At 64.1% G+C, this 110678-nt stretch carries 102 protein-coding genes and 1 tRNA gene (1 of these 103 running past the window's edge); 41 read left to right on the forward strand and 62 right to left on the reverse strand.

From position 1 onward, the window contains the following. Positions 1 to 79: 79 nt before the first annotated feature. On the reverse strand, positions 80 to 1165 hold the full coding sequence (locus KBY83_RS01485) for an anthranilate phosphoribosyltransferase family protein (RefSeq protein ID WP_106502618.1): 1086 nt from the start codon (positions 1163 to 1165) through the stop codon (positions 80 to 82). A 66-nt stretch (positions 1166 to 1231) separates the two neighbouring features. On the opposite strand from KBY83_RS01485, the gene KBY83_RS01490 reads away from it, so the two are divergent. From KBY83_RS01490 to KBY83_RS01505, 4 genes are all read left to right on the forward strand, one after another. Next, entirely contained in the window at positions 1232 to 2749 is a 1518-nt protein-coding gene (locus tag KBY83_RS01490) for a ferredoxin--nitrite reductase (RefSeq protein ID WP_255017962.1), read from the forward strand. 15 nt (positions 2750 to 2764) lie between these two features. Then, positions 2765 to 4111, forward strand: a complete 1347-nt coding sequence (locus tag KBY83_RS01495) for a CbiX/SirB N-terminal domain-containing protein (RefSeq protein WP_255017970.1) — start codon at positions 2765 to 2767, stop codon at positions 4109 to 4111. After that, the gene (gene cobA, locus KBY83_RS01500) at positions 4108 to 4896 is read left to right on the forward strand and encodes a uroporphyrinogen-III C-methyltransferase (RefSeq protein ID WP_255017972.1); all 789 of its coding nucleotides are present in this window, start codon (positions 4108 to 4110) and stop codon (positions 4894 to 4896) included. The genes KBY83_RS01495 and cobA overlap by 4 nt, the downstream gene beginning before the upstream one ends. 143 nt (positions 4897 to 5039) lie before the next feature. Next, positions 5040 to 5516: a redox protein gene (locus KBY83_RS01505; RefSeq protein ID WP_255017974.1), complete on the forward strand. Its 477-nt coding sequence runs from the start codon at positions 5040 to 5042 to the stop codon at positions 5514 to 5516. Between the two features lie 4 nt (positions 5517 to 5520). On the opposite strand, the gene KBY83_RS01510 is transcribed toward KBY83_RS01505, so the two are convergent. Genes KBY83_RS01510 through KBY83_RS01530 form a run of 5 tightly spaced genes read right to left on the reverse strand, consistent with a single transcriptional unit; the run spans position 5521 to position 11217 of the window. Next, positions 5521 to 7380 carry a sensor domain-containing phosphodiesterase gene (locus KBY83_RS01510; RefSeq protein WP_255017975.1) on the reverse strand — a complete coding sequence of 620 codons (1860 nt, stop codon included), beginning with the start codon at positions 7378 to 7380 and terminating at the stop codon, positions 5521 to 5523. Between the two features lie 36 nt (positions 7381 to 7416). Beyond that, positions 7417 to 7908, reverse strand: coding sequence for a GGDEF domain-containing protein (locus KBY83_RS01515; RefSeq protein ID WP_255017976.1), 492 nt, complete (start codon positions 7906 to 7908; stop codon positions 7417 to 7419). A gap of 50 nt (positions 7909 to 7958) precedes the next feature. Next, the gene (locus tag KBY83_RS01520; RefSeq protein ID WP_255017978.1) at positions 7959 to 8840 is read right to left on the reverse strand and encodes a transglutaminase family protein; all 882 of its coding nucleotides are present in this window, start codon (positions 8838 to 8840) and stop codon (positions 7959 to 7961) included. Continuing rightward, a complete protein-coding gene (locus KBY83_RS01525; protein ID WP_255017979.1) occupies positions 8825 to 9784 on the reverse strand; it encodes an alpha-E domain-containing protein in 960 nt (319 codons plus the stop codon). The genes KBY83_RS01520 and KBY83_RS01525 overlap by 16 nt, the downstream gene beginning before the upstream one ends. Next, on the reverse strand, positions 9778 to 11217 hold the full coding sequence (locus KBY83_RS01530) for a circularly permuted type 2 ATP-grasp protein (protein ID WP_255017980.1): 1440 nt from the start codon (positions 11215 to 11217) through the stop codon (positions 9778 to 9780). Before KBY83_RS01530 ends, KBY83_RS01525 begins: the two co-directional genes overlap by 7 nt. A gap of 144 nt (positions 11218 to 11361) precedes the next feature. Between KBY83_RS01530 and KBY83_RS01535 the strand changes: the two genes are divergently transcribed. Then, positions 11362 to 11877, forward strand: coding sequence for a PilZ domain-containing protein (locus KBY83_RS01535; protein ID WP_255017981.1), 516 nt, complete (start codon positions 11362 to 11364; stop codon positions 11875 to 11877). On the opposite strand, the gene ureC is transcribed toward KBY83_RS01535, so the two are convergent. From ureC to KBY83_RS01555, 4 genes are read right to left on the reverse strand one after another with little or no spacing between them, the layout of a single operon-like run. Then, on the reverse strand, positions 11874 to 13598 hold the full coding sequence (ureC, locus tag KBY83_RS01540; RefSeq protein ID WP_106502633.1) for an urease subunit alpha: 1725 nt from the start codon (positions 13596 to 13598) through the stop codon (positions 11874 to 11876). The two genes, KBY83_RS01535 and ureC, sit on opposite strands and share 4 nt — an antisense overlap. An 11-nt stretch (positions 13599 to 13609) precedes the next feature. Next, a complete protein-coding gene (locus KBY83_RS01545) occupies positions 13610 to 13927 on the reverse strand; it encodes an urease subunit beta (protein ID WP_106502634.1) in 318 nt (105 codons plus the stop codon). Between the two features lie 12 nt (positions 13928 to 13939). Next, positions 13940 to 14242 (reverse strand): urease subunit gamma, encoded by a 303-nt coding sequence (locus KBY83_RS01550; protein ID WP_106502635.1) that lies wholly within the window; start codon positions 14240 to 14242, stop codon positions 13940 to 13942. Between the two features lie 37 nt (positions 14243 to 14279). After that, positions 14280 to 15206, reverse strand: coding sequence for an urease accessory protein UreD (locus KBY83_RS01555; RefSeq protein WP_396093189.1), 927 nt, complete (start codon positions 15204 to 15206; stop codon positions 14280 to 14282). 36 nt (positions 15207 to 15242) lie between these two features. Here KBY83_RS01555 and ureE point away from each other — a divergent pair, with 36 nt between their 5' ends. The 9 genes from ureE to KBY83_RS01600 all read left to right on the forward strand — a co-directional run bounded on the left by ureE (position 15243) and on the right by KBY83_RS01600 (position 22833). Further along, positions 15243 to 15746 carry an urease accessory protein UreE gene (gene ureE, locus KBY83_RS01560; RefSeq protein ID WP_255017983.1) on the forward strand — a complete coding sequence of 168 codons (504 nt, stop codon included), beginning with the start codon at positions 15243 to 15245 and terminating at the stop codon, positions 15744 to 15746. Then, complete coding sequence (locus tag KBY83_RS01565; RefSeq protein WP_255017985.1) at positions 15736 to 16377, forward strand: urease accessory protein UreF; 642 nt, start codon at positions 15736 to 15738, stop codon at positions 16375 to 16377. The genes ureE and KBY83_RS01565 overlap by 11 nt, the downstream gene beginning before the upstream one ends. 9 nt (positions 16378 to 16386) lie before the next feature. After that, complete coding sequence (gene ureG, locus KBY83_RS01570; RefSeq protein WP_106502637.1) at positions 16387 to 16983, forward strand: urease accessory protein UreG; 597 nt, start codon at positions 16387 to 16389, stop codon at positions 16981 to 16983. Positions 16984 to 17102: 119 nt separating this feature from the next. Further along, positions 17103 to 18398 (forward strand): urea ABC transporter substrate-binding protein, encoded by a 1296-nt coding sequence (gene urtA, locus KBY83_RS01575; protein WP_396093192.1) that lies wholly within the window; start codon positions 17103 to 17105, stop codon positions 18396 to 18398. A 100-nt stretch (positions 18399 to 18498) separates the two neighbouring features. Next, positions 18499 to 19656 carry an urea ABC transporter permease subunit UrtB gene (locus KBY83_RS01580; RefSeq protein ID WP_255018102.1) on the forward strand — a complete coding sequence of 386 codons (1158 nt, stop codon included), beginning with the start codon at positions 18499 to 18501 and terminating at the stop codon, positions 19654 to 19656. Between the two features lie 3 nt (positions 19657 to 19659). Further along, positions 19660 to 20802, forward strand: a complete 1143-nt coding sequence (gene urtC, locus KBY83_RS01585; RefSeq protein ID WP_255017987.1) for an urea ABC transporter permease subunit UrtC — start codon at positions 19660 to 19662, stop codon at positions 20800 to 20802. A 20-nt stretch (positions 20803 to 20822) separates the two neighbouring features. Next, positions 20823 to 21572, forward strand: a complete 750-nt coding sequence (gene urtD / locus KBY83_RS01590) for an urea ABC transporter ATP-binding protein UrtD (RefSeq protein ID WP_255018103.1) — start codon at positions 20823 to 20825, stop codon at positions 21570 to 21572. Positions 21573 to 21586: 14 nt separating this feature from the next. Then, positions 21587 to 22321, forward strand: coding sequence for an urea ABC transporter ATP-binding subunit UrtE (gene urtE / locus KBY83_RS01595; RefSeq protein WP_255017988.1), 735 nt, complete (start codon positions 21587 to 21589; stop codon positions 22319 to 22321). A 38-nt stretch (positions 22322 to 22359) separates the two neighbouring features. Then, positions 22360 to 22833, forward strand: a complete 474-nt coding sequence (locus KBY83_RS01600) for a hypothetical protein (RefSeq protein WP_255017989.1) — start codon at positions 22360 to 22362, stop codon at positions 22831 to 22833. Between the two features lie 60 nt (positions 22834 to 22893). On the opposite strand, the gene KBY83_RS01605 is transcribed toward KBY83_RS01600, so the two are convergent. From KBY83_RS01605 to queC, 4 genes are read right to left on the reverse strand one after another with little or no spacing between them, the layout of a single operon-like run. Further along, a complete protein-coding gene (locus KBY83_RS01605) occupies positions 22894 to 23034 on the reverse strand; it encodes a hypothetical protein (RefSeq protein ID WP_255018109.1) in 141 nt (46 codons plus the stop codon). A 7-nt stretch (positions 23035 to 23041) separates the two neighbouring features. Further along, positions 23042 to 23908 carry an aminotransferase class IV gene (locus KBY83_RS01610; protein WP_255017990.1) on the reverse strand — a complete coding sequence of 289 codons (867 nt, stop codon included), beginning with the start codon at positions 23906 to 23908 and terminating at the stop codon, positions 23042 to 23044. Then, positions 23905 to 25242, reverse strand: coding sequence for an anthranilate synthase component I family protein (locus tag KBY83_RS01615; protein WP_255017991.1), 1338 nt, complete (start codon positions 25240 to 25242; stop codon positions 23905 to 23907). Before KBY83_RS01615 ends, KBY83_RS01610 begins: the two co-directional genes overlap by 4 nt. Then, positions 25239 to 25895 (reverse strand): 7-cyano-7-deazaguanine synthase QueC, encoded by a 657-nt coding sequence (queC, locus tag KBY83_RS01620; protein WP_255018104.1) that lies wholly within the window; start codon positions 25893 to 25895, stop codon positions 25239 to 25241. Before queC ends, KBY83_RS01615 begins: the two co-directional genes overlap by 4 nt. Positions 25896 to 26018: 123 nt before the next feature. On the opposite strand from queC, the gene KBY83_RS01625 reads away from it, so the two are divergent. After that, entirely contained in the window at positions 26019 to 26537 is a 519-nt protein-coding gene (locus KBY83_RS01625; protein ID WP_255017992.1) for an ecotin family protein, read from the forward strand. On the opposite strand, the gene KBY83_RS01630 is transcribed toward KBY83_RS01625, so the two are convergent. Then, a complete protein-coding gene (locus tag KBY83_RS01630) occupies positions 26538 to 27194 on the reverse strand; it encodes a 7-carboxy-7-deazaguanine synthase QueE (protein WP_255017993.1) in 657 nt (218 codons plus the stop codon). It lies immediately after the preceding gene. 315 nt (positions 27195 to 27509) lie between these two features. Between KBY83_RS01630 and KBY83_RS01635 the strand changes: the two genes are divergently transcribed. From KBY83_RS01635 to KBY83_RS01645, 3 genes are read left to right on the forward strand one after another with little or no spacing between them, the layout of a single operon-like run. Further along, positions 27510 to 28220 carry a peptidylprolyl isomerase gene (locus KBY83_RS01635; RefSeq protein ID WP_255017994.1) on the forward strand — a complete coding sequence of 237 codons (711 nt, stop codon included), beginning with the start codon at positions 27510 to 27512 and terminating at the stop codon, positions 28218 to 28220. Between the two features lie 5 nt (positions 28221 to 28225). After that, the gene (locus tag KBY83_RS01640) at positions 28226 to 31159 is read left to right on the forward strand and encodes an ABC transporter transmembrane domain-containing protein (RefSeq protein ID WP_255017995.1); all 2934 of its coding nucleotides are present in this window, start codon (positions 28226 to 28228) and stop codon (positions 31157 to 31159) included. Next, the gene (locus tag KBY83_RS01645) at positions 31159 to 32301 is read left to right on the forward strand and encodes an HlyD family secretion protein (protein WP_255017996.1); all 1143 of its coding nucleotides are present in this window, start codon (positions 31159 to 31161) and stop codon (positions 32299 to 32301) included. Before KBY83_RS01640 ends, KBY83_RS01645 begins: the two co-directional genes overlap by 1 nt. Before the next feature lie 35 nt (positions 32302 to 32336). Here KBY83_RS01645 and KBY83_RS01650 read toward each other — a convergent pair whose 3' ends face one another. The 5 genes from KBY83_RS01650 to gcvT form a co-directional block, all read right to left on the reverse strand. After that, complete coding sequence (locus KBY83_RS01650; RefSeq protein ID WP_255017998.1) at positions 32337 to 33956, reverse strand: CTP synthase; 1620 nt, start codon at positions 33954 to 33956, stop codon at positions 32337 to 32339. 267 nt (positions 33957 to 34223) lie between these two features. Beyond that, complete coding sequence (locus tag KBY83_RS01655) at positions 34224 to 34700, reverse strand: Dps family protein (RefSeq protein ID WP_255017999.1); 477 nt, start codon at positions 34698 to 34700, stop codon at positions 34224 to 34226. 45 nt (positions 34701 to 34745) lie between these two features. Next, positions 34746 to 35684 (reverse strand): RNA polymerase sigma factor, RpoD/SigA family, encoded by a 939-nt coding sequence (locus KBY83_RS01660; RefSeq protein WP_255018000.1) that lies wholly within the window; start codon positions 35682 to 35684, stop codon positions 34746 to 34748. 77 nt (positions 35685 to 35761) lie between these two features. Continuing rightward, entirely contained in the window at positions 35762 to 37588 is a 1827-nt protein-coding gene (gene aspS, locus KBY83_RS01665) for an aspartate--tRNA ligase (RefSeq protein WP_255018001.1), read from the reverse strand. Positions 37589 to 37653: 65 nt separating this feature from the next. Further along, positions 37654 to 38766: a glycine cleavage system aminomethyltransferase GcvT gene (gcvT, locus tag KBY83_RS01670; protein WP_255018002.1), complete on the reverse strand. Its 1113-nt coding sequence runs from the start codon at positions 38764 to 38766 to the stop codon at positions 37654 to 37656. 112 nt (positions 38767 to 38878) lie between these two features. Here gcvT and KBY83_RS01675 point away from each other — a divergent pair, with 112 nt between their 5' ends. Beyond that, positions 38879 to 39127, forward strand: a complete 249-nt coding sequence (locus tag KBY83_RS01675) for a hypothetical protein (protein WP_254932480.1) — start codon at positions 38879 to 38881, stop codon at positions 39125 to 39127. 123 nt (positions 39128 to 39250) lie between these two features. After that, complete coding sequence (locus KBY83_RS01680; protein ID WP_255018003.1) at positions 39251 to 39649, forward strand: cyclic nucleotide-binding domain-containing protein; 399 nt, start codon at positions 39251 to 39253, stop codon at positions 39647 to 39649. 13 nt (positions 39650 to 39662) lie between these two features. Here the strand turns inward: KBY83_RS01680 and speB are convergent, their stop codons facing one another. After that, complete coding sequence (gene speB / locus KBY83_RS01685; RefSeq protein WP_255018004.1) at positions 39663 to 40538, reverse strand: agmatinase; 876 nt, start codon at positions 40536 to 40538, stop codon at positions 39663 to 39665. A gap of 7 nt (positions 40539 to 40545) precedes the next feature. After that, complete coding sequence (gene speE / locus KBY83_RS01690) at positions 40546 to 41418, reverse strand: polyamine aminopropyltransferase (RefSeq protein ID WP_255018005.1); 873 nt, start codon at positions 41416 to 41418, stop codon at positions 40546 to 40548. A gap of 32 nt (positions 41419 to 41450) precedes the next feature. Here speE and arfB point away from each other — a divergent pair, with 32 nt between their 5' ends. Then, a complete protein-coding gene (gene arfB, locus KBY83_RS01695) occupies positions 41451 to 41903 on the forward strand; it encodes an alternative ribosome rescue aminoacyl-tRNA hydrolase ArfB (protein WP_106502657.1) in 453 nt (150 codons plus the stop codon). Positions 41904 to 42003: 100 nt separating this feature from the next. Here the strand turns inward: arfB and mazG are convergent, their stop codons facing one another. The 3 genes from mazG to KBY83_RS01710 are packed head-to-tail and all read right to left on the reverse strand — an operon-like array spanning position 42004 to position 44246. After that, the gene (gene mazG / locus KBY83_RS01700; protein WP_255018006.1) at positions 42004 to 42816 is read right to left on the reverse strand and encodes a nucleoside triphosphate pyrophosphohydrolase; all 813 of its coding nucleotides are present in this window, start codon (positions 42814 to 42816) and stop codon (positions 42004 to 42006) included. Further along, the gene (locus KBY83_RS01705; RefSeq protein WP_255018007.1) at positions 42813 to 43316 is read right to left on the reverse strand and encodes a DUF2227 family putative metal-binding protein; all 504 of its coding nucleotides are present in this window, start codon (positions 43314 to 43316) and stop codon (positions 42813 to 42815) included. The genes mazG and KBY83_RS01705 overlap by 4 nt, the downstream gene beginning before the upstream one ends. A gap of 3 nt (positions 43317 to 43319) precedes the next feature. Then, entirely contained in the window at positions 43320 to 44246 is a 927-nt protein-coding gene (locus KBY83_RS01710) for a lysophospholipid acyltransferase family protein (protein WP_255018008.1), read from the reverse strand. Between the two features lie 21 nt (positions 44247 to 44267). Between KBY83_RS01710 and KBY83_RS01715 the strand changes: the two genes are divergently transcribed. Further along, positions 44268 to 44339, forward strand: a tRNA-Val gene (locus tag KBY83_RS01715). A 26-nt stretch (positions 44340 to 44365) separates the two neighbouring features. Here KBY83_RS01715 and KBY83_RS01720 read toward each other — a convergent pair. Then, positions 44366 to 44623: a hypothetical protein gene (locus KBY83_RS01720; protein ID WP_106502661.1), complete on the reverse strand. Its 258-nt coding sequence runs from the start codon at positions 44621 to 44623 to the stop codon at positions 44366 to 44368. Positions 44624 to 44670: 47 nt separating this feature from the next. Here KBY83_RS01720 and KBY83_RS01725 point away from each other — a divergent pair, with 47 nt between their 5' ends. Together KBY83_RS01725 and KBY83_RS01730 are read left to right on the forward strand one after the other, a co-directional pair. After that, entirely contained in the window at positions 44671 to 45120 is a 450-nt protein-coding gene (locus KBY83_RS01725; RefSeq protein ID WP_255018009.1) for a protein phosphatase, read from the forward strand. Continuing rightward, positions 45120 to 45746: a 2OG-Fe(II) oxygenase gene (locus KBY83_RS01730; protein ID WP_255018010.1), complete on the forward strand. Its 627-nt coding sequence runs from the start codon at positions 45120 to 45122 to the stop codon at positions 45744 to 45746. Before KBY83_RS01725 ends, KBY83_RS01730 begins: the two co-directional genes overlap by 1 nt. On the opposite strand, the gene KBY83_RS01735 is transcribed toward KBY83_RS01730, so the two are convergent. Next, positions 45743 to 46999 (reverse strand): mechanosensitive ion channel family protein, encoded by a 1257-nt coding sequence (locus tag KBY83_RS01735; RefSeq protein ID WP_255018014.1) that lies wholly within the window; start codon positions 46997 to 46999, stop codon positions 45743 to 45745. The genes KBY83_RS01730 and KBY83_RS01735 overlap by 4 nt on opposite strands. After that, positions 46996 to 48195 carry an extracellular solute-binding protein gene (locus KBY83_RS01740; RefSeq protein ID WP_255018015.1) on the reverse strand — a complete coding sequence of 400 codons (1200 nt, stop codon included), beginning with the start codon at positions 48193 to 48195 and terminating at the stop codon, positions 46996 to 46998. Before KBY83_RS01740 ends, KBY83_RS01735 begins: the two co-directional genes overlap by 4 nt. On the opposite strand from KBY83_RS01740, the gene KBY83_RS01745 reads away from it, so the two are divergent. Continuing rightward, positions 48194 to 48361, forward strand: a complete 168-nt coding sequence (locus tag KBY83_RS01745; RefSeq protein ID WP_255018110.1) for a hypothetical protein — start codon at positions 48194 to 48196, stop codon at positions 48359 to 48361. The genes KBY83_RS01740 and KBY83_RS01745 overlap by 2 nt on opposite strands. Further along, entirely contained in the window at positions 48306 to 51143 is a 2838-nt protein-coding gene (locus KBY83_RS01750; RefSeq protein ID WP_255018026.1) for a valine--tRNA ligase, read from the forward strand. Before KBY83_RS01745 ends, KBY83_RS01750 begins: the two co-directional genes overlap by 56 nt. 9 nt (positions 51144 to 51152) lie before the next feature. On the opposite strand, the gene KBY83_RS01755 is transcribed toward KBY83_RS01750, so the two are convergent. Genes KBY83_RS01755 through KBY83_RS01765 form a run of 3 tightly spaced genes read right to left on the reverse strand, consistent with a single transcriptional unit; the run spans position 51153 to position 54117 of the window. Then, positions 51153 to 51887 carry an ATP-binding cassette domain-containing protein gene (locus KBY83_RS01755; protein WP_255018027.1) on the reverse strand — a complete coding sequence of 245 codons (735 nt, stop codon included), beginning with the start codon at positions 51885 to 51887 and terminating at the stop codon, positions 51153 to 51155. Next, the gene (devC, locus tag KBY83_RS01760) at positions 51887 to 53056 is read right to left on the reverse strand and encodes an ABC transporter permease DevC (protein ID WP_255018031.1); all 1170 of its coding nucleotides are present in this window, start codon (positions 53054 to 53056) and stop codon (positions 51887 to 51889) included. Before devC ends, KBY83_RS01755 begins: the two co-directional genes overlap by 1 nt. After that, on the reverse strand, positions 53053 to 54117 hold the full coding sequence (locus tag KBY83_RS01765) for an efflux RND transporter periplasmic adaptor subunit (RefSeq protein WP_255018032.1): 1065 nt from the start codon (positions 54115 to 54117) through the stop codon (positions 53053 to 53055). Before KBY83_RS01765 ends, devC begins: the two co-directional genes overlap by 4 nt. A gap of 77 nt (positions 54118 to 54194) precedes the next feature. Between KBY83_RS01765 and KBY83_RS01770 the strand changes: the two genes are divergently transcribed. Next, positions 54195 to 54806, forward strand: a complete 612-nt coding sequence (locus KBY83_RS01770; protein WP_255018033.1) for a TVP38/TMEM64 family protein — start codon at positions 54195 to 54197, stop codon at positions 54804 to 54806. A gap of 321 nt (positions 54807 to 55127) precedes the next feature. On the opposite strand, the gene KBY83_RS01775 is transcribed toward KBY83_RS01770, so the two are convergent. From KBY83_RS01775 to KBY83_RS01800, 6 genes are all read right to left on the reverse strand, one after another. Next, the gene (locus KBY83_RS01775) at positions 55128 to 59273 is read right to left on the reverse strand and encodes an alkaline phosphatase D family protein (protein ID WP_255018034.1); all 4146 of its coding nucleotides are present in this window, start codon (positions 59271 to 59273) and stop codon (positions 55128 to 55130) included. A 178-nt stretch (positions 59274 to 59451) separates the two neighbouring features. Next, positions 59452 to 62007, reverse strand: a complete 2556-nt coding sequence (locus KBY83_RS01780) for an alkaline phosphatase (protein WP_255018035.1) — start codon at positions 62005 to 62007, stop codon at positions 59452 to 59454. Between the two features lie 162 nt (positions 62008 to 62169). Then, positions 62170 to 67701 (reverse strand): choice-of-anchor I domain-containing protein, encoded by a 5532-nt coding sequence (locus KBY83_RS01785; RefSeq protein WP_396093206.1) that lies wholly within the window; start codon positions 67699 to 67701, stop codon positions 62170 to 62172. A 213-nt stretch (positions 67702 to 67914) separates the two neighbouring features. Further along, positions 67915 to 68073: a hypothetical protein gene (locus KBY83_RS01790; RefSeq protein WP_255018037.1), complete on the reverse strand. Its 159-nt coding sequence runs from the start codon at positions 68071 to 68073 to the stop codon at positions 67915 to 67917. A gap of 92 nt (positions 68074 to 68165) precedes the next feature. Beyond that, the gene (gene ligA / locus KBY83_RS01795) at positions 68166 to 70214 is read right to left on the reverse strand and encodes an NAD-dependent DNA ligase LigA (protein ID WP_255018038.1); all 2049 of its coding nucleotides are present in this window, start codon (positions 70212 to 70214) and stop codon (positions 68166 to 68168) included. A 10-nt stretch (positions 70215 to 70224) separates the two neighbouring features. Then, on the reverse strand, positions 70225 to 70647 hold the full coding sequence (locus tag KBY83_RS01800; RefSeq protein ID WP_254942972.1) for a hypothetical protein: 423 nt from the start codon (positions 70645 to 70647) through the stop codon (positions 70225 to 70227). A gap of 111 nt (positions 70648 to 70758) precedes the next feature. Between KBY83_RS01800 and KBY83_RS01805 the strand changes: the two genes are divergently transcribed. From KBY83_RS01805 to KBY83_RS01815, 3 genes are all read left to right on the forward strand, one after another. Further along, complete coding sequence (locus tag KBY83_RS01805) at positions 70759 to 71304, forward strand: SprT family zinc-dependent metalloprotease (RefSeq protein ID WP_255018039.1); 546 nt, start codon at positions 70759 to 70761, stop codon at positions 71302 to 71304. A 140-nt stretch (positions 71305 to 71444) separates the two neighbouring features. Further along, the gene (locus tag KBY83_RS01810) at positions 71445 to 71951 is read left to right on the forward strand and encodes a hypothetical protein (RefSeq protein ID WP_255018040.1); all 507 of its coding nucleotides are present in this window, start codon (positions 71445 to 71447) and stop codon (positions 71949 to 71951) included. Between the two features lie 49 nt (positions 71952 to 72000). After that, positions 72001 to 72522: a DUF1269 domain-containing protein gene (locus tag KBY83_RS01815; protein WP_106502683.1), complete on the forward strand. Its 522-nt coding sequence runs from the start codon at positions 72001 to 72003 to the stop codon at positions 72520 to 72522. On the opposite strand, the gene KBY83_RS01820 is transcribed toward KBY83_RS01815, so the two are convergent. Then, complete coding sequence (locus KBY83_RS01820; protein ID WP_255018041.1) at positions 72462 to 72938, reverse strand: hypothetical protein; 477 nt, start codon at positions 72936 to 72938, stop codon at positions 72462 to 72464. The genes KBY83_RS01815 and KBY83_RS01820 overlap by 61 nt on opposite strands. Positions 72939 to 73022: 84 nt before the next feature. Next, positions 73023 to 73595 carry a chorismate lyase gene (locus KBY83_RS01825; RefSeq protein ID WP_255018105.1) on the reverse strand — a complete coding sequence of 191 codons (573 nt, stop codon included), beginning with the start codon at positions 73593 to 73595 and terminating at the stop codon, positions 73023 to 73025. 162 nt (positions 73596 to 73757) lie between these two features. Between KBY83_RS01825 and KBY83_RS15380 the strand changes: the two genes are divergently transcribed. Next, positions 73758 to 74780, forward strand: coding sequence for a glycosyltransferase family 4 protein (locus KBY83_RS15380; protein WP_255018043.1), 1023 nt, complete (start codon positions 73758 to 73760; stop codon positions 74778 to 74780). On the opposite strand, the gene KBY83_RS01835 is transcribed toward KBY83_RS15380, so the two are convergent. The 7 genes from KBY83_RS01835 to KBY83_RS01865 form a co-directional block, all read right to left on the reverse strand. Next, the gene (locus tag KBY83_RS01835; RefSeq protein ID WP_255018044.1) at positions 74759 to 75658 is read right to left on the reverse strand and encodes a glycosyltransferase family 2 protein; all 900 of its coding nucleotides are present in this window, start codon (positions 75656 to 75658) and stop codon (positions 74759 to 74761) included. The two genes, KBY83_RS15380 and KBY83_RS01835, sit on opposite strands and share 22 nt — an antisense overlap. Beyond that, positions 75655 to 76572: a hypothetical protein gene (locus KBY83_RS01840; RefSeq protein WP_255018045.1), complete on the reverse strand. Its 918-nt coding sequence runs from the start codon at positions 76570 to 76572 to the stop codon at positions 75655 to 75657. The genes KBY83_RS01835 and KBY83_RS01840 overlap by 4 nt, the downstream gene beginning before the upstream one ends. Positions 76573 to 76585: 13 nt before the next feature. Next, a complete protein-coding gene (mnmG, locus tag KBY83_RS01845) occupies positions 76586 to 78556 on the reverse strand; it encodes a tRNA uridine-5-carboxymethylaminomethyl(34) synthesis enzyme MnmG (RefSeq protein ID WP_255018046.1) in 1971 nt (656 codons plus the stop codon). 30 nt (positions 78557 to 78586) lie between these two features. Further along, positions 78587 to 79336 (reverse strand): hypothetical protein, encoded by a 750-nt coding sequence (locus KBY83_RS01850; protein WP_255018047.1) that lies wholly within the window; start codon positions 79334 to 79336, stop codon positions 78587 to 78589. Between the two features lie 33 nt (positions 79337 to 79369). Continuing rightward, positions 79370 to 80764, reverse strand: coding sequence for a replicative DNA helicase (gene dnaB / locus KBY83_RS01855; protein ID WP_255018048.1), 1395 nt, complete (start codon positions 80762 to 80764; stop codon positions 79370 to 79372). A gap of 133 nt (positions 80765 to 80897) precedes the next feature. Next, positions 80898 to 81356 carry a 50S ribosomal protein L9 gene (gene rplI / locus KBY83_RS01860; RefSeq protein ID WP_254960710.1) on the reverse strand — a complete coding sequence of 153 codons (459 nt, stop codon included), beginning with the start codon at positions 81354 to 81356 and terminating at the stop codon, positions 80898 to 80900. Positions 81357 to 81420: 64 nt separating this feature from the next. Next, positions 81421 to 82392 (reverse strand): fatty acid desaturase, encoded by a 972-nt coding sequence (locus KBY83_RS01865; protein ID WP_255018049.1) that lies wholly within the window; start codon positions 82390 to 82392, stop codon positions 81421 to 81423. 55 nt (positions 82393 to 82447) lie between these two features. On the opposite strand from KBY83_RS01865, the gene KBY83_RS01870 reads away from it, so the two are divergent. Continuing rightward, complete coding sequence (locus tag KBY83_RS01870; protein WP_254997710.1) at positions 82448 to 83257, forward strand: hypothetical protein; 810 nt, start codon at positions 82448 to 82450, stop codon at positions 83255 to 83257. On the opposite strand, the gene KBY83_RS01875 is transcribed toward KBY83_RS01870, so the two are convergent. Beyond that, positions 83242 to 84147 (reverse strand): fatty acid desaturase, encoded by a 906-nt coding sequence (locus tag KBY83_RS01875; RefSeq protein WP_255018106.1) that lies wholly within the window; start codon positions 84145 to 84147, stop codon positions 83242 to 83244. The two genes, KBY83_RS01870 and KBY83_RS01875, sit on opposite strands and share 16 nt — an antisense overlap. Before the next feature lie 130 nt (positions 84148 to 84277). Here KBY83_RS01875 and KBY83_RS01880 point away from each other — a divergent pair, with 130 nt between their 5' ends. The 4 genes from KBY83_RS01880 to KBY83_RS01895 all read left to right on the forward strand — a co-directional run bounded on the left by KBY83_RS01880 (position 84278) and on the right by KBY83_RS01895 (position 89211). Continuing rightward, complete coding sequence (locus tag KBY83_RS01880; protein WP_255018050.1) at positions 84278 to 85546, forward strand: methionine gamma-lyase family protein; 1269 nt, start codon at positions 84278 to 84280, stop codon at positions 85544 to 85546. Positions 85547 to 85613: 67 nt separating this feature from the next. Next, complete coding sequence (gcvH, locus tag KBY83_RS01885; RefSeq protein ID WP_254960702.1) at positions 85614 to 86003, forward strand: glycine cleavage system protein GcvH; 390 nt, start codon at positions 85614 to 85616, stop codon at positions 86001 to 86003. Then, positions 86003 to 88924, forward strand: a complete 2922-nt coding sequence (gene gcvP, locus KBY83_RS01890) for an aminomethyl-transferring glycine dehydrogenase (RefSeq protein ID WP_255018052.1) — start codon at positions 86003 to 86005, stop codon at positions 88922 to 88924. Before gcvH ends, gcvP begins: the two co-directional genes overlap by 1 nt. Before the next feature lie 80 nt (positions 88925 to 89004). Beyond that, positions 89005 to 89211: a hypothetical protein gene (locus KBY83_RS01895; RefSeq protein ID WP_255018053.1), complete on the forward strand. Its 207-nt coding sequence runs from the start codon at positions 89005 to 89007 to the stop codon at positions 89209 to 89211. A gap of 26 nt (positions 89212 to 89237) precedes the next feature. On the opposite strand, the gene KBY83_RS01900 is transcribed toward KBY83_RS01895, so the two are convergent. From KBY83_RS01900 to KBY83_RS01950, 10 genes are all read right to left on the reverse strand, one after another. Further along, on the reverse strand, positions 89238 to 89459 hold the full coding sequence (locus KBY83_RS01900; protein WP_106502698.1) for a hypothetical protein: 222 nt from the start codon (positions 89457 to 89459) through the stop codon (positions 89238 to 89240). 224 nt (positions 89460 to 89683) lie between these two features. Then, positions 89684 to 90397, reverse strand: a complete 714-nt coding sequence (locus KBY83_RS15350; protein WP_261354153.1) for a rubrerythrin family protein — start codon at positions 90395 to 90397, stop codon at positions 89684 to 89686. Positions 90398 to 90488: 91 nt separating this feature from the next. Then, positions 90489 to 92294 carry a diflavin flavoprotein gene (locus KBY83_RS01915; RefSeq protein ID WP_255018054.1) on the reverse strand — a complete coding sequence of 602 codons (1806 nt, stop codon included), beginning with the start codon at positions 92292 to 92294 and terminating at the stop codon, positions 90489 to 90491. Beyond that, positions 92294 to 94045: a diflavin flavoprotein gene (locus KBY83_RS01920; RefSeq protein WP_255018055.1), complete on the reverse strand. Its 1752-nt coding sequence runs from the start codon at positions 94043 to 94045 to the stop codon at positions 92294 to 92296. Before KBY83_RS01920 ends, KBY83_RS01915 begins: the two co-directional genes overlap by 1 nt. 108 nt (positions 94046 to 94153) lie before the next feature. Further along, positions 94154 to 94567, reverse strand: a complete 414-nt coding sequence (locus KBY83_RS01925) for an Hsp20/alpha crystallin family protein (RefSeq protein ID WP_255018107.1) — start codon at positions 94565 to 94567, stop codon at positions 94154 to 94156. 82 nt (positions 94568 to 94649) lie between these two features. Further along, positions 94650 to 95114 (reverse strand): hypothetical protein, encoded by a 465-nt coding sequence (locus tag KBY83_RS01930; RefSeq protein WP_255018056.1) that lies wholly within the window; start codon positions 95112 to 95114, stop codon positions 94650 to 94652. A gap of 13 nt (positions 95115 to 95127) precedes the next feature. Beyond that, positions 95128 to 95634: an MEKHLA domain-containing protein gene (locus tag KBY83_RS01935; protein ID WP_255018057.1), complete on the reverse strand. Its 507-nt coding sequence runs from the start codon at positions 95632 to 95634 to the stop codon at positions 95128 to 95130. Further along, a complete protein-coding gene (locus KBY83_RS01940; RefSeq protein WP_255018058.1) occupies positions 95624 to 96529 on the reverse strand; it encodes an SWIM zinc finger family protein in 906 nt (301 codons plus the stop codon). The genes KBY83_RS01935 and KBY83_RS01940 overlap by 11 nt, the downstream gene beginning before the upstream one ends. A 4-nt stretch (positions 96530 to 96533) precedes the next feature. Further along, positions 96534 to 99653 (reverse strand): DEAD/DEAH box helicase, encoded by a 3120-nt coding sequence (locus KBY83_RS01945; protein WP_255018059.1) that lies wholly within the window; start codon positions 99651 to 99653, stop codon positions 96534 to 96536. 10 nt (positions 99654 to 99663) lie between these two features. Next, positions 99664 to 100062, reverse strand: a complete 399-nt coding sequence (locus tag KBY83_RS01950; protein WP_106502706.1) for a hypothetical protein — start codon at positions 100060 to 100062, stop codon at positions 99664 to 99666. Positions 100063 to 100124: 62 nt separating this feature from the next. Between KBY83_RS01950 and alaS the strand changes: the two genes are divergently transcribed. Both alaS and KBY83_RS01960 read left to right on the forward strand, forming a co-directional pair. Beyond that, positions 100125 to 102791, forward strand: a complete 2667-nt coding sequence (alaS, locus tag KBY83_RS01955) for an alanine--tRNA ligase (RefSeq protein ID WP_255018060.1) — start codon at positions 100125 to 100127, stop codon at positions 102789 to 102791. A 43-nt stretch (positions 102792 to 102834) separates the two neighbouring features. Then, on the forward strand, positions 102835 to 103533 hold the full coding sequence (locus tag KBY83_RS01960; protein WP_255018061.1) for an SIMPL domain-containing protein: 699 nt from the start codon (positions 102835 to 102837) through the stop codon (positions 103531 to 103533). A gap of 4 nt (positions 103534 to 103537) precedes the next feature. Here KBY83_RS01960 and speA read toward each other — a convergent pair whose 3' ends face one another. Continuing rightward, complete coding sequence (speA, locus tag KBY83_RS01965) at positions 103538 to 105502, reverse strand: biosynthetic arginine decarboxylase (protein ID WP_255018062.1); 1965 nt, start codon at positions 105500 to 105502, stop codon at positions 103538 to 103540. A gap of 95 nt (positions 105503 to 105597) precedes the next feature. Here speA and ndk point away from each other — a divergent pair, with 95 nt between their 5' ends. Next, positions 105598 to 106056, forward strand: coding sequence for a nucleoside-diphosphate kinase (gene ndk, locus KBY83_RS01970; protein ID WP_106502738.1), 459 nt, complete (start codon positions 105598 to 105600; stop codon positions 106054 to 106056). On the opposite strand, the gene KBY83_RS01975 is transcribed toward ndk, so the two are convergent. From KBY83_RS01975 to KBY83_RS01985, 3 genes are read right to left on the reverse strand one after another with little or no spacing between them, the layout of a single operon-like run. Further along, positions 106057 to 107169: an FAD-binding oxidoreductase gene (locus tag KBY83_RS01975; protein WP_255018063.1), complete on the reverse strand. Its 1113-nt coding sequence runs from the start codon at positions 107167 to 107169 to the stop codon at positions 106057 to 106059. It lies immediately after the preceding gene. Next, positions 107166 to 107579: a type II toxin-antitoxin system VapC family toxin gene (locus KBY83_RS01980; protein ID WP_106502710.1), complete on the reverse strand. Its 414-nt coding sequence runs from the start codon at positions 107577 to 107579 to the stop codon at positions 107166 to 107168. Before KBY83_RS01980 ends, KBY83_RS01975 begins: the two co-directional genes overlap by 4 nt. Next, entirely contained in the window at positions 107576 to 107830 is a 255-nt protein-coding gene (locus tag KBY83_RS01985) for a type II toxin-antitoxin system Phd/YefM family antitoxin (RefSeq protein WP_255018065.1), read from the reverse strand. The genes KBY83_RS01980 and KBY83_RS01985 overlap by 4 nt, the downstream gene beginning before the upstream one ends. 136 nt (positions 107831 to 107966) lie before the next feature. Between KBY83_RS01985 and gatB the strand changes: the two genes are divergently transcribed. Continuing rightward, positions 107967 to 109475, forward strand: coding sequence for an Asp-tRNA(Asn)/Glu-tRNA(Gln) amidotransferase subunit GatB (gene gatB / locus KBY83_RS01990; RefSeq protein ID WP_255018066.1), 1509 nt, complete (start codon positions 107967 to 107969; stop codon positions 109473 to 109475). Here gatB and coaE read toward each other — a convergent pair. After that, positions 109465 to 110052: a dephospho-CoA kinase gene (gene coaE / locus KBY83_RS01995; RefSeq protein ID WP_255018067.1), complete on the reverse strand. Its 588-nt coding sequence runs from the start codon at positions 110050 to 110052 to the stop codon at positions 109465 to 109467. The genes gatB and coaE overlap by 11 nt on opposite strands. A 56-nt stretch (positions 110053 to 110108) precedes the next feature. On the opposite strand from coaE, the gene argJ reads away from it, so the two are divergent. After that, on the forward strand, positions 110109 to 110678 hold the beginning of the coding sequence (argJ, locus tag KBY83_RS02000) for a bifunctional glutamate N-acetyltransferase/amino-acid acetyltransferase ArgJ (RefSeq protein ID WP_255018068.1). It continues 633 nt past the right edge of the window; the window shows 570 of its 1203 coding nt (coding positions 1-570); the start codon lies at positions 110109 to 110111; its stop codon lies off the right edge, out of view.

Genomic DNA, 110678 nt, shown 5'->3' on the forward strand with positions numbered 1-110678 from the left:
TCAATGAAATGCGCTGGCGCGAAAGCTCACCAACTCGCTTAGAACAACACACGGCCCGAGCTCGCTCCCGTCGCAGTTGCTACAGATCTGCCATTTGCTGCCGCAGCCGTTCGCCGCTGCGGGCCTGCAGCAGCGCCCGGCTTTGTTCCAGTGCCGCTGGTAGTGAGCTGCAGGCACCGGCCTGCCAAAGGTAGGCGGCTAGGTTCCAGGCCAGCCCTTCCGCCAAGGGCCCCTCGCCTGCTAATGCAGCCAGGGCCTGGTCCCTCCAAGTTTCAAGGCAGACCCAAGCCACTTCGTCTGCCTCAATGCCGTGGTCGCGGGGGTGCATCAAGATCCGCTCGACCTCACCGTTTTGAACTCTGGCCGTAATTCCTGCCCGTGTGGTGGGGAGATCGGTGGATCCTTCCAGCCCTTTAATGGTGAGTACATCGGTTTCGCCAAAGGCGCTGAGGGCTTCCCAGGCCCTCTTTTCTGTGGGGGGGTGCACGAAACCGCTGATCAGCAGGTGTTCCCCTTGGTGTGGGGTCCACAGCAACTCCAAACTGGCCACGGGCGGTCGCTTGCCGATCGCGTCGCGAATGGGGAGAAGGGTTTCTGCCGCTGGAAAGTGATCGGGTTGGTGGGTGAGGGCAAGACCAAACCCGTCTAGCCGCTCTTGGATGGTTTCAAGACTGTGCCCAGACCAGCCAATGCCTATGGATCCAAACAGCTCGGCAAGGGTGATTCCGTATTTCACGGGCATGGGTTTGCCTCCGTGAAGCACCACGGGCAGGCCGGAGGAGGCGAGTACGAGAGCCACAAGGGGAGCCAACGGAGCTGTTCGTGACCTGCCGTCGTATGGCACGCAAAAGCAGAGGGCTTTTTGGCCTTGGGTTTTCAGCTTCGGCCCATGGCGCCGATAGCTATCGAGCATCCCGGTGAGCTCAATCGGGGCGGGCCTGCGAATCCTGTGTGCGATCAGGAAGGCCCCCATTTGGGCATCACTCGCTTCCCCGCTGAGCATGAGGTCCATGGCCTCGCAGGCCTCGTCTCGGTCGAGGCCCGTACTCGTGTGTTCACCGCTGCCTACTTTGGCGATCAGTAGCCGAAATCGCTCCTGGGCCCCACTGAGTTGGCTAGTAGGCCGTTGAACCAACCCTCCGGTAATTGGTAGTGATTGCGACATTGCGGAGGTTGGCGCTCCGGGACTATCACCTGATCTTCCTGTACGGCCAGCTCAAGCCTTATAAAAATGGAACCCCTGGCCAAGCCCAGCAAGATCGAACAGGCCAAGGCAGAGCTTTGTGGCCTGGATCTAGCTCCTCGCTTGGGTGATTTGGCGAGCCAGGGCTGGGAGTCGCTGGACGAGGCAACCCTCACCATCCGGCTGAAATGGCTGGGGATCTTCTTCCGTCCGGTGACCCCGGGGCGCTTCATGGTGCGGCTGCGGCTGCCCAATGGCGTGATCTCAGCCGACCAGCTGGAGCTGCTGGCTGAGGTGATCGATCGTTGTGGTGATCAGGGCAGTGCCGACATCACCACCCGCCAAAATCTCCAACTCCGAGGCCTGCTGCTGGAGGACATGGCGCCCCTTCTGCAGGCCCTGGAGGCTGGGGGTCTGACCAGCCGCCAATCGGGTCACGACAACCCTCGCAACATCACCGGCAACCCGCTGGCGGGCATTGACCCAGAGGAGATCGTCGACACCCGCCCCCTGGTGGAGGTGATTCAGGCGAGGCTGCTGGGGCCGGCCGGTCCCCGCAACCTGCCACGCAAATTCAATGTGGCCGTGGGAGGCGCGCCAGATAGCTTCCTGCTGCACAACGACCTGGCCTTCCTGCCGGCTGAGCACAACGGTCAGCTCGGTTTCACCGTGCTGGTGGGGGGCTTCTTCTCAGCCCAGCGGAACGAGTTGGCAGTGCCCCTGGGCCTGTGGCTGCGGCCTGAGCAGCTGGCCGACTTCACCCTGGCCTTGCTGTGCCATTTCGAGCGCCACGGCAACCGCCAGCAGCGCAATAAGAGCCGGCTGATGTATCTGATCGACCAGCTCGGGATCGACGCCTATCGGGAGGAGCTGGTTGAAGCCTTCGCCGAACCCGTGCACCCCCACGACGGCTCCCACTTGGTAAGTCGTGCCCCCCGCTCAGGACTGGGCGTCCATGCACAGAAGCAGGAGGGGCTCCACTGGGTGGGTCTGCACGTGCCCATGGGCCGGCTGGACGCGGCTTCGATGCAGGAGCTTGCCGCTTTGGCGCGCACCTATGGCAGCGGCGAGCTGCGTCTCACCGAGGCCCAGAACGCCTTGATCGTTGATGTGCCCTGCGATCGCATCGAGGACCTGCTGGCCGAACCCCTGCTGCAGCGCTTGCGCCCCGACCCCTCGACCCTTCAGGCAGAAGCGGTGAGTTGCACCGGCAACGCCTACTGCAGCTTCGCTTTGATCCCCACCAAGGGCGTGGCCCAGCAGGTGCTCGAAGAGCTGGAGCAGCGCATCGAATTGCCCGAGGCGGTGCGCATGCACTGGACCGGCTGCCCCAATGCCTGCGGCCAGCCCTACATGGGTCAGATCGGGCTGATGGGGGCCAAGGCCCGTAAGGATGGTCAGATGGTGGAGGCGGCCAAGATCTTTCTTGGCGGCTCCATGGGCGCCGAGCCCAAGCTGGCCGAGCTGCATGAAAAAGGCGTACCCCTCAGTGATCTTGCCGATGTGCTGGAGCAGCTGCTGCTGGAGCAATTTGGAGCCCGGCGCCGCGAGCCAGCTGGCTTCTGAGCGCGGAGGGCGGCTTTGAGATCTGCCCTGCCCCAGTGGGAGCCGGCCCAGCTGCCGGCCTGCGGCTCCCCGGATCGCTGGGGCTGGCTGCAACAGCTGCGCAACCAGCCCGAGCTGGATCCTGAACCTTGGCTGCTGGCGCTGGAAAACGGCAGCCTCAGCATCGCCCCAGACCTGCTTGCCGTCCTGGCGGAGCGGCTGGATCCGCCGGCCCAGTTGCGCCTGCTGAGCTGGTGGCGCCAGCAGCCCGATCCGGATCCAGGCTTGCCCAGCCAGGTACTGCGCCACCGCGATGGAGCTAGTGCCGCTTGGCTGCTGGAGCAATTGGCCCCGGGTCCGGTGGCCCTTGGCTTTGCTTTGTCCCTCTCGGCTTTGCCCCAAGTTGTGGCAGCAGCCCTGCTGCCCCTGCTGGGTCACCAGCGCCAGGTTGCGGCTTGGCCCGTGCTGCTGAGCTGGATGGGGGCCCCAATCGCCACCCCATTGCGGCGCGCCGCTCTCGAAGGGGTAGCCCGTGGTTTGTCGGTCTGGCCCCGGTCCCAGTTGGTGGCTGGCCTCAGCGCCCTGGCCGGCGACCTCGATCCCCAGCTGGCTGCCCCGGCGGTGGATCTGCTGGCCCGTCTGCCAGGAGCCCGCCGCGCCCTGGTGCCCCTGCGGCGCTGCGGGCTCGATCCGCGGGTGGCCGAGCGGTTGGGGCGCCGCTTGGCTGCTACGCCGGCCCAACCCCTGCTGCTGGTGGTGCATGGCCGCGCGGGCGGCCAGCTGCCTGCTGAGTTGGTCGCGCTGGCCGCCGAGCTGGAGTGCCGCCGGGGTGCGCCCGTGCGGCTGCAGGCCCTTTCGGCTGCGGTGCCGGCGGTGGCGAGCGAGCTGTTGCAGCCGGGTCAGGTCCTCGGCTTGGTGCCGCTGCTGCTGCTGCCCGGCGGCCATGTGCGCCACGATTTGCCGTCGATTGTGCGCCATTGGTCGGCTTTCGCCCGCGTGCAGCGCTGGCCCTTCCTGGGGGCCTGGCCCCGCTGGCAGGCTGCCCTCGCTAGGGAGCTAGCCGGATTGGCGATGCAGGATTACCAGCCAGCGGCCCGGCCCCTACTGCTGCATCACCCCCTGGAGGGCCCCCTGGCCGCCCGCTACCTCACCACTTTGGAGCGGCGCACCGGCGCCCACTGCGTCGCCACTCCATACAGTGCAGAGCACCTCGCGGAGCTGAAGCTGACCCTTGCCGCTCCAGCCTTGGCCGCTCCAGCTCTGCCTCTGGCCTTGGCCGCCAACCGGCTCACCGACCAGCTAGCCGAGCAGGTGGGTCCGCCTTTGCTGCAGCGGCCTGGCCTGCGCCAGCTGCTGCTGGCTGAACTCGAGGCCCTGCCATGAGTGCCCCGGCCCAGCTAGGTACGGTTTATCTGGTGGGGGCGGGTCCCGGTGATCCGGAGCTGCTCACCCTCAAGGCCCACCGGCTGCTGCGGCAGTGCGATGCCCTCGTCTACGACTCCTTGGTGCCGCAGGCCCTGCTGAATCTGGTGCCCCAGGGCTGCGAGCTCCACTTTGTCGGCAAGCGCCGCGGTCACCATTCCGTGCCGCAGCCAAGCACCAACGCGGTGCTTGTGGAACTGGCCAGCCGCCATCGCCTGATCGTGCGGCTTAAGGGCGGTGATCCCTTTTTGTTTGGCCGCGGCGGCGAGGAGGCGGCCCACTTAGCCGCCAGGGGAGTGCCGGTGCAGGTGGTGCCTGGGGTAACCGCTGGCATCGCGGCTCCGGCCTATGCGGGCATTCCTGTTACCCACCGCCGCGCCGGCTCCAGCGTCACCTTCGTGACGGGCCATGAGGAAATCGACAAGGGCCGGCCCGGGGTGAACTGGCGCGGCCTGGCCCAGACCAGTGATGGCTTGGTGATCTACATGGGCCTGCACAACCTGCGCCGCATCGCTGAGGAGCTGATGGCGGGTGGCCTGGCGGCCGACACGCCCGCGGCCGTGATTCAGCAGGGCACCGTGCGGGGGCAGCGGCAGCTGATCAGCGTGCTGGGTGAGCTGGCCGACCGGGCTGAGGAGCAGGATTTTGCTTCGCCCTCAATCGTGGTGCTGGGCGAAGTGGTGGCCCAGCGGGTGCCGGTCTGTGCCCCCGAGCCAGCTGATGTGGAGATGCCGATCCCCTTTTGAGCCAAGCAAGATTCCTTGATAAGTAGTGGTTGCGACGGCCGGCCACCCGGTGGTGAGTTTCATTAGGTCTTGATCTGGCAGCACCCGCTGCTCTTACCCGAATGTCTGCCCTTCCCCGGTCTGGCCCTTCCCGGTCTGCGCCGATGTTCGAGCTGATTCCCTACGAGAAGTTCCGCGATACCCCCGCTGTTCGTTTCTTTGATATCACCGTTGCCAGCTCCAATGCCCGCGATCTGGTGATCCATGCCGGTCCGGCGGTGAGCCCTCCGGATGAGGAGAAGACTGGTGCCTGGCAGTTTTATCTGCACCCCCACCAGGAAGATAATTTGTTGGCCCTGAACGGTGGTCGAACTTTTTACTTGGTCAATTTGGGCTGGAATTATCCCTATCACATTGTTCGCCTAGAAACAGGTGGCGACATCCTGCGCATTCCTCCGGGAACGTTTCACCGCTCCGTTTCTGATCACGATGGTTCGGTGGTGCTTAATCAGGCTGTGCGTGAGGAGGGTGCCAGCGTGGTGCGGGAGTTTCGGGTATACAACAGCCGCCTTATTCCCCGGTTATTTGCTACAACGTTTAACACAGCCCCCCTGCCTAAGTTGCATGGGGTTAGCTGGTAGTTTCCTAGTGAATTTCGGCTAAGTAGTGGGCTGTAGCAGCCACCGACATCGGCCGGCTGAATAGGTTGCCCTGACCATGCTTATAGCCGTTCTGCACCAGCCAGGCGCGTTGAGAGTCGGTTTCGACCCCTTCAGCGGTACTTTCCAGTCCTAAATCGGCGCAGAGATTCTGGATTGTTTTTAGCAACTGGTTGCTGGGATTGCTACTGTCGTCGATGCGCTCTACAAAGCTGCAATCGACCTTCACCGTGCGCACTGGATAGTTGTGGAGGCGGCTGAGCGAGGAATAACCCGTGCCGAAGTCGTCGATTGCGATGGCAACTCCCAGGCGGCGCAGGTAGTTGAGGAAGATTCCAAGTTCCGAGCCATTGTCATGTAAATAATCCTCGACCAGTTCTACTTGCAGCTGCCAATCTTTTGGCAAGGGGGTGGAGCGGATCAGTTGCAGCAACCGTTGGCGCTGGCCCTCACTTTCCAGCAGTAGGCCGGAGAGATTCACTGAGAGTTGCAGCGGCTGCCCTGGTGCAGCGCTTGCTAGTTCATGGCTGGCTTGGATTGCTTTCTGGATTATCTGAAGATCAAGTTCACCGCTGAGCCCGGCCAGGTGAGTTATCGGCAAAAAATTATTGGGCAGCATCATTTCGCCGCTGTCGGTGCGCCAGCGCATCAGGCATTCCAGGCCTACAGGCTTGCCCGTGACGAGATCAACAATCGGTTGCAGATAGGGGGTGATTTCGTTGCGTCGGATAGCGCGACGTAGATCGGTTTCCACTTGGTAGTGCTGCTGTGCCGCCAGTCGTGCGGGCAGATCGATGAAGTTGAAATTGCTGTTTTTGCTGCGATCGGTGATGGCTATGCGTTGGGCGATGCTGGCGTCAGAGAGTAGAGAATCAACATCGCTATAGTTTTTTTTGAAGATTGCAATGCCCATGTTCATTCCCAGCTCTATGTCGCGGTCGTTTAGTTTTAATGGTGCCTCAAGGCTCGCCATGCATCTTTCTGCAATCGCTGTGATAGCACTTTCTTCTGAGAGGTGTGGTAGCACGATTGCTATCTCGTCATCTGAGAAGTAGGCGGTTGATGCTTGAGCAGGTAGACAGTCCCGTAGGCGCTCTAAGCCAGTTTGGATTAGGTTTTTCGCCGCAGCGCTCCCAATGGTGGCGCTGACGCGGGAATACTCCTTGAACTTGCAGCGCGCCAGTGCAAAGCAGGGTGGTTGATCTAGGCCTAGCAGCAGGCTCAGCATCTGCTGTAGCTGCTCCCGATTCATTACTGGATTGATTTCACTAATCAGCTGGATGCCTGGCTTGACCTGTCCATTTCCCCCTTGGGCCTGCAGTGCTAATTCGGCGGATTGCAGTAGGTGGGCTTCTCGCCGCAGTTCCATTTGGCTAACCACTTGGCGAGCCAGTCGCTCTAGGGAGGTGACCTGCTTAGGTGTAAGGGCCTTCGGTTCGATATCAATGGCGCAAAGACTGCCCAATGCCATGCCGTTGGCGGCGATTAAGGGGAAGCCGGCATAAAAACGGATGCGAGGCTCACCTAATACAAGTGGATTATCGGCAAAGCGATCATCTTCAAGGGCGTCGTTTACAATTAAGGGCCGGCGCTGAACGATTGTGTGGCCGCAAAACGAAATATTTCTGGGCGTTTCCTTGGGTGCGTCGTCGAGGCCAACGCAAGACTTAAGCCACTGACGATTTTCGTCGATAAGGCTTATAACTCCTATTTTTGCGCCAGTAATATCTTGAACTAGGTGGGTGATATCGTCGAAGATTGCCTCAGATTGTGTATCAAGAACGCCGTAGCTATGCAGTTCCTTGAGGCGAGCCGAATCATCTTCGGGTATGGGCGCTTCTTGCACGCGTGCTAGATGTTAAAACCTCAGCACAACATTAACTTAGCTGTTCGCATTTTGTCTAGCATGGCGTAGGTCCGCATCCGAGCGGGCCAGCAGGATATCGGGTTTGAGTTCATCCCCCTCCAGGCTGCTGATCCCAGTGGTGATGCTGGTGGGAACAAGTTCCTGCTTGCTTGCCAGCCTCAGCTGGCTTACAAGGGCTTGCAGCTCTTCAGCCATTTCATGGGCTGCAGCTCCATTGCAATCGGTGGCCACCACCACGAATTCATCCCCGCCACTACGGAATAAGTGGTCGGTGATGCGCAGCCTTTGGCGTACCGCACTGGCCACTCGCTTCAGAACTAGGTTGCCGATTTCATGACCAAAGCGGTCGTTGATATCGGTGAGATTATCAATGTCGATGGTGATGCAGCTGAGGGCTTCGCCGGTGCGGCGGCAGCGTAGGCATTCCTCTTTTAGCCTTAAGAAGAGGGCATTGCGATTGCCGCAGCCGACGCCGCGCTTTACGTGGCTAAGGATCGCGGCCGCCATCAGGTTGTTTGTCTGGAAATGGAGGACACCCAATAGCAGGCACCTTTTGCTTAGGCCGACTGCATGGTTGCAGCCGGCTCTTGGATGTCTGCCTCAATGCTCCATTCCAGCAGGCTTTCGACGCCATTCGGACCTGAAAAGCTGCCGGTGACTGCAGCGGTCAACTCCGGCTTGGAGGAGGTGGCCAAGGTGATGTAGCGATCATCGATCACGCCTATGCCGCTCGGATCAAAGCCCCTCCAGCCTGCACCTGGCAGATACACCTCGGCCCAGGCGTGCAGGTCGTAGCTCTCAGGCTTTGGTTCCACCAGGTGGTAGCCGCTCACGAAGCGGGCCGGTAAACCCACGCAGCGACAGGCTTCCACCATCAGCATGGCCAGATCGCGGCAGGATCCCACCCTTTCCTTGAGGGTGCGGCCGGCGGGCCAGGCCGGACCCACATGTCGCTGGGTGTATTTGACCCGGTCTTGGATGATTTCTACCAGCTGTTGCAAAAACATCAGCGCCCTTTGATCGCTGCCCATCAGCGCTTCCTGGGCCATGTCCACCGCGGCTGGGTCGTGCTGGCCGTTGGGTAGCCAGCCCTCCAGGCTGCCGGCCAGGTCACCGTTCAGGTGGCCCACTGGGTAGGGCAGCATCGGTTCGCTGCCCTCCAGGCAAACCTGCAGCAGCGGTGCTGGTTCCGTTTCCACCAGGCTGCTTGCCCGCACTATGAACGCATCTGTTGGCCCATTGAATCGGGCCCGCAGGATTTCATCGCCGCTGGCTGCCACCAAGGGGTAGAGCCGCCCAGGCTCTGGCGTCACTACCAGCTGGAAGTCCAGTAGCCGCTGAAAGCCGTGGCCCCGTGGCTTGAGGCAGAACCGGTGCGGACCCAGCAGCACCGGGGCGCTGTAGCGGTAGGTGAAGGTGTGGGTTACGCGGGCACGCATGCGTGGTCGGCGATGAAGTAGCGCTGTTCGATCAGATCATGGAGCCGGTTGAGGTCGCTTTGCAGGTCGTCGATCGACTCGTGCAAACCTCCCGCAATCAGTTCATCGATGCGGCTGTAGCTCCAGCGGGCCAGGGTGAGGCCGCTGAGGCATTCGAGCTCGTCTGGAGCTCCTGGCACCGCCTGGCCGCGCACGATTCTCAAGGTTTCGTGGATGCGCTCCAGGCAGTAGCGCACCGAGCGCGGAAAGATCGGGTCGAGCAGTAGGAAGCTGGCCACCGCCTTGGGCTCGATCGCCTGCTGGCGCGACTGACGGAACATTTGATAGGCCCCAGCGCTGCGCAGTAGGGAGATCCACTGCAGTTCATCGAGCACGCCGCCCACCTCATCAGGTGATGGCAGCAGCAGGAAGTACTTCACATCGAGGATGCGGGTGGTTTTTTCAGCCCGCTCCAGCACCCGCCCCAGGCGGCTGAATTGCCAGGAGAGGTCGCGGCTGAGGGTGGCGTCCGTGATGCCATAAAAAAGTTGGCAGGCCCGGCGGATGTCCCGAAGTTGCTCCTGGGGAGGCTGACCCCAGAACCCCTTGTTGTCGAACAGGGTCCAATAGATGTCGTTGAGCTGCTCCCACATTTCGGTGGTGATTACATCGCGGATCTGGCGAGCGTTTTCGCGGGCGATGGCGATGCAGTTCACCACGCTGTTGGGATTGGCCTCGGCCCGCACCAGAAACTCCACCACCTGCTCCGGGCGTCCTTCTGAATAAAGACGGTCGAACAGTTCCCGATCACCACTGGCATCAACCAGGGGCAGCCAGGGTTCGGCGCTGCCGGGCGGGCAGTCGAGGGCCATCGCTTCGCTCACCTCCACAAACCGGGAGATGTTTTCGGCCCGCTCCACATAGCGGTTGATCCAATAAAGGGAGTCGGCGACGCGGCTCAGCATGGTTGTTCACTCACGATCCAGGTGTCCTTGCAGCCGCCACCCTGGGAAGAGTTGACCACCAGGGAACCCCGGCGCAGGGCCACCCGGGTGAGACCGCCCGGGCTTACCCAGGCCCCCTTGCCCCGCAGCACGTAGGGCCGTAGATCCACGTGGCAGGGGAACAGTTCGCCCTCGCTCAGCGAGGGCACGGTGGAGAGCTCGAGGGTGGGCTGGGCTACGTAGTTGCGGGGATCGGCCTGGATCTTGACGGCAAACTCCGCGATCTCCTCGCTGCTGGCGTGGGGGCCGATGAGCATGCCATAGCCACCGGCCTCGGCCACCGCTTTCACCACCAGCTCACTGAGGTGGGCCAGCACGTAGGCCCGGTCGTCCTCCCTGGAGCATAGGTAGGTGGGTACGTTTTCAATTATTGGATCTTCGCCGAGGTAGTAGCGGACCATCTCCGGCAGGTAGGCGTAGATCAGCTTGTCGTCGGCTACGCCGGTGCCTGGTGCGTTGGCGATTGCCACCCGGCCGGCCCGGTAAGCCGCCATCAGGCCCCGCACCCCCAGCATCGAATCGCTGCGGAATACGGCCGGGTCGAGGAAGTCGTCGTCGATGCGCCGGTAGATCACATCCACCGGTTCGGGCCCGGCCGTGCTGCGCATCCACACCCGGTCGTCCTGGCAGATCAGGTCGCGGCCCTCCACCAGCTGGATGCCCATCTGCTGGGCCAGGTAGCTGTGCTCGAAGTAGGCGCTGTTGAACACCCCGGGGGTGAGCAGCACCACCTTGGGGGTATCGGTCCAGGGGGCCAGCTCCCGCAGGGTCTGCAGCAGGTGGGAGGGGTAATCGTCGATAGGTTGCACCGTGCGGCCGGCAAACAGGCTCGGGAACATCCGCTTCATCACCCGGCGGTTTTCCAGGAAGTAGGCGACGCCGGAGGGACAGCGCAGGTTGTCTTCCAGCACTCGCCAGGTGCCCTGGCCGTCTCGCACCAGATCAAGGCCGGAGATGTGGCACCAGCGGCCCAGGGGCGGCTGGAAGCCCTGAAGTTGGGGCCGCCAGCCCTGGGAGCTTTCCACGTCCTGCCGCGGAATTACGCCGTCGTTGAGGATTTTTTGGGGTCCATAGACATCGGCCAGAAATAGGTCGATCGCCTCCAGCCGCTGGAACAGGCCTGCCTCAAGGCGTTGCCAGTCCGCGCTACCGATCAGCCGCGGCAGGGGGTCGAAGGGAAGGATGCGCTCACTCCCCTGGCGTCCCGAGTCATTGAGGCGAAAGGTGGCCCCCAGCCGTCGCAGCAACACGCCAGAGGCTGCGTGATTGCGGTTCAGTTCATCGAGGCCCAGCTGGCCCAGGGAGGAGAGCAGGGGCCGCAGGGTGCTGCGGGGCTGATCAGGCGCACTGAAGTATTCGTCGTAGCCCCGATTTGGTCTGTATTCCCCAAACATGCTCCATCACCTGCCATGGGGGGATCATGTCCACCCGTTGGGTTGACGCCGGTGTGGGTTGATACGGAAGGCCAGCTCCGTCCATGGCCTCTATCTTCCTTCGCCACTAGGGTGAAGCAAAGGCAGCTCCCCGGCGCTTTTGTTATGCCCAGCCATCTCCCTAATCCTGCTGGCGATGCCTCCAGACGGCCTGGTGTCTCCTGGGTAGAACCCTTCGGTAAAGATCCAGGGGGCAATGAGGCCGAAACAATCCTTACTGGGGATGAACACCTAGAAATCCTGGGTCCCGTCGATTGTCAGCGCCGCTATTTAAGGTTGGTGGCGCCTCCCTGTCCTCCGGTGCTGATTCAGCTGCCCAGCCCAGGCAGTGAAGCTCGCACCGAGTGGTTTTATGCCGACATCCTCGACATCAGTCTCGGTGGCTTGTGCCTGCTGATCTCCGGAAACCATGACTTACAGGTAGGTCAAACACTGCAGGTTGATTTCAATGTGCATCGGACCACCGACTTGCATCGGGTGGCGGGTTTTGTGCGTTGGTTTGTTCGCTCCGGCACCTTTACCACCATGGGGGTGGGCTTCAGCGAACCCCTGCCCCAGCTTCCCCAGCTGCTGCCGGAGCGGCGCAATAGCCCGCGCGAACCCAAAGTGGTGGCTGATTAGAGCAAGAAGTAGCGCTGCGCCATTGGCAGCACATCGGCTGGTTCGCAGCTGAGCAGCACCCCATCGGCGAACACCTCATAGGTCTGGGGGTCAACCTCAACATTTGGCAGGGCCGTGTTGTTTTTCATTGAGGCCTTGCCGATGTCGCCGCGGGTGTTGGTCACGGGCACGCAGGGGCGTTTGAGGCCCAGCTGGCGGGGTAGGTCGGCATCGAGGGCTGCCTGGCTCATGAAGGTGAGGCAGCTGGGGGCCAGGGCGGCCCCAAAAGCGGCAAACATCGGCCGGCCGTGCACCGGTCCGGGGGTGGGGATCGAGGCGTTGGCATCGCCCATCTGGGCCCACACGATTGAGCCGCCCTTGATCACCAATTCCGGTTTCACCCCGAAAAAGCCCGGCTTCCACAACACCAGATCGGCCAGTTTGCCCACCTCCACCGAACCGATCTGGGAATCGAGCCCGTGGGCGATCGCCGGGTTGATCGTGGTTTTGGCGATGTAGCGCTTCAAGCGGGTGTTGTCGTTGCGGCCTCCAGATGAAGCGGCGTCTTCGGGCAAGGCGCCGCGCTGCACCTTCATCTTGTGGGCGGTCTGGAAGGTGCGGGTGATCACCTCGCCCACCCGGCCCATGGCCTGGGAGTCGCTGGCAATGATTGAGAAGGCGCCTAGGTCGTGGAGGATGTCTTCGGCGGCAATCGTTTCGCGGCGGATGCGTGATTCAGCGAAGGCCACGTCTTCCGGGATGCGCGGATCCAGGTGGTGGCAAACCATCAGCATGTCGAGGTGCTCCTCGAGCGTGTTGCGGGTGTAGGGGCGGGTGGGATTGGTGCTGCTGGGCAGCACGTTGGCCTCGCCGCAGATCTTGATGATGTCCGGGGCGTGGCCGCCGCCGGCCCCCTCGGTGTGAAAGGTGTGGATAGTGCGCCCGCCGATGGCGCGGATCGTGTCTTCCACAAAGCCCGCCTCGTTGAGGGTGTCGGAGTGGATGCACACCTGCACGTCGAAGCGATCGGCCACCGTGAGGCAGCAGTCGATCGCGGCTGGGGTGGTGCCCCAGTCTTCGTGCAGCTTGAGGCCGCAGGCGCCGGCGCGCACCTGCTCCTCGATCGCTTCAGGAGTGGAGGCGTTGCCCTTGCCGTAGAAGCCCAGATTCACCGGCAGGCCCTCGGCGGCCTGCAGCATGCGGGCCAGGTGAAAGGCGCCCGGGGTGCAGGTGGTGGCGTTGGTGCCGGTGGCCGGGCCGGTGCCGCCCCCCAGCAGGGTGGTTACACCGCTGGCCAGGGCCGTTTCAATCTGCTGCGGGCAGATGAAGTGGATGTGGGTGTCGATTGAGCCGGCGGTGAGGATGTGCCCCTCGCCGGCGATCGCTTCGGTGCCCGGGCCCACCACGATCGTCACGCCCGCCTGGGTGTCGGGGTTGCCCGCTTTGCCGATGGCGCAGATGCGGCCGTCGCGCAGGCCGATGTCGGCCTTGACGATCCCCCACCAATCCAGGATCAGGGCGTTGGTTATGACCGTGTCCACGGCGCCCTGGCTGCGGGGGGTCTGGCCCTGGCCCATGCCGTCGCGGATCACCTTGCCGCCGCCAAACTTCACCTCATCGCCATAGACGGTGAAATCCTTTTCCACCTCCAGAAATAGTTCGGTGTCGGCTAGGCGCAGCCGATCGCCGGTGGTGGGGCCGTAGGTCTCGGCGTAGGCGCGGCGGGAGATGCGGTATGGCATGTGGAAAAGGGTTAATCGAGCGGTCCGTTGACCAGGCCGTTGAAGCCGAAGACGCGGCGCTCGCCGGCGAAGGGCACCAGCTGCACCTCGCGGCTGTCGCCGGGCTCAAAGCGGATAGCCGTGCCGGCGGGAATGTCGAGCCGCAGGCCGCGGGCGGCGTCGCGGTCAAATTTGAGCGCGCTGTTGGCTTCGTGGAAATGAAAGTGGGAGCCCACCTGCACGGGACGATCGCCGCTGTTGGCCACCAGCAGCGTTGTCACGGGGCGGCCGGCGTTCAGCACGATCTCACCGGGTTCGGGCAGTAGTTCACCAGGGATCAGGGGGGGCATGGTTTTCGGTGATCAGCGGATCGGGTCGTGCAGGGTCACGAGCTTGGTGCCGTCGGGAAACATCGCTTCGATCTGCACTTCGCTTACGAGCTCCGGGATGCCCTCCATCACCTGTTCACGGCTCAGCCAGGTGCTGCCCTCGGCCATCAGGGCGGCAACGGTCTTGCCGTCCCGGGCGCCCTCGATCACCTGGAAGCTGAGCCAGGCAACGGCCTCGGGGTGATTCAGCTTGAGGCCGCGGTTGAGCCGCCGCTCCGCCAGCAGGGCGGCGGTGACGATCAGCAGCTTGTCCTTTTCCTGGGGGGTTAGGTGCATGGCCCAACTTTGGCAGCTTTAGGGCGCCTTGACCCGTTCAGCCTGAACCCAAGGGCTGTTCCTGGAAGGGCCATACCCGCGGCAGTTCTGGGGCGCTGAGGCCGCGTTCGGCCCGGATCCGGGCCCATACCCTGGTGAACCAAAACCGGGCTGCCTGACTGGAAGGGCCGCGGTAGCGGGCGATCAGGCCCTGATCCAGGGCTCCGCAGGCCAGGTCGCCCTCCAGACCCTGGCGGTCGCTGCGGCAGTCGGCCAGCAGCTGGGCTAGGGCAGCGGCCCCCAGGGGCTGCGGCGCTGCCCACACCAGCGATCCCAGTACCGGTTGGCCCGCCATGCCGTGTTCTGCAGCGAGGCTGGCGCCGCTGATTTCCAGGGGATCCACCAGCTCCCAGCGGCGACCTTCGGGGCCGCGGCGACAAACCTGCAGCCGTGAACGCCAGCAGCCCTGGCCCAGGGTTTCGCCGGCGGCGCTGCGGCCCAGCCGTACGACGTCCATGCCCAGCCAGCTGGCCCCCGCCGCCAGCTCCACCGTGAGGTTCTGCTCCAGCAGCCCGCCGGCAAACAGCACCAGCTCCTGGGGCAGCCATTCCAGGTCGCTGCCGGCTTCGAGGCTGAAGTGCAAACTCTGGCGGGCCCACTGGCCCTGCGGCACCAAACGGGACCGCCCCACCGTGCCATACACCTTCTGGGCCGCCACGCTGGTGAGCAGGGCTTGGCTACCTGGGGCGAGGTGGGCCCGCAGGGTGAGTTGGTCGCCCCCCACCAGGCCGCCGGCGGTGTGCAGGAGGGGCAATTCGCAGCGGCCGTCTGCCTGGGGGTAGGCCCGTTGCAATTTCAGAGGGGATGTAGCCCAGCCCTGATGCACCGTGACCGGCGGCTCTCCCAGACTGCCCTGCCGGGCCGTGAACTCCAGCTCAGCGGCGCCGTGCCAGCGGCCTGCCGCAATGGTGTTGGGATGATTCACCAGGCATGCTGTTTAGAGACCATGGTGCACCCGGCGATGGCCAGCTCCGAGCCTGCTGACGGGCCTTTGGTGCTGCGTGAGCGCGGGCTGGCCGCCAGCCCGGGGGCCGTTCCTGCCTTGGTGCTTGCCCTTTCGGCGGCGGAGCGCGCCCAGCTGCGGGGGTTGCGTTGCACAGCCTGTGGCAGGCAGGTGCTGCTGCAGCTGCCCCGGGGGGCAGCCCTGGAACCCGGTGAGTGGCTGGCCGCCACGGCTGCCGAACCGCTGGTGCAGGTGCGGGCGGCGGCGGAGGAGCTGATCCAGGTGCGCAGCGCCGATCCCCTGGCCCTGCTCCAGGCCGCATATCACCTTGGCAATCGCCACGTGGCCATGGAGATCAGGGCTGGTGAATTGCGCCTGCTCGCCGATTCCGTGCTGGCCCACCTGCTGGAGCATCGCGGTCTGCAGGTGGGCCAGCTGCAGGCTCCCTTTCAGCCCGAGTCCGGTGCCTACGGCCCCATCCACGGCCACAGCCACGCCCACAGCAGTAGCCATGACCACTAGCCGGTTGCGCTTGTTTCAGCTGATTAGCCCAGCGCTGCCGGTGGGGGCCTTCAGTTATTCGGAGGGCTTGGAGGTGCTGGTGCAGCGCGGGCTTTTGCTGGACGGGGCTGGGGCGAGGTCCTGGCTGGAGGCTGAGTTGCAGCGCGGCACCTTGGTGCTGGAGGCTGCCAGTTTGCCCGGTTTGCTGCTGGCTGAAGCAGCCGAATTGCGCGAGCGCGATAGCTGGTTGCTGGCCCTGCGGGAGGCGGCCGAGGTGCGCGCCCAGCAGCGCCAGATGGGCGCATCGCTGCTTGGGCTACTAGCCGACCTCGGCTTCAATCCGCCCGCCTTGAACCTGGCTTGGCCGGCAGCTTTTGCCCTGGCGGGCCGCGCCTTGGAGGTTGGCGCCACCGAGCTGGTGGAGGCCTACTTGTATGGCTGGGTGGCAAACCAGCTCAGTGCGGCGTTGCGGCTGGTGCCTCTTGGACCCACCGAGGCCCAGCGCCTGCAGCTGGGTTTGGCGCCTTTGATTGCCCAGCGGGCCCTAGAACTGGCGGCTACCGATCCCGATCAGCTCTGGAGCGGTGGCGTGGGTGCGGGTCTGGCCCAGTTGCGCCACGCCGAGCTGTACTCCAGGCTGTTTCGCAGCTGAGCGGATCGGATGAGCAAGCTGCGGGTGGGCGTGGCCGGGCCGGTGGGCTCGGGCAAAACCGCCCTGGTGGAGGCCCTCTGCCGGCGGCTGCGCGATCGCCTGCAGCTGGCGGTTGTCACCAACGACATCTACACCCAGGAGGATGCCCAGTTCCTCACCCGAGCTGGGGCCCTTGAGCCCGAGCGCATCCGCGGCGTCGAAACCGGTGGCTGCCCCCACACCGCCATCCGCGAGGACTGTTCGATCAACCGGGCGGCGGTGGCCGAGCTGGAGGCGGCCTTCCCCGATCTGGATCTGGTGCTGGTGGAGAGCGGCGGCGACAACCTGGCCGCCAGCTTCAGCCCCGAGCTCGTGGACCTCTGCATTTATGTGATCGATGTGGCCGCCGGCGACAAAATTCCTCGCAAGGGCGGCCCGGGGATCACCCGCTCCGATCTGCTGGTGATCAACAAGATCGACCTGGCTCCCATGGTGGGAGCCAGCCTCGAGGTGATGGCAGCCGACACCGAACGCATGCGCCCTGGGCGCCCTTGGTGCTTCACCAACATCCGCAGCGGCGAAGGACTAGAGGCGGTGGAAAAGTTTTTGTGGGCCCAGCTGCCCTGATTAGCTTTCTTTTGCGAGATCCGTAGCAACCACTACAAAGCGAAAGTGTGACTACTGGATACCTTCCACTGACCGCTAAATAGCAGCGGGACATTCAGCGGTTTCCCGTAGGAGTTTTTATGAAGTCTTCCCTGATGAGCAAAACCACCATGCGTTATGTCGCTGGTGCTACGGCGATGGCAGCGAGCCTTTCGCTGGTGGCCTGCGGCGGCGGCGGCGAAAAAGCCTCTGGCGATTTCGACGGTGAAGTGAAGGTGGGGATTCTGCATTCCCGCTCCGGCACCATGGCCATCTCCGAAAACACGGTGGCTGAAGCCGAGTTGATGGCGATCGAGGAGATCAACGCCAAGGGCGGGATCACCATCGATGGCAAGAAGCTGAAGATTGTTCCCGTCGAAGAGGATGGTGCCTCTGATTGGCCCACCTTCGCCGAGAAAGCCAAAAAACTGATCGATCAGGATCAGGTGGCTGTGGTGTTTGGTGGCTGGACCTCAGCTAGCCGCAAGGCGATGCTGCCGGTGTTCGAGGCCAAGGATCACTTCCTCTTCTATCCGATCCAGTACGAAGGTCAGGAGTGCTCCAAGAACATCTTCTACAGCGGTGCTACACCCAATCAGCAGGCTGAGCCGGCTGTCTCCTGGCTGCTCAAGAACAAGGGCAAGGACTTCTTCCTAGTGGGCTCCGATTACGTGTATCCGCGCACCGCGAACACGATCATGAAGGAGCAGCTCAAGGTTGAGGGCGGCAATCTGGTGGGTGAGGACTACCTGCCGCTTGGCAACACCGAGGTGGCTCCGATCATTGCCAAGATCAAGCAGGCCCTGCCCAAGGGTGGCGTGATCGTCAACACTCTGAACGGTGACAGCAACGTCGCCTTCTTCAAGCAGATGAAGGCTGCTGGCATCACCCCTGCCAATGGCTACTCGATTATGAGCTTCTCAATTGCTGAGGAGGAGGTTGCGGCAATTGGCCCCGAGTATCTGGAAGGCACCTATGCGGCTTGGAACTTCTTCCAGAGTCTCGACACCCCGGCTTCCAAGAAGTTCACTACTGATTTCAAGGCCAAGTATGGCGAGAATCGGGTCACCAACGACCCGGCTGAATCCGCCTACAACATGGTCTACCTCTGGGCCGCTGGAGCGGAGAAGGCCAATAGCGTTGACGACAACGCAGTGCGCAAGGCGCTAATCGGTGTGACTTTTGATGCCCCCCAGGGCAAGATCGAGGTGCAGCCCAATCACCACACCACCGAGCTGGTGATGATTGGTGAGGTCCAAAAGGATGGCATGTTCAAGATCATCGAGAACAAGGGTGTGCTCAAGCCGATTGCCTGGAACCAGTTTGTACCCGAAACCAAGGGTTATACCTGCGATTGGACCCAGGATCGTCCTGATGCTGGCAAGTTCAAGATGTGAGCCTTCGGCTTTCCTATTGACTTCAGATCGGGGGGAGCTTAGCTCCCCCTTTTCACTTCGTTTTTATTTTTCTTTCCCTTGCCGAGCCCTGTTGGGCGCCATGGATCTTCTTTACGACACACTCTTCAATGGCTTAGCCATCGGTTCGGTGCTGGTGCTGGCCGCCCTTGGCCTGGCCGTAGTCTTTGGCTTGATGGGGGTCATCAACATGGCCCACGGCGAGTTGATGATGCTCGGGGCTTACACCACCTTCGTGGTGCAAAACCTATTTAAAAATGGCCCTCTGGAGGGTCTTTTCCCTATCTACATTTTGGTGGCGATACCGCTTGCTTTTTTAGTGAGTGGTTTAGCTGGCTTGCTGCTAGAAAAAACCGTGATTCGGCGCCTATATGGCAGGCCGTTGGAAACTCTTTTGGCAACCTGGGGGGTAAGCCTGATTTTGCAGCAATTTGTGCGCTCGGTGAGCAGTGCCTTTGTTGTGGGGCTTGTGGTGGCCGTGGCTCTGGGGCTGGTAGCACCACTGCTGTGGCCCAGCTCCTGGGCTCAACGGCGCTGGACCCCATTGCTTGCAGTGGCTAGCTGGGTAATTTCTGGCCTAATTGGCATCATTTTGGCTGCCGGCCTAGGTGGCGTTCGGGTGCTGGATCAGCCCTGGTTTAGCGCTCGCAACCTAGACGTCACTGCTCCGCTTTGGTTGCGTGGTTCGGTTGAACTTGGCGGTGTCAATATGCCAACGGCACGCCTGTTCATTGTTGCTCTTACGGCGATTGCCCTGGTGGCGGTGCATTGGTTTCTGCAGAAGAGCATCTGGGGGATTCGCATCCGGGCCGTTACCCAAAATCGTTCGATGAGCGACTGCCTGGGGATTCCCACCGAAACCGTCGATGCGCTCACCTTTTTGGTGGGATCGGGCCTTGCTGGAGTGGCTGGAGTGGCCGTGACTTTGCTTGGCTCGGTGGGCCCAAACCTCGGCGGCAACTACATCGTTGACTGCTTCATGGTGGTGGTGTTGGGTGGTGTTGGCAAACTTCTCGGCACGGTTGTAGCGGCCCTGGGTATTGGAGTTCTCACCTATGTGATCGGCTCTGGCTCCCTACTGCTGCTCTGGCCAGCCATGCCAGCCGGCCTCAATGAGCTGATCACATTTTTTGCCACCACTTCGATGGCAAAGGTGCTCGTGTTTGCTCTGATCGTCCTGTTCCTGCAGTTCAGGCCCGCTGGCCTGTTCCCGCAGAAGGGACGGCTGGTGGAGGCCTGAGCCATGGCGAAATTGCGCACCTGGTTGCCGTGGCTGCTGCTTGTGGCAGCAGCGTTGATCTTGCCGGCGATCTTGCCGCCGTTCCGGCTCAACCTCCTGGGTCGGTTTTTGTCCCTGGGAATCGCAGCCCTGGGTATAGACCTGATCTGGGGTTTTACTGGCATGCTGAGCCTGGGTCAGGGCATCTTCTTTGCCCTAGGTGGCTATGCCATTGGCATGCATTTGCAGCTTTTATCTCTGGCGCCTGGGGAGTTGCCTGAATTTTTCGGGCTTTATGGAGTTAAGCAGCTCCCTGTTTTTTGGCAGCCATTTCAGTCTTTTGTGTTTACGGGCTTGTGTATTTGGGTGTTGCCTGCCTTGGTGGCAGGTGTGCTTGGTTATTTAGTTTTTCGCAACCGCATCAAGGGGGTCTACTTTTCGATTCTTACCCAGGCGGCTCTGCTGGTCTTTTTCAACTTTTTTAATGGCCAGCAAAAGCTGATTAATGGCACCAATGGCCTCAAAACTGATACCGCCCGGATCTTTGGGGAGCTGGTGGGCAGTGATGCCATGCAGCGCAACCTTTTCTGGCTCACTGTGGTGTTGGTGATGGCTGCGTGGTTGCTCTGCCGCTGGCTCACCCGTGGTCGCTTTGGCGATGCCTTGATCGCCATCCGCGATGACGAGCCGCGCTTGCGCTTCACCGGCTACAACCCCACGGCTTACAAAACCCTGGTGTTTGCAATTGCCGGTGCCATGGCTGGCGTGAGCGGTGCCCTCTACACCGTGCAGTCAGGCATTGTGTCGCCCCAATACATGGCCGTGCCTTTCTCTATTGAGATGGTGATCTGGGTGGCGGTGGGTGGCCGCGGCACCTTGATCGGAGCCGTGCTTGGAGCCGTTTTGATCAACTACGCCAAGAGCCTGGTGAGTGAACAACTGCCGGAAACCTGGCTGTTTATCCAGGGTGGTTTGTTCCTATTGGTGGTCACGGCGCTGCCTGATGGCTTGGTGGGTTGGTGGCGTCAGGGTGGCCCGCGCCATATCCAGGCCATGGTTGGCTGGCCAGCATTGGCGCCCACTTATCCCGGCTTGGATCTCGACCCTGCGGCGCAGGCGGAGCGCCAGGCCTTTAGGTCCGATCTGCCTCCCGGAGGTGCCCCATGAGTTCGTCTACTGCCGCCCCTTTGGTCGCCCCGTTGCTGGAGCTACGCGGTGTCAGCGTCAGCTTCGATGGTTTTTGGGCCCTCAACGATCTCAATCTCTCCCTGGCACCTGGCGAGCTGCGGGCTGTGATCGGCCCGAATGGTGCGGGTAAAACCACCTTCCTTGATGTGATCACAGGCAAGGTGCGCCCCACCAAAGGCGACGTGGTGTTTCGAGGGCGCTCGTTGCTAGGCATCGCCGAGCACCGCATCGCTCGGCTCGGGATTGGTCGCAAATTTCAGACCCCGCGCGTTTACCAAAACCTCAGCCCTCGCCGCAATCTGGAGCTGGCTGTTAAGGGCAGCCACTCACCTTTCAATCTGCTATTTGGCAGCCTCGATAGCCGTCAACGCCAGCGGGTTCAAGAGTTGCTGGCGGTGGTTGGCCTCGAGGTGCATGCCTCCCGGCGGGCTGGCAGCCTTTCCCACGGGCAGAAGCAGTGGCTTGAGATAGCCATGTTGCTGGCCCAAGACCCTTATGTGCTGCTGGTGGATGAGCCGGTGGCGGGCCTTTCCGAGGAGGAGACCGAGCGCACCGGTGCTTTGCTGCGCAGCCTTGCGGGCGACCACACCGTGCTGGTGATCGAACACGACATGGATTTCATTCGAGAGCTCGATTGCCCTGTAACCGTGCTCCATGAGGGTCACGTGCTCTGTGAGGGCACGATGGAGACGGTGCAGAGCGATCCCCGCGTGATCGAGGTTTATCTCGGTGTTGAGGACGACGTATGACTGCTTCTGCCACCATGACAACCCCACCCCAGGGCGAGGCCAGTCGCTTGCTGAGCGTGCGCGGCCTCAACGTCTATTACGGGGAGAGCCATATTCTCCGCAACGTCGATCTATCGATCGCGCCTGGTCAGATGGCCTGCCTGATCGGGCTCAATGGAGTTGGTAAAACCACCCTGCTCAAGTCGATCATCGGCCTGGTGCCCCAGCGCAGCGGTTGCATTGAGCTGGCAGGCAGCGACTGCGGCGGCCTGGCCCCCCACCGCCGCGCCCGGGCGGGCATTGGCTATGTGCCCCAAGGGCGGGAGATCATTCCCCAGCTCAGCGTGCGCGAAAACCTGCTGCTGGGTCTGGAAGCCCTGCCGGGGGGTATGGGTCGCCATCGCCATATCGACCCGCTGGTGTTTGAGCTATTCCCGGTGCTGGAGAAGTTTTTGGCTCGCCGTGGCGGCGATCTCTCCGGTGGCCAACAGCAGCAGCTGGCCATCGCCCGGGCCCTGCTTGGCAAGCCCCGTCTGCTGCTGCTCGATGAACCCACGGAGGGCATTCAGCCCTCGGTGGTGCTCGACATCCAGCGGGCCGTGAGCCGCATCATTCGAGAGACTGGCATTTCGGTGTTGCTGGTGGAGCATCACGCCAGTTTTGTGCGCCAATCCGACTGTTATTACGCCATGCAGAAGGGCGGCATCGTGGCCAGTGGCGCCACGGCCGATCTCAGCTCGGAGATGATCCAGCGCTTCTTGAGCGTTTGAGGCTATAAATAGGCTGATTAAAGTCACCCAGAAATCTGATGCGCCCTTCCCTTGTGGCGGTCTTTGCGGCAGGTCTGTGCAGCACCACCCTGGTAGCCGGTTTGGCTCCAGTTCAGGCCCAAACCTGCCAGTTCCTGGCGCCAGTGGGTGGCGATGGCACCACCAACATCGTCACCAAAACGATTGGTGCAGGCAATCCCTTTGGCCGCCCCAACTGGAACACCGATTTCTTCGTCACTCAGCCCTACGGCAGCTACAAGTTCTTCTTCACCGCCAACTCCTCGGTGAGTGCCACCTACCCCATCCAGGGCTATCTCAAGTTCACTGACGGCTCCAGCTTGCAGGTGATCAATGAGTCGTTTGCGCCCCAGATGGGCACCGGCCGCATGTGGGGCCCCTTCCCCGCCATTCCCGGCAAAACCGTGAGCCAGCTCAACTTCAAGATTGGTGCCAGCGCAGACCAGGCGGCCACTGGTTTCACCTATCGCATTTCCACCATGGGTTGCAACTGAGGTAGGCGGGAGCTGGTGGCGATCGGAAATACCACCAAGACCGAGTGGCACGCAGGTGATCTAGGCGTTCCAGCCGCCGATGAACCCGGCGGTGCGGCCGTGACTGAGCAGGGGGATCTGGGCAAGGGCGCCGGAACTGCTCACCACGGCCAGGGTGAGGCTGCGTAGCCCCAGCTGGCGCGAGAGTTCGGAGGTGGTCATCGCCGGGTCATGGGCTGGCCTGCAGGAGTTGTCGCCAGAACCTCTCCGCCTCCTGGCTGCCGCCGCCAGATGGGGCGGGGTCGGCTAGCAGCAGGGCGCCCAGGTGGCTGATCGGCCGGCAGCCCAGGCTGTTGATCAACCAGGCCGCTTCGCAGCTGGCCACATCTTGCTCGTTGACCGGGGCTTCAGTGATCAGGCCCCGATCCAGACCCCGTTGCCGCATCACCCCCGGCAGGCAGCCGCTGCTCAGGGGCGGGGTGATCCAGGAGCCCCCGCGCCACACCAGCAGGTTGGCGCTGGTGCCGCAGCAGAGGCCGCCGGCGGAGCTGGCCAGCAGGGCGTCGTCGGCGCCTGCCTCCAGGGCCTGGCGGCGGGCCTGGATCGAGGCCCCGTAGGCGAAGCTCTTGCAGCGGCTCAGCAGGCTGGTGGCGCTGCGGGTTTCGGTGGCACTAACGATCACTCGCACCGGCTCGAAACACGGTTTGATGGCACTGAGCTGCAGCCAGAAGCTGGGGCTGCAGTTGCTGGGCGGGTCGATGCCCCGTGCACCGCTGCCGCGGCTCCAGTTGAGTCGCAGGGTGCCGCTGCTGCCCAGGGCCGTGCCGATGCCGCTGCGCTCGATCGCTGCGGCGATCAGGGGCTGCACGGTCGCCGCTCCTGGCGGTGGCGGCAGCCCCAGCAGCGCCGCCGAGCTCTGCCAGCGGCCCAGGTGTGCCTCCAGCAGCCAGGCGTGACCGGCCTCCACCAGCAGGGTTTCAAACAGGCCATCGGCCAGCAGCAGGCCCCGATCGCTGATCGGCAGGGTCAGGGTCTGGGGCGTCCCCCAGCGCCCCTGCCCCGAGCCGTCGCCCAGCCAGGCGATCGGGGCGCTCATGCCAGGGCCTCCAGCAGCGGCTGCAGTTTCCAGCCCAACTCCTCGGCTTCGGCGGCGGGGTCGGAGTCGGCCACGATGCCGCAGCCGGCGTGGGCCCGTAGGCGCTGGCCGCGCAGCAGCAGCGAGCGGATCAGGATGTTGCTGTCGAACTGGCAGTCGCTGCCAATCCTGAATAGGGAGCCGCAGTAGGGCCCTCGCGGCACCGGCTCGAGGCCATGCAGGCGCTGGCAGGCGCGGATCTTGGGGGCGCCGGTGATCGAACCGCCTGGCCAGCAGGCCCGCAGCAGGTCAATCGTGTCGAACCCCGGCTCCAGCTGGCCCCGCACCACGGAGGTGAGGTGGTGCACCTGGCGGTAGCTCTCCAGTCCTACCAGCTGGGGCACCTGGATCGAGCCTGGCTTGCACACCCGGCCCAGGTCGTTGCGCAGTAGGTCGACGATCATCACGTTCTCGGCCCGGTCCTTCGGGCTGGTCACCAGGTCGGCGGCGGCGTCGGCATCGGCGTCGGCATCGCCATGGCGTGGCCGGGTGCCCTTGATCGGCCTGGTTTCCACCTGGCCGCCTTCCCCCACCCGCAGAAATCGCTCCGGCGAAGCCGACAGCACCGCCTCCCCCGCCGCCGCCCCGCCGGCGATCGCCAGGCCGCCAAACGGGGCGGCGCATAGCTCGCGCAGGCGGCCGTAAAGGTCGAGGGGATCTGCGGGCCTTAACAAGGTGTGCTCGCAGCAGGCGGTGAGATTGGCTTGGAAAAGATCGCCGGCGGCGATCCAGGCCAACACTTCCTCCACCTGGGCGGCAAAGCGCTCCGGTGGGGTGTGCCAGTGCCAGGAGGCTGGCGCGATCGCGGCCGTGGTTTGTCTACCTGGCGCGGTGCCTAGATCAAGCCGCTCCAACAGGGCAGCGAAGCTGCTTAGCCGCGCTGGATCTTGACCCTCCAGCCACTGCTGCTGGCTGCCATGGTCAAACACCAGCACCGGGTCGTGGCGGGCGGCCCAGAGCAGGGCCATGTCGGGCGACTGCCAATGGGGTGCCGGCTCCACCCAGGCCCCGGCTTCGTAGCTGAGCCAGCCCATCCAATGGCCGCCGCCAGCGGCTAGATCGGCCAGCAGCGCAAAGGGATCACTGGCTCCGGTCTCCCCCGGTAGGCCGCGGCAGATGCGCTGCTCCAGGGGCGCCAGGCCGAGGCGGCTGCAGGGGCCCTGGGCGCTGCCATCGCTATCGAGCCACACCAGACCTTCCCTCCCCAACTCGGCCGCCAGGGCTTGCACCAGGGGCCAGGGATCCCGCCAGGGCAGGGGGTGATGCAGGATCTCGCGGTGGCGGGGCGGGCTCATACCCCGGCTGCCAGCAGGGCGGCATCGCGTATGCGGCAGCTGTCGCATACGCCGCAGGGCTGCTCGCCGCCCTCGTAGCAGCTCCAGGTGCGCTCGATCGGCACGCCGAGCCGCCGGGCCTCTTGCACGATCCTGGTTTTGCTCCAGGTCACCAGGGGTGCCCAGAGCTGGGCGGCGTGGCCTTCGCGGCCGGACTTGCTGGCCAGCTCAGCCAGGGTCTGGAAGGCTTCGAGGTAGTCGGGACGGCAGTCGGGGTAGCCGGAGTAGTCGACAGCATTCACGCCCAGCACCAGCTTCTGGGCGCCGCGGGCCTCAGCCAGGCTCAGCGCCAGGGCGATGAACACGGTGTTGCGTCCCGGCACATAGGTGCTCGGGATCACGCCCGCCTCAACCCCGGCGCTGGGCACGGCGATGGTGGTGTCGGTGAGGGCGGAGCCACCCCAGGCGGCCAGGTTGACGGCGATGGTGTGGTGTTCAGCCAGCCCCAGGAGCGGTGCCAGTTCGGCCGCGGCTTGCAGTTCGCGGCGATGGCGTTGGCCGTAATCCAGCGACAGCCCGATCACCTGATAACCGGCTTCGATCGCCAGGGCCGCGGCGGTAGCCGAATCCAGGCCGCCGGAGAGCAGGGCGATGGCGAGGGGTGGGGCAGGCATGGGTGCGGCAGACACGGCTACTGGGCTGGCGATGGCGTTGAGGCGCTTGTACAGAAGTACATCTTCCCCAATGCCAGCGCCGCTTGCGGCCGCCACGATGGCCATAACAGCGCATTTGTGGATATGAATTGGGCCAGGGGCATCAAGAACGCAGCGCTTGTTTTGCTGCTGGCTGCGGCGCCCGTCTCGGCGGTTCCGCGGCTGGATCTTTCCAGTTACCCCAAAGTCGCTGCCGGCGACCGGCGCTGGGTGATTCAGCTGCCGGGGGTGCTGCCCCTCAACCCCGATTCCACCATGTCGACAAACTCCGCCGACTGGCGAGTGCAGTTGTTGGTGGGACAGATGGTGCAACTGGATTGCAATCGCCAGATGTTCGGCGGCAAGCTCCGCGCCGTGAAACCCGCCCAGAAAGGTGGCCCGGTGATCTATCGGGTCACGGATGTGGGGCAGTTGGCCTCCACCCGCATGGCCTGTCCGGCGGACCAGCCGCGGCGCCTCGGCTTTGTGCCGATGGCCGGTAAGGCGTTTGTGGTGCCCTACAACGCCAGCCGCCCGATCGTGGTCGATGCCCCTCGGCCGCTGGAGCTGCGCTGGCGGCTGTGGAAGGCGGAAAGCCAGGAGCGCCCGGCGCAGCTGCAGTGATCAGCGCAATCCCAGCAACTTGTGGCTCTGCAGGCTGAGCCGCCATTCGGGGTTGCGGCGCACGTAATCGATCGCCAGGGCCTGGCCGGCTGGGGAGTCCCAGCCTGGTTGCAGCAGCAGCTCGGGGCCAGGACTCCCGCCGCGCGCCTCCCGGGCTTGGACTGCCATGGCTGCGGCAAAGGCCAGATCGGCGGCCTCGTGCACCACCACCTTGAGCTCCTGGCAGGCGGCAAGCAGCTCGGTGCTGGGAGGGCGGTGGCGCTTAGGCGAAAGGGTGATCCAGGCGAAGCGGCCGCTGAGCTGATCCACGCCGCTGGTTTCCAGGTGCAGGGGCAGGCCTGAGGGCTCCAGGGCCTCGCAGAGCAAGCCCAGGTTGTGATGCAGCGGTTCACCGCCGGTGATCACAACAAAAGCGGCACCGGCTTCGGCGGCGGCCTCGGCTTCGCCAGCCAGCTCAGCCAGGGGGCGCTGGGGGTGCAGATCTGCAGGCCAGGAGTGTTTGGTGTCGCACCAGGGGCAGGCCACCGCGCAGCCCCCCAGGCGGATGAAGAAAGCGCTGCGGCCGGCTTGCAGGCCTTCACCCTGGAGGGAGTGGAAGGTTTCAACTACTGGCAGGGCAGTTGCTGGCAGCGAATCGGCGGCCAGGGGCTGGGGCACCGGGCTGAGGGGAATGGAATTGCCTGATTGGTCTAATGCTTGGCGTTCCGTTTGGTTTGGAGTGCTTGCGTGCAGGCAAGCCCGGGCTAGTGGAGTTTTATTTGCATCTGCTTGCATTCAGGACTGGACAGCACGGGGCAAATCCATCAAATTGTATTGATAGAATAATTGACATCTGTTGGAGGGTTTTGCGCAATCGCGCAAATTCGTGCAAATGTTTTATTATTTGTAAATCTCTCAAAGACAGGCTTATTTATGTCGGTTGAGTCTCAAGGGAGTCTCGCGGTTTCATTCGAAGACTTGGCCCGCCTTGGCTTGCTTGAGCCCTATATTCGAGCCAATCTGCTGGCATTGGCGGCTAGCGATGTTGCACTCAGCGATGAGCAAATAGATGCGGCTAGGCAGGCTTTTTGTCGTCAGCATCAAATCCGCGACGCCGAGGCCCTCAAGGCCTGGGCACTAGCCCACATGCTCAGCCCTGCTGCCCTCGAGGCGCAGATGCGACAGTCCGTGCAGCTGCAGCTCCTCTGCCAGGGCGACTTTTCCGCCAAGGCGGAAGCTCGCTTTCTGCAGCGCAAGAATCAACTCGATCGTGTCGTCTACAGCCTGCTGCGCCTCCGCGATGGTGGTCTCGCCCGCGAGCTCTATTTGCGCATTGATGATGGCGAGGCCAATTTTGCCGATTTAGCCGCCCGCTATGCAGAAGGGCCTGAGCAGGCAACCCGCGGCATTGTGGGCCCGGTGCCCCTCACCCAAGCCCACCCTGCCTTGGTAGATCGACTGCGCACCGCTCCCCCTGGCGTAGTGCTCGAGCCCTTCCAAATCGAATCCTGGTGGCTGGTGGTGCGGCTCGAAAGCCTCACTTCCGCCACCTTCGATGAGGCCACCGCCGCCCGCATGGCTGAAGAGCTGTTCGAGCAGTGGATCTCTGAGCAGGTTGAACGACGTCTCGTGGACCTGCGGCCCCTGTTGGAGAAACGCGTATCCGCCGATGCGAGCCAGAAGGCCAGCCTAGGCTCATCATGAGTGCCATGGACGATTCCGCCCCTTCGCAGCTGCCTGCCCATCCCGCCTTTGCCGGGTTGTCGCACTCCAGCGCCGAGCGTTTGCAGCAGCAGCTCAGCCGGCGTCAGTTTGCTGTTGGTGATCCCCTTTGCCTTAGGGGCTTGATCCCCTCTGAGATCCTGCTGCTTCAATCCGGCACAGCTCGCTTGCTGGTGCGGGATCAGGGCCGCCTGCGCACCGCAGAAAAGCTGGGACCGGGCAGCTTTGTGGGCCTGGCCTCCCTGTTGCGCGCTGCTCCCTGTGAGGAGGTAAGTGCGGGCTCCGAAGTGGAAGCCCTGGTGCTGGCCGATTCCCTGATCCTGGAGTTGCTGGCCAGCGAACCCTCCTTTGCCCAGTGGTGTGGCTCCCATCTATTCACCGCTGAATTGGCAGCCTTACTGGCCCTGCTGCTTGAGCAGCACCCCCAGGCCGGCACTTCGCTCCAGGAGTTGCTGGATCAGGCCCGCCCCCAGGCTCGATTGGTTGCGCCTGAGCCGTCGGCCCTGGCCGCCCTGCCGATTGAGTTCAGCTTGCTGGCCGCTAGCCACAACCTGATCGATCACCCCCTCGGGGCAGCGCTAAATCCCCGCCAGGGTGTGCCGGCTGCCACCCCACCACTTCCTCCACGACTGATCGCCCTGCCTGCGGAGCTGCTGGCGCCGGTAGCTCCAGTGCTGGAAGCCGAGTTGATGCCGGAGGGCTCTGGCAGCTCTGGCCAACCTGGCGGCTCCAATCCGCCTTTGGCTTCAGCCCTTGATCTGGGCCAGCGGGATCGCACGGCCCTGCAACTGCTGCGCGGCAACGGCCCCCTCGAGGAAACCCTCGCCTGTTTTCAGATGTTGGCGGCGGAGCTCAAGCTGCCCTTCCGCCGCGATGCGATCGAGAAGATCCTGCGCGATGTGTTGCGCCGCGGCCAGACGCCGGACCTGCAGCTCTGCGGCAATCTTGCCGCGATGATGGGTCTGCACGTAAGCGGCGTGCGGGTGCCTGCCAACCAGGGCACGCGCCTGCAGACCCCGGCCCTGATCCCCTGGCAGGGCGGGTTTGCCGTCGTGCGGGGCGCCAATGCCCGCGGTTTGCTGCTGGCCTCCCCGCGGCAGGGTTGGGTGGAGATTCCCCCCGACCAGCTTCCCGAGGCCTTCCCCGATGGCATCGATGTGCTGATGCTGGAGCGCAGCTCTGCCACCCCTGAGGAGCGCTTTGGCTTTGCCTGGTTCTGGCCAGCTTTGCAGCGCTACCGCGGCATCCTCACCCAGGTGCTGATCGCCTCCTTTGTGGTGCAGCTGTTCAGCCTGGCCAACCCCCTGCTGATTCAGGTGATCATCGACAAGGTGATCAACCAGCGCAGCCTCGATACTTTGCAGGTGCTGGGCTTTGCCCTGGTGGTGGTGACCTTGATGGAGGGTTTGATCGGCGCCCTGCGCACCTTCCTATTCAGCGAAACCACTAATCGCATCGACCTGCGCCTAGGCGCCGAGGTGATCGACCACCTACTGCGGCTGCCGCTCAATTACTTCGACCGCCGTCCCGTGGGCGAACTCGGTACCCGTATCGCTGAGCTGGAGAAGATCCGTAATTTCCTCACCGGCCAAGCGCTCACCACCCTGCTCGACACTGCCTTCTCGGTGATCTATATCGCCGTGATGCTGATCTACAGCTGGCTGCTCACCTTGATCGCCCTGTGCGTGCTGCCGATTCAGATCGGCCTCACCGTGCTGGGGGCTCCCCTCTTCCGCCGTCAATACCGCGATGCGGCCCAGGAGAACGCCCGCACCCAGAGCCACCTAGTTGAGGTGCTCACCGGCATCCAGACGGTGAAGGCCCAGAACGTCGAGATGATCAGCCGCTGGAAGTGGCAAGACCTCTACGGCAAATACATCTCCCGCACCTTTGAAAAAACAATCACCGGTACGGCCCTTAACGAAACATCCCAGGTGCTGCAGAAGCTCTCCCAGCTGCTGGTGCTCTGGGTGGGTGCCTCTTTGGTGCTTTCCGGCGACATGACCCTGGGCCAGTTGATCGCCTTCCGGATCATCTCCGGCTACGTCACCCAGCCTTTGCTGCGGCTCTCTTCGATCTGGCAGAGCATCCAGGAGCTCAAGGTTTCCTTTGAGCGCCTTGCTGATGTGGTCGACACCCCGGAGGAATCAGACGAGGCTGATAAGCAGAAGATTCCTCTGCCGCCCATCGCCGGCGAGGTGCGCTTTGACGACCTCTGCTTCTCCTTCACCCCCGGCGGGACCCAGGTGTTGCGTCACATCGACTTCACCATCGCCGCTGGCACCTTTGTGGGGGTGGTGGGTCAGAGCGGTAGCGGTAAGAGCACCCTCACCAAAATGCTAGCCCGCCTCTATTCACCAGGTAGCGGCCGGATCCTGATCGACAACTACGACATCGACAAAGTTGAGCTTTACTCTCTGCGCCGCCAAATCGGCATCGTGCCCCAGGAGCCCCTGCTATTCACTGGCACGGTGGCAGAGAATATTGCCCTCACCGATCCCGATGCCAGCAGTGATGCGATCGTCCAGGCTGCACGTCTGGCCTGCGCCCACGATTTCATCATGGAGCTTCCTGCGGGCTACAGCAGCACTGTGGGAGAACGCGGCGCCGGCCTTTCCGGCGGCCAGCGGCAGCGGCTGGCCCTCGCCCGCACCCTGCTCTCCCAGCCCCGGCTGCTGGTGCTCGATGAAGCAACTAGCGCTCTCGACTACGACACCGAGCGCCGCGTTTGCGACAACTTGCTCGACAACCTCAAGCACTGCACCGTTTTCTTTATTACCCACCGGCTCTCCACCATCCGCCGCGCCGAGCTAATCGTGATGATGCACGAAGGAGCCATCGTGGAAACGGGCACCCACGATGAGTTGATGGAGCGCCGCGGTCGCTATTACGCCCTTTACCGCCAGCAGGAGGTCAACTGATGTCGATTGTGCGCCGCGCCCAAAACGCTATTGAGCGCCGGGTTCAGACCAGCCATGAGGAGATGGCGCTGCAGCAGTCGCGCTTTTTAGCGCGTGCCATCACTTGGGCCCTACTGGGCACCACAGCTGCTGGCCTGGCCTGGCTTGCCTTAGCCAAAACCGACGAGGTGGTGGTCGCCTCTGGCAAGCTCCAGCCGATCGGCGATGTCAAAACCATCCAAATGCCGGTGGGTGGTGTGCTGGAAACCATGCTGGTCAAGGACGGTCAGCGGGTCAGCCAGGGCCAGGTGCTGCTGCGCCTCGACAACGAGGCTACCCTCGACCGTCAGGAGAGTTTGCGTACCACCATCACCGCTAAGAAGGCCCAGCTGCGTCTCAAGGAGGTGGAGCTGGCTCGCTATCTCAACCTCAACGACACCGAGCAGACGGTTACACGGCAGAACCTCGTGCTGGAAACCGAAATCCTGCAGCGGCTTGAGGGCCTCAAGGCAGTTGGGGCCTCTGCGGAGTTGCAGTATTTGCAACAGCGCAACAAGGTGCGTGAGGTTGATGGCGAGATCGCCAAGCTCAAGGTAGATCGCTTGCGTCAAACTGCGATCATCGAGCAGGCTCTGGAGCAGGTCAAAGGAGAGCTGGCCGATCTCGGTAGCAAGCTCACTGAGCTGCAGGTCAATATCCGCTACCAGGATGTGCGTTCCCCGGTGGATGGGGTGGTGTTTGATCTCAAGCCCACCGGCCCAGGTTTTGTGGCCCAAGGCAGTGAGCCGGTGATGAAGATTGTTCCCTATGATGCTCTCCAGGCCAAGGTGGAGATTGAGAGCAGCGATATTGGTTTTGTGCGAGTTGGTCGCCCTGCCGATATCAGCATCGATTCCTTTCCTGCTACCGATTTCGGAGTGCTGCTTGGCACCGTTAAGCGCATTGGCTCAGATGCTTTGCCCCCAGATGAGCGCAATCAGACCTATCGCTTCCCAGCCACGATTGCCCTCGATACCCAGCAGCTCAAGCTGAAATCTGGCAAGAGCCTGCCTTTGCAGGTGGGTATGTCACTCACGGCTAATATCAAGCTGCGCAAGGTAACTTATTTGCAACTTCTGCTTGGAGAATTTAAAGATAAGACAGACTCCCTCAAGCAAATCTAGCTAATTCTGGCTGTCAAATTGTTTTAGTGAAACAGTCAATTCTGATGATCTTGCTTGGGCAGGCGCTGCTGGGCGGCCTCAATCAAGCCGCGAAATAGGGGGTGAGGCTTGCCGGGGCGGGAGAGAAATTCGGGGTGATATTGGCAGGCTGTAAAATATGGGTGGCTCGGTAACTCAATTAATTCAACTAGGCGACCATCAGGCGAGGTGCCGCTGATTGTGTAGCCCGATTCGGTGAAGAGACTGCGGTAAGCATTGTTGAATTCGTAGCGGTGGCGGTGGCGTTCGTATACAACTTCGTCGCCATAAAGGCGATGAGCCATCGTGTCTGCAGCTAGGCGGCAGGGGTAAACGCCCAGTCGCATCGTGCCGCCCAGATCAACTACGTCCTGTTGCTCAGGCAGTAGGTGGATCACCGGATGGGGCGTGTCGGCATCAAGTTCGGCGCTGGTGGCACCGGCCAGGCCCGCCTGGTTGCGGGCCCACTCGATCACGGCGCACTGCATGCCCAGGCACAGGCCCAGGAAGGGCACCTGCTGTTCCCGTGCCCAGCGGATTGCAGCCACCTTGCCGTCTACGCCTCGGTTGCCGAAGCCGCCGGGCACCACCACCGCATCCATGCCGGCCAGCAGGGCTTCTGCGCCCTGGCTTTCAAGCTGCTCGGCGCATACCCAGTGCAGATCAAGCGAAGCATCCCGATCCAGGCAAGCGTGGCGCAGGGCCTCCACCACCGATAGATAGGCGTCGTTGAGCTGCACGTACTTGCCCACCAGCGCCACCTTCACCGCCGGGCCGGGGTGGCGCAGTTTGGTTACCAGCTCCTGCCAGCGGGCCATGTCACTTTCAGCGTTGCTGAGCTGCAGCACATCGAGCACCTCGCGGCAGAGCCCCTCCTGTTCCATCGCCAGCGGCACCGCGTAGATGCTGTCGGCGTCTAGGGCCTGGATCACGGCCCGCTGCGGCACGCCGCAGAAGCCACCGATCTTGCGGCGCAGCTCGTTGCTCACGGGCCGGTCGCTGCGGCACACCAGCACATCGGGCTGGATACCGATCGAGCGCAACTCCTTTACCGAGTGCTGGGTGGGCTTGGTCTTGAGCTCGCCCGAAACGCCAATGAAGGGCAGCAGGGTGACGTGCACATAGGCCAGGTCTTGACGGCCCACATCGCCCCGGAATTCGCGTATCGCCTCAAGAAACGGCAGCGATTCGATGTCGCCCACCGTGCCGCCGATCTCGCCAATCACAACGTCGGCATTGCTGTTGGCGGCTACCCGATGGATGCGCTCGCGGATTTCGCGGGTGATGTGGGGGATCACCTGCACGGTGCCGCCGTTGTAGTCGCCGCGGCGCTCCTTGTTGATCACCGACTGGTAAATCGAGCCGGTGGTCACGCTGTTGAGGCGCGACATGGCGGTATCGGTGAAGCGTTCGTAGTGGCCCAGATCCAGATCGGTCTCGGCGCCGTCCTCGGTGACGAACACCTCACCGTGTTGGTACGGGCTCATCGTGCCCGGGTCCACGTTCAGATACGGGTCGAGCTTGAGGATCGAAACGCTGTAGCCGCGGCTCTTGAGCAGGCGCCCCAGGCTGGCGGCCACGATGCCCTTGCCGATGCTCGACACCACGCCGCCGGTGACAAAGACGAACTTGCTCATGTCCCGGTGGCTGCCCCTTCAATGTACCGGGCGCTGCCTGCGGGGGCTGGCTGGGTTCGGCGGTCACGCCCGCTGCGCGGGCAACACCGCGCTCACCGCAGCCCCCCCCGCAGGAGCTACATGCGTTCTAGGGGCTGGTTCGGGTGTTATGAGGATCGGCCCGGCTTGCTGAGGCTGCTTGCTCCGCTGGTGCCGTTGCGGTGAGGCCGGTATTGCCCGCGCAGCGGGCGTCGACCGGCCGATCCCAGCGGCACCAGCGGCACTTGATCAGCCCTCGAGCAGGCTGCGCAGCATCCAGGCGGTCTTCTCGTGGATCTGCAGCCGCTGGGTGAGCAGGTCGGCGGTGGGTTGGTCGTTGGCCCCATCGGCGGTGACCATGACGCCGCGGATGGTGCGGGCGACCGCCTCGTGGCCGAGGACCAGCTCGCGCACCATCTCCAAGGCTGCCGGGATGCCCTGGCTTTCGGCGATTGAGGAGAGCTGGCCGTAGGTGGCGCCGCCAAAGGGGGCCGGGCAGCCAAGGGCACGGATGCGCTCGGCGATGGCGTCTAGGGCGTTCCAGAGCTCGGTGTACTGCCCCATAAACATCAGGTGCAGGGTGTTGAACATCGGCCCGGTGACGTTCCAGTGGAAGCCGTGGGTTTTGGCGTAGAGCACGGTGCTGTCGGCCAGCACGCGGCCCAGGCCTGCGGCGATCTCGAGCCGCTGGGCTTCCGGGATGCCGATGTCAATGTCGGTTGCCATGGCGACTTATCCGTAGTGACTTCGTTTTAGCCCGGATTGCTTGGGTTAGTCGAGGCTTCCCAGATAATCCTTCACGCGGCAGCGATTCTGGGGTTGGCGCAGTTTCAGCAGCGCCCGAGATTCGATCTGCCGCACCCGCTCCCGGGAAAGCTGCATGGCAGCGCCGATTTCAGTCAGGCTGCGGGGAGTGTCGTCTACTAGCCCGAAGCGTTGACGGATCACCTCGGCTTCGCGGCTGCTCAGGTCTTCAAGCAGGGCCTCGAGGTCGTTGTGCAGCTGCTCGCGGGTGAGTTCCTGCTCAGGTGTGCTGTGGCCGTCTTCCAGCAGATCGCCGAGCTGCATGTCGTGTTCCTTGCCCACCCGGGCCTCCAGGGAGACGGGTTTGGGCAGCTGCAGCAGCGTTTCGCGGATCAGCGCTTCGCTGAGATTCAGCTCCTGGGCGATTTCAGCCACGCAGGGCAGGCGGCCTAGCCGGGCGCTGAGTTCACGCTGGGCCCGTTTAATTCGGTTGAGCTTCTCCGTGATGTGAACCGGCAGCCGGATCGTGCGGCTCTGGCTGGCAAGGGCCCGGGTGATGCCCTGGCGAATCCACCAGTAGGCGTAGGTGCTGAAGCGAAACCCCCGGGTCGGGTCAAAGCGCTCCACGGCCCGCTCCAGTCCCAAGGTGCCCTCCTGGACCAGATCCAGCAGGTCCATGCCCCGGCGCTGGTACTTCTTGGCCACTGACACCACCAGTCGCAGATTGGCCTGGATCATCCGCTCCTTGGCCCTTTTGCCGCGGTGCAGGGTCAGCCGTCGCTCTTTGTCGGCCAGTTCGTCTTTGCCCGGTTCGTCTTTGTCTGGATTGCCCTCGCGCAGTAGCTGTTCTCGCCGCTGCACCAGCCGGGCCAGGGTGAGCTCCTGCTCCTGGGTAAGCAGGTCCACCCGACCGATGTCCTGCAGGTAAAGCCGCACCGGATCGGTGCTGGTGGGGGTGTGGGGCACGCCCAATGGATTAGTGGTACTTCACCGTTGCTGCGCTGGGCAGTTGCGGCGCCAAATGCCCCGTTTTGTTTTGGCTTTCAGTTTTCGTCTTCTTCGCTCCAGGTGCTGGCCACATGCAGCTCGTCTAGTTGTTTGGTGGCCACACCGCCAGGCGCGCCGGTCATCAGGCAGCGGGCCTGCTGGGTCTTGGGGAAAGCGATCGTGTCGCGGATCGATTCCTCGCCCGCCAGCAGCATCACGATCCGATCTACGCCGTAGGCCAGGCCGCCGTGGGGTGGGGCACCCATGTCGAGGGCGTCCATCAGGAAGCCGAACTGCTGGTTGGCCTCCTCCAGGGGCAGACCAATGGTTTGCAGCACCTGGCGCTGCAGGGCCGAATCGTGAATGCGCAGCGAGCCGCCGCCCAGCTCGAGGCCGTTGAGCACCAGGTCGTAGGCCTGGGCGCGGGCCGTGGGCAGGCTGTTGGCCCAGGCGGCGGGATCAGTACCCAGATCGGCGCTGTTGGGGGCACAGAAGGGATGGTGCAAGGCCTCTAGGCGGTTTTCGCCGGCGTTGAACTCAAACATCGGGAAATCCACCACCCAGAGGAAATTCCACTGGTCGTTGTCACGGTCGGCCGGCACCAGGCCAAGCTCGCGGGCCAGGAATTGGCGCACTCGATCGAGGGCCTTATTCACCGTGGCGGTATCGCCCGCGCCGAACAGCAGCAGGGTGCCGGGGGTGGCACCGGTGCGGGCCAGCAGTTCGGTTTTTTTGTCTTCTGTGAGGTTGTCCTTGATGGCGCCGATCGTGTCGATCTCGCCGCCCTCGCGCACGCGGATGAAGGCCAGGCCGCCTGCCCCAGCCTTCTGAGCCTCGCTGAACACATCGCCGCCGGGCTTGATGCGCACGTTGCTGATGGCGTCGTTGCCGCCGGGCACGGCGATGCACTTCACCGAGCCGCCGGCGGCCACTGCGCCGCTGAATACCTTGAATCCCATCTCGGCCACCAGGTCGGAGACATCGGTGAGCTCCAGGCCGTAGCGGGTGTCGGGGCGATCGGTGCCGTAGCGGGCCATGGCCTCGTGCCAGGTGAGGCGCGGGAAGGGACGGGGCAGCTCCACCCCTTTCACGGCCTTCCAGATCGAGGCGATCAGGGCCTCGTTGAGCTCCAGGATCTGCTCCTGGTCCATGAAGCTCATTTCGATGTCCAGCTGGGTGAATTCCGGCTGGCGATCGGCCCGCAGATCTTCGTCGCGGAAGCAGCGGGCCACCTGGTAGTAGCGCTCCAGGCCGCCAACCATCAGCAGCTGCTTAAACAGCTGGGGCGACTGGGGCAGGGCAAACCACTCCCCACCGCACACCCGGCTGGGCACCAGGTAGTCGCGGGCGCCCTCGGGGGTGGAGCGGGTGAGCACCGGGGTTTCCACCTCGATAAAGCCCGCCTCTTCAAGGAAGCGGCGCATCGCCTGCACGGTGCGGTGGCGCAGGCGCAGGTTGCTGTTCATGCGCTCGCGGCGCAGGTCGAGGTAGCGGTGGCGCAGCCGCAGCTCTTCGCGGGTGTTCTCCTCGTCGTGCACCGACACGGGGAAGGGCAGGTTGCCCTTCACGGCGTTGAGCACGGTGATGGCGCTGGCCAGCACCTCGATGCGGCCGGTGGCCAGTCGGTCGTTGATGGCATCGGCGGGTCGCTCCCGCACCTTGCCGGCCACCTGAATCACCGTTTCGTTGCGCAGGTGCTCCGCAATTGCGAACATCTCGGCTCCATTGTCGGGATCGACAGTGATCTGCACGCTGCCGCTGCTGTCGCGCAGGTCGACAAAAATCACGCCGCCGTGGTCACGACATCGGTCTACCCAGCCGCAGAGCTGCACGGTCTGGCCGCTGGCGTCGTGACGCAGGTCGCCGCATCCGTGGCTGCGCATGCTGAGATCCGGAGTGAATGGGCGATTGTCCCACCCGGTGGCGTCAGCGAAGGGCTGTTTCTGCGTCAGCGCTTGTAGAAGGGACGCTTCACCACCAGCGCTGGCTCGGCCTTGCCGCGAATTTGCACCGCCAGCTCGGTGCCCAGCTTGGCGGCGCTGGCTGGTACGTAGGCCAGGGCGATCGCTTCTTCGAGGCTGGGTGACCAGCTGCCGCTCGTGATGTGCCCCAGCGGCTCACTAGCCACTGCAGCCCCGGCAGCCAGCACCGGGTAGCCATGGCGGGCGATGGCGCGGCCCTGCAGCTTCAATCCCACCAGGCGCCGCTGGACCCCCGCGGCGCTTTGGCGCTCCAGCACCTCGCGACCAATGAAGGCTTTGGGCATTTCCAGGTGCACCAGCCAGCCCAGGCCGGCCTCCAGGGGTGTGGTGTGCTCATCCAGCTCGTGGCCGTAGAGGTGCATGGCCGCCTCCAGTCTCAGGGTGTCGCGAGCGCCGAGGCCGCAGGGGCTGACGCCGCTGGCCAGCAATTGGTCCCATAGGAGCAGGCCGTCTGGCCGGTTCAGCAGCAGTTCGAAGCCGTCTTCACCGGTGTAACCAGTGCGGCCCACAAAGGCGCTGGCGCCAGCCAGCTTCAGCTGCCGGTGGCCGAAGCGGGGCAGGCCGCTCAGGTCGGTACCCGCCAACTCCTCCAGCCGGGCCGCCGCCTCCGGGCCCTGCAGGGCCAGCAGCACGCCATCGCTTTTGCGATCTTCAACACTGATGCCCTGGGGCTCCAGCTGGCTGCGGATCCAGGCCGTGTCGGTTGCGGCGCAGGCGGCATTGATCACCAGCAGCAGTTCGTGGCACTGGCCATCCGCCTGCCAGCCGCGGTCGTAAACGATCAAGTCGTCGCGGATGCCGCCCCGCTCGTTGAGCAGCACCGTGTAGCAGGCTTCGCCGGGGCCAATGCGAAACAGGTCGGTGGGCACCAGAGCCTGCAGGGCTTCTTTGGCGCCTGCGCCCCGCAGGGTCAGCACCCCCATGTGGGAGATGTCGAAGATGCCGCAGCGGCGCCGCACGGCCTGGTGCTCTGCCACCAAGCCCTCAAATTGCACGGCCATCTCCCAGCCGGCAAAGGGCACCATCCGGCCACCCGCGGCTTGGGCGGCTTCAAACAGGGGGGTGCGGATTAAACCCATGGCCGGATCCTATGCAGGCCTGCGGAATCAATAAGGAACCTGGAAGATTCGCTGTATTCGATACCACTTTGACCAAACGTCCATAACTTAAGAGACCAGATTTCTCCCTTGGATGGGTCAGCGCCCTTGCTGCCGCAGCTGCCGCCATTGCGCCCCACCCAGTGGCGCTGAATTCGGCTGGTGTCAGCTGCGCCAGTTGCCGATCCATCCCGAATTGGCGCTGGAGCTGTGGTGCCACCACTGGACGGCCCGGCCGCCGCGGCTGCCTGCGATTAATGCGGCGCCAGCAGCTGGGGGGACACCAGCACCAGCCCAGCCGAACCAGCAGCTCAGCCTTGAATCAGCCTTTGGCAAAAGCTAAAGTAAATCCGTAATTCGGCCTGGATTCGGGGCTTATTTGGCAACTGTGCTCGCCATGGCTAGCCGCCTTGGGCGGCAGAGCTGTATTAAGGGGTCTCTGGTTTCGATTAGGGGGTGGAGGAGCATGGTTGCTTCGGTAACGATCACGACTTCGCTGGAGCTGCTGGCAGCTCAAGTGGATTGCGAATTTCTCACCCTGCCCACCGGCTCCAAGGTGTTTTCCAGGGGCTCCCGGGCCGACTCGATTTATGGGGTGCGCCGCGGCATCATTGAAGTGATAGGCGAGAGCGGCGAGAGGCTTTGCTATCGCCCCGGAGAGCTGTTCAGCTATCAAGACATCCTTTGGCGCGACGGCATTTATCGCAACGAAGCCGTGGCCCGTACCCCTGTTGAGATCCTGCGGCTCGATCGCCTGCGCTTCCTCAACCTGCTCCACAACCACCCGACTCTGGCGGTGTTGCTGATCAGCCAGCAGCACGAGCGCCTGCGTGAGCAGCGCACCAGCGGCACCTGCTGCTACTGATCGGCTTTCGGCATTAACGGTCGAGCAGAAACAGCAGGCTGCGCACCACCTTGGCGGCTAGCACGCTGCTGACGCCGGTGGCATCCAGCATCGGCGCCAGCTCCACCACATCGGCGGCCACCAGGTTGTGGTGGCGCAGCTCCTCCACTAGGGCAGCGAAATCCCGCCAGAGGAAGCCGCCGGGCTCCGGGGTGCCGGTGCCGGCCATCACCGCTGGATCAAACCAATCCAGATCCACTGTGAGATAGAGGGGCTTGCCGCGCAGGGGTTTCAGGCTTTCGGCCATCCGCTCAATGGCCACCAGGCGGCCGCTGCTCCTCAACTCGCTGAATTCTTCGCGGGTGCCGCTGCGGATGGCGATCTGCAGCAGCTGCTGGCTGGGCAGCACCTCTAGGCAGCGGCGCATGGCGCAGGCATGGCTGTGGTGGGCGCCGAGCCATTCCTGGCGCAGGTCGGCGTGGGCATCGAGCTGCACCAGCACCAGATCGGGGTGCCGGGCCGCCACGGCCGCCACTGCGCCGGAGCTGATCGAGTGCTCGCCACCCAGCATCAGGGGATTTAGCCCCAGGGCCAGAACGGCTTCGGTGGCGGCCTTCACGGCCGCCACCACCGGCTCGGGGGCGCCGAAGGGGATCTCCACCGCGCCGAGGTCGGCGATGGCCAGCTCCTCCAAGTCGCGATCGAGCTGGGGGCAGTAGCTCTCCAGGCCGCTGCTCACCTCGCGGATTGCCGCCGGCCCGAAGCGGGTGCCGGGGCGGAAGGAGGTGGTGCCGTCGTAGGGCACGCCAAACAGACCCACCCGGCAGCCGGCGGGGTCGCGCTGGCTGCCCATGTAGATGGCGCCGTCTGAATCAAACAAATCCGTGTCGAACAGGGAAAGGTCGGGCATGGCGGGCTCAGGCGTTGAGGGCGCGCTCGATGGCGGCGGGCACAGCATCAAAGGCGCCGCGCTGCCAGCGGGGGGACCAGATCTCACAGCCACAGTCGACGGCCGCGGCGCGGGCGGGATCCGGCTGCAGGTAGCGACGGCCGTCTGTGGCGGCGAACGTCCAGCTCCACCAGCCGCTGGGGTACATGGGCACCCAGCCATACATCGGATCGGCGTGGCCGAACACCTCACGGATCAGCTTCACCGTGTCGATGTGCACCTGGCGGAAGGCTTCCGGTGATTCGCTCTGGGTGGCGAATACGCCGCCGGGCCGCAGGATGCGGCGGCAGTGCTCGAAGAAGGCGCGGTTGAACAGGCCCTCGGCCGGGCCGGCGGGGTCGGAGCCATCCACGATCACCACGTCGTAGCTGGCTTCAGGGGCATTGGCGGCCCAGGCGATGCCGTCGCCGACGGTGAGGTGGAAGCGGGGGTCACTCCAGCAGCCGCCGCCGATGCTGGGCAGGTACTGCTGGCTCCACTCCACCACCAGGCCGTCGATCTCCACCAGGTCGAGGTGCTGCACGCCAGCGTGGCGCAGGCACTCGCGGGCGGTGCCGCCATCGCCGCCGCCGATCACCAGCACCCGCTCGATGCGCTCGGCGCTGCAGAGGGCCGGATGCACGATCGCCTCGTGGTAGTGCCGCTCCTGGCGCTCGGCAGTCATCCAGCAGCCATCGAGCAGCAGGCCCTTGCCGTAGCGCTGGCTGTCGATGATCGTCACCTTTTGGAAGGCTGAATCCTGTTCAGCGACCACCGTGCCCTCCAGGCCATAGCGCACGCCGTCGAAGACCTCGTCGATCCAGCCCATGGCCAAAATTTCGCAGCCTCCAGCCTTGCGCATCGCCGGTGTGTTGGCCGTGACAGGCTGAATCCATGGCTCCCCTGCGACCCACGGCGGATCTGCGGCTGACCCCAGCGCTGGTGATCGGCGCCGCCGAGCTGGCCTGGCGTTTTTCTCGCTCCTCCGGCCCCGGCGGCCAAAACGTGAACACCACCGATTCACGGGTGGAGCTGGTGTTTGATCTGGCGGCCTCTGCGGCGCTGCCGCCCACGATCAAGGCCCGGGCCCTGGGACGACTGGAGGGAAAGCTGGTGGAAGGTTGTGTGGTGATTGCGGCCAGTGAGCACCGCTCCCAATGGCAAAACCGGGTGGCGGCCCAGCGGCGCCTAGTGGAGCTGCTGCAGGAGGCGATCAAGCCGCCACCGCCACCGCGTCGGGCGACTCGGCCCACCCGTGGTTCTGTGCAGCGGCGTCTGGCGGCCAAGAAGCAGCGCGGTGCGATCAAGGGGCAGCGGGGGTCCCGTCCTCAGCTGCCGGAGGACTGAGCTGCCGGAGGATTGAGGTGCCGGAGGATTGAGGTGTTGGCTGGGTGTCCCTAAATCTGTACAGGTTGTACGGAACTTGCGAGGCTGTTGCGCTCAAGGCTCAGCACCCTTGCGTTGGCCTGTTTTCAGCGCGTATCTCGGCCTTGGCCTGTTGCCAGAGGCCTTCGAGCTCGCCGATGCTGCGGCCCTTTAGGTCGCCATCCAGGGCTGCTTCCACCCGGGAGAAACGATCGAGGAAGCGGCTGTTGGTGCCCGCCAGGCCGGCTTCCGGTTCGATGCCGCACCAGCGCGCCACGTTCACCAGGGTGAACAGCACGTCGCCCAGCTCTTCCTGGGCATGGCGGCGATCCCCGGAGGCCACAGCCTCCTTGAGCTCGTCGAGCTCCTCGTGCACCTTCGCCCACACCCCTGCCATGTCATCCCACTCGAAGCCGGCCGCGGCGGCTTGCTTGGAGATCGTCATGGCGCCGGCTAGGGCTGGCTGGCCTCGCACCTTGCCGGCCAGCCGATCGCTGAGGGGGCTGGTGGAGGCGGGTTGGGGTTTTTCTGCGGCCTTGATCTCCTCCCAGCTGGCCGGCTCGCCACCGCCAAACACATGGGGATGGCGGCGCACCAGCTTGGCGCTGATGCCTGCAGCGATCTGGGCCAGATCAAAGCTGCCTGCCTCGCTGGCGATCTGGGCGTGGAGCACCACCTGCAGCAGCAGGTCGCCCAGTTCCTCCGCCAGGTGGTGATCGTCGCCCGAGCGGATCGCATCGGCCACCTCGTGGGCCTCCTCCAGCACGTAGGGCACCAGGGAGGCGTGGGTTTGCGCCAGATCCCAGGGGCAGCCGCCCTCGGGGTCGCGCAGGCGAGCCACCACGGCGATCAGCTCAGCTAGGGCCTCAAGGTGGGCTGGGGTTTGGGGGCTCATCGGCGGCGGCGGCGGCGGCGCAGCAGGCGGGGCAGGCGCGGCATCGGGTCGCCATCTTGGATCAGGTGCAGCCAGCTGCTGGCCTCCAGGCCCACCAGGGCGGCCAGCAGCAGCGGACGCTCGCCCTGCCAGAGCGCCTGGGCGGTGGCCAGGAGCTGGTGGGGTGCTGGCCCACCGAGGGGTTGCAGCAGCAGGCAGCTCACCAGCAGCAGCGCCGCCAGGTAGGCCAGGCGCCCGCTGGTGCCCAGCAGGGGACTGTGGGAGATCAGGGAGCGATGGCGCAGCAGGTTGCGGTAGGGCCACCAGAGCAGCCGCAACGGTCCCCAGCGGCGGGTGGGGTTGGAGCGGGTGTCGAGGTCGGGGGAGAGCAGCAGGCCACCTAGCAGAAAGCTCAGGCCAGCCACGCTCACCCCCGCCAACCCCAGCCAGGGCCACCACAGCAGACCAAAGGGCAGGCTCAGGAGCCAGGTGGCCCGGTCGTGGCAGCGGCCGGTGGCCATCGATCAGCGCACGGGTGGGCCGATGGGCCGCAGCCGCTCACCGCTGCCATCGCCCGTTCGCCAGCGCCGGTTGATCCAGTAGTACTGCTCCGGATAGGCCTGAATCAGGGGTTCGTGCCAGCGGGCTACGGCGGCAAGCTGGTCGCTCAGGGCGGCGGCACCCTGGCCGGGCCATAGCGGTGCGCCAAAGATCAGTCGAAAGCGGCCGTCGGCTTCCCGCACCTGGGCCACGGGAAACAGGGGGCAACCCGATTTTTGCGAAAGGGCCGCAGGCCCTTTGACGAAGTTGGTGCTCAGGCCGAGGAAGTCGACCTGCGCTTCGCTGTTGCGGCTGTAGAGGTCGGTCATCACCACGAGGCTGCCGCCGCGGTGCAGACAGCGCAACATCGACCTGGCATCGGCCTGGGGAATCCAGTCGCAGTAGCTGTTGGCCTGGCGGGCCCGGTTGAGCAGCTCGTCGCTGTAGGGGTTGCGGGCGGGGCGGTACACGACGGATGGGGTGTCCAGCTGTTCGCTCAGCCAGCGCAGCCCCAGATCCCAGCAACCCAGGTGCAGCGATCCCACGATCACCCCCTGGCCCTGGCGATGCAGCCGCAACAGTTCCTCGAGCCCCTCCCCCTCAGCGCTGATCAAGCAGGCGTCAACCGGTTGGATGATCGATTCGAGGCAGGAGAGAAAAAAGCTGTTGATCGACTGCTCGGCGATGGCTTCCCGCTGGCCCTGGCTGAGCTGCTCGCCATAGACCCGCGTCAGGTTGGCGATCGCCGTGGTGTGGCGCCGCCGCAGCCAGGGCCTGACTAGCCGGTGGGCTTGGGCAATGCCGCGGCCCATGCTGCGGTGGGAGCGCCCCCGCAGCGCCAGCAGCAGCAGCCGCACCCCGAGGGCCTCCAGTTGCCAGCGCAGCTTGCGTTGAAGTGGGGCCTGAGCCATGGGGTGTATTTTGCCTACACCGCGCGATTAGCTCAGCGGTAGAGCGCCTGCCTTACAAGCAGGATGTCGCTGGTTCGAACCCGGCATCGCGCATTTCTGGGGCGCTCCATATGGGGGCGTCAGCCTTCTGGAAACAGCAGGCTGGCGAGTTCGTCGGCATCTACGTCGTAGACACGGGCGAGGCTGGTTTCGATGGCGCTGGTCACTTCGCCGGGCAGAAAGCGCATGGCGTTGAGGGCGTCGTCAGCGATCTCGTCGGTGAGCAGGGTTTCTTCGCCGCCGAGCTTTTCGTCGTTGATCACCGCCATTACCCAGCTCTGGTAGGCGTACACGAGATCGCTGAACTCCAAATCGGGGTCGTTGAAGTCGAGGGCCATGGGTTGGGCAGTCGCATGCCCGTGCAGTCTGCCGGCAGCTGGGCAGGATGGCAGGCATGAATGCCATCAACCTGCAGGCAACCCTGTTTGATTTCGCCATTGGCGAGTTGGTGCGGCAGCACCGTGAGAGCTTTCAGCCGCTCTGGAGCGCTGAAAGCTGGGCCAAGTTGCTGATCTGGTTGGCGCTCAATTGCGGTTGCAGCGGTGATCGTGACTCGCTGGAGGCTTATGCCGAGGCGCTGGGGCCAGGGCTCACCGGCCGCATGCGGCGAATTTTTTTTGAGCGTGAGCTGGAGGATTTGGAGCTGCGGGTGCTTGCCGATCCCGCCGAGCCCCAGGTGTTGGTGCTGCCCCTAGGGCCTGCTGGACCCCTGGATCATGGGCGGGTGGTGGCGGCTCTGGAGCGGCTGGGTCTGCTGATAAGGGTCGCGGCGGAGCCGCAGCGCTGGCAGCAGTTGGAGGCGGCCCTGGCCCTTCCCTGGCAGGAACTCTCCTGATGAACCTGGTTGCTACCTATCGCAATGCCGGCTTCGAGGCCCTCGCCGATGGGGTGATGGCTTTTTATGAGCGCCGCGTTGACCTGCGGCGGCCCGGGGTGGCCTTTGGCCCTGGCGGCAAAACTGAGCCCGCCAAAATTTCCACCGACATCAGCCTGGTGGCTATCGACCGCTCCGATCCCGAGGCCTTCGCCCTGGCGGAGGTGATCCTGCGCGGCGTAACGGCTGGGCTGGAGCGCTACCTGCAGGAGCGGGCCCTCTTTCGCCAGTGCTGCCCGGAGCAGGAGCTGTTTGTGAATCCGATTTTCAACCTGCAGCGCTACGCCCCTGGTGAGGGTTTCAAGCGCTGGCACTGCGACTGGACAATCAGCGACGAGGCGACCGAGCCGGTACATCGCGTGCTGGCCTGGATCCTCTATTGCAACGACGTGTCCAACGGAGGCACCGAGTTTCATTGGCAGGCTCACCACGAGCCAGCTGAGCGGGGCAAACTCGTGATCTTCCCGGCTGGCCCCTCCCACATCCACCGAGGCAGGGTGAGCGAGGAGCACACCAAAACAATCGCTACCGGCTGGATCAATGCCGGCAGCCGGGAGTGCTACATGAGCCGCTTGGCTCACAGTTAGTGGCGATCGAGATTGGGTTTGTGCTGTTCCGGCGGCCACACCATCGAATACTCCACCTGCTGGGGAAAGGGGATCTCGATGTTGTGCGCGCGGAAGGCCCTCCAGATGGCCTGGTTCACCTCGCTGCAGATGGTCACGTTGTCCATCGGGTTGGCGATCCAGAAGCGCAGGGCGTAGTTGATGGCGGAATCGCCGTAGCTGAGCAGCAAGCCCTTTGGGGCCGGGCTTGGCAGCACCCGCGGCACTAGCAGCGCCGTGGCTTCCAGCAGGGCGATCACCTCAACTGGATCGTGGTGGTAGGCCGCTCCAACGTTCACCTGGCTGCGGCGCATGCGGTCGCTAGCGGTGTAGCTGGTGGCCGCCTGCGTGAAGAAGGTCTGGTTCGGGATTAGCAGCTCGGCATTGTCACGATCACGCCAAAGCAAGGTTGCACGCAGTCCAAGACTTCGAACTTCACAGGGATCGCCATCGAGCATCAACACTTCTCCTGGGCGCACGGAGCCCTCGAATAGCAGCCAGATGCCGCTGATGAAGTTGGAGAACAACTCCTTAATGCCGAAACCCAGGCCCACTGAGAGGCCACCTGCCACGGCGATCAGGGCGGTGGTGTTGATGCCCAGGTGCACCCCCACGGCCACCAGGCCCAAGCCCACCACGGAGTAGCGCAGCATCAACTCCAAGGCTTTGCGGCTGCCATCGCTGGATGCCAAGGCCCGTTGCACCAGCCGGGCCACGCCCGCTGCCGGTGGCCCCGAGCCCACCAGCACCAGGTAGGTGATCAGGGCGGCGTTGAATAGCTTGCCCGCATCGACGGGCACACCCAGCATGCTGCCCAGGGGGGCCACGGCCAGATCACTGATGCTGTCGACGGTGGTGATCAGCATCAGGGCCGCCAGCAGTAGATAGCCAGGTCGCAGCAGGCGGCTCTCGAGTTGCCGCGCCGCTTTCGCGCCGAGGCAACGTTGCAGCAGCGGCTGCAGCTGGTTGAGGCCGTACCAGCCCAGCCAGAGCACTCCCAGCTGGCCGCTGAGTCCGTAGGGCAGCCCCAGGAGGGCCAGCAGCAGGCAGCTGGCCGCCAGCACCACAAGCGCCAGGGGGGTGTATTGCTGAGGCCGCAGTCGCGGAAGCCAGTTTCGGCGCGCCGCAAACCGCCGCAACACCATCAGCCCGATCGCCACACCCAGTTGCAGCAGAACGGTGGGCCGCTCCAGATAGCCCAGCCAGCCCAGCACCTCCAGCAACAGCTCTCTCATGGCCGGTTCCGCAGGATCGCGACCAGCCTCTGGCCGGCCGTGGTGGGCTGCATCTCTCCAAACACCAACCTGGTGAGCAGGGTCTGGATCTCGGCCATCCGGGGATCGTTGCTGTGCATCAGCTCCGCCAGGGTGTGGGTTTGGCTGCCCTGCTGGGCCGAGGTCACCATGGCGCTGAGCACTTTCGAGCTGCTCACCGGCACCCTCACGAAGCGGTTGGCCGGCAGCACCACCTGGGAGCCCAGGGTGAGACTCCTCTGGCTCAGGGGGTTCACGCTGAAGCGGCTGAAGGCCAGGGCCCGCTCGCGGCTGCTGCGGCTGGCATTGGTGCCGAGGGCCAACACCCGAAGCTTGTTGATCGGACTCGCATCACCCCACTCGCCGCCCGGCAGGGGCGCCACCCCGAGCCCATCCCCCAGAGCTTTGCGCAGCCGTGGTATGGACGCGCTGCGGCAGGGGAACCAGTCGAGGCGGCCCGCCTGGAATTCCGCTTCCGCCGAGGCCTGGCTGGCGTAGAAGGTGAAGAGCTGTTGGATATTGGCGTTTTGCAGCCAGGTGAGCCAGCGCTCGATCGCCTGCTGCTGGGCCCAGCTGGGTTGCCTGCCGGCTGCGGCTGTATCGATGGCGTCGACCGCACCAAGGCTGCCGACTGTCCAGAAGAGGTTGTAGACCTCCATCGAGAGGCCCACAGGATGGCCCTTTGCACTCGTGTCAAGCAGCTGCTCCAGGGTGGCTGGTGCGGTGGGCAGTCGCCGGCGGTTGAAGCAGGCCAGCTGGGTTTCCACCAGCAATGGCAGCCCGGCGAGATCTCCGGAGGGGTTGCGCAGCCGATCGAGCACCTGGGGATCGAATGGGTTGAGATCCACCCCGGTTTGTGGGTAGGGCGCGATCACTCCTGCGTTCAGCATCCGCACGGCTGCGTCCCCGTTGAGGAGCAGCAGATCGGGGCCCAGCCCGGCCCGGTTGCGGCGCCGGATCGCCCACTGCAGCTCTTTTTCGGGGTAATGACTGAACTGAAAGCGGGTGTTGGGGTGGAGCTGGCGGTAGCCAGCCTCCAGCCCGCCCAGCCGCTGCAGGGTGTCGGCGCGCAGCTCGGCGTCGATCTTCTCGTCGGGGTTCACCTCCACCCCGAGGTAAAGCTCGTTGGGCAGCCCATCGCCGGCGCCGCAACCGAGCAGCAGCAGCGAGGCCAGCATGGGTACGGAGAGCGATGCCAGCCGTCGTGTCGCCTGTGAGGGGGCCCGGGGATGCGGCATTGCCTTGCTCTACGGCCTAATTATCCCTGGCCTCAGCCCGTTTTGCGACCATGGCTCGAGTGCCTGCCGCCACCGCCGTGACCGAGCTGTCTGCCCCAGCCCCTGAAGCGGCCCTGCCCAAGACCTACGACCCGGCGGGCACGGAAAGCCGCTGGCAGCACGCCTGGGAGAGCAGCGGTGCCTTTCACCCGGATCCTGCGGCACCGGGTGAGCCTTTTTCTGTGGTGATTCCGCCGCCGAATGTGACCGGCAGCCTGCACATGGGCCACGCCTTCAACACGGCCCTGATCGACACGATCGTGCGCTTCCAGCGCCTGCGCGGCAAAAACGTGCTCTGCCTGCCGGGCACCGACCACGCCTCGATCGCCGTGCAGACGATCCTGGAGAAGCAGCTCAAGGCCGAGGGCCAGCGCAAGGAAGATCTGGGCCGTGAGGCATTCCTCGAGAAGGCCTGGGTCTGGAAGGCGGAGAGCGGCGGCACGATTGTGGGCCAGCTGCGCCGCCTGGGCTACTCGGTGGATTGGCAGCGCGAGCGCTTCACCCTCGACGCCGGCTGCAGCGCCGCCGTGATCGAGGCTTTCAACCGTCTGCACGAGCAGGGGCTGATCTACCGGGGTGAATACCTGGTGAATTGGTGCCCGGCCTCGGGTTCGGCGGTGAGCGATCTGGAGGTGGAGATGAAGGAGGTGGACGGCCATCTCTGGCATTTCCGCTATCCCTTGACCAGCGGCGCCGGCTTCCTGGAAGTGGCCACCACCCGTCCCGAAACCCTGCTGGGTGACACGGCCGTGGCGGTGAATCCCAAGGATCCGCGCTACGCCGATCTGGTGGGCCAGACCCTCACCCTGCCCCTGGTGGGCCGCCAGATTCCGATCGTGGCCGACGACCACGTGGATGCGGAGTTCGGCACCGGCTGCGTCAAGGTGACCCCAGCCCACGACCCCAACGACTTCGCGATCGGCCAGCGCCACAACCTGCCGCTAATTACGGTGATGGCCAAGGACGGCTCGATGAACGAAGCGGCCGGCCGCTTCGCCGGCCTGGATCGCTTCGAGGCTCGCCAAGCGGTGGTGGCGGCCATGGACGCCGAAGGCTTCCTGGTGAAGGTGGAGGACTACCGCCACAGCGTGCCCTTCTCCGATCGCGGCAAGGTGCCGGTGGAGCCCCTGCTCTCCACCCAGTGGTTTGTCAAAACCGAGCCGCTGGCGGCCCGCTGCCGTGAGGCCCTCGAGAACGCCGATCCCCGTTTCGTGCCTGAGCGCTGGAGCAAGGTGTATCGCGACTGGCTCACCGACATCCGCGACTGGTGCATCTCCCGTCAGCTGTGGTGGGGCCACCGCATCCCCGCCTGGTTTGTGGTGAGTGAAACGGGCGGCGTGATCACCGACAACACCCCCTATGTGGTGGCCCGCGATGAGTCTGAAGCCATGGCGAAGGCGGAAGCCCAATTTGGCGGCGGCACCCACGCCCATCCCGTGGTGCTGGAGCAGGACCCCGACGCCCTCGATACCTGGTTTTCCAGCGGCCTCTGGCCCTTCTCCACCCTGGGCTGGCCCGATGCCGATGCTGCCGACCTGGAGCGCTGGTATCCAACCAGCGTGCTGGTGACGGGCTTTGACATCATCTTCTTCTGGGTGGCCCGGATGACGATGATGGCCGGAGCCCTCATGAGTGGAAGGGAAGGTTCTGGAATCCCTTGGATTCCCTTCAAAGACGTGTACATCCACGGCCTGGTGCGGGATGAACAGAACCGCAAGATGAGTAAGTCGTCTGGCAACGGCATCGACCCGCTGCTGCTGATTGAGCGCTACGGCGCCGATGCCCTGCGGTTTGCCCTGGTGCGTGAGGTGGCAGGTGCCGGCCAGGACATCCGCCTCGATTACGACCGCAAATCCGACACCTCCGCCACGGTGGAGGCCTCGCGCAACTTCGCCAACAAGCTCTGGAATGCCACCCGCTTCGCCCTGATGAATCTGGGGGGGGAGACGCCCGCTTCGCTGGGCGAGCCGGATCCGGCGGCGCTGCAGCTGGCGGATCGCTGGATCCTGTCGCGGCTGGCGCGGGTGAACCGCGAAACGGCGGAGCGCTATGGCAACTACGGCCTAGGCGAGGCGGCCAAGGGGCTTTATGAGTTCGCCTGGAACGAGGTGTGCGATTGGTATGTGGAGTTGATCAAGCGGCGGCTCAATCCAGGTGAAAATCCATGCCCAGCAGCCCTTGCCGACCAGCGCACCGCCCGCGCCGTGTTGGCCAAGGTTCTTGGCGAGTTGCTGGTGATGCTGCATCCGCTGATGCCGCACCTGAGTGAGGAGCTGTGGCACGGCCTCACTGGCCAGCCAGAGAGCAGCTTTCTGGCCCTGCAGAGCTGGCCGGCACTTGATCAGGCCGCTCTAGACGACCAGCTTGAGGCCCAGTTTGCCGAGCTGATCGAGGCGATTCGGGTGGTGCGCAACCTGCGGGCTTTGGCGGGGCTCAAGCCCAGCCAGAGCGCGCCGGTGTCGTTTGTGACTGGCCGCGCTGAGCTGGCAGCCCTGTTGCAGGAGGCCAGCCCCGACATCACGGCCCTCACCCGAGCCGAGAGCGTGGCGGTGCTTAGCCCCGAGCAGGCCGAAGCTGCTCCGGCCGCCAAGGCCCTGGCTGGCGTGAGCGGTGAGCTGCAGGTGTTGTTGCCCATCGAGGGCCTGGTGGATCTCGACGCCCTGCGCGGCCGCCTGGAGAAGGACATCGCCAAGGCCGATAGGGAGATCAAGGGCCTGGCGGGTCGCCTAGCCAATCCCAACTTTGCAGATAAGGCCCCGCCTGAGGTGGTGCTGGAGTGCAAGGCAAACCTGGCCGAAGCTGAAGCCCAGGCGGCCCTGGCCCGCAGACGGCTGGGGGATTTGGGCTGAGCCTCGGGCTCAGGCGCTCGCCACCAGTCGGCCGTCCTCCAGGTTCACCACTCGGTCAGCGATATCGAGGATCTTGTTGTCGTGGGTCACCATCACGATCGCGGCGCCGTGGCTGTCGGCCAGCTGGCGGAACAGGTCGACCACATCGCGACCGGAGGTCTTGTCGAGGGCTGCGGTGGGTTCATCGGCCAGCAGCAATCGGGGGCTAGGGGCCAGGGCGCGGGCGATCGCCACCCGCTGCTTCTGGCCGCCGGAGAGTTTCTCGGGGTAGTACTGCACCCGTTCCCCCAGTCCCACGTGGCCCAGCATGGCGGCGGCGCAGTCATCCATCGCCAGCCGGCCTTGCCCCAGCCAGACGGGGCTGACCTCCAGGCCGAAGCGCACGTTCTCCAGGGCCGTCAGGTAGGGCAGCAGATTGTGGGCCTGGAAGATGAAGCCGGCCTGGCGCCGCAGCCGGGTCAGGGTGGTGTTGTCGGCCTCCAGCAGCTCTTCACCCAGCACCCGCAGGCTGCCGCTCTGGGCGGCCCGCAGGCCGCCGAGCATGGTCAGCAGGGTGGTCTTGCCCGAGCCGGAGGGGCCGGTGAGGATCACGATCTCGCCGGCATGCACGGTCAGGTTGATGTCGGTGAGCACCTGCTTGGCGGTGTCCCCCTCGCCGAACCAGTGGTTCAGATGCTGCACCTCGATCCGCAGTTCGCGCCCGGTGTGATCGGGTGGCCCGGCTGCAGCGTCCAGCGACCCCATCAGAAGATGTCGGCGGGATCGAGCCGCCGCAGCTTGCCGGTGGCCAGCCAGCCCGATCCGGCCGCCATCGTCAGGGTCAGGGCGAACACCGCAACGGCTCGCTGGGCGGTCATAGCGATCAGCAGCGAGGTGGAGTTGGCCAGCACGGCATAGAGCCCGATCGCCAGCACCAGGCTGGGCACGAAGGCCAGGGCAGCCAGCAGCACCGATTCCTGCACGATGATGCCGACGACGAAGCGATCGCTGTAGCCCATCGCCTTCATCGTGGCGTATTCCGGCAGGTGATCACTGACGTCGGAATAGAGAATCTGATAGACGATAATCGCGCCGACGATCAGGCCCACCAGCACCCCCAGGTTGAAGATCAGACCGAAGGAGGTGTTGTTGCGCCAGTGGTCCACCTCCACCGCCTCCAGCTGCTGGAGGGTCAGCACCCTGACCGAGGGATCGAGGAAGCTCTCCAGGGTGGCCTGCACCCGCTGCGGGCTCACGCCCGGTTGCAGCTGGATCACGCCGAGCTGGATGTCGTCATTGCTCTGATCGGGGAACCAGGTTTTGAAGTTGCTGGCCGACGTCAGCAGGTTGATGTCGGCGGCGAAGGTGAGGCCCATGGTGAACAGGCCATTCACCACCGCCCGTTTGCCACGCAGTTCGGTGTCATAAAAGCCGTCTTTGGTCACCACCTGGGCCACTGGACCGGCCGCCTTCTTGGAGAGGGTGTCGAAGAACAGGCCATCGGGACGCAGCAACTTGCCGCGATCGGCCTCTAGTTCGGGGATGCGTAGGGCTGGATTCTCCGGCGCCAGACCAAAAATCAGGGCCTGCTTTTTCTCGCGGCTGTCGCGGTTCAGCCAGTCGGTCTTGCCGATGTACAGCGGTGTCACCGCTTCCACCCCTTGCACCCCCAGGGCCTGCATCAGGCGGCTGCGCGGCAGGTTGAGCGGTTCGCCCAGGTTGGTGTAGCGGCGGCTCACCATCACCAGCTCGCCATTGAGGCGCTGCAGCGGCCGCTTCTGGCTGGCGTACAACCCGCTGGCCAGACCCAGCTGGAAGAACACCAGCACGTTGGCGAAGCTGACACCGGCGATCGCGGCCAGCAGCCGCATCGGTCGATGGCTGGTCTGCCGCCAGGCCAGGGGCGTGCGGCGCAGCGCGGCGAACGGGTTCATGGCGCGCCACTCAGGACGCGATCCCGGGCCGCCTTCTGGTCAGCCTGCTGGGCCGCGGTCAGCGGGGCGAACAGCACATTGACCTGCAGGTAGTTCAGATGGCTGGCGAGGGCCGACTCCTGCGGGGCAAGGCCTATCTTCACTTCCAGCACTCGCCGGTCCAGGTTCTCGCCGGCCTGGCCACTGAACACGGTCTGACGGCTGACCTCCCGGGCAATCTCCACCACCTGGCCCTCCACCTTGCGGCCCTTGAAACCATCCGCACTGAGGCTGGCCTTCTGACCCAGGGCGATCATCGGCCGATCGCTCTGATAAACCTCGGCGATCACGCCCATGCGGCTGCTGTCGCCCATTTCCAGCAGGCCATCCTCACCAACCTTGTCGCCGGGGCGGGCATGCACCTTGAAGACGGTGCCGGAGAACGGCGCTAGCACCGTGGCCTTGGCCCGTTCGGTCTTGTCCTTGTCCAGGGAGGCCCGGCTGGAACGCAGATCCTCCACCAGGGTTGCCTTGGTGGCGATCGCTTCGGCCACCTGGGCCTTGGCGCTGCTTTCGTCAGCCTGCAGCTTTTCGACCCGGTTGGCGCTGGTGGCCCCTGCGGCGAACAGTTGCTCGGCTCGGCGTGCCTCGGCACTGGCCTGGCCCAGGTCGGCCTTGTAGCGGGCGATGACGCTGTCCTGGGCGGCCAGCTTGCTCTCGGCCACGCGGATCTCCGCCTCGGATTTGCGCACACTGCTCTCCAGGGTGTCGATGCTTTCGAGCACCGCCAGAGGTTGGCCTTTACGCACCTCCTGGCCTTCCTTCACCAGGATCTCCCGCACCCGGTCATTGCTCAGGGAACTGGGCACCGACACCTGGCTGATGCCGCCCAGGGGCTCGATCCGGCCCAGGGCGGACACCTGGCGGGGCAGCAGCGGTACGGCCTTCCGCGCTTCGACTTGCTTCTGCTGGCGTTGCTGCCACAGGCGACTGCCGAGGCCGGCAAGCAGCACCAAGGCGAGCAGGGCCGCCACCATCGGCCAGGGTCCGCGGCCCCCCTTGCGACCCGTGGGACTGGGCATGGTAATCGTTGCATGTGTCCTCGCCTGGGCCGGTTATAAGGCGCCGGGCTGGCTCTGCCCACCGCTACGGTTCGTTCATGGATGGATCGGCACTGCTCGACCTGCTGCTGCCCGCCCTGCGCTCTCCTGCAGGCGCCCTGGTCTTTGTGCCCCTCTACGCCCTCTGGGTAACCCTGCTGCTACCAGGGGTATGGGCTTCGATGCTGGCTGGCGCCCTGTATGGCACCTGGTGGGCCAGTTTGATCGTGTTTGTAGGGGCCTGCCTGGGGGCCGAGGCCGCTTTCCTGCTCGGTCGCACTTGGTTGCGCAACTGGGCCCGCCGGCGCCTGGCGGTTGTGCCGAAGCTGCTGGCGATCGAGCAGGCGGTGAGCCGGGAGGGGCTGAAGCTGGTGCTGCTCACCCGTCTCTCGCCGGCCTTTCCCTTCTCCCTGCTCAATTTCGCCTATGGCCTCAGCGAGGTGAGCCTGCGCGACTACTCCATTGGCTTGATCGGAATCCTGCCCGGCACGATTCTGTTCTGCGGCCTGGGCGCCCTGGCCGGCGATGTGGCCCGCTTCGGCGAAGTGCTCTCCGGCGAGGCCGATGCCGGCACCTGGGCTCTGCGCATAGGCGGCCTGCTGGCCACCGTCGCCAGCGTTTGGCTGGCTGGTAAGGCGGCGCAGCGGGCGCTGGGTAATCGTGACGCGTGATTTAGCCGACGCCGGCTTGATTAGGCGGCCGCCGGCTGTGCAGCTTTGCAATTGTATAAGCCAGTCGCCGGGGTTTTTGCCCGAGTAAAGCTAAGGAGACACTGGAAAACCCAGCCCATTTGAGTGAGAATAGGGGAATAAAACTAGGCCGGGTGTCCGACGACAAACTTGTTGAGCGTCCACAAACAAAAAAGCCCCTGCCCTAGGGCAGGGGCTTGAATCCTGTTTAGCAGGAGATTGGGTTGTATTGGTCTGGCGCTGGGAATGATTAAGCGCCAGCCAAGAATGGCCGCGAATTAATAAGTTTGCCGGTCTACTGATTTAGGCAATAGTGTCAAACTTAAAGACGAGAACATTATCGTCAAAGTCACGATCACCACCGCCAAGCATATCTTCTAGGCCAAATATGTTTGTGCCAAGAACACGGAAGTGGCTGATCTTATCCGTATTGGCAGCGGCAAAACCAAAGAAAGTGTTGCCATTCACCTGGGCAAAGGGCGCCAAGAAGGAGGTTTCGCTGAGTGCGACGGCTTTCGAGGATGTTTGTTTGTTGCCAATGCTCAAGCCAGAGAGGCTGTCCACACGATTTTCAGTGCGTATGGCTGCAGCGGCGTAACCAGCATCCTCAGGACGCAGTACAACACCACTGGCCGTACGCACAGAGCCACTCGAATCTAGGGTTCGGTAGAAGCCGGTAATGGAATCGTAACTGGCTTCACGGCCCATATGAAGGGTCCCCCGGATAACTTCGCCCGTAGTGAATGACGAGAAATCAAGCACAGCTGCCGTGCCCTGCTCTTGCCCAATCAAGGCACTGAGACCTTGATTGCTGTCTTGAAGATTGAGGATGAAGCTAACACCACTAGATGAAGAGAACTCGGCAGAGCTTTGATTCCTCAAGGTTGCATTGAAGAAGCTCAGGCGTGGGTCCATGGCACTGGTGAGTTGATCTATGGTGCCGTCTATCACTTCAAAGAAACGAACATTTTGGTTGTTAAGGAGCAAAATGTCTTTGGTGAAAGTGGTGCTGGACGGCAACATCACGTCACTATTTTCAAGTGTCGTAAATAAGATTTGAGATTGCCGACGAATGGTGTCCAGATCTAGGGAGGCAGCCCTCGCTACTTGACTCTCGTCCAGTACCAAATAACCAATTTGATTGGCACTGGATGGAAGGGTTTGGAGGGATGCTTTTAAGAAAAAGTTAGCCGATGCGGAGGTATTGCTTGGATCCGATGCTTTTAGGATGCCGAGCGCACCCATCTGAAGCACGGGTTTCAGATCAGCGGTGCCAACAGTTGAAGGGTCGACAATCGTGCCGTTAACAGTTCCATCCTTATCACCATAGCCTCCATCAATCAGCTTGAGGCTGACGAAATCGGCGACACCATCGCCGCTACGATCGTAAAAGCGAGCACCACCACCCTTGAAAGGATTGTAGGTGAGAGGAGTAACTTTGCCTTGAGAATCAATTGAGTAGTAGGTAAGGTGCTTTGAGGCGGCTGGAAGGGTATTGATGAAGGCGCCCAAATCCACACCAACGTTAAAGGCCGAGATTTTCGCTTCAATATCTGCCTCGAAGTTCAAGGCCCTTTCAGAAAGGGTTACAGCAGCGTTAGTAACGTTATCTCGATAGCTTGTGTCTAGCTTATTGACTTTCTCAACTGTGTCCATCAATTGAGCAGATTTAGTGGGATTAAAGTTGCCTCCATAATGCCTTAGGGCGAAGGTTTTGACTTCGCCAGTTGGGGTGGTCACCCCCAGAACGGAAGTATTAGCGGGTTGCGGAGGTGCTTCCTTAAAGACCAACGTTGGACTGTATGGGGTAATTGCTTTACCGTCATAGAAGCCCAGCTCTAGGTCTAGTGTGGCAACATCTTCAGCCTTGAGACCTTTAGGTGTATTGATACTGATGTTGAGGCCATCAATGGTGATCCAATCCGGTCCACGGAGTACGACCAAGCTCAATTGATCACCATCTGGGTCTTGCCCGTAGGTCGCCGATGGGGCTATCAGAGCGTTGACGCCAGGGACAAGATTTAGGGTTAAACCCGTGGCTGCTTCCGTGAGGATCGGTGCTGCGTTAACGCTAACTCCAGCCTTCAGCAACTCTTCTTTAGCGAGTTGCCAGTTTCCTGAAACCGGCTTGCCATCGATGAAGGCCTGATCAGTGCCAATCTCAAAATCAACGATGGACACTCTGCTGGTGTCACCAGTAACTGTATCGGAGAGAATGTAGAACTTATCTGGGGTCTGATCGATAATTGCAGCTGTTGGATAGAGGATGGTTGAGCGCGGCCCAGAAGCATCGCTAATCAACCGCCCGCCGATCACAGCATCAGTGCTGGCATTCAGGTAGAAAGTGTCATACCCAAGACCGCCGACCAGGCGGTTGCTGCCCTGGCTGTCGGTGTTGAACAGCTCGTCGCTTCCGCCGGCTGCGTCAATAAGCGATCCCACACCAGCAAAGATACGATCCGCGCCGTCCGAACCCTGGATCGAGACGTCGGCAAACTGCACGCCCTCGCGGGGGACGCTGGCATAGGACGCGGGGTTGAGCCTTGTCACGGTGCCGGCAGCATCCACGGCAACACCGAGGACGAGATCAAGCTCGCGCCAGGTTGGTTCCCAGCTGATTAGCTGGTTCACGCTGAGGTTGAGTTCGCGTGTCGTGACAACTGTTTCACTGCTCCATTGGGAAGCGCCTGAGTTGGCATCGAAGCCATTCAACAATTGGAAATTGCCCTCAGCCTTTTCAGCTGTGACTGTGAGTTCTAGGAAGCCGCGGCGGTTCAGATCGGCATACTTGAGGCCGCTTACATAGCCGCGGAATAGGCCATCGAGGCCATCCACCGAAGGGTACTTATCACGGATGTAACCGTCTGCACCGGGAAAGTATTTTTCAAGCCCTGGGGACGTGACTCCTGGGGTGGCAAATTCCACACCCGCCACCGTGCCAGCTGGCTTGCTGCCAGGGGCCATCGTGTCGAGCACACCAGCCCAGGCGTTGTGGGTGTCGCCGGCAAGGCTAATTAGGCGCTTGCCTTGGGCGAGGGCGGTTTGAAGGATGGTTTCCCGCTCGACGCCGTAGCCATCCCAGGCATCAAGGTTGTAGGGAATTTTGCCGCCTTCAGCGAACAGGGCCTGCTCGGCCGCCGAAAGCTCAGCAAAGGCGGTGCCGGTGGCTAGTTTCTGCAGCGGAGCAGCATATTTGTCCAGCAGGCTTAAATTACCGGCGTTCAAAAGCAGCTCGGCGGGCACCGCCATCGACTGCATCAGCACCTGTTGGCCGAGCACCTGCCAGGCAGCCTTCGATTGGCCCATCTGGTTTTGCAACCAAGCCAGCTGGGTATCCCCAATCAGATCCCTGTTTGGATCTCCCCAGGCTTTCTGCACGGCGGCAATTACCAGCTCCTGGGTAACGACGGGTGCCAGGGAAGGGGCGAAGGCCGCGATCGCTTGTTGGCCTACGGGAGGGGTAACTCCAAGCCTCGTGGCGTAGGCGGTCAAGTCTGTGGGGCTTGCGAGGATCGCGCCAATGCGGGCCTGCACGGCTGCCGCGTCCGGGTAGTCGAGTTGCTCATCCCTGGCCGTTAGCCGGGTTTCGAGTACATGCAGATCCAGGACATCCCCGAAGTTGAAGGAGCGGTAGCCCTGGGTCAGGGGTGTGCTGGCATCACCTTTGTCGACGCCTTGACGCAGGAGTGGTTCACGGATCGGCAGCCACTCGTAGTAAGCCTTGAGGGCGGCATCACGGCGGGCAATCCACTCGCCTTCGGTTTCAGTCTGGTGGTTTTGGGCACCACCACTCCAGCTGTCATTCGCTGTTTCGTGGTCGTCCCAAATCGCGATCAGGGGCGCTGCGGCGCGCAGGGCCTGGAGGTTTTGATCGGTGTGATACTGGGCGTAGCGCTGGCGGTAGTCATCGAGGCTGACGATCTCGCGGTTCGGCAGGAAGCCCCGATCCTTGGCGGCGTCCTCGGCGGCTCCATACCCTCCGGGGCCGTATTCATAGATGTAGTCGCCCAGGTGCACCAGCGCGTCGTAAGGATTGACGGCGTTGATGGCTGCGGCGCGGCCATAGGCCGCGAAAGTGTCTGCGGCAGTGAAGTTGGCGCAGGAGAACACGGCCAGGCGCACCGCATCACTATCCACCGGCAGGGTCTTGGTTTGGCCCACCGTCGACTCCACATCGCCGACCAGGAAGCGGTAGTGGTAGGTGGTGTCTGCCTTGAGACCATCGGCCACCACCTTGACAGTCCAGTCGCGGGCGGCGGTGGTGCTAAACGTACCGCTATCGACAATCGAATCGGGCTCAAAGCCAGGGCTTAGTGAGGCTTGCCAAGTACCATCAATTTTGGCATCCAGTCCCTGGGGCGGTGTAACCCGGGTCCACAGAATGACTGAATCTACGTAAGGATCGCCCGAAGCCACGCCATGGTTGAAAGTGATGGAAGGTGATGACATGGTTCGGATGAATTGCGCTTTGTTGTTGTGTGTGTTGCGGTAAAGCTGAGCTGCTGATCAAAAGCGGATCAAGCTAAAGTGATCCCCAGTTGACCAAATTCTCTTAAAAAATGAACCTGAACTCCAATCAAGTTGGAGATCAGGCTCACGGAATCAAAAGTCCCAATCAGACGATGTGTCAGGCCAAGCCAGCGAAGTTGGCCTGGTTGTTCAGCACCCCAGCACTCATATTAGTGAAGTGGCCAAGCTCGGTTGCGCCCATCTTCAGGAGGGTGTCGCCACCCACTTGGGTGAAGCTGAGGGCGCTGAAAGCGACTCCCTGCAGGCCGATTTTGTCTTCGCCGGCAGTAAAGTCCATCACGAACTGCTTAGCAGTGGGGCCATCTCCAGACCTAATCAGCCAGAATTGGTCATAGCCAGCGCCACCATTGAGGTAGTTGGTGCCTGCAGTTTCAAGGATCTCGAACCGGTCGTCGCCTAAACCGCCTAGCGCCCGATTACCGGAGCTGCCGATGATGAAGTCGTCGTTTCCGGCATTGCCGCTGAGGCGGTTGCCATTGCCGCCATTGGCAGTGATCACATCGTCGCCACTGCCACCGGTGATCACATCGCGGCTGCCGGCATAGATCACGTCGGCGCCGGAACCAGTGAAGATCGTATTGCGGAAGCTGTCGTTCAGGTCGCTGTCCACCTCGTCGTCGCCAGCACCGGTAAAGATCGTGTTCGCTTTGAAGGTGAGCTGTTGGGCCGCATTGGCAACCAAGAGGTCGTCGCTGACGCTGGTGAAGGCGAGCGTGGGGCTCACAACAGAGTCTTGGGCAGTCATTAGACGCTGCTCCGGGGTGCTACCACCCAGGAGGCTCGCCTCCATGGCCAAGTCCACATGGGCTTGGTCAATCATGTTAGGAATACCATTAATCACGGTGCCGTAGGCCTCGATGCCCGTACCAACAAACTCCTCGATCAACTCACTATCTGCACCCTTGTAGTAAATGGGTACGGGGCGTTGGGTATGGGTCCACCAAGCATCACCCAGGCCAGTGCTGCCATCCTTCAATTTGGCAGCTGTGCCCCAGAAGTGGCCGACCTTCTCCGCATCTCCAGCTGACCACTCGGGGGTTGAACCGTTGGTCAGGGTGGGGGTCAGGCTGGTGTCGTAACCCTTATTTACACCTGTAGATGCCTCGTTCGGTGCGGCAACCGTGGAGGCTTTGCTGGCCAGGATTGACTCGGCAATCTCCTTGGGGAAGTTGGGGAGCAGGGTCAGATAGTGATCATGGTCAGCGGTAACCATTATCTGGTTGTTCTCCCAGCCCCCATTAGCTGCTACCCATGTAGTCGCCGTGGTAACGACATCATCCATGTCATGGAGGGTGCCCAGCATCAGGTCCATGTTGTCAGCATGGGCGGCCCAGTCGAGGTCGCCAACTTCCACCATCAGCCAGAAACCATCCTGATCCTTGCCGAGGGCCTTCAGCGCCTGGCCGGTCAGCTGGGCAACCGTGGGGCTGGCCTTCAGTTCTGCCGCTAGGGCGTCACCGGTTAGGGCTGAGTTTGTAGCGCTTGTATTGGAGTTGGTGGAATAGGCACCAGTGCCAGTGGCTGAGTAGTCGCTGTCGGCAGTACGCCAAGGGAGGTTACCTCCTTGCCCTTTCGCACCGTAGATCCCCATCAGGTGATCGGTGTTTGGATTGAAGGCTATAACAGCCTCCTCAAGAAGCTGAAGACTAGTTTTAGCTGCCTTGTCACCGGTGTAGTTATCGTAACGACCGAGCACTGTCCAGCCTTCCTCCTTAATGGTTGGGCCAGAGGGGGTCTGGGTAACAATGTCCTTGCCAGCAGCATCTTTTCCTGTAACTGCCTGCTGGCTTGCCTGGTAGGTACCAGCGACGAGACCAGTGAGAGCAGCGACACTTACATAGGAGGTGCCGCCTGCCGGGTTGCCGCCGCCCAAAACAATCTGGGGCTTGGAATCAAACAGTATCTCATCAAGAATGTTATCTGTGAGCTCAAGGGGGTGGCCATCCACGCCGAACTTGCCGGCATTGGATGATTCTTGATATTTATTGCGGCTATTGACATTGGCGACAGCAGCTGCAGGAGTTGCATGGTTGATTGGCACCGAGGTGACAACGCCGCCGGATTTGCCTGCGGCTTGCGCCTCCATCAAGATGGATTCGAAGCCGTGCTCTTCAATGTTAACAGAAATAGCACCATTATAAGTTTTGATGCCACCATAAAGAGTCGATGCAGTATTGGCAGAGTCCGGATAATCACCCTTTACATACTCTTTATCAAAGCCAACGCTCGTATTAGCCCTGTTTTCATAATAATCCGCATCCCATGGGGTTTCCCCACCCTTGATGCTATCCCAGTTTACATAGTTGGTGCTGGGGTCAAAGACAAAGCCATCACGAAGGGGAGCGTCCCCAGTGTCGTGGAAAGAAGTGCTGCCCTGGAGAGCGCTGTTGTTTGTGCTACCAGCAATTTTAGTTGAACCGGTTGTGACTAGGCTGAAACCGCCGAATTCCTGATAAGGGGTGCCTGATCCCTTGCCAGAGGTGTAGTAATCATTAATGGTGCGGTTGGCAAATACCGCCTTAATCTCCAGATCAGTTTTGCCTGCCGCCTTGAGAGTATTGATCTCTTTTTCAACCTGGTTGTAGATGGCACCGGAACGGGCCATCTCCCAGCCCATGCCATCGCCGATGATCAGAATGGTGTTCTTAGCCATTGGAAAGGATGTGCGAAAAAGGATTTTTTGCTTAACTAAATTGACACAGATTTTGTCTGGAGAGGGTGATTGCCTGTACGTGGCTTTGTCGTGCAGACGACATCGTCACGTACAGGCAGTCCTTTTCAAGCCCTGATAGGGAAGTGAGGTGCCAGGATGATATCAAGCCAACAGGAAGTTGGTCTGGTTGTTAAGAACACTAGAGCTGACATTAGTGAAATGACCCACCTCGGTTCCGTTCACCTTCAAGAGCGTGTCACCGCCCACTTGGGTGAAGCTGAGGGCACTGAAAGCGACTCCCTGCAGGCCGATTTTGTCTTCGCCGGCAGTAAAGTCCATCACGAACTGCTTAGCAGTGGGGCCATCTCCAGACCTAATCAGCCAGAACTGGTCATAGCCAGAGCCACCATTTAGGTAGTTGGTACCTGCAGTTTCAAGGATGTCGAATCGGTCGTCGCCCAAACCGCCTAGCGCCCGATTACCGGAGCTGCCGATGATGAAGTCGTCGTTTCCGGCATTACCGCTGAGGCGGTTGCCATTGCCGGCGTCGGCAGTGATCACGTCGTCGCCCCCGCCGCCGGTGATCACATCGCGGCTGCCGGCGTAGATAACGTCGGCGCCGGAACCGGTGAAAATTGTGTTTGCAGATCCAGTAAGGGTTTCAATGTCCACGCTGTCGGCGCCGGCGCCGGTGAACAGCACATCACCTTTGCCGTCGAAGCCCTGAAGCTTGATGGCATCAGAACTGAATGTGTCATCGGCTCCGCTTGTACCTAGCTTCACATCAATCACCTCATCCGTGCGCACCGCCAGGTTCTGCAGCCGCAGATCCTGGGAGACGGGGGTTTCGGGTTGGTTGTAGGCCTGGGCCTGGCTGCCGTAATTCGTCTTGAGGTACTCGGCCAAGGCATCCTGCTCGGTGCCATCGCCACTGAATTTGGCGGCACCGGTGAGCGGTGCGTTCGCATTGAAGAGATCCACACGCTGCTCTGAAGCATCCTTGGCGAATGGATAGCTGTCGCCACCGCTAGCAAGGAAGTTGAGGGTCACCATCCGGAACGTGCGGGTTGAATCACCCACTAGGGCGCCGGCTCGAACCACCACATCCAGGTCATTGCCCTGGCTGTCCTGAATGGCGAGATTCACGATGCGGCTGCCAGCAGCTTTGGTGAGATCGAAGCTGAAGGCCAGGCCGCTTACCTGGGGGAAGCGTCCCTGGTTGGGGTACAGGGCAATGCCGTGCTCGAGCAGTTCCTTGAGCTTGGTGGCGCTCACGGTCACCAGGGAGAGGCTGTTGTTGAAGCGCAGGGAGTTCTCGATATCGAGGGTGGAGACACCGCCCTCAGGCTTATTGGCTGAGGGATTGGCGAGGGTGGTTTCCTTTGCCCCACTCACCACATCAACCGATCCGATCTGGGAGCGGATGCCGCCACCGTTCTTGAGGGAGATCACAACCGATGGGTCGATGCCCTTGGCGTAAAAGAGGTTGGCGTCGGCGGTGAGATCACCGAGGTTGGTTTCCTCTGAGCGCACGAAGGCCCGCTCACCCTCGAGGTAGACATTGGAGAAGCCCCAGACCTGGCTGTCCTTGCTGCTGATCACGGCCTGAACCGCATCGGTGAGATCCTGCACGTTTTCAGCCTTGGTGCCCTCGGCGAAGGCTGTGGTTGCCAGTTGGGCTTCGGTTACGTTCCAAGCCTTGGCCACATTGGCTGCGGTGGCGGCATAGGCCCCACTCACCAGGGGATCAATGCTGCCGAGAATGATGCGGCCTTGGGCGTCGAAATCCACCACCAGGCGACCCAGGTAGGTGTACTCGTTGTCGGTGTTGACAATCAGGGTCGTGCCGCCATCGGCCCCTTGGGTGACGATGGGATAGGTATCGGCGAAGTTGGCGTCATGGCCCGGGAAGGCCACGGCCTGATCAGTGCTGTCGCCCAGGCGGGTGTTGGAGCCGGCCGCCAAGATGATGTCCACACCGCGGAGCAGGGGAGCCAGGGCCTTCTCATTGCCGATCTGCTGCAGGTGGGCCATCAGGATCACCTTGTTGACCCCCTGGGAGATGAGGTCGTCGATCACCGGCTGCAGCTGGCTGGCCAGCAGGGCCATGTCGTCGCGCTCCGAGCCATCGCCGTTGAAACCCTTTACTTCCACCCCACCGGTGGAACTGATCTTCTCGATGATCTGGGTGGTGGCAGCCACCAGGCCGATCTTCTCGCCGTTTTTGGTGACCACGGCCGAGGGAACGATGCGGCCCTTCTGGGAGGCTGCTTCCTCAAGGCCCGCCGTGGTGGTGGTATTGGTGAAACGGCTACTCAGATCAGCATCGCCGCTGAAGTCGAGGTTGGCCGACATGTAGGGGAATTGGGCACCCACCCAGCCGGAGGCAGGCGTGAAGCTGTCCCGGAAGATCCGCGAGCCCAGGTCAAACTCGTGGTTGCCGATGGTGGAAGCTTCCACACCGATCAGGTTGTGGATGGCGATGTCTACCGCACCGATTGGATGGTTGGTGGAGGCAGCCATGCTGATGGTGGAGCCGGTTACGGCGTTGAGCTCGTCGCGCACGCTGAGGTCTGTGCCGCCGTTGAGGAAGGGGCCAGGGATGAAGTTGTCGCCACCGGCCAGGATCAGGGTGTTGGCATAGGTGTTGTCAAATCCATCAACCAGGCCTGCGAGGTAGGGCGCGGTCTGGGAGGCCAGCAGGCCGGCTTCACCATCGGAGAGGTGCAGAAGTTGCAGCCTGTAGGGGATGGGGAAATCCCCCACCGACACCACATCATTCCCTTCGCTGGAAGCGATCACACTGCGGGCGGCGTTGGTGGTGGTGGTGAGGAAGGTGATTCCCTCCACCCGTTGGGCCCCGGGGAACACGATGGGATCAACCGCCACGACGGCATAGGGGTTGGTCACGTCGAAGACAGCAGCCACGCTGGTGGGTGTGCGTTCCAGGGCCACGAAGGCGTAGGTGCTGCCGTTGACGGTGAATACCTCCACCATCTCGGGTTCGGTGCCCTTGTCGTCGTCGCGGTCGTAGCCGCTGGTGAAGTAGCCGAGTCGGTTGGCCAGATCTTCCAGCGCCGAGCTGGAATCAAATACGACGTTGCCCTTGTCGTCGTAGATGCGCAGGGATCGAGAGCCGATGCTGAAGGCCTTGTCGATCTTGCCGTCGCCGTTGATGTCGCCGTAGTCGTTCAGGAGATTGAGGCGGGTGCGATCGATGCCTGTGGCTGTTTTGAAGGCAGCATTAAGTGCGCTGACACCGGGATGCTCGCGAAAGGCTGTGTTGTTAACCACAGTGGTGGCATCAGCCCGGGTGAGGTCATAGAAGACTGCACCCTTTTTGGTCGTCTTCTGTTCGAGGGTAGTGTCATCGGCGGGATACTCCCGGGAGTCGCCTTCGCCTGCTGCCAAGAGGAACCTGCGGCCCTGGGAATCGGTGTAGGTGGCGATGCCATCGGGCATCGTGAGGCTATAAACCGGGAGTCCGCTGATCGGCCGGTATTGGTTGCCTTTGCCCGAGCTGCCGTCCACATCGCGATCGGAGCTGTCGAAGCCGGCACGATCGAAGCTGACCACGGTGAAGGCATTGCCCTTGGCGCCTTCGGTGCCGAAGTCGTTGTCGTAGTTGATGACGATTGAGCCGTCGTCGCGGATGGTGAGGCCTTCGGGCTTGTCGTAGGCGGTGGTGCCGCCGATTGAGGGCAGGTTGAAGAGCTCGATCTTGTGGGCCAAGCGCATGCCTGCCTTGGCTAGGGCATCGGCGCTGGAGGTGCTGAAGATCTGCGCTGTTGCCGCATTGCTGTCGTGATCGACCAGGGTGCGGCGGTTGTCGAGCAGCTCGGGACTGGCCACACCGATCTTGCCCTGCCAGCCATCGGTGGCCTGGTTGGCAGCGGTTGTGATCGCCAGGGTGTTGGTGGCCCCGCGCAGATCCACCTCGTAGACATGCTTGAAGCCGGTGAGGCTGCGGGTGCTGTCGCGCTCCATCACCAGGAACACGCCGCGGGCCGCGTCGAAGGCCACATCGCCGATCTTGTCCTGCAGTTCGGAGTTGGTGGCTCCGGAACGGCCGCTCAGCAGGTAGAGGTGCTCCTTCACCGGCGTGCCGGTGGCCGGATCGATGGCCAGGATGCGGGTGAGCTCGGAGCGGCTGCGGCCCTCGGTGACGCCGTCACCGTTGGCATCCACATCCAGGGGGCTCTGCATGAAGGCGTAGAGCAACCCGTCAATGGAATTGAAGGCCATGCCTTCAATTCCGCGGTTGCTCCAGCGGTTGCCGTAGATGGCGGGCAGGCTGTCGATCGTCTCAGCACCGATTGGGCTGGCGCCGTTCACGTTGTGCTGTGCTGCCAGCTGGGCTTTCTGGCCGGCGGGAATGTAACGCTGGATCAGGTTGCCTGTGGTGAAGTCGAACAGGGCAATCTGGCCGCGGTATTCGTCGCCCACGGCGAAGACCTTGCGGTTGGTGCCGCCGATGGTGACATCGAACACCGACACGGTTTCCGAGTCGATGCCGAACGGGTCGTAGGGGAGAGCTACGTTATTTTTGTCGACGGGGATGTCGTCTTTACTGGCCAACTCCGGCAGGCCGGTGAGAGGCGTGCCGTCGGCACGCTTCAGGCCGATGCGGGCCAGTTCGCTCACCGCTCCAGTCGCGCGGTTCATGCCCAGCTTGTAAATGGAAGGCTGGAAATCAGGGTCGATGAACTGGCGCTTGCCATCGACGAGGGTGCCGTTAGGGCCACGGTCGGTAATCGAGTAGTAGACGTCGAGCTCGGTACCGCCAACCGTTTCCTTACCGGCAAAGGTCAAACCTGAAAGCCCACCGGCCAGTACGCCAGTGGGTAGGTTGGCCGTACCAGCGGCATATTCCAGTTCGAAGCCAAAGTTCTTGGCGCTGGCAGTACCCCGGCTCCAGTCTTTGATACCCGCTGAGAAGATCTCCTTGATCGCCGGCGTCGCGCCGCTGATATCGAGCACGGCAATGGCGTTGTTTTCCTGCAGTGACAACCAAGCGCTCTTGCCGTCGGCGCTGATGGCAATGGCCTCAGGTTCGATGTCTTGGGCCACGGTGGTGGTGACCCCCAGCCGGGTGCCGATCCGGACGCCGCGGTTGATCAACTCGGCCCGGCGGTTTTCCCAGGCGCTGAAATCCACGCTCTGCACATTTGCCTGGGCCGGGGCCACGGGCGTGGTGGCAAGATAACCACTGGTGTCGATCAGCGAGATCGAACCGATCGGATCAATCGTGTAGAGCGAATTGGGTTCACCCTCGTTGGTGACCAGCAGCTTCTTGCCGTCGGCACTGAACTTCACCATGTCGGGCAGGGCGCCCACGGTGACGGTGCTGAGCAGGGTCGGAAGCGAGGGATTGGTCAGGTCATAGAACTGAACAGATCCCGGATCTGTTTTGACGGCGTTCTGAACCGCAACTGCGAGCAGATTTCCGAAGACCGCCACGCTCTGGAAGGTTTCACCGACGACGTCGGAGGTTCCGCGAGCCACAACCACAGGGCTGGCTGGATTGCGCAGATCGCTGACTCCAAGGGCACCAGATCCGCCACCTACTGTGTACAGGTAGCCAGATTTAGCGCTGTAAGCGGAGATTTCCGCATTCGCGTTAATACTTGCGAGAGAGAGAACACCCCCAACTGCAACTGTGGCCGGGTCAAGAATACTGAAGACTAGTGCCACGCTGAGTTGAGTCAGATTTCACAACCTTGCCAACCCTTGACCCCGCTGGGGGTTAAGGGTTGGTTATCAGTTTGTTTATTAGGGGCCTGAAGTCTGACGCCTTACTTCAGCTCGTATTAGGCGATACATGCGCAGAGTTTTTGCATCCGCCTTAGGCCTATGGCTTTAAGCAAGCCTTTACCTTCTTGGCTATCTCTTAACTACGGGGCGAGTTCACGTTGTTAGCCGCCAATCCCGCAGCGCTGCGATCAACACAAACCAAGCCAGCCGCAGTTTTGCTAGCAGCCCCTGATGGGCGGCCAGTTGGTCGTATTTGGCGCGACCGCACTCCGTTTTGATCCAGCGGTAGGCCTGCGGCTGGGGATTATCCATGAAGTCATCTTGCCGCGCGGGCTCTTGATGGCGATGAGGAGGCATCTATGGCTGAAGTGATCGCGTTGCTCCAGCCTTAACCAGACCCAGCCTTAACCAGATCCAGCCTTGAGCAGCTCCAGCAGTCCAGCTTCATCCAGCACCGTCACCCCCAGGCTTTCGGCCTTGCCGAGTTTGCTGCCCGCTTCCTCGCCGGCCACTACGTAACTGGTTTTCTTGCTCACCGAGCCGCTCACCTTGCCGCCGGCCGCTTCGATCAGGGCTTGGGCGGCGCTGCGGCTCAAAGACGGCAGGCTGCCGGTGAGCACAAAAGTCTGCCCGGTTAGGGGCGTCTCGGAGCTAGCTCCAGGCTCCTCGGGCCCGGCTGCCAGCGAGAAGCCCAGCCGCTCCAGATCCTCCAGCAGCAGTTGATTGGCGGGGGTGGCAAACCACTGCTGCAGCGATTGGGCGATTTCAGCGCCAATGCCGAACACGGCGGTGATCGACTCGGGTGTGTTGGCCGTGGCGGTTGCCAGATCAGCAGCACTAGGGAAGGCCTTGGCTAGGGCTTTGGCGTTGACCTCGCCCACGTGGTGGATGCCCAGGCCGTAGAGCTGGCGGTGCCACGCTTGCTGTTTGGATGCCGCCAGGGCAGCCACCAGGTTGTCGGCGCTCTTGGCTCCCATCCGCTCCAGGCTGGCCAGCAGGGCCGCATCGAGGCCATAGAGGTCGGCGATCGAGCCCACCAGGCCCCGATCCACCAGCTGCTCGATCAGCTTGGCTCCCAGTCCGTCCACATCTAGGGCCCCCTTGCTCACCCAGTGGCGCAGGGCGCCGCGCAGGATCGCCGGGCAGCTGGAATTCACGCAGCGGGTGGCCGCTTCGCCCTCCTCCCGCACCAGCTCCGAGCCGCACTCGGGGCATACCTGGGGTAGCTCCAGCCGCCCGGCTCCCGCTGGTCGCAGCTCGCTCAGAACCCTCACCACCTCGGGGATGATCTCGCCGGCCTTGCGCACCACGATCGTGTCGCCGGCGTGCAGATCCAGCTCCGCCAGGCGATCGGCGTTGTGCAGGGTGGCGCGGCTCACCACGGTGCCGGCCAGGGGCACCGGTTCGAATTCGGCCACGGGGGTTATCACCCCGGTGCGCCCCACCTGGCAGGCCAGCCGCAGCAAGATGCTCGGCGCTTCCTCGGCGGCGTATTTCAGGGCGATCGCCCAGCGAGGCGCCTTTTGGGTGAAGCCGGCGGCGTCCTGGAGGCGCAGGTCGTTGAGCTTCACCACCACGCCGTCGGTGGCGTAAGCCAGGGCGCGGCGGCCCGTGTCCCAGGAGCTGAAGAAGGCTTGCACCGCCGCCAGATTCGGCAGCAGCTCGGCATTGGGGTTCACCTTGAAGCCTGCGGTCTGCAGCCATTGCAGGCTTTGCCACTGGCTGCTGGGCCCCTGGGGCGTGTCTTTCGGCAGGTGCAGGGTGTAGGCGAAGAAATCCAGCCGCCGCGCCGCTACTACTTTTGGATCCAGCTGGCGCAGGGTGCCGGCGCAGGCGTTGCGGGGGTTGGCAAACAGGGCCTCACCGCGGGCCGCCCGCTCGGCGTTGATGGCAGCAAAGGTGTCATCGGGGATCAGGGCTTCGCCCCGCACCTCCACCCAGGCTGGTGGGTTCTCAAGCTGCAGACGTAGCGGCACCGAGGCGATGGTGCGCACGTTGGCGGTGATCTGCTCGCCCCGCTCGCCGTCGCCCCGGGTGGCGGCCTGCACCAACAGCCCATGCTCGTAGCTGAGGGCTAGGGCGTTGCCGTCGATCTTCAGCTCCCCGACCATCTCTAGGGGGGTGGCCGGCTTGCGGTCGAGCACCTTGAGCAGCCGGCCATACCAGGATTCCAAGTCGCCCGGGTTGAAGGCGTTGTCGAGGCTGAGCAGGCCGATGCGGTGCTCCACGCTGCTGAACCCCTCAGCTGGAGCGCCCCCCACCCGCTGGCTAGGGCTGTCTGGGGTGATCAGCTCCGGGTGGGCTGCTTCCAGCTCCAGCAGCTCGCGATAGAGCCGGTCGTAGACCGAATCCTCCATTTCAGGAGCATCCAGCACGTAGTAGGCGTGGGCGGCCCTTTGCAGCAGCTGCCTCAGTTCGCCGGCGCGGGCCTGGTTGGGGGGAGCGGCGCTCACGGCTACTGAATCAGGCCGCGGCGAGCTTGGTGATCCGATCTACCCGCCACTGCTCTTCGATTTTGACGAAGGTGAAGTCGAGGGGCAGCTCGTCTTTGCCCTCGCTTTTGAGCTTCACCGTGAGGATCAGCTGGCCTTCATCAAGCCTGGGCCGGCCGGATTTGAGGTTGCGGTATTTGTTTAGCTGCAGTCCCGCCAGAAAGCGGATGAACTGCTGCCGGTTGACGTGGGAGCGGTAGTTCTTGGTGGTGAGCATGTAGGCGCCGTCCACCTGGCCGCTGGCCACCTGGGTGAAAAACTGCTTGATCAGTGGGTTGATGCCGCGGGCGCTGAGCACCAGCTTCACGGCGTTCACGGTCCAGAAGAGCAGCAGGGAGCCTGCGCCGGCCGCTAGGGCCTTGGTGCCGATCTCGCGGGCGATACCCCAATCCATCTCGATTCCAGCTGCGCTTGAGAGGTGCAGAGTCTGACCGACGGCCTTGCATCTTGAGACCTGGCGCAGGGGCTCGGCACAATGCGCCCAGCCCCTGCGTTCCTCGGCGGCATGCCCCTTGAGCCTCTGCTGCCGCTGTTTCACCGGCTCGACCGGGAATGGTTTGACGGCAGCCTGGCGCCTGCTGGTCAGCGATTAGTGGATCTGCGCTGGAGCGATGGCCGCATGCGCCGCACCGCCGGGCTCTATAGGCGCGGACGCCATGCCGATGGGCGCCCCCTGTGCGAAATCGTGCTGTCGCGGCCCCTGCTCGATCCCCTGCCGCAGGAAGCCACCCTCAGCACCCTCTGCCACGAAATGATCCATGCCTGGGTGGATCGGGTGGTGGGTGTCGAGGAGGCCCATGGACCCCACTTCCGCGCCCGTATGGCCGCCATCAACGGCGCCCAGGCTGGCTTCAAGGTGAGCATCCGCCACCGCTACCCCTTGCCCTCCAGCACCAGGGCGCCCCGCTGGCTGGCCTCTTGCCCCAATTGCGGCGTCAGCGCCCCCTACCGCCGCCGGGTGCAGGGTTTGGCCTGCCGCTTCTGTTGCGACCGGCTGCACGGCGGCCGCTGGCACGCCAGTTGTCTGTTGAGATTTGAGCAGGCGGCCTAAGGTCCCGGCAGCACGGCACTGCCATGGGCGTTTTCCTCTGGACCCTGGAATTCGGAGGTCTCACCATTGCCTTGGTCGGGATGGGCCGGGAGCGCTGGCTGGCGGGTCGCCGTCGCTAGCTGGATCCTTAGCCTGGGGCCATGCCTGAATCCTGGAAAGACTTAGATCGCCTGGTGAGTGCGGGCCGCCAGCTCGTCGATGGGGTGTCCGGTGCCCGCCCCGGCTCCCGCAGCGGCAACCGGGGCGAAGGCCGCCGGCCCGCCGGCCCCGCCGGAATGCCCCGGCTCGATGGCCTGGGTCGTTGGGTGGAAAACAAGCTCGATTGGATCCTGGAAGACGAGGACGACTGGAGCGAGCCCTGGCAGGAGGCTCGCCCTGAGCCCAGCTTCCAGGCCCGGCCGCGCCGCCGCCTTGATGCCATTTCTCGCCGCAGCGCCGAGCCGCTCCGGGGCCAGCCCAGCCAAGAAAGGGAGCCGCAAGAAAGGGAGCCGCAAGAATGGCCCGAAGATGACGCTTTCGCCCTGTCCCGTTGGCAGCGGCAGCCGTCTATTGCGCCCCAATCCCAGCCCCAATCGCAACCTCCATCCCAATCCCAGCTCACGGGCCGGGCCATGCCCCGCTCCACCAGGCGCCGAGCTGGTGGCTGAGGGCCCGCTCCGCCAAGCTGGTTAGGTTGGTCTCAAATGCACTTAAAAGATGGGCAGCCTTGTGGTGGTTGGCTTTCCGAAGGCGGAAGAAGCCGAGCAGGTGCGGCGCGAGCTGGTGGACATTCAGCGTGAGCAGCTGATTGCCCTAGAGGATGCGGTGGTGGTGGAGCACGACAGCGAGGGCCAAGTGCACCTGCGTCAGGCCATCAATCTCACCGCTGCTGGCGCCCTAGGCGGTGGCTTTTGGGGCACCTTGGTGGGTCTGCTGTTTCTCAATCCCCTGCTGGGTGCTGCCGTGGGAGCGGGCGTGGGCGCAGCCTCGGGCTCCCTTTCCGACATCGGCATCAATGATGGCTTCATGCGCGAGCTGGGCGAGACCCTGCCCCGCGGTAGCGCGGCCCTGTGCCTGCTGGTGCGGGAAGCCACGCCAGATCGGGTGATTGAGCGCCTGCGCGCCCATGCTCCCCACGCCAAGCTGCTACGCAGCAACCTCAGCCATACCGACGAGGATCAGTTGCGGGAGCTGCTGGAGCGGGCGCGCCTGCAAGCAGAAGCCCTGCGTTTGGGTTGAGCCTGCGGGCCGACCTGAAAGTTGCAGCCCCGCTGGCGCAGCTCCTGATTCACCTGAGTCACCAGGTTTGCAGGTAGGTCGCTGGCCATCTCCTCGGCGGAGGTGTTGATCGAGGGGGACCCCTGTTCCAAGGCGCTGAGCAGGTCTGCCCATTGGTCGATCAGGTTGCGCTCGGCCATGGGCCGCAGACCCTGCTCCTGCAGCAGGGTTGCGCAGCCTTCCCCGTTCCAAACGGCGTTGGGGCAGGTGGCATGGGGATGGTGTTGATAGGCCAGGCCCTGTTGCAGGGCCGTACTGGTGGGGGCACCGTTCTGCTGGCGCAGGCCGGCATCGCTGAGCAGCCGGCCGCAATGCACGGCGGATATGCCGTAGATGCGGCCGAGGTCGGTGAGGCTCAACCAGAGGCTTGTAGTCATGGCCAGGCTCCCCGGCGCAAGTGGCCCCATGCTGGAGAAAGCACTAGGCGCGTCAATCCGTCAACCGCGAATTGCTGTAAGCCGTTACTGAGTTTGTAAATCGTGACAAAGCTTGGCTGGGCCCAGCCAGTGCTCAAGGGCTGGCGAGAACACCTCCCGAATCACGGTGAGCTCCTTGCCCCCGCGGAAGAAGCGGTAGTGGCGACTCCAGAAGGGACCCGCCAGGCCAAAGCGCTGCTCGAGCCAGGGAGCAGCAACAAGGGCCAGGCCATCTACCTCGCGGAACAGTTCAGCCCGTTTGGCCGTCAGGCTGCGCCAGATCGGCAGCTCCCGCTGCTGCAGGTAGGCGTCTGCCTGGCTTTGATTCCACCAGCTCTCTGCCCAGGCCAGGGTTGTGTCGCCGCAGCGCAGCCACACCTGGCGACGCAGCAGGGGACCATCGAGCTCCACGATTTCCGGGGGCGGTGGCGCGCCGGCACCGCCCCCGGCTGGCTCAGGCGCCATGGCGATCAGCTCGATCTCCACCGGTTTGCCCGTGAGCGACTCCAGGTGCCGGGTGGGGCTGCCGTCACCCAGTAGCAGCAGGCGCCAGGGGCCGCTCAGCAGACCATCGCCAGCGGCGGTGCTGCCATCGCTGAGGTTGAGCTGCCAAATCAGCTCCGGTGAGCTTTGCAGGTGATTCGCTGTTATGAGAATGACTCATGACCTGTGTTGATTAGGCTAGTTACTCATGTCTTGGTAGTGGGATTGGGCTCGACCGAGCGGCCGGTTGCATTGCCGGATGTAGTCGTTACAAACCTGCACCGCCGTTACACAGGGGTGTCGGCGACGGTGCGTGCACTGGTGCCTCTGCAGCGCCAGGATTTATCTATTGGCTTGCTGGATTGGGGCGGGCTGGGTTTGCCTGCTCAAGTGCGGTGGGGACAGCTGTTGAGGCAGGGATGGTCGCAACCATCTTGGGGCCGCTGCCGGGTTTGGCATGCCCGGCGAGATATTGAAATAGCTTGCGGAATTGTACTAAAAAAACTATTAAATCAGCCTTGGAAAATCCTGTTTACTTCCGCAGCTCCAAAGCCGCCTGGTGCGTGCCTAGCTGCGTTGCTGCGGAATTGTGATGCCGTTATTGCTACTTCTGAACGTTCAGCAGGCTTTCTTGATTGTCCGGCTGAAGTTATTTATCATGGAGTAGATGTTGACCACTACTCCCCTCTCGATGGTGACTGCCTGGCGACCCTTCGTCAGCCTGTTGATTTGCCAGGGGTTGTGGTTTCTTCTAAATTGCAGGGTTTGTATTGGATTGGCGCTTTTGGTCGGATCAGGGCAAGTAAGGGTACGGATCTATTGGTAGAAGCTTTGATTAAGGTGCTTCCAGAGTTTCCTGATTTTGGGGCTGTATTTACGGGTTTATGTCAAGCCAAGGATATGACCTTCTTTGAGATTATGCAGAAAAAAATTAGTGCGGCCGGTCTTGGAGAGCGCATTGTTTTTTTGGGTGACCTCAATCGCGAACAAGTATTGGCCTGCTATCGCCGAATTCTTTTGTGTGTGGCGGCTTCCCGCACTGAGGGTTTTGGTCTTACCCCCTTAGAGGCTATGGCCTGTGGTCGTGCAGTATTGGTTTCCGGTGCGGGAATCTGGCCACAGGTTGTGGATTACGAGGTGGGCTCATCCTTCGATACTGGATCGACTGATTCACTGATTATGGTCTTGCGAAGACTACTCGCTGATCCTGACTTATTGTGGCGCATGGGAAAGCACGGACGCCAGCGCATGGTTGAGCAGTATTCGCTAGAGCGTGAGGCCCACAGGATTAATGCTCTTTATGGTCGCTTGATGTCATAGGGGCATGGCAGACTTGAGGTACCTTGATCTTTGCGAGCGCTGAGAACTCCCTGCAGAAATGCTCGATGTTTCCAGAATTTGCGCTTGCTTAAGATTGTTACGGGCGATAAAAACTGCTTCAAGGCTGAAAAAAGTGCATTGCGATAAGCGTGATTGATATGGTGCTTGGTAGTCGTATAAACAAGTGATCGTCCCATGTGCCAAGCCTTTAGGGCTGTCGTTGCGGCTGAGCGGCCGCTTGAATGACCGCTCAGGTGCACAACTCGTGCTTCGGGAATAATCCAAGCTTGCCCCGTTTGCTTGCGAAATCTTATGCTAATGTCGTCATCTTCGTGATACAAAAAAATATTATTATCAAATCCGCCAATGCGATCAAAGTCTTCTTTTCTAGCAAAGAGTGCAGCGCCGGAGAGTATGGGAATCTCGCATGCTTCTAGAGGCGTGCCACGGGGCATAACTTGCTCCGCTTTTAGTAGGCAGCTGCGCCGTTTAAATGAATCTTTTCCGTGGCTATTAAGGATGCGAGGGTTAAAGCAGGAGGCTTTTGGGTGGGTGTCTGCCGCCGATTCCAGCAGTGCGATTGTTGAGGGCTCCAGTATGCTATCTGGATTAATAAAGAAGACAAATTCGCTCTTGCAGAGACTTGCTCCCTGATTGCATGCGCTGCCGAAGCCTGAGTTGCCTGGGTTGCTAATTAATTGAGCATTATATGTCTTTGCCAAGTCTTGGATAATTTCTACATCTCTAGATCCATTATCTACTAAAATAATGGTTGTATTTGTTGGTATTGTGCGAAGCAGTGATTCAATTACTGCCGAGCTGTTGAAGCAAACGCTGATAACGCTTGTTCGATTGACGGCAGTTTGAGTTGGGCTCAAAAGCCGCTGCTGATGCTGATGCGGCGCTGCTCGCCGCCCTTCTCAATGACCGCCGTATCACCACTGGCTGAGCGCAATCGCCAGCCGCTGCTGCCGATGCTCTCGCCCACGGCGGCGCTGGTAGAGCTACCGCCCAGCTGAAAGATTGCTGAGCCGCTTTGCCCTGGCACCTGCACCACTCCCACGAGCTGGGGAGCGTTGCCACCACCGCCATTATTGCCACCCCCACTATTACCAGCACCACTCGAGGCGCTGCCCCCAGGGGTGCTGGCTGAGCCGGTGGCAGCGGGTGCCGGACTGGTGAGGCGGCTGTTGATGGGCACTTTGAGTACGTCGGCTGCTGGGGCGCTGCTGGCTGGCAGGGTTGCCAGCTCTTCCATCCAGGGTTCGCCTGGAGGCGGTGGGGGCAGCTCTCCGTCTCCCCCTGCCCCAACGGCGCTGGCTGCCTGGGCGGGCTCGTTTGCTTGGGCTGGGGTTGTGCCGGGCCCCATGGTGCGCAGCCGCTCGATCAGCAGCATGTTGCGCTCCTGGCGGATGGCCTGCTGGCTCTGGTTCCAGAGGCCGAGCACGGCCAGGGCCATTCCTGCCACCACCATCACAGTCACACTGGCTCCTGCCAATAGCAGGATGGGCTGGCGGCCAACCTGATCCGCAAGCCGCTGCAGGGCGCTGCCTGCCCTGGGTGGGTGCCGCTTTGCGGAGGCCTGCTTTGGTTTGGAAGTTGGTTGTTTGACTGGGGCTGGCGGCAGATCATGCAGCTCTACGGGGATGCTGCCGGGATTGGAAAATGCTGCGGGCGTGTCGCAGACCTCCACCTCAATCGGCTTTTCGGGCTCGAACACCCGATTGAGCACCTGCTCTGCCTTGAGTTCCCAGTAGGCCCGGGAGGTAGGTATGCCTCGTACCGGACTCACCTGCTGCTACCCCTTATCTAGTGGGATCAAGATTAACGGTCCTTTGCAGACTTGACGAGGTTTGGCGTTTGCGTAGCTCCAGCCAGAGCAGCAGGGCCGTGACGTCGGCAGGACTAACCCCGGGGATGCGGGCGGCCTGGCCCAGGCTGAGGGGTTGGATTGAGTTGAGTTTCTCGCGGGCTTCCTTTGAAAGGGTGGCAATGGTGGCGTAATCCACGTCTGCTGGTAAGGCCCGGTGCTCCTGCTTTTTCACCTGGTCGATCTGCTGCTGCTGGCGGGCCAGGTAGCCGCTGTATTTGATGTCGATCTCAGCGCCCTCACGGACGTCGCTCGGCAACTCCACCGGCGCCAGGCCTAGGCGCACCAGATCGCTGCTGTGGAAGCCGGAGCGGCGCAGCAGGTCGGCCAAGGTGATCGATCCCTTGATGGGGGCTTGGGTCTGGGCCTCCACGGCGGCGGCAGCCGGTTCGCTGCCCTTGAGGCGCACCGATTCCAGGCGCTGTTTTTCGGCGCTGATGGCTTGTTGTTTGGCGGTGTAGATGGCCCAGCGCCGCTCGTCGATCAGGCCCAGCTCCCGGCCTAGGGGGGTGAGACGCCGGTCGGCGTTGTCGCCTCGCAGCACCAGCCGGTATTCACTGCGGCTGGTAAGTACGCGGTAGGGCTCGCGCAGATCCTTGCTGATCAGGTCATCGATCATGGTGCCGATGTAGCTGCCCTCCCTGGGGAAGTGCACCGGCTCTTGGTCCCGCACCAGGCGGGCGGCGTTGAGGCCAGCCACCAGGCCCTGGGCCGCGGCTTCCTCGTAGCCGGTGGTGCCGTTGAGCTGGCCGGCGCAAAACAGCCCGGCTACCCGCTTGGTTTCCAGCGACGGCTTGAGCTGGGTGGCGGGCAGGTAGTCGTAGTCGACGGCGTAGGCGGGCCGCAGCATCACGCATTGCTCCAGGCCCGGCAGGGTGCGCAGCAGTTCGAGCTGCAGCCGCTCCGGCAGGCCGGTGGAGAAGCCCTGCACGTAGATCTCAGGCGTGTCGCGGCCCTCGGGTTCGAGAAAGATCTGGTGGCTTTCCTTCTCGGCGAAGCGCACGATTTTGTCTTCGATTGAGGGGCAGTAGCGGGGCCCCTTGCTGTCGATGAAGCCGCCGTAGATCGGCGTCAGGTGCAGGTTGTCGCGGATCAGCTGGTGGGTGGCGGCCGTGGTGCGGGTCATGTGGCAGCTCATCTGCTCGCCGCTCACCCAGGAGGCCGGATCAAAGGAGAAGAAGCGATCTACGGCATCGCTTGGCTGCTCTTCGAGTTGGTCGAGGGCGATGCTGCGCCGGTCTACCCGGGCTGGGGTGCCAGTTTTGAGCCGGCCCATCTGGAAGCCCAGCGCCTCAAGGGCTTCGCTGAGGCCAACGGCGGCCTGCTCTCCTGCCCGGCCGGCGCTCATCGACTGGCTGCCCACCCAGATCTGCCCGCCCAGGAAGGTGCCGGTGGTGAGGATTACGGCGGCGGCGCCGTAGCTGCTGCCGAAGTAGGTGCTGATGCCGCTGATGCGGGCGTCTTCGCCGGGGGTGCCCTCCACTACCAGCCCGGTCACCATCGCTTCGCGCAGGGCCAGGTTTGGCGTGTGCTGCAGCAGCTGCAGCATTTGGCGGGCGTACTGGCGCTTGTCGGTCTGGGCGCGCAGGGCCCACACAGCGGGGCCGCGGCTGGCATTGAGCACCCGCTTCTGCAGGGCTGTGGCATCGGCCAGCCGGCCGATCACGCCTCCGAGGGCATCCACCTCATGCACCAGCTGGCTCTTGGCCGGACCGCCCACCGCCGGGTTGCAGGGCTGCCAGGCGATGCGATCGAGGTTGAGTGAAAACAGGGCCGTGTTTAGCCCCAGCCGAGCGGCGGTGATGGCGGCCTCACAGCCGGCGTGGCCGCCGCCCACCACGATCAAGTCGAAGTGCTCGGTGCAGGGTTCGACGCACGTCTGGGTGGCTGGGGTGCTGAACGGCATTTGTTTATTTAAGAGGCAAGCCTGCCTTTTTCAGTGCCAGTGGTTGCGGATCTCGCCGGCGAGATAGCCCCAGAGCTTGGGCTGCAGTGGATGGCGCAGGATCGTGCGCCGGGGATGGCGCCAGGGGTGCAGTACTTCCTCGGGCTTGGGCCGGCCGTGGAATTTGAGGATGGTGCAGGCTTCCAGCTGGCTTTGGGCAGCGGCGGCATCGCGGCTGGCGAGCTTGCGCAGGACCTTGTAGGAGCGCACCAGCTCCGCAGGCCAATAGGCAAGAGCTGCCGGCGCCAGCTCCTGGAAGACACGGAAGATGAAGTTCTGGTCTCCAGCAAAATGTGCTCCGGCGTAGCGACCCTCCTGCCAGCACTGCCACACCGCCTGGGTGTGGGCGTCGGGACGGCACCACAGCACCGAGGAATTGAGGATCGGGTAGTTCCAGTCGCGCACGCCCATCAAGCTGGCGCTTGCGTTGCGGCCGAGCTCCACCAGGGGGGCTAGGTCGGCCCTGATCACCAGTGTGGAGTCGAGAAACAGGAAGGGATCGCTGCCGGTGAGGGCCTGATCAAACAGGCGCAGTTTGCTGAAATAGCCCCGCAGGCTGCCGGCCTCTAGGTCCTGTTGCACCAGCTGTTGATGGCTGGCGATTGGTTCGCCAAAGCGACCTGGTTCCGGCCTGTCGGTGTAGACGATGAAGCGATGGGGTTCGCCCAGCTGCCGGGCCACCATTGCCGCCAGCCGGCTCACCCAGAGATCGGGGTAGCGGTGGCCGGTTTGCACCGTCACTACTTTGAGGGGTGCTTGCGTAGGCGCCACCGCTCAAGCCGCCAGGTTGCGGAAGCGGGTGAACTGGGGCTCAAACAACAGCTTGACCGTGCCCACTGGGCCGTTGCGGTGCTTGGTCACGATCACTTCCGTAATGCCCCGGTCGGGGGTTTCCGGGTTGTAGTACTCGTCTCGGTAGATCATCAGCACCAAGTCAGCGTCCTGCTCGATTGAGCCCGATTCGCGCAGGTCACTGAGCATCGGCCGCTTGTTGGTGCGCGATTCGACGCCGCGGCTCAGCTGGGATAGGGCGATCACCGGCACGTTGAGCTCGCGGGCCATGCCCTTGAGGCCCCGGGTGATGCGGCTGAGCTCCTGCACCCGGTTGTCGGGGGTGGAGCCCTCCATCAGCTGCAGGTAGTCGATCACGATCAGGCCCAGCTCCTTGCCGGTTTCGGCCATGAGCCGGCGGCAGAGGGAGCGCATCTCCAGCACGCCGGTATTGGGCTTGTCGTCGAGGAAGAGGGGCAGTTGGCCCAGGCTATTGATGCCTTGCCCGAGCAGCGGCCACTCTTCCTGCTGCAGTCGGCCGGTGCGCAGCCGGCCGCTTTCGATGCCCACCTCCATTGAAAGCAGTCGGTAGGTGAGCTGCTCCTTGCTCATCTCCAGGGAGAACACACACACCGGCAGGGCGTGGAGCTGGGCGACGTTTTTGGCGATGTTGAGCACGATTGAGGTTTTGCCCATGGCCGGCCGGCCGGCCACGATGATCAGATCGCTGCGCTGCAGGCCCTGGGTAATGGCATCAAGGTCGTAGAAGTTGCACGGGATGCCGGCCACGGAGGTGCCCAGCGAGCGGCTCTCGATCTCGTTGAAGGTGCTGGTGAGGATCTCGGCGGTGGGGGTGAGGCCGGTGCTGGGCTTCTCCTGGCTGATCGCGAAGATCTTTTGCTCAGCCTCATCGAGCACCTGCTCCATCGGCTTGCTTTGATCAAAGCCCAGGGCGATCACCTCATTGCCGGAGCGGATCAACTGGCGCCGCAAAAACTTGTCCATCACCAGGCGGGCCACCTGGTCGATCGAGGCCGTTGAGGTGATGCGCTCCACCAGCTCCACCAGCCGGCCCTGACCGCCCACCTTCTCCAGGGCGCCGGTGTCCGCCAACCAGGCGCACATCGCCGTGAGGTCGGTGGGTTTGCTCTGGCTGTGCAACATCACCGCCGTGCGGTAGATCTCGCGGTGGGCGCCGAGATAAAAGGCCTCGGCCTGCAGCACGTCGGCGATGCGGCCGATGGCGTCTGGGTCGAGCAGGATGCCGCCCAGCACGGCCTCTTCTGCCTCCAGGTTCTGGGGCGGCACCGAATCGGGCAGGGCCTCAAAACGGGCTTCCGAGCGCCCGTCTGAACGGGATTCTCGGCTGCTGGATTGGTTGAGGGGAACGCTCACCATGATTTTGGGGGCGCTTAGCCAGGAGGGCAATCTTGAGCGCGGCGGCGCCATTTGGCCACCCCACAGGCCCTACCGGTGGGGGTTCAACACACAAGCTGCCCTATCCCTGGGGTTTCAACCGGGGGCTCGGGCTTCAGAAGCTGGCGACTTCCAGGTTGAGCTCGGCGGTGACTTCGGGGTGGAGCTTCACCTGCACCTTGTAGGAGCCGGTGCGGTGGATTTCGGGCACCGTGATGTTGCGGCGATCCACTTCTTTCTTGGTGGCAGCTTCGATCGCTTCGGCCACGTCACCGTTGGTGACGGTGCCAAACAGCACGTCGTCGCCGCCGGTTTGCTTCTTGACCGTGAAGCGGCCGATCGTGTCGAGGGCGGTGCGGAAGGCGATCGCCTCAGCCTTGAGGGCAGCCTGACGCTCCGCCTCCTTAGCGCGGCGCGCTTCCACCTGGCGCAGCACAGCTGCAGTCACGGGCTGGGCCTTGCCGGTGGGAACCAGGAAGTTGCGGGCGTAGCCGGGGGCTACCTCCACCAGATCACCGTTCTTGCCCAGGCTGAGAACGTCTGCGTTGAGGACGACTTGAACGCGCTTAGCCATGGCAAATAAGTAGGAGATTGATCAAGACCCGATCCAACACCCTAAATCAGGGGGTGATTAGACCTTAGGTCTGCTGAGGCTCAGCAGCTGCGGGCAGGCGTACGTGCTTGGCCAGGCCCAGGAAGCGCATCAGGCGGATGTGCTGCCAGGTGAGATCGATTTGGGGGCCAAAGCCGTGGCGAGCCGAGTGGGGAAAGGCGTGGTGGTTGTTGTGCCAGCCCTCGCCGAAGGTGAGCGCCGCGACCCACCAGTTGTTCTTGGAGCCGTCACCGCTGTCGTGGGCAACGCTGCCCCAAAGGTGGGTGGCCGAATTCACCAGCCAGGTGCAGTGGTACACAACGACCAGGCGTAGGGGGATGCCCCAGAGCACCAGGGCCCAGCCACCAGCGCCCGTGGCGGTGCCGATCCAAAACAGCAGGGCCGCTAGGGGCGCCTGCAGCAACAGGAAATTGGTGTTCAACCAGCGGTAGTAGGGATCTTTGGCGATATCGCCGGTGAGCCGGGGCACGGCAGCCATGGCGGGGATGGCCTGGAGCATCCAGGCCATGTGGCTCCACCAGAAGCCCTTGAGGCTGGTGTGGTGATCCACTTCCGTATCGGAAAACTTGTGGTGGTGGCGGTGCAGGCCCACCCAATCGATCGGGCCGTGCTGGCAGCTGAGGGCGCCGCAGGTGGCGAAGAAACGCTCCAGCCACTGGGGCACCCGGAAGGCGCGGTGGCTGAGCATGCGGTGGTAGCCGATCGTCACGCCCAGGCAGGCGGTGACCCAATAGAGCACTAGGAAGCTGGCCACGGCGGGCACGCTCCAGAACTGGGGCAGCAGGGCAACCAGCGCCAGCACATGGATCACGGCCATGAAGCCGATGGTGACCCAGGGGGTGGTTTTCGACCCCTGGGTGCTAGCGGCCTCGCCATGGCGCGGCCGGTGCAGGGCCTCGGCGCGGCGCTCGCCGCTGACGCCTTGGTTGATGAAGGCGGGCTTGCGGGTGGCAAGGCGCTGGGTGGCTGGTGCGCTGGGACTAACTGGTGCGGCCATAACGGACCGACTCCGTACTGATCGGTAGAATGGTAGCAATACGGATCCATATCGCGTGGGGTACCGGGAAGATCTCCTATCGGGCCGGGTCGCTTTTGCCCATCTGATCAAGGTGTGGCATGAGCGCAACGGCTGGTCGCACCGGGTGTTGCCGGCCCTGGCTGAGGCCCTCGATCTGGGCCGGGTCCACAACTCCCAGCTCTCGATGCTGCGCAACGGCAAGCTGGCCTCCCCCGGCCCGGAGGTGTTCCTGGCCCTTGGTCGTATCAATCAGCTGCTGGCCCGCGAGGTGCGTGGCGGCAGCCTGGGCGACGGCCTGCGCCAGCGCCTGGCCGACAGCCCCGAGCTGGTAGCGGCCCTGGAAACCTCTGCCCTGCCCGTGCAGGACGAGGGCGCTCCGGTGCTGGGACCCGGCGAACTGCTCGAGGTGTTTGTGGGCCTGCGCCAGCCGCCGGTGGCCTTTGATCTGCGGATCGATGCGGCCGAAGCGGTGCCCTTGAGTGCGGCTTTGGCCCAGCTGTTCACGGCGGGGCGGCCCTGGCGTTTGTGCCGCGAGCCCGTGCTGGCTGCCTATCCGGTCGAGAAGCGGCAGCGGCGGGAGCGGTTTGCCGAGGTGATGGCGGGCCAGCGCGATTTTTCGGCAGCTGAGCTCGACAGCGAACTCCCTGATCTGCGCCGCACCCTGGCTCGGCTGGGGGCGACGGGCGAGGCGGAGCTGGAGCCGGATCAGTTTCTTGAGCTGCTGCGCCAGCAGGCCAAAGCGATGGGATTAACGGCCACCGGCGCCATGGCAAAACTGGATCTAGCAGCTGCAATTAGGCAGCAGATCCAGGCTCCGCCCGCCAGCCCTCAGGAGGGGTTGTAGCTCGCTTCCCGCACTCGCTTGGCCCAGCCAAGCTTGCGCAGCAGCTTGATGTGCTGCCAGGTGATGTCGAACTCAAACCAGCGCAGGCCGTGGCGCGCTGAATGGGGGAAGGCGTGGTGGTTGTTGTGCCAGCCCTCGCCGAAGCTCAAGATTGCCACCCACCAGCAATTGCGAGAGAGGTCGGGGGAATTGAAGTTGCGGTAGCCGCAGAAGTGGGTGGCGGAATTCACCAGCCAGGTGACGTGATAGACGATCACAAGGCGCAGGGGGATCGCCCAGAGCACCAGGCCTAAGCCGCCGCCATGGACGCCGGCCAGTTCGCCATACCAGTAGAGAGCGACGCCGAGCGGCAGCTGCAGCAGCAGAAACCAGCGATCCAGCCAGCGGTAGAAGGGGTCGCGCTGCAGGTCGCCGGTGAGCCGACCCACGTGTTGCAGGGCCGGGATTTCGTGCAGCATCCAGTCGCTGTGGGCCCACCACAGGCCCCGGGCCGCGTCGTGGTGGTCGTTGGGTTGGTCGGAATACTTGTGGTGGTGGCGGTGCAGTCCCACCCATTCGATCGGGCCGCTCTGGCAGGCCAGGGCTCCCATCAGCACTAGGAGGTGCTCCAGCCACAGGGGGGCATTGAAGCTGCGGTGGGTCAGCATCCGGTGCAGTCCCAGGGTCACCCCCAGCACGGTGGTCCAATAGAGCACCGCCAGCACCACCACGGCCTGCCAGCTCCAGAAGCGCGGCAGCAGGGCAAACACCGCCCCCACGTGCATCGCCAGCATGAAGCTGGTGGTGCCACCCTTGAATTTGCGCTGGCGGCCCGGCAGGGGTTGGCGCCTTTCGGATACGGCAGCGCGGATGCGCTGATCCTCAAGCGCGCTGGGTGTGGCCGCACCCAAAACTTGGGCCGAATCGGTGCTGACTACCAAGGAACTCTCCGGGTGGTGCTCGCCCGATTCACGCCTGGGCAGCGGGGGAAATCTAGCTAGGCGTCGCCCGGCAACATGGGACTCCCTGAGGGCTAGGCAGATGGCGGATGCAGCGGAGGCCTTGGCCCGTCGGGCCGCCGAGCGGGTGGCCGCTGCAGTGGCCTCAACCGCCGCTGCCGCCGCCCACCACACCAGCCAGGTGCAGCCGCGGCTGGCCCGGGTGCTTGAGGCTTTCGCCGCCGAGCGACTCGGCAGCCAGCACTTCGCTTCGGTGAGCGGCTACGGCCATGGCGATCAGGGCCGGGAGCTGCTGGATCGGGTGTTTGCCCGGGTGCTGCAGGCCGAGGCGGCGGCCGTGCGCCTGCAATTTGTCAGTGGTACCCACGCCATAGCAGCGGCGTTATTTGGTGTGCTGCGCCCCGGCGACCGCCTGCTCGCCCTCACCGGCCGCCCCTACGACACCCTCGAAGAGGTGATTGGCATCCGCGGCAGCGGCCAGGGCTCCCTGGCGGAATTCGGCATCGCCTACGCCGAGCTGGCGCTCACCGCCGCCGGCCGTGTCGATTTCGACGGCCTGGAGGACGCCCTGGCTATTCCTACCCGCATGGTGCTGATCCAGCGCAGTTGCGGCTACAGCTGGCGGCCGTCCCTGTCGGTGGCCCAGATTGGCCTGCTCTGCGAGCGGGTAAAAGCGCTCCAGCCCGGCTGCGTGGTGTTTGTCGACAACTGCTACGGCGAGCTGGTGGAGGCCCAGGAGCCCACGGCGGTGGGGGCCGATCTGATTGCCGGCTCCTTGATCAAAAACCTCGGCGGCACCATCGCCCCCACCGGCGGTTACGTGGCCGGCCGGGCTGAGTTGGTGGAGCAGGCCTGCTGCCGGCTCACGGCGCCGGGCATCGGCGGCGAGGGGGGCACCAGCTTCGACCTCAACCGCCTGCTGGCCCAGGGACTTTTCCTGGCTCCCCAGATGGTGGCTGAGGCCCTGATCTGCAGCGAGCTGGTGGCGGCCGTCTTCTCGGATCTGGGCTACGCGGTGCAGCCCCTGCCCGGTGCCCCCCGCAGCGACGTAATCCAGGCGGTGCGGCTCGGCGATCCCGAGCGGCTCAAAACCGTTTGCCGCGCCTTCCAGGCCGCATCACCGGTGGGCGCCTACCTCGATCCGGTGCCGGCGCCGATGCCCGGCTACGCCAGTGCCCTGGTGATGGCGGGCGGCACCTTCATCGACGGCAGCACCAGCGAGTTTTCCGCCGATGCGCCGCTGCGGGAGCCCTACGTGCTGTTTGCCCAGGGCGGCACCCACCGCGCCCATGCCCAGATCGCCCTGGAGCGGGCTCTGGTGGCACTGGCTCAGGCAGGTCACCAGGTCTGATTCCGCCGATCTCACCGCCGTTTATCGCTCCATTTCCGACAGAATGGCGCGTACTTGGTGCTCTGCAATGGCGCTCCCCATCCCCGGTGATTGCCGCTATGCCGACAGCCACGAATACGTGCGCCCTGAGGGCGAGAGGCTGCGGCTGGGCCTGAGTGCCTTCGCCGTCGACCAGCTCGGCGACATCGTGTTTGTGGAGCTGCCCGCAGTGGGCGCCAGCCTTGTTCAGGGCGCCAGTTTTGGCAGCGTTGAATCGGTGAAGGCGGTGGAAGATCTGCTGGCGCCGGTGAGCGGTGTGGTGCTGGCCCGCAATGAGGCGGTGCTAGCTAGCCCGGAGGAGCTGCAGAACGATCCCTACGGCGAGGGTTGGCTGCTGGTGCTCCAGCCAGCTGATCCGGCCCAGCTCGCTGGACTGCTGGATGCGGCCACCTACTCCGCCAAGGTCCAGGGCGCCTGATGGGCACTGCGGCCGCACCAGGCCTTTCCTTTATTGGGCGCCACATCGGTCCGAGCGCCGCTGAGCAGCAGCGGATGTTGGCGGAACTCGGAGCGTCCAGCCTCGAGGCCCTGGCCGCCCAGGTGGTGCCCGCCGATTTGCTTCTAGATCCGGCGGCCTCGGCGGCGGGTTTGCCCGAGCCCTGCAGTGAGGCCCAGGCCCTGGCTGAACTTGCCGAGATCGCTGCGGCCAACCAGCTGCAGCGCAGTTTGATCGGCCAGGGCTACTACGGCACCGCCACGCCGGCGCTGATCCAGCGCCAGGTGTTTGAAAACCCCGCCTGGTACACGGCCTACACCCCCTATCAGGCTGAAATTGCCCAGGGCCGGCTTGAGGCCCTGCTGAATTTTCAGACCCTGATCAGTGAGCTCACCGGCCTGCCGATCGCCAATGCCTCCTTATTAGATGAGGCCACCGCCGCCGCTGAGGCCATGGCCATGGCTAGCGCTGTCTGCAAGCGCACCGGGGCCGGCCGCTTTCTGGTGGATCGGGCCGTGTTCCCCCAGACCCTGGCGGTGCTGCAAACCCGGGCCGAGCCCTTGGGCATCCAGCTCGAGCTGGTGGCAGCCGAGTCGCTGTCTGGGGCCACCCTGCCAGCGGATGCTTTTGGTTTGCTGATCCAGCTGCCTGGCCGCCAGGGCCGGCTCTGGGATCCCAGCGAGCTGCTGTCTAGCGCCCGCCAGGCCGGGGTGATCACGGCTGTGGCGATCGATCCCCTGGCCCAGGTGCTGCTGGAGCCGGTGGGCCACCTCGGCGCTGATATCGCCGTCGGTAGCGCCCAGCGCCTGGGGGTGCCGCTGGGTTTTGGTGGTCCCCATGCCGCTTTTTTTGCCACGGGCGAGCAGTTCAAGCGCCAGATCCCCGGCCGCCTGGTGGGGCGCTCGCTGGATGCGGCAGGCCAGCCGGCCCTGCGCCTGGCCCTGCAGACCCGCGAACAACACATCCGCCGCGACAAGGCCACCAGCAACATCTGCACCGCTCAGGTGCTGCTGGCAGTGATGGCTGGCTTTTATGCGGTGCACCATGGCCCCGATGGCCTGGAGGCGATCGCCCGGCGCTTGCTCAGCCTGCGTGCGGCCCTTGTGGCTGGCTTGGAGGCCCTCGCTCTGCCGGTGTTGTCGGGCCAGGGTTTTGACACGGTGTGGCTGCCCCTGCCGCCGGATCAAGCCGAGGTGCTGGTGGCCGCTGCCCTGGCGGCTGGCTTCAACCTGCACCAGGCAGAAGATGGCGTTGGCATCAGCCTTGATGAGCTGAGCAGCGCCGAGGAGCTGGAGCGGCTGCTGCGGGAGCTGGCTGGGTGCGCTGAGCCCTGGCGGGAGCTGGGCAAAAGCCCGCCTGCTGGCCCGGCCATGCCCCTGCGCCAGCAGCCTTGGTTGCGGCAGAGCGTCTTCCATCGCTACCGCAGTGAAACCGAGCTTTTGCGCTACATCCAGCGCCTTTCAGCTAAGGATTTATCGCTGGTGCACGGGATGATCCCGCTGGGTAGCTGCACCATGAAGCTCAATGCCGCCGCCGAGCTGGCGCCGGTGAGCTGGCCGGCCTTCAGCCAGCCGCACCCCTTCGCCCCGGCTGAGCAGGCCGCAGGATACCAGCTTCTGGCAGCGGATCTGGAGCGCTGGCTGGCGCTGATCACCGGTTTTGCCGGTGTGTCCCTGCAGCCCAATGCCGGCTCCCAGGGGGAATATGCCGGCCTGCTGGCGATCCGGGCCTGGCACCGCAGCCGAGGGGAAGCCCATCGCACCGTTTGCTTGATTCCCACCAGTGCCCACGGCACAAACCCAGCCAGCGCCGTGATGGCCGGCCTGCAGGTGGTGGCGGTGGCCTGCGATGAGGCCGGCAACATTGATCTCGCCGACCTGGAGGCTAAGGCCGCTGCCCACGCCGAGCAGCTGGCGGCGCTGATGGTCACCTATCCCTCCACCCACGGCGTGTTTGAGCCGGCTATTCGCCGTATCTGCGAGCTGGTGCACGCCCGCGGCGGCCAGGTGTACCTCGATGGCGCCAACCTCAACGCCCAGGTGGGCCTGTGCAAGCCGGGTCTCTATGGCGCCGATGTCTGCCACCTCAACCTGCACAAGACCTTCTGCATTCCCCACGGCGGCGGCGGCCCCGGCGTGGGCCCGATTGCGGTGGCATCCCACCTACTGCCCTTCTTGCCGGGTGCCCCTGGCCAGGCTGGCGGGGTGGGGCCCGTGGCTGCGGCACCCCTGGGCAGTGCTTCGATTCTGGCAATCAGCTGGATGTATATCCGCATGATGGGCGGTGCGGGCCTGCGCCAGGCCAGCCAGGTGGCCCTGCTGGCCGCCAACCTGCTGGCCGAGCGCCTGGAGCCCCATTTCCCCGTGCTCTACCGGGGCGCTGGCGGGCGCGTGGCCCACGAGTGCATCCTCGATCTGCGGCCGCTCAAGCGCAGCTGCGGCCTGGACGTCGATGACCTGGCCAAGCGCCTGATGGACTACGGCTTCCATGCCCCCACGGTGAGCTGGCCAGTGGCGGGCACGGTGATGGTGGAACCCACGGAAAGCGAGTCGCTCGCTGAGCTCGACCGCTTCTGCGCGGCCATGGTGGCGATCCGCCAGGAGGCCGCGGCGCTGGAGGCCGGCAGCGCCGATCCCCTCAACAACCCCCTCAAGCGAGCCCCCCACACCCTGGCTGCCGTGACTGCTGACCACTGGGATCGGCCCTATACCCGCCAGCAGGCGGCATTTCCGGCTGGTGAGGATCAGCGCCAAGCGAAGTTTTGGCCGGCGGTGGCCCGGATCGACAACGCCTACGGCGATCGCAACCTGGTGTGCACCTGCCCGAGCATGGAGGAGCTGGCAGGGCAGGAGCTGGCAGAGCAGAAACTGGCCCAAGTGGTACCAGCTGCCACTGTTCATTAGTGCCGTCATGGCGCACACTGTGCGAGCTTGACTCCTGTTAACAGGCACAATCAGCGCTTAAGCCATTCATTCTCGGGACCATGAAGGGCAGCAACGACGGAACTGGAACTGGAACTGATACAGGAACGGGCCAGGTGCTGCGGGTGGAGGGCACAAACGTAGTGCGTGTTCCTTTTGGTGTGCGTCGCTCCCGCCGTCCCCGTCCCCAGCGCCCCGATCACTGGGCCACCCTGGTGCTGCCTTTTCACATCCACCACGATCCAACGCCACCTCCCCAGGCAGCTTGAAGTCGGGTTGGGCTAAATCAAGCTGCTTAAATTGCTTCGCCCAAGCGCCAATCAACTAGGGCTTTGACGTCAGCTAGGGAGCTGGCCGGTGCCCGAAATGGCAGCAGATGCATGGGACTTCGCTCGGGGCGCACCAGCCAGGTGAAATCGGCCTGGGGGATCAGCACGAACCCCCGATAACGCACCGTTGCCCGCACCCCGAGGGGATAGTTGCTGGTTGAGGCGATAGCGGTGCTGGCGCTGGCCATTCTTGGGGTCAAAACTGCAGCTATTGCAGCGGGCTGGCGGCAAATTCGCGGCCGTTTACTGAATTACTTTGGGATTGCCTTTACACCCTGCAAAAGGTCTGCGCGGATCTAGGCCTAGACCCTGAAACCCCATTGCTTAACTGGGTTTTTGCTCTGGACCTTTCGGCGTGGCAATTGGTTGAGATAGTGTTCTGTGCTACATAACTTGCAGCCCGGTTGGAGTATCAAACACCCAGAAGTTGGGGCTCCCGGTAAGGCACGAAGCTGGCCTTGCGGGCGCCGCAGATCGGGCAACGCCAGTCGTCGGGGATCGCCTCAAAGGGGGTGCCCGGAGCGATGCCGGAATCGGGGTCGCCTGCTGTGGGGTCGTAAATCATCGAGCACAGTTTGCAGATCCACTTGCCCGCTACGGGCTCATCTGCCTCTCCTGCCACCCCCTTGCCCTGCAGGGCTTCGAGGGCGATGCCGTAGCGCTCGGCGTGGTCCTGCTCGATCGGCGTCAGCAGGCCGAAGTTTTTGGCGGCGGTGCGAAAGATGCCGGCGTGCTGCTGTGATTCGTCGATCTGCTCCTGGAATTCAGCTGCGGCTTCGCCATCGCGATCGGTGCGGGCCTGGGCGGCAAACTCCGGATACATGGTCGTGTATTCGTAGGTTTCGCCCTCGATCGCCAGCTCCAGGCAGCGGCTGAGCAGGGCCTGCTTCTGCTCGCCGGAGAGGTTGGCGGGATCGTCGATGACGAGTTCGGGATGGAGCAGCCGGAAGTGGGCGAAGGCGTGCTCGGTTTCCTGGGCGGCGGTGTCGCGAAACAGCTTGGCCAGCTCGGGGTTGCCGACCTGCTTGGCCACCTCCGCGAAAAATAGGTATTTGCGATTGGCCATGCTCTCGCCGCCAAAAGCGGCTTCGAGATTGGCCTTGGTGTTGGGCTTGGCGATATCCATGGCTTGGCAGGTGTTGCGACTGACGGAGAGTTTAGCTTGCCCGAAGTCGAAACGACTATGAGTTAGTCGCCCTGGCGTGGCTCCGCGGCTCTCAGTAGTTGGCGCCGCTGCGGCGCTGGTGCACGGCCGTGGTGGCGCTGGCGTCGAGCACGCCGCCCTGGCTCACCTGGGCATACAGCAGCCAGTGGTCGCCGCATTCCATGCGCTGCTGCACCGTGGCTTCCAGCCAGGCCAGGGCCTCCGGTAGAAGCGGTTGGCCGCTGGGGCTGTGCTCCAGCTCCAGGCCGGCGAAGCGGTCGGCGCCTGGGGCAAACGGCTGCAAAAACTGCTTCATCGGACCGTTTTCACGCCCTGCGGCCAGCACGTTGAGAGCAAAGCGATCGCCGACGTGCAGCAGGGCCTCCACCGCCCGGTCTTTCGCTACGGCCACAGTGAAGCCAGGCGGTGAGAAGCTGGCCTGGCTCACCCAGCTGGCCACCATGGCGCTGCTGAGGCGGTTGCCGCCCTCCCCTTTGCTGGTGGTGAGTACGCAAAGGGAGCCCACCACCCGGCCCAGGGCCTGCACTGCTGGATTGCTGCGGCTCTCGCTGAGTCCGCCACTGGCGGTTCGGCGCTGCGCCTTGCGCTGTTCGCTCTGCAGTTGGCGGCCAAGGGCGGTGCCGGTTTCCTCGATGGCTTTGAGGCTGGCCGCATCGGGGCTGAACTTCACCTTGATCGGTTCAAAGGCGAAGTGGAAGCCGCCATCGCGCAGCTTGCTCTCCAGCAGATCCAGGGCTTCACCGCTCCAGCCAAAGCTGCCAAAGACCCCAACCGGCTTGCTGCGGTCGCCCTCGGCTAGCACCGTGCCCAGGGCTGACACGATCGGTGTGGGGGCATGGCCGCCGAGGGTGGGAGAGCCGATCAAGATCGCATCGCAGCTGCGGATCGCCGCCAGCAGCTGCTCAGGTGGCGTGAACTCGCAGTTGATGCTCTCCACCCGCACGCCGGTGCGGGCGACCCCCTGGGCGAGGGCATCGGCGATGGCGGCCGTGTTGCCGTAGGCGCTGGCAAACAGCAGTGCCACCGATAGGCGCGCCCGCTCCTGGGTTGCGCCCCAGCGGTGGTAGTCGTTGAGAAGGCTGCGCCAGCTCTCGCTGATCGCCGGACCGTGGCCGGGGGCAATGGTGCGGATGTCGAGGGCTTCGAGCCGCTCCACCACCGACTCCACCTGGCGCGCCATCGGTGCCATAAGGCAGTCGTAGAAGTAGCGGCGGTCTTCCTCACTGCTGCTGCGGTTGGCCTCAGCGAAGCTCTCGCTGCAGAGGTGGGCCGCGAAAAACTTGCCACTCATCAGCAGGCCGCTGGTCTCCTCGAAGGCCATCAGCGCCCCGGGCCAGCGGGGGGTGGGGGTGGGAATCAGGCGCAGCACGTGGCCGTCGACGAGGTTGCGGCTGGCCTCCTGCTTCACCACATCGATCCGAGGCAGCGCTGGGATCGGCTTGGGGGTTGTCTCGCTGCCGGGGGCGACCGGTTTCTGCAGGTTCCAAAGCTCTGCGAGCAGCTTGGCGCCGGCGTTGGAGCTCACCAGCAGCAGGTTGGGCCAGCGGGCCGCCAGTTGGTGCAACAGGGCTACCCGATTGGGGTTGACGTGACCCACCACCACCTTCAAGGGGGCCTCGGCCGGCACCAGCTTCGCCAGCTCCGCCAGGAAGGGCTCGGCAAAGGAGGCCCCGGGGGGATGGACCAGCAGGGGCACCTCCTGGAACAGGAAGCTGTTGGCGGTGGTGCCGCGCTCCAGGCCGTATTCCACCTCGAAGCGCAGCCGGGTGGGGCTCAGCCCCTTGAGGCAGATCAGCCCCGGCTCGATGGGGAGCTGGATGACGCGTCTGCTGGGGCCGGGCTCGGCAGGGCTGCCCATCAGTAGTGGTTCCCCACTTTGCGGTGGTGCACGGCGGTGCTGGCTTCGGTGTCGGCCACGTTCCCCTGCTCCACCTCGGCGTAGATGATCCAGTGGTCGGGGCCTTCGAGGCGTTGCACCACGCGGCAGCCCAGATAGGCCAGGGCATCACCGAGCACCGGGCCGCCCGTGGCGGCGCCCTCGAGGGTGCTTACCCCGGCGAAGCGGTCGGCGCCCGGCGGGAAGCGCTTGAGGAAATGGCGCAGCAGCTCCTGGTGGTTGTCCTCCCGCAGGATGTTGAGCACGAAGCGATCGTCCACCTGCAGCAGCGCCTCGATGGCCCGGTCTTTGGCTACCGCCACCGTGAGGCCGGGGGGCTCGAAACTTGCCTGGCTCACCCAGCTGGCCACCATCGCTGAGCTGCGCGTGCCCTCCGGTGTCTCCTGCCGCGCCGTCACCACATACAACCCCCCGGATAGGCGCCCCAGGGCCTTGTCGAGATCGGCATCGAGAGACTTCATCGCGGCGATTGTCTTCTCCTTGGTGAGCAGCTGGCCTAGGTCGGTGCCGGCTTCCTCGCAGCGCTGATAGTCGTTGCCGCCGGGCACCTGGCGCACCCGCAGCGGTTCAAAGGCGGTCTTCTGGCCGAGGCTGCGCAGCTGGCTGGCCACGGTGTCGATCGGCTCGTCGTCGCCGCCGAAGGCGTCGTAGCTGCCCACCCACTGCTTCGGTTTGAGGGCCGCTAACAATGTGCCGATCGAAGCTTGCAGCTCGGCATCGGGCCGGGCTGGCCAGGTGGGTACCACCACGGCGCTGGCTTCACCGATCAGGGCACTGAGCTCCTGGGCGTCGGTGGCGCGCAGATCCACCAGCTGCACTGCGGCGCCGGCCTTGCCGATGCCGCGGGCAATCGCCTGGCTGAGCCGGTCACAGAAGCCGTATTGGCTTAGATAGCAAACCGCCGCATAGTCCTCGCCGCTGCTGCGCTCAGAACTCCACTCGCGGTAGTCGCCCAACCACAGGCCGAGGTGGTGGCGCAGCAGGGGCCCATGGCCCACAGCCACTGTGCTGATCTCGGGCAGGCCATCCATGCGCTTCAAGGCCTGCAGCACGCTGCGGGCGTTGGGGCCCATCAGGCAGTCGTAATAGAAGCGAAAATCGGGGGCTATGGCGCCGGGATCGCTGTCGAACAGCTCCTTGGAGCAGTAGTGCAGGCCGAAGGCATCGCAGGTGTAGAGGATGCCGGTGCCGTGGTCGAAGGAAAAGATCGTGTCGGGCCAGTGCAGGTTTGGAGCGCTGAGAAACTCAAAGCGGTGGGCCACGCCACTGGTGGGGTTGGTGCCCAGATCGAGCTCTTCGCCGCTTTTTACCGCCCGGCTTTTGAAGGGCCGGTGCACCTGATTCTCAAGAAACTGGATCGCCACCTTGGAGCCCACGATCTCGATCTCGGGGTTGAGGTCGAGCAGGTGGCCAATCAGTCCCGAGTGGTCGGGCTCGGTGTGGGAAACGATCAGGTGATCGATTGCTTTGGGGTCGATCTGCTCCTGTAGCAGCGGCAGCCAGGTGTCCTCAAACTTGAGGTGGCTGGTGTCGATCAGGGCTGTGCGCTCGCCCCGCACCAGGAAGCTGTTGTAGGTGGTGCCGTTGCGCAGGCCAAACTCAATATCGAAGCGGCTGCGGTCCCAGTCGAGCGAGCGGATCGTGGTGGTGTCCGGTCCGATCGGCTCGCATTGCAGGCTCAGCCGGGCTGCGGTTGCGACGGCACCAACCATGGATCGATCCGCAATTTGCCCAACTTTAGGAAGCCCGCCCACAAAAAAGGCCCGGCGGGTGGGCCGGGCCTGGGAGGGGTCTCTTCTCTCGTGTCCGCTCGGCCCTGATCAGCCCTCCACCTGCACCTGCACGGTGGTGAGGTTCTGGGCCTTAGGTGCCGTCACGGTGAGCAGGCCGTCGCGGTAGTGGGCTTGCAGGCTTTCACGGTTGATGCCACCGGGAAAGCGGAAGCTGCGGCTCCAGGTGCCGTAGCGGAATTCGCTGATCAAGGAGGCCTGTTTGGCGACCGGGGAAGAGCCATCGGGGCTCGGCTGGCGGCGCTCGGCGTTGATCACCAGGCTGCGGTCGGTGGCCTTGACGTCGATCGAGGTTTTATCGACACCGGGAAGCTCCAGGGCGATTACGTAGGCGTCGTCGGTTTCGTGCACCTCGGCGGCCGGCACTCGCTCGGCGGCGGGACGCTCGGCAGCGCGCAGTTGTTGCTCGAGTAACTCGAAGGGATGTTGGTGCAGGGTGAGCATCGGATGTTCTCCGGGACACAGCCAATGTGCTGCGGCCAGCCGGGCGATGGCAGGGGGCAGACCGCCCGTTTTGGTTCGGCCCTTACGGCCCCGTTCGGTTGGCACCACTGGCAGGTAGGGGCAACCGGCAGCGCTGCTTTAAGGCGGCGATCACCCGGCCGATGGCGTCGGGATGGCCCTGCACGCTGAAGGCTTCCCGCTCCAGTTGCCGGTTGCCGTGGTGGTAGCGGGTGGTGAGGATGCCGCTGATCTCCTGCTCCACCACCGGGTTGAGCCGCACGCTCCAGCCCAAGGGCTGGAGCACGCCGGTGGGACAGCTCTGGGCTGCGTGAATGGCCTCATGCAGAAAAACCTGCCGGCCGATGCCTAGATCGAAGGCCACCGGCGCGATCCAGAGGGTGCGCGTTTTGGCTTGGAACAGCCCGTAGCTGCCGGGCACTGGCGGCGGGGCCAGCCGCACCTGAAAACCCCGCTGCTGCAGGGTTGTGAGCAGGGGCCTCAGCTCGGCGGGCAGTTGGGGCGGCGGCGCTGGGATGGTGGCGATCACAACAGGTATGCCTTCAGAACAGCCACCAGCGGCTGAAGCGGGCGGCTTGGCCGCAGGGCTGACCGCTGCCGTTGCGCAGGGTCCAGAGGCGGGCGGCTTCGATGGCAAAGCGGCGGCCGCGGCTGTCGATGCGGATGCCCCGGTAGCCCGAGATCGCTTCTTTGGCTTGGGCTGCCACCAACGCCTGGCGGCGGCTGGCCCGCTCGGCTAGCTCGGCGGTGAGCCGCGACGGCATGCCCACCATCTCGGGCCAGGGGCGCTGCCACAGGCGCAGGGCCGCCCGGTTGGCATAGATCAGCCTTGGCCCTGGCTCGCTGCTGGGATCGGCGCCGTCATGGGCCAGCAGCACCAGCTCGGCGGCAAACAGCTCCTGGGCTACCAGCAGGGGCGAGGCGTCGGCGGCTAGGCCGGCGATCAGGGGGGTGCCGAAGGCGCGCTGGTAATTGCTGAGCAGGCACAGGGCCAGGCTTTGGGCCGCCGGCGTTAGCCAGGGGGGCGGGCTGGGGAGCTCAGCTGTCATCACCGTTGGCCGGGCCCATGGCCTTGGCCATGGCCAGGGCCGCCAGCTGCTGGCCGTGGGCCTTGAGGTGCTCCAGGAAGTGGAGATTGGCCTCGGGGAAGCGGGGTTCTTCTGCCAGGGGCAGGGGACCGGCGGCATCGAGGCCGGTGTCGCCCTCCAGGGCTGGTGTGATCACCACCAGATCCGAATCGAGGGCTGCGCCATAGCGCCACCAGCGGTTTGGGTCCTTGATGGCTGGATGCACCGGCTGCAGCGCCACTGCGGCGACCGGATGGGAGCCCTGTTTGGCTGCAGCCTGTCTGGCCTGTTTTGCCAGCGCCTTGCGCCGCCGCTTGGCCAGGTCGGCCAGCAGCTGGGCCCGGGTGCGGCCGCGCAGCTGGAACAACACGAAGGGGTCTTCGCTGAAGCGATCGCCCATCAGGTAGTAAACGGCGCTGACGTGCTTGCAGGGGTTGGCCTTATCGGGGCAGCTGCACTCGCTGCGCACCTCCTGCAACTTGAACGGAAACAGGCGCTTGCCGCTGGCCGCGAAGGCGCGCTCTATGTCCTGGGGCATGACGCCGGCCAGCAGCTGGGCCGACCAGCGCGCCTTCTGGGTGAGGGCGTCGAGCACGTAGTTCCAGTCGTCGTCCTGGAGCACGTCGAGCCAGAGCTTCACCTTGTAGGGCTCCTCGTCGGTGCCCTGCACCCGGGCATGCACTCGCCGCCCCTCAAAGCGGATCGAGGTGACATTGCCGCTGCGGGCATACTCCCAGGCGCGCTCCAGGCGCTTTTTGAAGCGGTAGGAGTTGATCAGCTCCATCCACTGCTCCACCCACCAGGGCTGCTGGGCCAGGCCCTGGTCGCCGAGCTGGGTGTTGATGGCGCTGGCGTAGGTGGTGGGGGTGAGGGTCATGGCGTTAATCCTCTTCGCTCAGGGCCACTAGATCTTTGAGTTGGCCCACATCAAAGCCGCCGAGCCAGTCTTCACCGGAGCCGACGATTTCTTCAGCCATTTTTGACTTCTCCTTGATCATGCGGTCGATTTTTTCTTCCACCGAGCCGCTGGTGATGAACTTGTGCACCAAAACCCGGTTTTGTTGGCCGATCCGGTAGGCCCGGTCGGTGGCCTGGTTTTCCACGGCCGGGTTCCACCAGCGGTCGATGTGGAAGACGTGGCTGGCGCGGGTGAGGTTGAGGCCCACACCACCGGCCTTGAGCGACAGCAAAAACAGCTGGGGGCCGCGGGGGTCGTCCTGGAAGCGATCGACCATCGCCTGGCGCTCGGTTTTGCTGGTGCTGCCGTAGAGGAACGGCACCTCCTGGCGCCATTTGCGCTCCAGGTGGGCCTTGAGCAGTAGCCCCCATTCGGCGAACTGGGTGAACAGCAACGCCCGGTCGCCCGCTTCGATTACCTCCTCGAGGATCTCCTCGAGCCGCTGCAGCTTGCCGCTGCGGCTGCTGAAGCTGCCGTTGCCGCTGGCCAGCACGGCCTCGGCGTTTTCCTTCAGGGCCAGGGCCGGGTGGTTGCAGATCTGCTTGAGCTTGGTGAGCAGGGCCAGCACCTGGCCGTGCTTCTGGCCCAGCGGTGCCCGGGCGATGGCATCGAGGCTTTCGTCGACTGTCTTGTTGTAGAGCTTCTTCTGCTCGGGAGCCAGGCCCACCCATTCATTGAGCTCCACCTTCTCCGGCAGGTCGGAAATGATCGACTTGTCGGTTTTGAGGCGCCGCAGGATGAACGGCCCCACCCGGCTTTTGAGATCCCGCAGCGACGACATGTCGCCGTACCGCTCGATCGGCAACCGGTAGCGCTGGCGGAAGAAGGGCTCATCGCCGAGCACCTTGGGGTTGAGGAAATCCATCAGCGCCCACAGCTCGCTGACGCGGTTTTCCACCGGCGTGCCGGTGAGGGCAATCCGGAAGCGGCTGCCACCTTTGCCGCCGCGGCTGGGGCGGGCCAGGTCCCGGGCCGCTTGGCTTTGTTTGGCGGTGTGGTTTTTGATCGCCTGGGCTTCGTCGATCACCACCCCCTGCCAGTCGATGCTTTCGAGCAGCTCGCTGTCACGCTGCAGCAGGCCGTAGCTGGTGAGCACCAGATCCACGCCCTTAAGGGCTTTTTTGAGAGCCTCGGGGCTGCTCGGTCGCCGCGGGCCGTAGTGCTCCCTCACGCCCAGTTCGGGGGTGAAGCCGTGGGCTTCGCGCTTCCAGTTGGTGAGCACCGAGGTGGGCGCCACCAGCAGCACCGGTCGTTTGAGTTCGTCTTCGGCCTTGAGGTGCTGCAGGAAGGCCAGCAGCTGGATCGTTTTGCCCAGGCCCATGTCGTCGGCTAGGCAGGCGCCTTGGTCGAAACGGTGCAGGAAGGCCAGCCAGCCCAGGCCCCGCTCCTGATAGGGCCGCAGCTGGCCGGAGAAGCCAGGTGGGGCGGGCAGGGGGTCGGGGGCCTTCTGCTGGTGGTATTGCTCCAGCACGGCCTGCAGCCGGGGGCCGGCATCGAAGTGGTGCACCGGTAGCCGGTGGAAGGTGTCGCCTTCGCTGGCGGTGAGCCGTAGGGCGTCGTCGAGGCTCAGGCCCGGATCGGCGCCGCTGAATTTCTTGGCGTTCTTGAGATCGAGGGGCCGCAGCTCGATCCAGGCCCCCTTGTGCTGCACCAGTGGGCTCCGTTTGGTCTCCAGGCGATCCAGGTCCCGCAGGGTCAGGGTGACGCCGCCGATCATGAATTCCCATTCCCAGGTGAGTGTTTCGCCCAAGGTGAAGCCGCGCGATTTCTCAGGCAGCTCGGCCTTGATCGACAGGCCCAACCGGCTGGCCAGGCCCCCTGCGAGGCTGGCCGGCAGCACCACACCCACGCCCACATCGCGCAGCTGGTGGGCGCCGGTGCGCACCAGCACAAACGCCTCGGCTGGCGTGAGCTGCATCGTTTCCGGGGTGGCCGAATCCAGCCCCCGCACGATCGGTTCAAACACCGTCAGGGCCCGGCCCATGCCCTCAAGCAGCAGCTCGCTCGGTTGGGGCACAGCCACTTCGCCCATCTGCAGGCCCCGATCGCCGGCGGCCCAGACGGCGGCGGCTGGCACCCGCAGGCTCGGGTCGGCTTCCGCCTGCAGCCCGAAGCGCAGCTCCCACAGCTCCTCGCCCTCGGCGGGGGTGAACAGCTCCAGGCAGGTGCGGGCTGGCTCCACCTTGCCCGCCACCCCTTCGCGCCAGTGGTGGGTGGCGATGCTGAGCCGCTCCAGCTCCTCCTCGCCCAGGCTGAGGCTGCCATCGCCTTTGCCCAGGGCCTTCTGCCAGGCCGCCAGCAAGGGATCGAGCCCGCCTGCGCTGGCACTGAAGCCCACCCGCAGCTGGCCATCGAGCAGGGCTTCCAGCAGGCTGGCCACCCGCAGGCGCCCGCTGCCGGGGCGGCGGCAGGCCAGGGAGGGGTCGCCGCTGGGGCCGGCGGCCAGGGCGCAGGTGGCCACCTGGGGCAGGCCGCTGGCCAGGTCTTCGAGGCGGCGGCGGTCGTCTTCGCGGTTGAGCAGGGGCAGCCAGCGGGCCTTGCCCTCGGCGATCTGGGGCAGCCAGCGGCCGCGGGCGATCAGGCTCAGGGCCCAGCGCTGTAGGTGACTCCACCAGCGCAGCTCGTCGGCCATCTCCGGGTGCTCACCAGCCAGGGGTATCTGGCTGAGCCATTCGCCCGCGTTGGCAGCATCGAGGGCCCAGCCCTCCACCTGCCAGGGCCACCATTCGAGCTGTTTGGGAATCGGTTCGCCGGCCTGCAGGGGCAGGCCGCTCCAGGTGCTGGCACTGGTGCGGCGGCCCTTGGCGGCCTGGTTACGGCTGGGCAGGGTCAGGGTGGCCCGGGCTGGGCGCAGGGCCTCCGACCACAGCCCGTTGTCGTCGAGCCAGGTGGCCAGGTCGTCTTCGTTGAGGGCCAGTGGGTGCTCTGGGGCCTCCAGCTTTGGCACGGCAGGGGTCGCCACCCGCCAGGTGTCGGCCCACAGGAATAGGCGGCCGCCCGAACCCTCGGGGGGAAACAGCCAGGTGGCGTGCAGCAGGCTCATGAACCCGGCCTTACGGCCGTCGGGCGGGCAGGAGGCGTGGTGCCAAGCGCTGCGCTGAATGCAGCACCAAAGCGCTGCCGATCAGCGGCAGCCAGAGCGGCAGCCACCCGCGGATCAGCGCCATCATCACAGCTGGTAGGCCCGATGTCAGCTCTAGGGGACTGCCGAGGCTGCGAATTCCACACACCGCACCCACCAACCCCGCCTGTAGGTGGCTGTCGTCGGGGTCGACTCGTTGCAGGTGAAAGGCCAGCAGGCCATAGAAAAAGCCGCAGCCCGCCGAGCGCAGGGCCGGATCCAGCCCTGCTGCCACCAGCTCTGGCAGGCCCGCGACGGCACCGGCGGCCAGGGCCCAACCGATCGATTGCAACCTCAGCTGGTCGCGGGGCTCGCTTTCGGCCACAGACACGGGGGTCGGGTGAGGTCCTTTGCTGGGCGATCATGGCCTGCTAAGGGTTGTAATGCTTCGCCATGGCCGTCACAGCACATACCGGTTGTCCTCGCACCGGTGCTGAGATTCGCGCCGCCTTCCTCGACTTTTACGAGCAGCGGGGCCACAAGCCGATGGCGAGCGCCTCGCTGATCCCGGACGACCCGACGGTGCTGCTCACCATTGCCGGCATGCTGCCGTTCAAGCCGGTGTTTCTGGGTCAGCAGCCACGGCCGGCGCCGAGGGCCACCAGCTCCCAGAAGTGCATCCGCACCAACGACATCGAAAACGTGGGCCGCACGGCGCGGCATCACACGTTTTTTGAGATGCTCGGCAACTTTTCCTTCGGCGACTATTTCAAGGAGCAGGCGATCCAGTGGGCCTGGGAGCTGAGCACCGGGGTATTCGGGCTTTCGCCGCAGAATCTGGTGGTGAGCGTCTTCCGCGAAGACGATGAGGCAGGCGCTATCTGGCGCGACGTGGTGGGGGTGAACCCCAAGCGCATCATTCGCATGGATGAGGCCGACAACTTCTGGGCCTCAGGCCCTACCGGCCCCTGCGGCCCCTGCTCGGAGATCTACTACGACTTCAAGCCCGAACTCGGCGACGACGGCATCGACCTGGAAGACGACTCGCGCTTTATCGAGTTCTACAACTTGGTGTTTATGCAGTACAACCGCGACGCGGAGGGCATCCTCACGCCGCTGGCCAACCGCAACATCGATACGGGCTTGGGGCTTGAGCGCATGGCCCAGATTCTGCAGGCGGTGCCGAACAACTACGAAACCGATCTGATCTACCCGCTGATTGAAACGGCGGCGGGCCTAGCTGGGGTCGACTACCGCGGCCTCGACGCCAAGGGCCAGACATCGCTCAAGGTGATCGGCGACCACAGCCGTGCCATCACCCAGCTGATCTGCGATGGCGTGACGGCCTCCAACCTGGGCCGCGGCTACATCCTCAGGCGCCTCCTGCGCCGCGTCGTGCGCCACGGACGACTCCTCGGCATCGACAAGCCTTTCCTGACGGTGATGGGTGAGGCGTCGATCGCCTTGATGCAGGTCGCCTACCCCCAGCTGCTGGAGCGCCGTGAGGTGATCCTGGCCGAGCTCGCCCGCGAGGAGGCCCGCTTCCTGGAAACCCTGGAGCGGGGCGAGAAGCTACTGGCTGAGGTGCTGGCAGCGAAGCCAACCCAGATCAGCGGCGAGCAGGCCTTCGAGCTCTACGACACCTACGGCTTCCCGCTGGAGCTCACCGAGGAGATCGCTGAGGAGCAGGGGCTCACGGTGGACCTGGCCGGTTTTGAGGCGGCGATGGAGGCCCAGCGCCAACGGGCCAAGGCCGCGGCGGTGAGCATCGACCTCACCCTGCAGGGGGCGATTGATCAGGTGACAGCCGCTGCGGCCGCCACCGCCTTCAAGGGCTACGAGGCCCTGGAGCACCCCAGCTGCGTGCTGGCCCTGGTGGTGAACGGTGAGCCGGCGGAGCGTGCCGTGGCGGGGGATGCAGTGCAACTGGTGCTCGACTCCACCCCCTTCTATGGCGAAGGTGGCGGCCAGGTGGGCGATCGGGGCGTGCTCTGCGGCCAGGGGGCCGATGGAGCCGGGGTGATCGTGGCGATTGATGGCGTTAGCCGCAACCGCTCAGTGTTTGTGCACAGCGGCCGCATCGAGCGCGGCAGCCTGGCCATTGGCGAGCTGGTGAATGCCCAGGTGGACCGGGCCTGCCGCCGCCGCGCCCAGGCCAACCATACGGCCACCCACCTGCTGCAGGCGGCGCTTAAGCAGGTGGTGGATCCCGGTATCGGCCAGGCCGGCTCGCTGGTGACCTTTGATCGGCTGCGCTTTGATTTCCACTGCCCCCGGGCCGTGGCGCCGGCTGAGCTGGAGCAGATCGAGGCCCTGATCAACGGCTGGATCAGCGACGCTCACCGCCTGGAAGTGCAAGAGATGGCGATCGAGGCCGCCAAGGCCGCTGGAGCCGTGGCGATGTTTGGCGAGAAGTACGCCGATGTGGTGCGGGTGGTGGATGTGCCCGGCGTGTCGATGGAGCTCTGCGGCGGCACCCACGTGGCCAACACCGCCGAGATCGGTCTGTTCAAGATCGTGAGCGAGGGCGGTGTGGCTGCCGGTATCCGCCGCATCGAGGCGGTGGCAGGCCCGGCGGTGCTGGCCTACCTCAATGAGCGCGATGCGGTTGTGAAGCAGCTGGGCGAGCGCTTCAAGGCCCAGCCCGGCGAGATCGTCGAGAGGGTGGCGGCTCTGGCCGATGAGCTCAAGGCCAGCGGCAAGGCGTTGGCGGCGGCCCGCGGCGAGTTGGCGCTGGCCAAGGCTTCAGCGCTGGCGGGCCAGGCCCAGGCTCTCGGGGAGTTCCAGCTGCTGGTGGCCCGCCTTGATGGCGTCGAGGGTGCCGGCCTGCAGAGCGCGGCCCAGGGCCTGGCCGATCAGCTCGGCGCTGGCGCTGCCGTGGTGTTGGGCGGGCTGCCCGATCCGGCCGATCTGGCCAAGGTGATTCTGGTGGCGGCCTTTGGCCAGACGGTGATCGCGGCCGGTCCCAAGGCTGGTGCCTTCATCGGCGCGGTGGCCAAGGCCTGTGGCGGCGGCGGCGGCGGCCGGCCCAATTTGGCCCAAGCGGGCGGTCGGGATGGTGCAGCCCTGGATGGGGCCCTGGAGCAGGCCAAGGCGCAGCTGCGGGCTGCGCTCGCTTGAGACCTGCCTCAGCCAAGCTGTTGCCAGAAAGTACCTAGGCCCGATGACTTGGAATCTGCTCCGGTTGTTGCCGCTGCTGTTGCCCTTGCTACCCGCTGCTGGGTTGGCCCAGTCCCAGGTGCAGCTCGCTTGCACGGGCACCCTGGTTGAGGCTCGCGGCAGCGCCGAGCTGAAGCGACCCACCCAGCGCCTGCGTTTTTCCCTGACCCTGGAAGCGGAGGAGACCAGCACTGATGCGGCCCTGGCCAGCCTGCAGCGACGACTGGCCGAGGTGCGCACCCAGCTCAAAACCCTGCAGGTGGTTGGTCTGGAGGTCACCTCCCCTTCCACCTGGCAGCGGCCCGCTAGCCGTGACAAAGCTGGGGCGGTGCAGGCCAGCCTGCAGGTGTCTGGCCAGCTGGTGCCTACCCAGCTGCAGCCACTGGTGCGTCAGGTGGGCGGGCTGCCGGGGGTTCGCCTGTCGCCCGTGGCCACCGAGGCGGATGCGGCGGGTGATCAGGCCGCCAGGCGGCAGTTGCTGAGAGCCGCCTACCAGGACGCCTTGCGGCAGGCCCAGGACGTCGCTGCTGCAATCGGCCTGCGGGGACTGCAGCCCCTGGAGGTGCAGCTTGAAGGAGGGGGCAGGCCGGTGGCTATGCGGGCCCTGGCCATGGCTGATGCGGCCGTTCCACCCTTTGATCCAGCTGAGCTGCCCGGTCCGATGGAGCGCCTCAGCTTGCAGGTGCGCTTCTGCGCTCGCTGAATCCTCAGCCCTGTAGATAGGTGGTCTGGCGCAGGCTCGTTTCCAGGTGGGCCATCAGCCGGCGGGCGTCGCTGATGCCCAGAGAGCCTTGGCCGATGGCTGCCTCGCTGGCCACCCGCAGCCGCTCCAGCAGCAGCTCCGGGTTGTGCTCCATCACCTCCAGCACCTCGGCATTAGTGTCGCCGCGCACCACGTGATCGAGCTGGTAGCCGCCGTTGGCCTTGAGGCGGATGTGCACGGCGTTGGTGCTGCCGAACAGGTTGTGCAGGTTGCCCATCACCTCCTGGTAGGCGCCGCCTAGGAACAGGCCGATCCAGTAGGGCTCCCCTGGACGCAGGTTGTGCAGCTCCAGCAACGGTTTCTCCTGGCCTTGCCCGGAGCTCCTGGCCGGATCGATGAAGCGGGCGATTTTGCCGTCGGAATCGCAGGTGAGGTCGGCGAAGCTGCCCAGCGCTTCTGGTTTTTCGTCGAGGCGGTGAATTGGCAGCACCGGAAACAGCTGGTCGATCGCCCAGGTGTCGGGGGCCGAGCGAAACACCGAGAGGTTGGCGTAGTAGGTGGAGGCCAGGGCTGCTGGCAGGGCCCGTAGCTCTTCGGGGATCACCGTGGCCGCTGGCAGCCCTTTGATCCGCTCGGCGATGGCCTGGCAGCAGGCCCAGGTGAGCTGCTCGGCCAGGCCCCGCTCCGGCAGGCTCAGGTAGCCGAGGCGGAAGGTGGCCAAGGCGTCGTGCTTGAACTTGAGGGCGTCGTTCCAGGCCTCCTGCAGGGCTTCCACGCTGGCCTCAGGGGCTGTGATGGCGGCGTAGGTGTCGCGCAGGTTGCGCAGGATTAGGGCTTCGCTCTCTAGGGGTGTGGGCACGGCACCGGGCAGGCTGCCGGCGCCGAGTACGTCGAACACCAGCACTGAGAAGTGGCTAGCCAAGGCTCGGCCGCTTTCGCTCACCAGGGTGGGCACGGGGATGCCGTGGGGTTCGCAGCACTCCTTCACCGTTGCCACCACGTCGTTGGCGTAGTTCTGCAGCGAGTAGTTGGTGGAGGCGGAGCTGGCGGTGCGGCTGCCGTCGTAGTCGATGCCCAGGCCGCCGCCCACATCCAGGTAGCCCATGGGCGCCCCCAATTTGGTGAGCTCCCCGTAGATCTGGCCGGCCTCCTGCAGGGCGTCCTTGAGCACGGCGATGTCGTTGATCTGGCTGCCCACGTGGAAGTGCAGCAGGCGCAGCTCGCCCAGCAGATCGGCGGCCCGCAGAGCCTCCACCGTGGCCAGCAGCTCGGGGATGCCCAAGCCAAACTTTGCCCGTTCGCCCACTGAGCTGCCCCAGCGGCCGGTGCTGCGGGCCGAGAGCTTGGCCCGGATGCCGATCAGGGGTGCCGCACCCAGCTCGTGACTGGCGCTGATGATCCGCTCAACCTCATCGGCCTGCTCGACTACTACCACCGGTTGGCGTCCCAGGCGCCTGGCCAGGATGGCGGTCTCGATATAGCGCTGATCCTTGTAGCCGTTGCAGATCAGCAAGGCTTCGGGGTCGTCGATCAGCGACAGAGCAATAAGTAGCTCCGCCTTGCTGCCGGCCTCCAGGCCGAAGTGCCAGCGCCGACCACTGCTCACCAGCTCCTCCACCACATGGCGCTGCTGGTTGCACTTCACCGGAAACACCCCCTGGTAGCGGCCGGCGTAGCCGTACTGGGCGATGGCCCGTTCAAAGGCGCCGTGCAGTCGTGCGAGCCGGTCTTCGAGGATGTCGTCGAAGCGAATCAGCAGCGGCAGGCTTAGGTCGCGGCCCTGCAGCTCCTGCACCAGCTCCATCAGGTCGAGGGAGCCGCCCCGGTCGCCCCGGGGTTGCACCATCACGTGGCCGCGATCACTCACGGAGAAATAGGGGTCACCCCAGCGATCCAGCCCGTAGAGGGCGGCGCCGGCGGCGGCGCTCCAGTCGGTTGAATTCCGGTTGTCGGGGCTCGTCGCGCTCACGGCAGGGGGCTGGTGGGGGGCGGTGATCACTGCACCACTGTGCTTGCCAATGGGCAGGGCCGCCGCAGACGATGAGCCGGATTGACTTCTTCTCCATGGCCGCCGAACGCTCTTTCATTGCCATCAAGCCCGACGGCGTCCAGCGCGGTCTGGTCGGCGAAATCCTCGGCCGCTTCGAGCGCAAGGGCTTCAAGCTGGTCGGCCTTAAGCAGCTCACCCCCAGCCGCGAGCTGGCTGAAAGTCACTACGGCGTGCACCGCGAGCGCCCCTTCTTTGCCGGCCTTGTGGACTTCATCACCTCTGGCCCAGTGGTGGCGATGGTGTGGGAAGGCGATGGCGTCATCGCCAGCGCCCGCAAGCTCATTGGTGCCACCAAGCCCCTCGAGGCCGAGCCCGGCACGATCCGCGGCGATCTGGCTATCAACATCGGCCGCAACGTGATTCACGGCTCCGATGCCCCCGAAACCGCTGAATTCGAAATCGGCCTGTGGTTCCAGCCCTCCGAGCTGAGCGATTGGAGCCCCGCCGACCAGGTGTGGCGCGTCGAGGGTTGATCAGGTCCGCTCAAATCGCCGCCAGCTGAACTTATTCAGCTGGCTCTGTTCTGCCGCTCCTAGGTCGCCAAGGATCGATCCCGCCACCAATTCGGCGGTGATCGCGGCCAGCAGCACGCCGTTGCGGTGGTGCCCCGCAGCCAGCCACAGGCCTGGGATGGGGCTGGTTCCCAGCAGGGGAGCTTCGTCTGGGGTGTGGGGCCGAAAACCCCACCAGCGCTCCATCGGCGGCCAGGCGCTCGCCTCCGGCAGCAGGCTGGCCAGCCCCTCCTGCAGCTGGCGCTGGCCAGCGGGGGTGAGCCCTTCGCTGAAGCCGGCCTCGGGTTCGCTGGTGGCCCCCACCACCAGCAGGCCGTCTTGCCTCGGCACCAGGTAGGTGCCGGGCCCGAAAATCACCCGTCGCAAGGCCTGCCGCGGCCCCTGCAGCGACAGCATCTGGCCCTTCACCGGAGCGATCGGCAGCTGGGGCAGTAGCTGGGCGCTCCAGGCACCGCAGGCCAGCACCGCCCGCTCGGCAGGGAGATGGTGCTCCTCGCCTTCGGCGCTGCGTAGACGCACCCCGCTAAGGGCGCCGGCCGAGTCGCAGACCAGGCCCAGCACCTGGCTGCCCTCCTGAAAGGTCACCCCCAGTTCCACGCAGGCCCGCTCCAGGGCGCGCATCAGCCGGCGGCGGTTGTCGATCTGGCCGTCCTGTTCAAACAGCAGGCCCGCCTGCCAGCGCTCGCCAATGCCGGGAATCTCCTGCTCCAGGCCGCGCCGATCGAGCCGCTGGCCGAAGGCGGCGGTGGGATAGGCATCCCGCTCCGCTGAGGTGGCGAAGGGCACCACGATGCCGCAGGGCCGCAGACCGCAGCTCAGGCCGCTATCGGCTTCGATTTGGGCCACCCAGGAGGGGATGCGCTGCAGGCTGGCCTGCCCTAGGGCGAGCAGGTCGCCGGTGAGCCCCTCGGCGTGGGGCGCCAACATCCCGGCGGCTACAAATCCGGCGGCTTCGCTGCGGCGCCGGCTCAGCACCCGCACTGCCTCGCCGCGGCGGGCGAGCTGGTGGGCCATGGCCAGGCCCATCAGGCCGCCCCCCAGCACCGTGATGGCTGGCCCCTTGGCTGCAGTCATGGCTGGGCCGGCGCCGCTGGCTCCAGCCCCAGCACCGTGGCCCCGCAGGAGCGCAGGGCAGCGTCAGCGGTGAGTAGCAGCAGTGGTTCCTGGCGGCTTTGCACCAGCAGCAGCTGGTCGAAGAGGTCGCTGGGGGCGGCGCTGCTATCCAGCTCGGCCAGGGCCAGCAGGTGCTCATTGCGCAGGGGCAGCCAGTGGAAGTGCTGACGGGTCACCTCCTGCTCCAGGCGGGCCAGGTCGAGCTGCACCCGGCCTTGGCGTTGCTTAAGGGCCAGTTCCCAGAGGCTCACCTGGCTCACGAAAACCTCTGCTCCCGGTGCCTGTACGGCGGCAATGGCCCAGGCCGGCAGACGCGGGTCGTCGGCCAGCCACCAGAGCAGCACCTGGGTGTCGAGCAGCAGGCGTTTCATTGCAGCGGTGCGTCGAAGTTGGATGCGATGGCAATGGCGTGGCGCATGGCGCCCGGCGCGTGGGCGGCGCTGGGGGTGGGCACCCAGGCGCTGAGGCGAGCTACCGGCTTGCCTGCCCTGGCGATCCATATCTCCTTGCCCTGCTCCACCTGGAGCAGCAGGCGGGAGAGCTGGGTTTTGGCCTCATGCACATTCACCAGCTGGGGACTGTTGCTTGGTGTGGGCTCAGGGGGGAATGGCGGGTAGGCCATGGCTGCAAAAACCTCTGGACTTAGTTTTAGCTTAGCTAACCAGTGCAAATCGCTATCCGCCCCGGAGCCCCCTCGCCGCAGTAAGGCCGGCGTCCAGTACCTCCCCATAGGATCGGCTCAGGCATCGATACAGGCCATGACAGGCGCGGCAATAGCACCAGCATCACCAGTCCCATCCCAGCAGGCCCCTTGGGAGGCGGTGATTGGCCTTGAGACCCATGTGCAGCTGGGCACCGCCAGCAAGATTTTCACCAGCGCCTCCACCGCCTTCGGCGACGCCCCGAACACCCATATCGACCCGGTGGTGTGTGGCCTGCCTGGCACGTTGCCAGTGCTTAATCAAAAGGTGCTCGAGTATGCAGTGAAGGCAGCCCTTGCCCTCAACCTGCATATTGCTGCGCACAGTAAATTTGATCGCAAACAATATTTTTATCCCGACCTGCCCAAGAATTATCAGATCTCTCAATTTGATGAGCCAATCGCCGAAGATGGCTGGATTGAAGTGGAAGTGGCTGAAAAAGGCAAGGAAACCTATCTGAAGCGTATCGGTATAGAAAGGCTTCACATGGAAGAAGACGCCGGCAAATTGGTGCACGCCGGTAGTGATCGCCTAGACGGCTCCACCCACTCCTTGGTGGACTACAACCGCGCCGGAGTAGCTCTGGCTGAGATTGTCAGCAAACCGGATTTGCGCACCGGCCGCGAGGCGGCGGAATACGCCTCGGAGATTCGCCGGATCATGCGTTATCTGGGCGTGAGTGACGGCAACATGCAGGAGGGTTCCTTGCGCTGCGATGTAAATATCTCCGTGCGGCGCGGCCCTGATGCCCCCTTCGGCACCAAGGTTGAGATCAAGAATATGAACTCCTTCTCGGCTATACAGAAGGCCATTGATTACGAGATTCAGCGCCAGATCAAGGCCTACGAAGCCGGTGAGCCGGTGCGGCAGGAAACCCGCCTTTGGGATGAATCCAAACAGCTCACTAAGAGCATGCGCGGCAAGGAGGGCGCCAGCGACTACCGCTACTTCCCCGATCCCGACCTTGGCCCCATCGAGGTGAGCGATGCCCAGCGGGAGGGCTGGCGCGCCGAGCTGCCCGAGTTGCCCGCTGCTAAGCGGCATCGCTATGCCCAGCAGCTGGGTCTGTCGATCTACGACGCCCGAGTGCTCACCGATGAGCGCTCGATGGCCGAATATTTCGAGGCTGCGGTGGCTGCCGGCGCTGATGCCAAGGGCATCGCCAACTGGGTCACCGGCGATATTGCCGCCTATGTAAATGCCAATAGGCTGGCTATTGCCGAGTTGCCCCTTAAGCCCGAGCAGCTAGCTGAGCTGGTGCAGCTAATTGAGGGCGGAATTATTAGTGGCAAAATTGCTAAAGAGATTCTGCCCGAGTTGCTTGAGCAGGGCGGTTCTGCCAAGGCGATCGTGGCGGAGCGCGGCCTTGGCATGATCAGTGACCCCGCTGCCATTACGGCAATTGTGGAGGAGCTGCTTGCCGCCCATCCCGAGGAGGTGGAAGCCTTCCGCGGCGGTAAAACCAAGTTGCAGGGTTTCTTTGTGGGTCAGCTGATGAAAAAAACCGGTGGCAAGGCCGACCCCAAGCTCGCCAACCAGATTCTGATCCAGAAGCTCAACGGCTGAGCGCCTGCTCCACTTCGGCGGCTTGCTGCTCGGGCTCGCCCCGGTTGTTGAGCACCACATCAGCCAGCTGGCGCTTGCGCGCCAGCGGCCACTGGGCGGCTATCCGGGCGCGGGCATCGGCCTCGCCCAGGCCATCTCTGGCCATCAATCGCTGCAGCTGCTGCGTCTCGTCGCAGTCCACCAGCCACACCTCGCTGCAGAGGGTCTCCAGTCCCGCTTCGAATAGCAGCGGCACCACCAGCACCACTACCGGCTCCGCCGCCAGCTCCTGCAGCTTGGTTTTAAAGCACGCTCGCACAACTGGATGCAGCAGCTGCTCCAGCCAGCGGCGCTCGGCGCCATCGCCAAACACGATCTGTCCCAGGGCGGCGCGATCGATCTCTCCGCCGGGCGAGCGGACCCCAGCCCCGTAGCGCTCCAGCACCGCGCCGGCCCCGGGACTGCCGGGCGCCAGTGCTTCGCGGGCGTACACATCCGCATCAAGCAGCGGCAGGCCCCGCGCCGCCAGCAGCCGGCCCACGCTGCTCTTGCCGCTGGCGATGCCACCGGTCAGTCCGATGCGGCGTGCAGCAACCATGGCTTGAGAAGGGGCTTGGCGCTATTCCATGCTCAGGTTCGCAGCAGCTGCAGCCCGTGACCCACCCCTGGCACCCAATCCCCGGTGGCATCACCGCCCCGGGGGGCTTCCAATCCGCCGCTGTCACCGCGGGTCTGAAGGCTTCCGGCAAGCCCGACCTCTCCCTGCTGCTGGCGCCTGAGGGCGCCGTGTGCGCCGGCACCTTCACCACCTCGGTGGTGCGTGCCGCCTGCGTGGACCTCTGCTCCGAGCGCCTGGCGGCCTCCGGCGGTCATGCCCGGGCGGTGCTCACCAATTCCGGCCAGGCCAACGCCTGCACCGGCGATCGGGGCCTGATCGACAGCCTGCGGGCCACCCAGGCCGTCGCCGATCGGTTGGGTCTGGCGCCTGAAGAGGTGCTGATCTGCTCCACCGGTGTGATCGGCGTGCCGATTCCGATGGGCACCTTGCTGGCGGGTCTTGATCCCTTGGTGGCGGCCCTCAGTGCCGAGGGTGGGGCCGCGGCAGCTACTGCCATCCTCACCACCGATCTGGTGGCTAAGCAGATCGCTCTGGAGGCGGATCTGGGCGGCCGCAACGTGCGCATCGGCGGGATGGCCAAGGGCTCAGGAATGATCCACCCAAAT

Origin of the sequence: Cyanobium sp. WKJ7-Wakatipu, assembly GCF_024345355.1 — a bacterium.
Lineage (GTDB): Bacteria > Cyanobacteriota > Cyanobacteriia > PCC-6307 > Cyanobiaceae > Cyanobium_A > Cyanobium_A usitatum.

What these genes read in the sequence shown, in the direction of transcription:
- urtE (WP_255017988.1), top strand. Translation starts at nt 21,587, where the DNA reads ATGACAACCCCACCCCAGGGCGAGGCCAGTCGCTTGCTGAGCGTGCGC.
- KBY83_RS01530 (WP_255017980.1), bottom strand. Translation starts at nt 11,217, where the DNA reads ATGTTTGGGGAATACAGACCAAATCGGGGCTACGACGAATACTTCAGT.
- gcvT (WP_255018002.1), bottom strand. Translation starts at nt 38,766, where the DNA reads ATGGGTTTAATCCGCACCCCCCTGTTTGAAGCCGCCCAAGCCGCGGGT.
- KBY83_RS01920 (WP_255018055.1), bottom strand. Translation starts at nt 94,045, where the DNA reads ATGGTTGGTGCCGTCGCAACCGCAGCCCGGCTGAGCCTGCAATGCGAG.
- gatB (WP_255018066.1), top strand. Translation starts at nt 107,967, where the DNA reads ATGACAGGCGCGGCAATAGCACCAGCATCACCAGTCCCATCCCAGCAG.
- dnaB (WP_255018048.1), bottom strand. Translation starts at nt 80,764, where the DNA reads ATGGTGAGCGTTCCCCTCAACCAATCCAGCAGCCGAGAATCCCGTTCA.
- KBY83_RS01720 (WP_106502661.1), bottom strand. Translation starts at nt 44,623, where the DNA reads ATGGCCCTCGACTTCAACGACCCCGATTTGGAGTTCAGCGATCTCGTG.
- KBY83_RS01880 (WP_255018050.1), top strand. Translation starts at nt 84,278, where the DNA reads ATGGCGGATGCAGCGGAGGCCTTGGCCCGTCGGGCCGCCGAGCGGGTG.
- devC (WP_255018031.1), bottom strand. Translation starts at nt 53,056, where the DNA reads ATGAACCCGTTCGCCGCGCTGCGCCGCACGCCCCTGGCCTGGCGGCAG.
- KBY83_RS01525 (WP_255017979.1), bottom strand. Translation starts at nt 9,784, where the DNA reads ATGCTGAGCCGCGTCGCCGACTCCCTTTATTGGATCAACCGCTATGTG.
- KBY83_RS01810 (WP_255018040.1), top strand. Translation starts at nt 71,445, where the DNA reads ATGCCTGAATCCTGGAAAGACTTAGATCGCCTGGTGAGTGCGGGCCGC.
- KBY83_RS01775 (WP_255018034.1), bottom strand. Translation starts at nt 59,273, where the DNA reads ATGTCATCACCTTCCATCACTTTCAACCATGGCGTGGCTTCGGGCGAT.
- KBY83_RS01600 (WP_255017989.1), top strand. Translation starts at nt 22,360, where the DNA reads ATGCGCCCTTCCCTTGTGGCGGTCTTTGCGGCAGGTCTGTGCAGCACC.
- KBY83_RS01605 (WP_255018109.1), bottom strand. Translation starts at nt 23,034, where the DNA reads ATGACCACCTCCGAACTCTCGCGCCAGCTGGGGCTACGCAGCCTCACC.
- KBY83_RS01780 (WP_255018035.1), bottom strand. Translation starts at nt 62,007, where the DNA reads ATGGCTAAGAACACCATTCTGATCATCGGCGATGGCATGGGCTGGGAG.
- KBY83_RS01805 (WP_255018039.1), top strand. Translation starts at nt 70,759, where the DNA reads ATGCCCCTTGAGCCTCTGCTGCCGCTGTTTCACCGGCTCGACCGGGAA.
- KBY83_RS01820 (WP_255018041.1), bottom strand. Translation starts at nt 72,938, where the DNA reads ATGACTACAAGCCTCTGGTTGAGCCTCACCGACCTCGGCCGCATCTAC.
- queC (WP_255018104.1), bottom strand. Translation starts at nt 25,895, where the DNA reads ATGCCTGCCCCACCCCTCGCCATCGCCCTGCTCTCCGGCGGCCTGGAT.
- rplI (WP_254960710.1), bottom strand. Translation starts at nt 81,356, where the DNA reads ATGGCTAAGCGCGTTCAAGTCGTCCTCAACGCAGACGTTCTCAGCCTG.
- speE (WP_255018005.1), bottom strand. Translation starts at nt 41,418, where the DNA reads ATGCGCAAGGCTGGAGGCTGCGAAATTTTGGCCATGGGCTGGATCGAC.
- KBY83_RS01865 (WP_255018049.1), bottom strand. Translation starts at nt 82,392, where the DNA reads ATGGCCGCACCAGTTAGTCCCAGCGCACCAGCCACCCAGCGCCTTGCC.
- KBY83_RS01985 (WP_255018065.1), bottom strand. Translation starts at nt 107,830, where the DNA reads ATGGCCTACCCGCCATTCCCCCCTGAGCCCACACCAAGCAACAGTCCC.
- KBY83_RS01610 (WP_255017990.1), bottom strand. Translation starts at nt 23,908, where the DNA reads ATGAGCGCCCCGATCGCCTGGCTGGGCGACGGCTCGGGGCAGGGGCGC.
- cobA (WP_255017972.1), top strand. Translation starts at nt 4,108, where the DNA reads ATGAGTGCCCCGGCCCAGCTAGGTACGGTTTATCTGGTGGGGGCGGGT.
- mnmG (WP_255018046.1), bottom strand. Translation starts at nt 78,556, where the DNA reads ATGCCGTTCAGCACCCCAGCCACCCAGACGTGCGTCGAACCCTGCACC.
- KBY83_RS01750 (WP_255018026.1), top strand. Translation starts at nt 48,306, where the DNA reads ATGGCTCGAGTGCCTGCCGCCACCGCCGTGACCGAGCTGTCTGCCCCA.
- KBY83_RS01725 (WP_255018009.1), top strand. Translation starts at nt 44,671, where the DNA reads ATGGCAGGCATGAATGCCATCAACCTGCAGGCAACCCTGTTTGATTTC.
- arfB (WP_106502657.1), top strand. Translation starts at nt 41,451, where the DNA reads ATGGCTCCCCTGCGACCCACGGCGGATCTGCGGCTGACCCCAGCGCTG.
- aspS (WP_255018001.1), bottom strand. Translation starts at nt 37,588, where the DNA reads ATGCGCAGCCACGGATGCGGCGACCTGCGTCACGACGCCAGCGGCCAG.
- gcvH (WP_254960702.1), top strand. Translation starts at nt 85,614, where the DNA reads ATGGCGCTCCCCATCCCCGGTGATTGCCGCTATGCCGACAGCCACGAA.
- ureE (WP_255017983.1), top strand. Translation starts at nt 15,243, where the DNA reads ATGGCCAGCTCCGAGCCTGCTGACGGGCCTTTGGTGCTGCGTGAGCGC.
- KBY83_RS01490 (WP_255017962.1), top strand. Translation starts at nt 1,232, where the DNA reads ATGGAACCCCTGGCCAAGCCCAGCAAGATCGAACAGGCCAAGGCAGAG.
- KBY83_RS01745 (WP_255018110.1), top strand. Translation starts at nt 48,194, where the DNA reads ATGGGTACGGAGAGCGATGCCAGCCGTCGTGTCGCCTGTGAGGGGGCC.
- KBY83_RS01535 (WP_255017981.1), top strand. Translation starts at nt 11,362, where the DNA reads ATGCCCAGCCATCTCCCTAATCCTGCTGGCGATGCCTCCAGACGGCCT.
- KBY83_RS01790 (WP_255018037.1), bottom strand. Translation starts at nt 68,073, where the DNA reads ATGGATAATCCCCAGCCGCAGGCCTACCGCTGGATCAAAACGGAGTGC.
- KBY83_RS01975 (WP_255018063.1), bottom strand. Translation starts at nt 107,169, where the DNA reads ATGACTGCAGCCAAGGGGCCAGCCATCACGGTGCTGGGGGGCGGCCTG.
- urtA (WP_396093192.1), top strand. Translation starts at nt 17,103, where the DNA reads ATGAAGTCTTCCCTGATGAGCAAAACCACCATGCGTTATGTCGCTGGT.
- KBY83_RS01675 (WP_254932480.1), top strand. Translation starts at nt 38,879, where the DNA reads ATGGGTCAGCGCCCTTGCTGCCGCAGCTGCCGCCATTGCGCCCCACCC.
- KBY83_RS01800 (WP_254942972.1), bottom strand. Translation starts at nt 70,647, where the DNA reads ATGGATTGGGGTATCGCCCGCGAGATCGGCACCAAGGCCCTAGCGGCC.
- KBY83_RS01625 (WP_255017992.1), top strand. Translation starts at nt 26,019, where the DNA reads ATGAATTGGGCCAGGGGCATCAAGAACGCAGCGCTTGTTTTGCTGCTG.
- KBY83_RS01960 (WP_255018061.1), top strand. Translation starts at nt 102,835, where the DNA reads ATGACTTGGAATCTGCTCCGGTTGTTGCCGCTGCTGTTGCCCTTGCTA.
- KBY83_RS01755 (WP_255018027.1), bottom strand. Translation starts at nt 51,887, where the DNA reads ATGGGGTCGCTGGACGCTGCAGCCGGGCCACCCGATCACACCGGGCGC.
- KBY83_RS01505 (WP_255017974.1), top strand. Translation starts at nt 5,040, where the DNA reads ATGTTCGAGCTGATTCCCTACGAGAAGTTCCGCGATACCCCCGCTGTT.
- alaS (WP_255018060.1), top strand. Translation starts at nt 100,125, where the DNA reads ATGGCCGTCACAGCACATACCGGTTGTCCTCGCACCGGTGCTGAGATT.
- KBY83_RS01650 (WP_255017998.1), bottom strand. Translation starts at nt 33,956, where the DNA reads ATGAGCAAGTTCGTCTTTGTCACCGGCGGCGTGGTGTCGAGCATCGGC.
- KBY83_RS01680 (WP_255018003.1), top strand. Translation starts at nt 39,251, where the DNA reads ATGGTTGCTTCGGTAACGATCACGACTTCGCTGGAGCTGCTGGCAGCT.
- KBY83_RS01735 (WP_255018014.1), bottom strand. Translation starts at nt 46,999, where the DNA reads ATGAGAGAGCTGTTGCTGGAGGTGCTGGGCTGGCTGGGCTATCTGGAG.
- KBY83_RS01815 (WP_106502683.1), top strand. Translation starts at nt 72,001, where the DNA reads ATGGGCAGCCTTGTGGTGGTTGGCTTTCCGAAGGCGGAAGAAGCCGAG.
- KBY83_RS01580 (WP_255018102.1), top strand. Translation starts at nt 18,499, where the DNA reads ATGGATCTTCTTTACGACACACTCTTCAATGGCTTAGCCATCGGTTCG.
- KBY83_RS01770 (WP_255018033.1), top strand. Translation starts at nt 54,195, where the DNA reads ATGGATGGATCGGCACTGCTCGACCTGCTGCTGCCCGCCCTGCGCTCT.
- ureG (WP_106502637.1), top strand. Translation starts at nt 16,387, where the DNA reads ATGAGCAAGCTGCGGGTGGGCGTGGCCGGGCCGGTGGGCTCGGGCAAA.
- KBY83_RS01640 (WP_255017995.1), top strand. Translation starts at nt 28,226, where the DNA reads ATGGACGATTCCGCCCCTTCGCAGCTGCCTGCCCATCCCGCCTTTGCC.
- KBY83_RS01940 (WP_255018058.1), bottom strand. Translation starts at nt 96,529, where the DNA reads ATGACCCTCACCCCCACCACCTACGCCAGCGCCATCAACACCCAGCTC.
- ureC (WP_106502633.1), bottom strand. Translation starts at nt 13,598, where the DNA reads ATGCCATACCGCATCTCCCGCCGCGCCTACGCCGAGACCTACGGCCCC.
- KBY83_RS01765 (WP_255018032.1), bottom strand. Translation starts at nt 54,117, where the DNA reads ATGCCCAGTCCCACGGGTCGCAAGGGGGGCCGCGGACCCTGGCCGATG.
- KBY83_RS01545 (WP_106502634.1), bottom strand. Translation starts at nt 13,927, where the DNA reads ATGCCCCCCCTGATCCCTGGTGAACTACTGCCCGAACCCGGTGAGATC.
- KBY83_RS01515 (WP_255017976.1), bottom strand. Translation starts at nt 7,908, where the DNA reads ATGGCGGCCGCGATCCTTAGCCACGTAAAGCGCGGCGTCGGCTGCGGC.
- gcvP (WP_255018052.1), top strand. Translation starts at nt 86,003, where the DNA reads ATGGGCACTGCGGCCGCACCAGGCCTTTCCTTTATTGGGCGCCACATC.
- KBY83_RS01900 (WP_106502698.1), bottom strand. Translation starts at nt 89,459, where the DNA reads ATGGCCAGCGCCAGCACCGCTATCGCCTCAACCAGCAACTATCCCCTC.
- speB (WP_255018004.1), bottom strand. Translation starts at nt 40,538, where the DNA reads ATGCCCGACCTTTCCCTGTTCGACACGGATTTGTTTGATTCAGACGGC.
- ndk (WP_106502738.1), top strand. Translation starts at nt 105,598, where the DNA reads ATGGCCGCCGAACGCTCTTTCATTGCCATCAAGCCCGACGGCGTCCAG.
- KBY83_RS01925 (WP_255018107.1), bottom strand. Translation starts at nt 94,567, where the DNA reads ATGCTCACCCTGCACCAACATCCCTTCGAGTTACTCGAGCAACAACTG.
- KBY83_RS01895 (WP_255018053.1), top strand. Translation starts at nt 89,005, where the DNA reads ATGAAGGGCAGCAACGACGGAACTGGAACTGGAACTGATACAGGAACG.
- KBY83_RS01645 (WP_255017996.1), top strand. Translation starts at nt 31,159, where the DNA reads ATGTCGATTGTGCGCCGCGCCCAAAACGCTATTGAGCGCCGGGTTCAG.
- KBY83_RS01915 (WP_255018054.1), bottom strand. Translation starts at nt 92,294, where the DNA reads ATGGGCAGCCCTGCCGAGCCCGGCCCCAGCAGACGCGTCATCCAGCTC.
- KBY83_RS01520 (WP_255017978.1), bottom strand. Translation starts at nt 8,840, where the DNA reads ATGCGTGCCCGCGTAACCCACACCTTCACCTACCGCTACAGCGCCCCG.
- KBY83_RS01565 (WP_255017985.1), top strand. Translation starts at nt 15,736, where the DNA reads ATGACCACTAGCCGGTTGCGCTTGTTTCAGCTGATTAGCCCAGCGCTG.
- KBY83_RS01740 (WP_255018015.1), bottom strand. Translation starts at nt 48,195, where the DNA reads ATGCTGGCCTCGCTGCTGCTGCTCGGTTGCGGCGCCGGCGATGGGCTG.
- KBY83_RS15350 (WP_261354153.1), bottom strand. Translation starts at nt 90,397, where the DNA reads ATGGATATCGCCAAGCCCAACACCAAGGCCAATCTCGAAGCCGCTTTT.
- KBY83_RS01945 (WP_255018059.1), bottom strand. Translation starts at nt 99,653, where the DNA reads ATGAGCCTGCTGCACGCCACCTGGCTGTTTCCCCCCGAGGGTTCGGGC.
- KBY83_RS01705 (WP_255018007.1), bottom strand. Translation starts at nt 43,316, where the DNA reads ATGGCCACCGGCCGCTGCCACGACCGGGCCACCTGGCTCCTGAGCCTG.
- KBY83_RS01655 (WP_255017999.1), bottom strand. Translation starts at nt 34,700, where the DNA reads ATGGCAACCGACATTGACATCGGCATCCCGGAAGCCCAGCGGCTCGAG.
- KBY83_RS01710 (WP_255018008.1), bottom strand. Translation starts at nt 44,246, where the DNA reads ATGGCTCAGGCCCCACTTCAACGCAAGCTGCGCTGGCAACTGGAGGCC.
- KBY83_RS01935 (WP_255018057.1), bottom strand. Translation starts at nt 95,634, where the DNA reads ATGACAGCTGAGCTCCCCAGCCCGCCCCCCTGGCTAACGCCGGCGGCC.
- KBY83_RS01615 (WP_255017991.1), bottom strand. Translation starts at nt 25,242, where the DNA reads ATGAGCCCGCCCCGCCACCGCGAGATCCTGCATCACCCCCTGCCCTGG.
- mazG (WP_255018006.1), bottom strand. Translation starts at nt 42,816, where the DNA reads ATGAGCCCCCAAACCCCAGCCCACCTTGAGGCCCTAGCTGAGCTGATC.
- KBY83_RS01980 (WP_106502710.1), bottom strand. Translation starts at nt 107,579, where the DNA reads ATGAAACGCCTGCTGCTCGACACCCAGGTGCTGCTCTGGTGGCTGGCC.
- KBY83_RS01730 (WP_255018010.1), top strand. Translation starts at nt 45,120, where the DNA reads ATGAACCTGGTTGCTACCTATCGCAATGCCGGCTTCGAGGCCCTCGCC.
- coaE (WP_255018067.1), bottom strand. Translation starts at nt 110,052, where the DNA reads ATGGTTGCTGCACGCCGCATCGGACTGACCGGTGGCATCGCCAGCGGC.
- KBY83_RS01485 (WP_106502618.1), bottom strand. Translation starts at nt 1,165, where the DNA reads ATGTCGCAATCACTACCAATTACCGGAGGGTTGGTTCAACGGCCTACT.
- urtC (WP_255017987.1), top strand. Translation starts at nt 19,660, where the DNA reads ATGGCGAAATTGCGCACCTGGTTGCCGTGGCTGCTGCTTGTGGCAGCA.
- KBY83_RS01550 (WP_106502635.1), bottom strand. Translation starts at nt 14,242, where the DNA reads ATGCACCTAACCCCCCAGGAAAAGGACAAGCTGCTGATCGTCACCGCC.